Raw genomic sequence first — 115,343 nt, forward strand, 5'->3', positions numbered from 1 at the left:
AGGTTCTCAGACGATTGCTCGCTGGTCTGGGACTGTTCCTGACCCTGGCCTTGGCCCTGGTCCTGACCCTGATCCTGACCTTGGCCCTGGCCTTGATCCTGGCCTTGATCCTGGCCCTGCTCCTGCAGCTCAGCCTGAAGCTGCGCCTGAAGCTCGGCCTGAAGCTGACCTTGGCCCTGACCCTGGTCCTGGTCCTGGTCCTGCGATCCGTGGCCCCAACCGTAATAGTGTCCGTGTCTACCAGATCCTGACATCGGTGTTCTCCTAGAATTGGGCACCGCGCTCCCGTGCGTCATCTACCAACGGGATACGAAGTGCGTTTCGAAATGACGGGGTCATCCCCGCAGAACCAGAAGCCATCAAAACGGCTCAACCTTTCCACTCGGATATTCGGTTAACGAAATCTCAACCTTTTGCCGCGCCGACCTAGCCATAAGGGTGGGTGCTGTGCGTGGTCCCGAGGCGCCGGAACGGGGCGCGGCGCCCCGACCCGCGCGTGGCTGAAGGGGCTCGGAATGGCCCCAACCTCCATGAAAATTGGCGATTCGCGTCGCGGCCGCACACATTCCGCGAATCCTGTCCCCGCCGGAGAGGTGATTCGGGCCCCGCGCCGTGGAAGCCCGGAACCGCGGCGTTCACACCGTCCTTCGACCCCTTGGAAACACCTCATGCGGTAGTGCCCCACCCCTGCGCAACCATGGCGCTAAGGACCTACAGGCAACTGTAATCTATACCGTTTTTCGAAACCCCGTGCGAATGCCCGAGTCAACGGAGCACTAATCGAAAGATCAGTTCACTCCGAACCCTCCGAGCGGGTATAGTATGGGTCTAGTCCAATTGGGGGGCTCAGCTAATTTTTTCGATTGAATTGATACAAATCTAATTGCGAGAGCGTCCTGGCATTATCCAGGGAACTCGCAACTCTTCGGTCCCACCCGATTCATTTCATCAGGGGGGCCGGTACAGGTCCGCCCCGGCGCCTTCGGTCACGATGGCGGCGCGGCAGGTTGCAAGAGGAAGAAGACGTAAAAGAAATTTTTGGGGGAAATACTGCCGTGGAATTCATGATTTTCAAAGGGTCTTCCGTGCACTTCAGCGACACGCTGCTTTCGTCCGTCGAGCACGCTTTCAACGACATGATGCTGTTGCGAAATCCCGAGCCCGAGGACGTGGAAGGTCCCGTGCGCGCGGTGCTGCTCGGTCCCGACTACCTGTCGTGCCTCAGGGCCGAAGTGGAGCGGGTGCAGCGTGATTATCCCGATGCGGCCATCCTGGCCTGCTTCAATCGAGAGCGCGACATGTGCGAGGCATTCCGCGATATGCGCGCGGGCGGCTGGAAGACACCCGTCAGCCTTGTGCCGCTGGACGTGCGACTGGATGTCTGGCTGTCGATCCTGAAGCTGGCGATGATGGGCACCACCTATGTGCCTGTCGCGGCCTCGCTGAAGGCCGATGAAGGTGTCGCACGCAAGCCGCGCTGCCTGTCGAAACTGACCGACCGCGAATCCGAGGTGTTGGCGCTGGCGGCGAAGGGTGCCCAGAACAAGACCATCGCCCACGCGCTGGAAGTGTCCGAGCACACCGTGAAGCTGCACATGCATCACATCATCAAGAAGCTCGGCGTGCGCAATCGGACCCAGGCCGCACAGCAATTGATGATGACACAAGGATGACCGCCCCGGCGCAATACGACGCCGAATTCTCGACCTTCCTGACCGCGCTTGGGCATCTGAACTACTCGTTTTCGAACACCGAGAGCCTGCTGATCCACCTGATCGCCGGGCTTCTCGGGACGTCGAAGGATGCCGCGACGATCGTGTTCCTGACGCTCAACACCACGCGCGCGCGGATCGACCTGGTGGACCGGCTGGCCAAGCAGGACAGTGTGGCGCCCGAGCTGCGCGACAAGCTGCTCGCGGCGACCGGTGACCTGGCGCGGCAGGCGCCGCTGCGCAACCGGCTGAACCACTGCATCTACGCCTTCGACAGCCAAAGCGGCCAGGCGTCGTCGATCCTGATGCGCATCGCCGACCGGCGCAAGGAAGTGAAGATCGGGCAGGAAATGCGCATCGACGCGGACGCGACCGACAAGGTCAGGGCCGCGACCGAATCGCTGCACGCGCTGAACCTGCGCCTGCGCACGCTGATCGTCGAGGCCGGGTTCCCGACCTGATCCGCGCCGGGCGCCCCTGCGGGTGCCCGGCCGACGGGGCCTAGACGGCGCGCTTCAGCGTGTCGGCCAGGTCGGTCTTTTCCCACGAGAACCCGCCATCCGCCTCGGGCGCGCGGCCGAAATGACCGTAAGCCGCTGTGCGCTGGAAGATGGGGCGGTTGAGCTGCAGATGCTCGCGGATGCCGCGCGGCGTCAGGTCCATGCAGGCATAGCAGGCTTTCTCGATCGCCTCTTCGGACACCTCGCCGGTGTCGTAGGTGTCGGCATAGATCGACAAGGGCTTCGCCACGCCGATGGCATAGCTCAGCTGGATCGCGCAGCGTTTCGCCATGCCGCTGGCCACAACGTTCTTGGCCAAGTAGCGCGCGGCATACGCGGCCGAGCGGTCCACCTTGGTGGGATCCTTGCCCGAGAACGCGCCGCCCCCGTGCGGCGCCGCGCCGCCATAGGTGTCGACGATGATCTTGCGGCCGGTCAGCCCCGCATCCCCGTCGGGTCCGCCGATCACGAAGATGCCAGTGGGGTTCACCCACCATTCGGTCGCGTCGGTGATCCAGCCCTCGGGCAGAACTTCGCGGATATAGGGCTCGACGATGGCGCGGATGTCGTCGCTGGTCTGCGTCTCGTGCTTGTGCTGGGTCGACAGCACGATCTGCGTCACCTCGACCGGCTTGCCGTTCTCGTAGCGCAGCGACAGCTGCGATTTCGCGTCCGGTCCCAGCGTGGGCTCGGTGCCGTCCTTGCGCACCTCGGCCAACCGCTTCAGTATCCGGTGCGCGAAATGGATCGGGGCGGGCATCAATTCCGGCGTGTCGTCCACGGCGTAGCCGAACATGATGCCCTGGTCGCCCGCGCCTTCGTCCTTGTTGCCGTCGGCATCAACCCCTTGGGCGATATGCGCGGACTGGGCGTGCAGCAGGTTGGTGATCTTGCAGGTTTCCCAGTGGAACTTGTCCTGCTCGTAGCCGATGTCGCGGATGCACTCGCGCGCGATGCCTTCGATCCGGCCCAGGTATTCGTCGAGCTTGCCCTTGTCCGACAGCCCCACCTCGCCGCCGATCACCACGCGGTTGGTGGTGGCGAAGGTCTCGGCGGCGACGCGCGCCTCGGGTTCTTCGGTCAGGAAGGCGTCCAGAACCGCGTCCGAAATGCGGTCGCAGACCTTGTCGGGATGTCCCTCGGACACGGATTCCGAGGTGAAGATATAGTTCTGGCGTGCCATGAAATGCTCCGATGCAAGCTGTCTCGACGCACGTCAGGAAGCCGTTGCGCGCCGGTTTTTCCGGGCCTACGGGGAAACAGCCCGATATTCAAGCGCCTTGGCGCACGCCCCGTCCCGCGGCCGCGCCAAGGCCCGCCAGTCCCAGCAGCACCAGCGCGGCGACGGGCCAGTCGCCGGTGAAGGCATAGGGCGTCATCGGCCCCGCGGCCGGGATGCCGGTGTCGAAATACCCGGCCTGGCCCAACCCCAGCTGCTCGAGCACCCTGCCCCGCCGGTCGATCACCGCCGAGATGCCGGTATTGGCCACCCGGATCATCGGCAACCCCTGCTCGATGGCGCGCATCCGGGCCTGCGCCAGGTGCTGTTGCGGCCCGGCGAAGGTGCCGAACCAGGCGTCGTTGGTGATCTGCAGCAGCCAGTCGGGACGGCTGCCGGGCACGCTGACATCCTGGGGAAAGATCGCCTCGTAACAGATCAGCGGCAGCACCCGCCCGAGTTCGCCCAGCTCGAGCACGCGCGGCCCAGGACCGGCGCTGTAGCCGTAGCCGTCGCGCGCGGCGAAGCTGCGCAGGCCGATCAGCCGCGTGACCTGCCCGAAGGGCATGTATTCGCCGAAGGGGACCAAGTGATGCTTGTCGTAAAGCGCCCCGATCCGGCCGTCGGGCTGCAGCACGACCAGGCTGTTGAAGGCGCGCAATCCGTCCACCCGCTGCGCGCCGAGGATGACCGGCACGCCCCGCGCCGCCGATGCGATCCGGTCGAGCGCCGGATGCCCCTCTTGCAGCAGGTAGGGGATCGCCGTCTCGGGCCAGATCACCAGGTCCGGCGCGTCGCCCGCGCGGGTGAAGTCCAGTTGCCGGTCGAAAAAGGCCAGCGCGAAGTCGGGATCCCATTTCTGATCCTGCCGCGCGTTGGGCTGGACCAGGCGGACGACCGGATCGTCCCCGATCCGCGCCAGCGCGTCGCCTTCGGGCAGCACCAGGCCCGCCAGCGTCACGCCGCCCCAGACCGCCACCGCGCCCAGCGCCATGACCCAGATCCGCGCGGCCAGGGCCAGCCCGCCCACCAGCAGTGCCGTCAGCAGCGTCAGACCGTGCGGTCCGATCCAGGCCGCAAGCCACGCGCCCGGATTTTCGGTCCAGACATAGCCCAGCAACGCCCAGGGAAAGCCCGTCAGAACGTAGCTGCGGACCAGTTCGACGGCGGCGATGCTCAGCCCGAAGCCGACCGCGAAGCGCCAGCCGCGCCCCATGCGCCGCGCGACCCAGAAGGCCAGCGCCCAGAACAGCGCGAAGCCCGTCGCCATGAAGACCAGCGCGAAGGGCGCCATCCAGCCGTGGCGGGCCACATCGACCAGGAAGGGCTCGACGATCCAGTGCAGGGTGACGGCGAAATAGCCGGTCCCCGCCCAGAAGCCGCGCCAGGCCGCGGCGCGCGCCGACGGCGCCGTGCGGCACAGCCACGCCGCGAACGCGAGGCCCAGAAGGGCGACCGGCACGATCGAGACTGGAGCCTGCCCCAGTCCCGCCAGCCCCCCGCCGAACGCGGCCAGACACAGTGCGAAGCGGCCCCGCGGTTCAGCCCGCGTCGACATCCGGGACCCGCACGCGCAATCGCTTCAAGCGGCGCGGATCGGCGTCCACGATCTCGAATTCGGGGCCTGCCGGGTGCGGAACGACTTCGCCGCGCGTGGGCACGCGCCCCGTCAGCAGCACCACCAGGCCGCCCAGCGTGTCCACTTCTTCCTCTTCCTCGGGATCGACCAGGCGCATCCCGATCTCTTCCTCGAAATCGTCCAGCGGCGTCTTGGCCTGCGCCAGGTACGAGCCGCCCTTTTCCACGGTCCAGTACTGGTCTTCCTCGGTGTCGTGCTCGTCCTCGATCTGGCCCAGGACCTGCTCGATCAGATCCTCGATCGTGACCAGCCCATCCACGCCGCCATATTCGTCGATCACCAGCGCCATGTGCATCCGGTCCTGCTGCATCTTCTGCAGCAGCACGCCGATCGGCATCGACGGCGGCGCGTAGATCAGCGGTCGCAACATGGCGCGCAGGTCGTAGGTCGCCTGGCTGCCGAACCCGTGGCGCAGCGCGAAATCCTTCAGGTGCACCAGGCCGATGGGCGAATCGAGCGTGCCCTCATAGACCGGCAGACGGGTCATTCCGCTGTCCTTGAAGACCTGGACCAGCGCGTCCCATTCGATATCGACGGGGACCGACACGATTTCGATCGACGGGATCGACACGTCCTCGACCCGCATCCGCCGCAGATTCAGCAGGCCGGGCGGCAGTCGCGTGGGGCGTGCCCCGTTATCCGCGTCCTCTTCCTCTTCGCCCTCGGTGGGGGTGAAGGCGTCGAAGATGCGGCCGAAAAAGCCCCTGTCGGGACTGTCCTCGTCGTCGGCTTGGGCGGGGACCTGATCGGGGCCCGATGGGTCGTGGGTCATTTCACCTTTCCAAGTGTGTTGGCTGACGCGCATATGGATCGGAAAGCCCCATCTGCGCAAGGATCTGCGTCTCGCATCGTTCCATCAGGTCGCCATCGGCGTCGCGCTCGTGGTCATAGCCCAGAAGATGCAGCAAACCGTGAACGATCAGGTGCGTCGCGTGATCGGCCAGCGGCACGTCCGCGGCGCGCGCCTCGGCCGCGCAGGTGTCATAGGCGATGGCAATGTCGCCCAGCTCGGGATCGGACGGATCGGGGGCACGCGGCGCGGTCCCGGCGATGTCCGCGCCACGCTCTTCGGACGGCCATGACAGCACGTTGGTGGGCGCGGATTTCTGCCTGAAATCCTGGTTCAGGACCGCGATCCGCGCGTCGTCGCAGGCCAGAAGCGCGATTTCCCACTCCAGGCCCAGGCCCAGATGGTCCAGCGTGGCCGCGCAGGCATTCGTCGCCAGCGCGTCGATGTCCAGCGCCGACCAGCGGATATCCTCGATCGTGACGTCGACCAGGGGGGCGGTTTCAGCCATCGGCCTCGTAGGCCTCGATGATGGCGGCCACCAGCGGGTGGCGGACGACATCCTTCGACGTGAAATAGTTGAAGCTGATCTTCGGGATCGTCTTCAGAAGCCGCTCGGCATCCGACAGGCCCGACACCTGACCGCGCGGCAAGTCGATCTGGGTGCGGTCGCCGGTGATGACCATGCGCGAGCCTTCGCCGAGCCGCGTCAGGAACATCTTCATCTGCATGCCGGTGGCGTTCTGCGCCTCGTCCAGCACCACGAAGGCGTTGCTGAGCGTGCGTCCGCGCATGAAGGCGAGCGGCGCGATCTCGATGCGCTTTTCCTCGATCAGCTTGGCGACCATCTTGCCGGGCAGGAAGTCGTTCAGCGCGTCGTAGAGCGGCTGCATGTAGGGGTCGACCTTGTCCTTCATGTCGCCGGGCAGAAAGCCCAGACGCTCGCCCGCCTCGACGGCCGGGCGGCTCAGGATGATGCGGTCCACCATGCCGTTGATGAACATATTCACGCCCACCGCCACGGCCAGGTACGTCTTGCCGGTGCCCGCCGGGCCGATGCCGAAGGCCAGTTCATGGGCGAAAAGCGAGCGGACATAGGCCTTCTGCGCCTCGGTGCGCGGCTCGACCAGTTTCTTGCGGGTCTTGATCTCGACATCGCCCGCCGTGAACATCTCGATCTGGTCGGTGGCGCGCGGCGGCTCGTCGGCGTCGGAAAATCCCATCCGGATCGCGCTGTCGATATCGCCGGGCTCGACGGCCTTGCCGGCCTCAAGCCGGTGGTAAAGGCCCTCGAGCACCTCGGCGGCGCGCGCCAGGGATCCCGCTTCGCCCATCACGACAAGCTGGTTGCCCCGCCGCACGATCTGCACCTCGAGCGCCTGCTCGATGCGCGCCAGGTTGGCGTCGAACTGGCCGCAAAGGTCGATCAACAGGCGGTTGTCGGGGAATTCCAGGTGGGTTTCGGTCGGGCGTTCGGCCAGGCTCAGGTCGTCGGTCGGGGCGGGACTTGTGGGAAGGGCCAAACAAACCTCCGGGAATGGCAATCTCTACCACTCATATGGTGGGGGCATTGCATCCCAAGCGCAAGGGCTGGACGCAGGCCGGACCATGAAGATTTGATGAAAACGACCGCGCGGCATCCCTGCCGCGCGGTCTTCGCCTGCCAATCGGGCAGTGATCAGATGGGATCGGGCACGCGCGAGCCCACGCGGTCCGGGCCGTTCAGCGTAAAGGGCGGCAGCAGGCCGCAGATGGGCTTGCCGTCACGATCCAGGCGGTTGGTCTGGTAGCCTTCGATGCCGTCGTCGATGGCCCAGTGCTCGCAGCCATCCCCGTCGACCCAGATGCCGGGCGTCTTGGTCAGGTTCCGCAGGTTCTTGCTGTCGAAGCCGCGGTCGATGGTCTGGTCGCCCTTGTTGCCGCAGGCCGCGACGGCCAGCGCGGCACCGATCAGAAGGAGTGGCAGCTTTTTCATGTGTGTCACCGGATGCAAAGGATTTCGACGCGGCGGTTCTTCTGCATGCCGGCGGCGGTCTGGTTGGACGCGGCGGGGCGACGTTCGCCATATCCGCGGATATCGTTGATGCGGGCGCCGACGCTGGCCGCGACCTTTGCCACCGCGTTGGCGCGGTTGTAGCTCAGGCGCAGGTTGTAGCTGTCGGACGCGCGGCTGTCGGTGTGGCCGATGATCGTGTAGGCGCGGCTGCCCGATTGCTGGAAGAAGTTGGCGACCATCTGGCGGCCCTGGCGGCCCAGCCGCGCGCTATCGGTGGCGAAAAGCACGTCCGAGTTCATCACGCCGCAGGTTTCCACCTTGTGGCAGACCGGCGTGCCCTTGCGGGTCAGCCGGTTAGACGCGTAGCCTTCCCAGCCGTCGTCGCGCACCCAGTGCTCGCAGCCGTCGGGGTCGATCCAGATCGTGCCCACCGCACGTTGCTGGGCGCGGGCCTCGAGCGGCGCGCTCAGCGTGGCCGTGGCGGCAACGGCCGCCATCAGCGCCGCGCGGCCCATGTTTGACAAAGTGAGCTTCACAGCACGACTCCTTCCGATATCATCGCCGAAACCGGGCAGCACCGTTCGACATCCCCAAATCTTGGAAAAAACCATACCCGTTTTCAAAGACTTGTGAAGGCAGAATACCGCCGATGGTGTTTCCGCTACGGAAACAATGCAGATTTTGTGTCGCGCCATCTGGTCAGGCTGCGCATGGGTTCGGCGGGCCCGCGGACGCCCCGCCCGCCGCAAATCGCGCTGGCGTCAGACCAGCGTTCCGGCCAGCGAGTTGGGCGCGCTGGCGGTGATCCGAACCGCGCGCAGATCGCCCACGGCGACCTGCGGCGCATCCACGAAGACCGAATGCAGGTGATCCGACTTGCCGACCATCTGCCCCGCCTCGCGGCCCGGCTTCTCGAACAGCACGCTGACCGTGCGGCCCACCATCCGGTCCTGCACCGCGCGCTGCTGGCGCTTCAGAAGCGCCTGGAGCCGTTGCAGCCGATCATCCTTCACGGCCTCGTCCACGTGGGCGCGCTCGGCGGCGGGGGTGCCGGGGCGGGGCGAATACTTGAAGCTGTAGCACTGGCCGTATTCCACGGCCTCGACCAGCGCCAGGGTCTGCTGGAAATCCGCCTCCGTCTCGCCGGGGAAGCCGACGATGAAATCGCCCGACAGCAGGATATCGGGGCGCGCCGCGCGGATGCGTTCGATCAGGCGGACATAGCTTTCGGCGGAGTGCTTGCGGTTCATGGCCTTCAGCACCCGGTCGCTGCCGGACTGCACCGGCAGGTGCAGGTAGGGCATCAGCTTCTCGACCTCGCCATGGGCCGCGATCAGCGCGTCGTCCATGTCGTTGGGATGCGACGTGGTGAACCGGATCCGCGCGAGCCCGTCGATGGCAGCCAACTCGCGGATCAGGCCCGCCAGCCCGCCCGGGTGCCCGTGATAGGCGTTGACGTTCTGGCCCAGCAACGTGATTTCGCGCACACCGCGCTCGACCAGGTCGCGGGCCTCGGACAGGACGCGCGCGGCCGGGCGGGACATCTCGGCGCCGCGGGTGTAGGGCACGACGCAAAAGGCGCAGAACTTGTCGCAGCCTTCCTGCACCGTCAGAAACGCCGACGGCGCGCGGCGCGCCTTGGGCCGGGCGGGCAGATCGCCGAACTTGTCCTCTTCGGGAAAATCGGTGTCGAGCGCCTTCCGGCCCGCGCGCGCCTTCGCTTCCAGCGCGGGCAGCCGGTGATAGCTTTGCGGCCCCACCACCAGGTCCACCAGCGGCTGGCGACGCATGATCTCTTCGCCCTCGGCCTGCGCCACGCAGCCCGCCACGCCGATCTTCAGGTCGGGATTGGCGTCCTTCAGGGCCCGGAAGCGTCCCAGCTCGGAATAGACCTTTTCGGCCGCCTTCTCGCGGATGTGGCAGGTGTTGAGGACGATCATGTCGGCATCGTCCGCGCTGTCGGTCTGGACATAGCCCCGGGGGGCCAGCGCTTCGGCCATGCGCTCGCTGTCATAGACGTTCATCTGGCAGCCATAGGTCTTGATGAACAGCTTGCGGGGGGCGGACATGGGCGTCGCTTTCGTGGCGGGGTCTGGATGCGCGACGGTCCATACCGCAGGCGACGCGGGCCCGCAACGCTTGCATCGGAAGGCGGGGGGCGGCAAAACGCGAAGCAGCATGTCCCGCTTCCACAATATCGACGCCTTTCGCGCGGCCCAGATCGATCTGGGCCCCGGCCCCGTGGCCATCCTGCTGGCCGAGGACGCGACCGAACTCGACAGCACGCTCGACCGGCTTCGGACCGTGCGCTTCGCCCGGATCGTGATGTTCGCGCCCGACGCCCTTGCGCCCGCCGATCCGCCCGACGGGCTGATCCGGGTCAGCTGGACCCCGGGCGGGCGCGCGGCCACCACCGACGCCGTGAACGCGGTGATCGACAAGGCCCCGGGCGTGTGGATGCATTACTGCTACAACGCCGAATACCTGTTCTACCCGTTCTGCGAGACGCGCAGCGTCGGCGAATTGCTGGCCTTCCACGCCGAGGAACGGCGCGACGCGATGCTCACTTACGTGATCGACCTTTACGCCGCCGATACCGACGCCTTCCCCGACGCGGTGTCCCGCGCCCACGCGCACCTGGACCGGTCGGGCTATTACGCGCTGGCGCGGCCCGATCCCGACAATCACGACTACCCGATGGAGCGGCAGCTGAATTTCTACGGCGGCCTGCGCTGGCGGTTCGAAGAGCACGTCCCCGAGGACAGTCGCCGCATCGACCGGATCGGGCTGTTCCGCGCCAAGCCGGGGCTGCGCCTGTGCGCCGATCACACCTTCAGCGATCCCGAATACAACACCTATGCCTGTCCGTGGCACCACAACGTGACGGCGACGATCTGCTCGTTCCGCGCGGCCAAGGCGCTGCGGCGCAACGCGGGATCGCGCCGCGCGGTCAGGAACTTCAAGTGGCACAACTCGGCGCCATTCGAATGGGATTCGCAGCAGCTTCTGGACCTGGGGCTGATGGAGCCCGGCCAGTGGTTCTGAGCGGGCGCCGTCCGGCGCCCCCGCCCTGCGCCGCGCGATCCGGTCAGGCCAGTCCCAGCTGCGCGCTCAGCCGGGCCAGCGTCGCCCGCGCGGCGTCGTCCCACGCGGCGGCGCGGGCGCGGAACAGCGTCGCCTGGCTGGCGTGGACCGGACCGTCGGACAGCATCTTCAGATGGTTGGCGCGCAGCGTGGCCCCCGTCGACGTGATGTCGGCGATGGCTTCGGCGGTGGCGTTCCGGACCGTGCCTTCCGTGGCACCCTGGCTGTCGACAAGCTGGTAGTCTGCCACGCCGTGCTGGCGCAGGTAGTCGCGCATCAGCCGGTGGTACTTGGTGGCGATCCTCAGCCGGTGCCCGTGGCGCGCGCGGAACGCGGCGCAGACGGCGTCCAGATCGTCGAGCGTGTCCACGTCCACCCAGAGCTGCGGCACCGCGATCACCAGGTCGGCATGACCGAACCCCATGGGCGCCAGCGGCTCGACCCGGGTGTCCCAGGCGGCCAGGTTCTCGCGCACCAGGTCCGAGCCGGTGACGCCCAGGTGGATGCGCCCCGCCGCCAGCTCGCGCGGGATCTCGCCCGCCGAAAGCAGCACCATCTCGACCCCGTCGATGCCGTCGATCCGGCCCGCGTATTCGCGGTCCTCGATCTTCTGCATCTCGACGCCGCGTTCGCCGAACCACCGGAACGTGTCTTCCATCAGCCGCCCCTTGGACGGCACCCCGATCTTCAGCATGGCGCGTCCCCCGCCAGCATCACCGCGGGCCGGATCACGCCGCCGACCGCGCGCATGTCGGCCCCGCCACCCAGGGCGCGCGTCAGCGCGTCGTAGCGCCCCCCGGTGGCCAGCGGCGGCAAGTCATCGCGCCCGGCCAGCCGGAAAGTGAAGACGAAGCCGTCGTAATATTCCATCGTGCCGCGTCCCAGCGCACCGTCGAAGGGCAGCGCCGAGACGTCGATGCCGTGCTTGACCAGCGCGTCCAGGCGCCGCGCCACGCCGTCCACCGCATCCGCGATCCCCGGCATCTCGGACGCGATGTCGTAAAGCTGCACCAGGGCCGCCGGGCTGGGCATGTCCAGCGCAAGCAGCGCGCCGATCGCATCGACCTGCGCCTTCGACAGCGGCGGCTCGGCCGCGTCGGCGCGCAGGGCGGCGATGCGGGCCTCGACCTCGGCGCGCGAGCGCAGCCCGATCTCGGCGCCCGCCTCGGCCATCGGGTCGCTTTCGGCCAGCAGGGCGGCGCGGGCGGGCGATACCGGCGTGCGGCCCGAAAAGCGGTCGAGCAGCGCCGCGAAGCGCGCGGGCCGCCAGATATGCCGCATCAGCGCCGCGCGGCGGCGTTCGGACGTCTCGAACCCCCTCACCAGCGCCGTCAGCACGCCCAGATCGCCCGTCGCCACCCGGGGCGACAGCGGCGCCAGCACCGCCTGGATCAGCGCGAAGACCTCGGCATCGGCATCCGCGGGCACGCCGCCGAACAGCTCGAACCCGGCCTGCAGGTATTCCGCCGAGCGGTCGGCGCGGGTCTGGCGGCGGAAGATCTCGCCCGCATAGGCGTAGCGCGCGGGATCGGCACGGGTGGCCATGTGGCGCTGCACGATCGGCACGGTGAAATCGGGACGCAGCATCGCCTCGCCCCCGTCGGGCCCCTGGGTGACGAAGGCGCGGGCGCGGATGTCCTCGCCGTAGAGGTCCAGCAGCGTGTCGGCGGGCAGCAGGATGTCGGGCTCGACCCGCTCGGCGCCCGCGGCCAGGAACGCGGTCAGCAGGTCTTCGGCGCAGGCGCGCTCGGCCCGCTTGTCGGGCGCGTCGCTCATCCCAACCGCTTCGCGATCTCGGCCACCATGTCCGCGCGGGGGACTTCGAACTGGGCGGGCTGGTCGCGCCATTCCTCGTGGCTAAGTTCCGAGGCGAGCCGCGCACCCAGCTTCAGATCCTTGACCTGCACCACGTCGCGGGCGGCCTCGTCGTCGCCCTGGATGATGGCGAAGGGCGCGCCGCGTTTGTCGCAATACTTCAACTGGTTGCCGAAATTCTTGGGATTTCCCAGGTAGAGCTCGGCGCGAATGTTCGATTTGCGCAAGTCGGTGACCATCTTCTGGTAGTCCGCGATGCGCGACTTATCCATCACGGTGACGACCACGGGACCGTCTTCGACCCCGTCGAAGCGGCCCTTCGCCTCGAGCGCGGCCAGCAGACGGTCGACCCCGATGGAGATCCCCGTCGCGGGCACTTCCTGCCCGGTGAAGCGCTTCACCAGGTCGTCGTAACGCCCGCCGCCCGCCACGCTGCCGAACTGGCGCGGGCGCCCCTTTTCGTCGGTGATCTCGAAGGTCAGCTCGGCCTCGTAAACCGGGCCGGTATAGTAGCCGAGGCCGCGCACCACCGAGGGGTCGATGACGATGCGGTCGGGTCCGTAGCCTTGAGCGGCGAGCAGGTCGGCGATCTGGCGCAACTCGTCCACTCCCGCGCGGCCCGTTTCGGACCCGGAAACAATGTCTGCGAGATAGGCAAGCGAAGTCTCGTTCGGGCTGATATCATCGCGATCCGTTAGTGCAGATTTTTCCTGCTCAACAGTCTCGTTGATAAGCCTGTTTGCACCTACGAAGCTCATCAACCTTTCGATCTGCGCGTCCGACAGCCCCGCGCCCTTCGTGAAATCCCCGCTCTCGTCCTTGCGCCCCTCGCCGAGCAGCGCGCGGACGCCGTCCTCGCCCAGACGGTCCAGCTTGTCGATGGCGCGCAGGACGATGCCGCGGGTGCGTTCGTCGTCGGGCGCGATGCCCGCGACCTCCATCACGCCGTCCAGGATCTTACGGTTATTCACGCGGATGATGTAGTCGCCGCCGAGGCCCAATTCCTCGAACACGTCCGACAGCATGGCGCAGATCTCGGCGTCGGCGGCCATGGACGCCGATCCCACCGTATCCGCATCGCATTGATAGAACTGGCGAAATCGTCCCGGCCCGGGCTTTTCGTTCCGCCAGACCGGGCCCACCTGATAGCGCCGGTAGGGCGACGGCAGATCGTTGCGATACTGCGCCGCGACGCGCGCCAGCGGCGCGGTCAAATCATAGCGCAGCGCCAGCCAGTCGCCGTCTTCTTCCCATGCGAAAACCCCGTCATTGGGGCGGTCCACGTCGGGCAGGAACTTGCCCAGCGCCTCGACCGTCTCGACGGCCGAGGTTTCCAGCGCGTCGAAGCCATACAGGTGATAGATCCGGGCGATCTTGGCCAGCATGTCTGCCCGCCGCGTGACCTCGACCCCGCGATAGTCGCGGAAGCCCTTGGGCGTCACGGCCTTGGGGCGGGGCTGTTTTTTCTGCTTGGCCATGGGGTTCCGGGGGTGTGCTTCAGACGCGGCCCGTCTAGCCCAGCCCCGCCCCCCGCGCAAGCGATGGCCCCGCGGCGCGCCATGTGCTAGGCGCGAGGGCATGGAGACGACACGGATCGAAGAACGCCTGGCCCACTTGTTGCGCGCCAATGACGAGCTGTCGGATATCGTGCGCGACCAGGCCGAGCGCATCGCGCTGCTCGAGCGGCGCGTGCAGATGCTGATGGAGCGCGAGGCAGGCCGCGAATACGGCGAAGGCGGCGTGGTGCCGCTGGGCGACGAGCGCCCGCCGCACTGGTGACGCGCCCGATCGGGGTCGGCGCTGTCCGGGCGGGCCGTCCCGCCTGGCCGCCGACCACCCCGCAGCGGGCGCGTCAGATGTCTTCGACCGTGACCACGCCCGCCAGCGATTTCAGCGCGCCCTTGATCTGCGGGTTGACCGGGAAGGCGTCGCCCAGGCTGACCTCGACCTCGCCCGGCAGGTCCGGATCCATCAGGCACAGGCTGACCGGTCCGCGTCCGCGGATCTTGGCCTCGGACGCCGCGCGCTCCAGGATCGACGCCACCAGCCCCACCGCTTCCTCGGCCTCGACGAAGACGCGCAGACCGCCGCCGCCCGCCTCTTCCACCGCCGTGTCGATGGGCACGACCGAGCGGCAGAGCAGCTTCAACTGCTCGGCCTCGACCGTCGCTTCCACCTGCATCAGCACGTTGGACCCCGCCTCCAGCAGGTCGCGCGACGATTCCAGCGTGTCCGAGAATACCATCGCCTCGAACAGCCCGGTGGGATCGCTGGCCTGCACGAAGGCAAAGCGGTTGCCCTTGGCCGATTTGCGCTCTTGCCGCCCCGACACCGTCGCCGCGATCTTGGCGACCTTGGGCCCGCCCTGGGCCTCGCGCGCCAGCGCCTCGAGCGTCATCACGCCCTTGCGCTTCAATGCGGGCATGTAGTCGTCCAGCGGGTGGCCCGACAGGTAGAAGCCGATGGCCTTGTGCTCTTCGGCCAGCCGCTCGGCGGGCAGCCAGTCGTCGCAGGGCGCCAGACGCGGCTCGGGCAGATCGTCGCCGGCCTCGCCGAACAGCGACACCTGGTTGCTGGCCTTCTGGTCATGGATCGCCGCCGAATAGGCCACCAGCGCGTCCAGGCTGTCGAACACCCGCCGCCGGTTCGGGTCGAGCTGGTCGAAGGCCCCGGCGCGGGCCAGCATTTCCATGGGCCGCTTGCCCACGCGCTTCAGGTCCACCCGCCGCGCCAGATCAAAGAGCGTCGCGAAGGGCTTGCCGTCTTCATTGTTCTGCGCACCTCCGGTGCGACCCGCCACGATCAGCTGCATCGCCTCGAGCCCCACGTTCTTCAGCGCGCCCAGCCCATAGACCACGCGGCCCTCGCTGACCGAAAACGCCGCCGCGGACCGATTCACGCAAGGCGGCACGATCTCGATCTCGAGCCCCCGGCGCACTTCCTCGGCATAGACGGCCAGCTTGTCGGTCAGGTGGATGTCGCAGTTCATCACGCCGGCCATGAACTCAACCGGGTGGTTCGCCTTCAGCCACGCGGTCTGGTAGCTGACCACCGCGTAGGCCGCCGCGTGGGACTTGTTGAAGCCGTAATTGGCGAACTTGTCCAAGAGCGCCCAGGTCTCGTTCGCGGTCTTCTTGTCGACGCCGTTCTTCGCGGCACCGGCCAGAAATTTCGGCTTCTCGGCGTCCATGGCGGCCTGGATCTTCTTGCCCATGGCGCGGCGCAGCAGGTCGGCGCCGCCAAGCGAATATCCCGCCATTTCCTGCGCGATCTGCATCACCTGTTCCTGGTAGACGATGATGCCTTGCGTCTCGTCCAGGATGTGATCGACCGACGGGTGCAGCGTGTCGCGTTCGGAAAGGCCGTTCTTCACCTCGCAATATTTCGGGATGTTTTCCATGGGGCCGGGACGGTAGAGCGCCACCAGCGCCACGATATCCTCGATGCAGGTGGGCTTCATGCGCCGCAGCGCGTCCATCATGCCGGTGCTTTCCACTTGGAACACCGCGACCGTCTTCGCGCGGGCGTAAAGCGCGTAGCTTTTGGGGTCGTCCAGCGGGATCAGGTTGATCTGGTTCTCGGTCCCTTGCGCGGGCTGGTACAGCTCGGACCCGTCCGGCGCCATATGGATCGGCCGCGTCTGGTTGATCAGGTCCACGGCGTTCTGGATCACCGTCAGCGTCTTCAGGCCCAGGAAGTCGAACTTCACCAGCCCCGCCTGCTCGACCCATTTCATGTTGAACTGGGTGGCGGGCATGTCGGATTTCGGGTCGCGATAGAGCGGGACCAGCGCGTCCAGCGGCCGGTCGCCGATGACCACGCCCGCCGCGTGGGTGGACGCGTTGCGCAATAGCCCTTCGACCTGCTGGCCGTAATCCAGCAGCCGCGCGACGACCTCTTCGTTGCGCGCCTCTTCGCGCAGGCGTGGCTCGTCGGCCAGCGCCTTTTCGATGCTGACGGGCTTCACGCCTTCCACCGGGATCATCTTCGACAGCCGATCCACCTGGCCATAGGGCATCTGCAACACCCGGCCCACGTCGCGCACGGCGGCCTTCGACAGAAGCGCGCCGAAGGTGATGATCTGGCCCACCCGGTCGCGGCCGTATTTCTCTTGCACGTAGCGGATCACTTCTTCGCGGCGGTCCATGCAGAAGTCGATGTCGAAGTCCGGCATGCTGACCCGCTCGGGGTTCAGGAACCGCTCGAACAGCAGCGAATAGCGCAGCGGGTCCAGGTCGGTGATCGTCAGCGCATAGGCCACCAGCGACCCCGCCCCAGATCCGCGGCCGGGGCCCACCGGAATGTCGTGATCCTTGGCCCACTTGATGAAATCCGCGACGATCAAGAAATAGCCGGGAAAGCCCATCCCTTCGATGATGCCCAGCTCGAATTCCAGCCGCTTTTCGTAGTCTTCCACGGGTGCGGCATGCGGGATCACCGCCAGCCGGTCCTTCAGCCCCGCGACCGCCTGGCGGCGCAGCTCGTCCACCTCGTCATCGGCGAATTTCGGCAGGATCGGATCGCGGCGATAGGCGGCGAAGGCGCAGCGCCGCGCGATTTCCACCGTGTTCTCGATGGCCTCGGGCAGATCCGCGAACAGCGTCGCCATCTCGCGCGGCGATTTCAGGTAATGCTGCGGCGTCAGGCGGCGGCGCGGCTCGTTCTGGTCCACGTAGGCGCCGTCGGCGATGCAGATCAGCGCGTCATGCGCCTCGTACATGTCGGCCTTGGGGAAATAGACGTCGTTGGTCGCGACCAGCGGCAGGTCCATGGCATAGGCCATTTCCACGTGGCCGCGCTCGGTGGCCTGCTCGGCGCCCGTCAGCTTGCCGCCCTCGCCGGGATGGCGCTGCAATTCGACGTAAAGTCGGCCGGGATAGATCCCCGCCAGCTGCGCCAGCATGGCTTCGGCCTTGTCGCGCGCCCCCTGCTGCAAAAGCCGGCCCACCGGCCCGTCCGGCCCGCCCGACAGGCAGATCAGCCCGTCGCCATGGGCCGCCAGATCGTCCACCGTCACATGCGGCAGGTCGCCCCCCTCGCGCAGGTAGAGCGCCGAGTTCAGCTTCATCAGGTTCTCGTATCCCGCCTCGGACTGCGCCAGCAGCACCAGCGGCGCCGGGCGCGGCAGTTGGCGGCCCTGCGCGGCTTCGCCGAACCCCATGACCGACACCTGGCAGCCGACGATGGGCTGCACGCCCGCCTCCAGCGCGCCCACGGAAAACTCCAGCGCCGCGAACATGTTGTCGGTGTCGGTGACGGCGACGGCGGGCATCCCCATCCCGGCCACGAGGCCCGGCAGCTTCTTCAGCCGCATGGCCCCTTCCAGCAGGGAATATTCGGTGTGCAGTCGCAGGTGGATGAATCGCGGATCGGCCATGGCGTCCGTGATACGCCGACGGCCCCGCCCCGGGAAGACCCCATCGCGCCCCGTCCGCCATCGAGGCACCGCGCCCGGCCGAGCCCACGGCTCCGACACCTCCGACCGCACGCGCAACATTTGGGCAGGTTGAGGATCATTTGCCCCTTGCCAATTCCGTGCCGCGCCGCCTAGCCTTTTGCCCAGACAGCCCGCGCCAGTTCTACGCCGCATCGAACACGCGCGATCCCGGCATCGGTAAGGCGGCAGGCAATCCCCATGGACTTCTCGTTCCGTCTGAACGGTGAGACGGTGACAGCGGACACCCCGCCCACCACCACCCTGCTGGACTGGCTGCGCGAAAGCCGCGGCCTGACCGGCACCAAGGAGGGCTGCAACGAAGGCGATTGCGGCGCCTGCACGGTGATCGTGACCGACTCGGACGGCCCCATGACGATGAACGCCTGCATCCTGTTCATGGGCCAGCTTCCCGGCCGGTCCGTGCGCACCATCGAAGGTATCGCCGCCCCCGACGGCACGCTGCACCCGGTCCAGCAGGCGATGATCGACCACCACGGATCGCAATGCGGCTTCTGCACCCCGGGCTTCGTCACCGCCATGGCCTGCAGCCACCTGACCGGCGCCACCGATCACGCAGACCAGCTTGCGGGCAATCTGTGCCGTTGCACCGGATACGCCCCGATCCTGCGCGCCGCGCGGGCGGCCGAAGACGCGCCGGTCCCCGACCACATGCGCGACGCCCCTGCTTCATCTTTCCACAAATACCCTTCGGGGGGGCGCGCAGCGCGGGGGGCAGACGGCCCCCCTCTGCCCCCCGACGAAAGCGCCGTCCGCCCGACCGAACTGGACGAACTGGCCGCGTGGTACGCCGCCCATCCCGATGCCACCCTGATCGCGGGTGCGACCGACGTGGGCCTGTGGGTCACCAAGGATTTCCGCGACCTGGGGCCAATCGCCTTCCTGAACGGCATCGCGGCGCTGAGGCGGATCGAGATCACCGACACGCAGGCGACGATCGGCGCGGGCGTCACCATCGCTGCCCTGCGCGACGCGGTGGCGCCCCTCTGGCCGTCCTTCGCCGAGCTTTTGCGCCGCTACGGCTCGGCGCAGGTCCGCAACGCGGCAACCGTCGGCGGCAACATCGCCAACGGCTCGCCCATCGGGGACAGCCCGCCCGCGCTGATCGCGCTGGGGGCCGAGCTGCACCTGCGCCTGGGCGACGCGCGGCGCAAGATCGCGCTGGGAGATTTCTTTCTCGACTACGGCAAGCAGGACCGCGCGCCGGGCGAATTCATCGAAGCGATCACGATCCCGCGCGGGCCGGGCACGTTGACCTGCCACAAGATCTCGAAGCGGTTCGACCAGGACATCTCGGCGCTTTGCGGCTGCTTCCATATCGAGCGCGCAGGCAGCCGGATCACCCGGGCGCGGCTGGCCTTCGGCGGAATGGCGGGCATCCCCAAGCGCGCCCGCACCGCCGAGGCCGCGCTGGTCGCGGACGGTCTGACGGCCGCGCAGGACGCGCTGGCGCAGGACTTCGCGCCGCTGTCGGACATGCGGGCCTCGGCCGGGTATCGCCTGGACGCGGCCCGCGGTCTGCTCGCGCGAATTTTCGACGAAAATTCGGCACCGGCCCACGTGCTGGGCGTGCGGGCATGAGCGTCGCGAAACCGCTTCCCCACGACAGCGCGCGGGCGCATGTGACCGGGGCTGCGCGCTACGTGGACGATATCCCGACGCCCGCCAGCTGCCTGCACCTGGCCTTCGGAGTGTCGGACCACGCGCATGGGCGCCTGGACAAAATCGCGCTGGACGCCGTGCGCGCCGCACCCGGAATCATCGCCGTGCTGACGGCCGCCGATCTGCCCTTCGACAACGACGTCTCGCCCGCCGCAGGCGACGAGCCGCTCCTGGCCGAGGGCACGGTGCAATATGTCGGCCAGCCGATCTTCCTGGTCGTGGCGCAAAGTCACCTTGCGGCGCGCAAGGCGGCGCGGCTGGGCCAGATCGGGATCGATCCGCTGCCCGCGATCCTCGGCATCGACGACGCGCTGGCCGCGAATGCCCGGTTCGAGGACGGGCCGCGCCGCTACGCCAAGGGCGACGCGGCACGGGCGATCAAGGCGGCACCCCATCGCTTGCACGGCCGGATCGAGATCGGCGGACAGGAGCATTTCTACCTGGAAGGCCAGGCCGCCCTTGCCCTGCCGCAGGAGGACGGCGGCATGGTCGTGCACGCCTCGACCCAGCACCCGACCGAGATCCAGCACAAGGTGGCCCATGCCATCGGGCAGCCCATGGCATCCGTGCGGGTCGAAATGCGGCGCATGGGCGGCGGCTTCGGCGGCAAGGAAAGCCAGGGCAACGCCCTGGCCGTAGCCTGCGCGGTCGCGGCCCGGGCTTTGGGCCGCCCGTGCAAGATGCGCTACGACCGCGACGACGACATGACCATCACCGGCAAGCGCCACGATTTCCGGATCGCCTACGACGTGGGCTTCGACGGGAACGGCAGGATCCGCGGGATCGCCTTCACCCACTACGCGCGCTGCGGCTGGGCACAGGACCTGTCGCTGCCGGTGGCCGATCGGGCGATGCTGCACGCCGACAACGCCTATCACCTGACCGATGTCGAGATCGTGTCGCACCGGCTGCGCACCAACACGCAAAGCGCCACCGCCTTTCGCGGCTTCGGCGGGCCGCAGGGCATGCTCGGGATCGAGCGGGTCATGGACGAGATCGCCCACGCGCTGGGCCGCGACCCGCTGGAGGTGCGGCGCGTGAACTTCTACGCGGCGGCGCGGGATGTCGGGCAAGCAGGGGGGCTGTCTGCCCCCCGCGCTGCGCGCCCCCCCGAGGGATATTTGGAAAAAGGTGAATCAGCGGGCCGGTCTGACGGATCGGCGGCGGCGCGGGATGTCGAGGTGGCGAGCCGGGCCGCGACCGGCGAGATTCCCGCGGCGGTGGCGCCGGTGGCGAAGTCCTCGGGCGTGCAGACCACGCCCTATCACATGCCGGTCACCGATTTCATCCTGCACGAGATGGTGGACCGGTTGCGCGCCGATGCGGATTACGACGCGCGGCGGGCGGCGGTGGCCGGGTGGAATGCCGAAAATGGGATCCTGAAGAAGGGCATCGCGCTGACGCCGGTGAAGTTCGGGATCTCCTTCACGCTGACGCATCTGAACCAGGCGGGCGCGCTGGTGCATGTCTACCAGGACGGCTCGGTCCACATGAACCACGGCGGCACCGAGATGGGCCAGGGGCTGCACCAGAAGGTGCGGCAGGTGGCGGCCGATCGCTTCGGGATCGGGGTGGATGCCGTGCATGTCAGCGCGACCGATACCGCGAAGGTGCCGAACACCTCGGCCACGGCGGCGTCTTCGGGGGCGGATCTGAATGGCATGGCCGTGATGGCCGCCTGCGACACCATTCGGGACCGGATTGCGGAATACCTGTCGGGTTTGCACCAGTCATCCCCCGATTCCGTGCGGTTCGATGCGGGAAAAGTGCAAGCGGGCGACGCGACCTACAGCTTTGCCGAGGCGGTGCAGCTGGCCTATCAGGGCCGTGTCAGCCTGTCGGCCACGGGCTTCTACAAGACACCCGACATTTCCTGGGACCGGATCGCGGGACGCGGGCGGCCGTTCTTCTATTTCGCCTATGGCGCGGCGGTGAGCGAGGTCGTGATCGACACGCGCACGGGCGAGAACAGGCTGCTGCGGGTCGATATCCTGCACGATGCGGGCCGATCGCTGAACCCCGCGCTGGATATTGGCCAGATCGAGGGCGGCTTCGTGCAGGGCGTGGGCTGGCTCACGACGGAAGAACTGGTCTGGGACGATGCCGGGCGGCTGACGACCCATGCCCCGTCGACCTACAAGATCCCGGCCGCATCGGACGTGCCCGAGATGTTCAACGTGGCGCTGTGGGACGGCGAGAACCGCGCCGAGACCGTGTATCGCAGCAAGGCGGTGGGCGAGCCGCCGCTGATGCTGGCGATCAGCACGCTCATGGCGCTGTCGGACGCGGTGTCGGCCTGCGGGCCCCACTATCCTGCCCTGGACGCGCCTGCGACGGCCGAGCGGGTGCTGGCGGCAATCCGGCGGGCGCGCGGATGAGCGACCCGGTGATATACGTGGAAATCGTCGCGGCGCGCGGATCGAGCCCGCGCGAGGTGGGCACGGCCATGCAGGTCGGCGCGACGCACGTTGCCGGGACCATCGGCGGCGGCGCGCTGGAGCACCGCGCGATTGCCGAGGCGCGCGCGCTGCTGGATGCGGGCGGCGACGGGCGCGTGCTGACCCTGCCGCTGGGCCCGGCGCTGGGCCAGTGCTGCGGCGGGTCGGTGTCGCTGCTGTTCACGCGCGACCGGCGCGAGATCGACACCTCGCCCCCCGTGGTGCATCCGGTCACGGAAGACCGCGGGCCGCCCCGGCCGCTATGGCTCTGGGGTGCGGGCCATGTGGGTCGCGCGGTGGTGCGCGCCTGCCCGCCCGCCGCCCACGCGATCACCTGGGTGGACGATGCGGCCGATCGGTTTCCATCCTGCGTGCCGGACCGCGTCGACGTGGTCGTGGCCCGGAACATGGCGCGGCTGGCGGCAAGCGCGCCCCAGGACGCGCAGCACCTGATCTTCACCTACAGCCACGAGATCGACTTGGCGCTCTGCGCCGCTCTGCTGGACCGGGGCGCCGCGGGGATCGGGCTGATCGGGTCGGACACCAAGTGGCGGCGGTTTCGCAACAGGCTCGAGGCGCTGGGGCTGGATCCGCGCGCCATCACCTGTCCCATCGGGGACAAGAGCCTGGGCAAGCATCCCGACGCGATCGCCCGCGGCGTCGTGGCCCGCCTGGCAAGCGAACGGGAGGTCTCGGCATGAGCCTGCTTCTGGATCTGCACGGCCTGACCAAGGCCTATCCCGGCGTGGTCGCCAATGACGATGTGTCCTTCGAAATCGCCCGGGGGCAGGTCCATGCCCTGCTGGGCGAGAATGGCGCGGGAAAATCGACCTTGGTGAAGATGATCTACGGGCTGGTGCGCCCCGATGCGGGACGCATGATCCTGGACGGCGACGCGCATGCTCCGGACAGCCCGCTGGCGGCGCGCGACGCGGGCGTGGCCATGGTGTTCCAGCATTTCAGCCTGTTCGACGCGCTGGACGTGGCCGAGAACATCGCGCTGGGCATGTCCGATCCCTCCCCCATGCGCGACCTGGCCCAGCGGATCCGCACCGTCAGCCGCGACTACGGCCTGCCGCTGGATCCCGGCCGGATCGTGGGCGACCTGAGCGCGGGCGAGCGGCAGCGCGTGGAAATCGTGCGCTGCCTGCTGCAATCGCCGCGCCTGCTTATCATGGACGAGCCGACCAGCGTGCTGACCCCGCAGGAGGTCGAGATCCTGTTCGCCACCCTGCGCAAGCTCGCGGCCGAGGGCACGGCGATCCTATATATCAGCCACAAGCTGGAAGAGATCCGCGCGCTGTGCGACGCGGCGACGATCCTGCGGCTGGGCCGCGTCGTCGGGCGCTGCGACCCGCGCGATGCCTCGGCCAGCGAATTGGCCGAGATGATGGTGGGCAGCGCGCTGGCAGCGCCCGCCCGACCGGCGCATGAGCCGGGCGAAACCGTGCTCGAGGTCACCGACCTGTCGCTGCCGCCCGCCCACGCCTTCGGCACGCCTCTGCGCGGTATCGGCTTCACGCTCTCGAAGGGCGAAGTGCTGGGGATCGGCGGCGTCGCGGGCAACGGGCAGGACGAATTGCTGGCGGCGCTGTCGGGCGAGCGTTTGTCGCCGCCCGGGTCGGTGCGCATGGGAGGGCGCGACCTGTCGCGGCTGGCCCCCGAGGCGCGGCGCAAGCTGGGCCTTTTGGCCGCGCCCGAGGAACGGCTGGGCCACGCGGCCGCCCCCGACATGTCGCTGACCGAAAACGCGCTGCTGTCGGGGCACATCCGCAAGGGCCTGGCCCGGCGCGGCTTCATCGACTGGTCGAAGGCGCGGCATTTCGCGCGCGACGTCATCGCCGCGTTCGATGTGCGCACGCCGAACGAGTCCGTGGCGGCCCGCGCGCTGTCGGGGGGCAACCTGCAGAAATTCGTCATCGGCCGCGAGATCCTGCAGGCCCCCGACATCCTGGTGGTGAACCAGCCCACCTGGGGGGTCGACGCCAGCGCCGCGGCCGCGATCCGCCAGGCGCTGCTGGACCTGGCCCAGGGCGGGGCCGCGGTGATCGTCATCAGCCAGGACCTGGACGAGCTGATGGAGATCTCGGATCGCTTCGCGGCGCTGAACGAGGGGCGGCTGAGCGCGCCCGTCCCGGCCGCATCGCTGGATGTCGAGCGGATCGGCCTGATGCTGGGCGGCGCGCACGACCTGGAGGTCGCCCATGATACGGGGGACGGCGCCGGGATATTTGAAAGAACAAAGATGAAGCAGGCCGCGCGATGATCGGGCTCGAGAAGCGGCCGACGCCGTCGCGGGCCTGGAGCTATGCCACGCCGTTCCTGGCGGTGGCGCTGACGGTGATCGCGGGCGGGCTGATGTTCGCGGCGCTGGGCAAGGATCCGGTGGCCGCGATCCGCACGATCTTCTACGACCCGCTCTTCGATCCGCAATTCGCGGCCTATTCGCGGCCGCAGCTTCTGGTGAAGGCCGGGCCGCTGATCCTGATCGCCACCGGCCTGGCGCTGGGGTTCCGGGCGGGCGTCTGGAATATCGGGGCCGAGGGGCAGTATATCATCGGCGCGCTGACGGGGGCCGCCGTCGGGCTGGCGCTCTACCCGGCCGAGACGCGGGCGATCTTTCCGCTCATGGTGCTGGCGGGAGCGCTGGGCGGCTGGGTCTGGGCGATGATCCCGGCGATCCTGAAGACGCGGTTCAACACCAACGAGATCCTGGTGTCGCTGCTGCTGGTCTATGTGGCCGAGAACCTGCTGGCGTCGATGGCGGTGGGGCGGCTGCGCAATCCCGAGGGCGGGGGATTTCCGGGCTCGCGCAACCTCAGCCAGTGGGACGCCGCGAAGAACCCCGAACTGGTGGCGGGCACCGGGATGCATTGGGGCGTGGTCGCGGCCTTTATCGCGGTGATTTTCGCCTATATCCTGCTCAACCGGCACCTGGCGGGATTTCACATCAAGCTTGCCGGTCAGGCACCCCGCGCGGCGCGCTTCGCGGGGGTGAACCCCGCCCGCCTGGTCGTGTTCTGCCTGGGCATGTCGGGCGCTCTGGCGGGACTGGCGGGCATTTTCGAAGTGACCGGACCCGCGGGCCAGATAAGCATCGATTTCAACGTGGGCTACGGCTTCACCGCCATCATCGTGGCCTTCCTGGGCCGATTGCACCCGGTCGGCATCGCGCTGGCGGGGCTGCTGATGGCGCTGACCTATATCGGCGGCGAACTGGCGTCCTTCATGCTGGGCATACCGGCAGCCGCGATCCAGGCGTTCCAGGGGATGTTGCTGTTCTTCCTGCTGGCCGTCGACGTTCTGACCAACTACCGGATCCGCCTCGGCCACCGCGAGGTGGCCCGGTGATCCGCCGGACACCCCGCGCCCGCAACGCCCGCCTCGGGAGCCCCGCCACCCCGGTGCGCGCGACCCCCTGCTTCATCTTTCCAAAAATACCTGAACGCACCACCGCCACGAAAGCCTTGCCATGGACCTGAGCGCCATCTCTGCCACCCTTCTGGTCGCGTCGCTCATGGTGGCCGCGACCCCCATCCTGCTGGCCGCCCTGGGCGAGCTGATCGTGGAAAAGGCGGGCGTCCTGAACCTGGGCGTCGAGGGCATGATGATCACCGGCGCGATCTGCGGCTTCGCCACCGCGGTCGAGACGGGCAACCCCGTGCTGGGCTTCGCCGCGGCGGCGCTGGGCGGTGCGATGCTGTCACTCGTCTTCGGGGTGCTGACCCAGATTTTCCTGAGCAACCAGGTGGCGACGGGACTGGCGCTGACGCTGTTCGGGCTCGGCCTGTCGTCGCTGCTGGGCCAGGGCTATGTGGGGATCAAGCCGCCGTCGACCGCGCGGCTGGACCTGGGCCCGCTCAGCGATCTGCCCTTCGTGGGGCGTGTCGTCTTCGGCCACGACTGGGTTGTGTATCTCAGCCTGTTCCTGGTGGTCGCCACCTGGTATTTCCTGCGCCGCACCCGCGCGGGCCTGAAGCTGCGGGCCGTGGGCGAAAGCCACCACGCGGCCCACGCGCTGGGGCTGAAGGTGCGCGCGGTGCGGCTTTGCGCCATCGCGTTCGGCGGGGCCATGGCGGGCCTGGGCGGCGCCTATCTGAGCCTGGTGCGCGTGCCCCAATGGACCGAAGGCATGACCGCGGGCGCGGGCTGGATCGCGCTGGCCATCGTGGTCTTTTCCAGTTGGCGGCCGGGCGGCGTTTTGCTGGGTGCCTATTTGTTCGGCGGTGTCACGGTGTTGCAGCTGAACCTGCAGGCGGCGGGCGTGGCACTGCCGGTCGAATACTTGTCCATGTCGCCCTATCTGATAACCATTGCCGTGCTCGTCGTCATGTCGGCGCGCGGCTCGAAGCGGTCGCTCGGGGCGCCCGCGGACCTGGGCAAACAATTTCACGCGACCCACTGACGGGACGCGTCAATCCAAGGGGAAATCTTCACTATGCTTCGCAGAACACTTCTGGGCGCCGCTGCCACGGCGCTTGTCATGACCACCGGCGCCTTCGCCGCCGAGCACGCCGAAAAGACCAAGGTCGGCTTCGTCTATGTGGGCCCCGTCGGCGACGGCGGCTGGACCTACGAGCACGACCAGGGCCGTTTGGCCGTCGAGGCGGAATACGGCGACATGGTCGAGACGGTGTTCCAGGAAAACGTGCCCGAAGGCGCGGATGCCGAGCGGGTGATGACCCAGATGGCGCTGTCGGGCGCGGACCTGATCTTCACCACCTCCTTCGGTTACATGGACCCGACCATCAACGTGGCCGCCAAGTTTCCGGACGTGAAGTTCGAGCATGCCACCGGCTACAAGACCGCAGACAACGTGGCGAACTATTCCGCCCGCTTCTACGAGGGGCGCGCGGTGCAGGGCTATATCGCGGGCAACATGACCGAGACCAACAAGATCGGCTATATCGCGTCGTTCCCGATCCCCGAGGTCATCCGCGGCATCAACGCGGCGTACCTGGCCGCCAGCGCCGTGAACCCGGACGTGGAATTCAACATCGTCTGGGCCTTCACCTGGTTCGATCCGGCCAAGGAAGCCGACGCCGCCAAGGCGCTGATCGAGCAGGGCGCCGACGTGATCCTGCAGCACACCGATTCCACCGCGCCCCAGGCCGCGGCGGCGGAAGCCAGCACCGACGGCAAGCAGATCATCACCTTCGGGCAGGCCTCGGACATGGCCGAATACGCCCCCCTGCCGCGCGTCAGCTCGATCATCGACAACTGGGCGCCCTACTACATCGAGCGCGTGGGCGCCGTGATGGACGGCACCTGGGAAAGCCAGTCGGTCTGGCAAGGCATCGACAAGGGCATGGTCGAGATCGGCGAGATCTCGGACGCGGTGCCCGAGGACGTGAAGGCGGGTGCGCTGGACATCGTCGAGCAGATCCGCGCGGGCGAAATGCATCCCTTCACCGGCCCGATCAACAAGCAGGACGGATCGGTCTGGTTGGCAGAGGGCGAGACCGCGGATGACGGCACGCTGCTGGGCATGGATTTCTACGTCGAGGGTCTGACGGGCGAGATCCCGAACTGACCCGAAAGGTCCCGGATCGCCGGGAAAAACGCTAAAGAAGCGCGCGCGTGGCAGTCACGCGCGCGCTTTTTTTGGCTCGGGTGCAGCCCTGCCGCGGAAACGGTCAGGCGCCCGGAAAACGGGCGCGGGCGGGGTAATGCCTGCCGAAAGCCCGGAAAACCTTGGTCCCGCCCGCGGCGCATGGTAGGCTCAAGCCATATTTTAAGACGTCATATTTCAGAGAATTATTTTGCAGCAGGACGATTTTTCGCCCGCCGACCCCTTGCCGTTTCCCGATCCGGTCGGCCCGCCCCGCCACCGCGAGCTGGCGGCCCTTCTGTCCCTTGCCGTCGGTCTTCTGGTCGGGTGGAGCGCGCTTTTCTACCTCTTTGGCGCGCTGCTTCTGGTCTGGGAAGCGCAGACCGGTCTTGGCAAGGCCGACCTGTCGCTGGGCCTGACCGGCGCGATCCTGGCGTCGGCTGTGGTCGCACCGGTGGCGGGCAAGGTCATCGACGCGGGCGCCGGGCGGCTGCTGCTGCCCTTCGGCGCGCTTCTGGGCGCGGTGGGCCTGCTGGCCCTGTCGCAGGCCACCAGCCATCGCGGCTTCCTGCTGGCGTGGATCGTGATCGGCGCGGCGCAGGGCTGCAGCCTGTATGAGGCCACCTTCACCTTCCTTGCCCGCGTGCTGCGCCAGCGGGCGCGCCGCTCGATCGCGCTGGTGGCGCTGGTGGCGGGGCTGTCCACGTCGCTGGTCTATCCCGTGGCCAGCGAGATCGCGGACGGATTCGGCTGGCGCAAGGCGGTGGTCTTCTTCGCCGGCCTGTCGGCCTACGTCGCCGCACCGCTGATGTATTTCGGGGCCGCCACGCTCGAACCCGCGTCGTGCAGGCTGAACCGCACCGCCCGCGCCGAAGCTGCCGGGGCCGCGCTGCGCCACGCCCGCGGCCAGCCGGTTTTCTGGTGCCTGCTTGTGGCCTTCGCCTGCCTGGCCTTCACCGAAGGGCTGGTCCTGGCCCACGGCGTGCCCGCGCTAGTGGCGTTCGGCCATGACAGCGCGGTCGCCATCCTGGTGCTGGCGCTGCTCGGTCCGTTCCAGGCCGTGGCCCGCATCGCGATCCTGTGCGCGCGGGTCGAAGGCGCATCGCTGGGGCTGATGGTGCTGGCGGTCGCGGCGATGGGCGCGGGCCTGTGCGTGCTTTTGCTGGGTCCCCAGAGCACCGGCACGGCCTTCGCCTTCATGGCGCTGTTCGGGCTGGGCTACGGGCTGACACCGGTGCTGAAACCGGTCGTGGTGTCCGACTGCCTGGGCTACGCGTCGATCGGCGCGATCCTGGGCTGCCTGGCCCTGCCCTATTACGCAGCGCTGGCGCTGGCGCCCTACTTGGGCTCGATCCTGTGGGAACAGGGCGGCTACGCGCTGGCGCTGAAGACGGGCGTCGCGGGCACGCTCTTGTGCATGGCGGGGCTCATCTGGGTCGGACTGGCGCGCGCGCCCAGCCGGGTGAGCGTGGCGGGCTAGCCCTGCGGCGTGGGCTCGGGTCCCAGATCCGACAGGAGCGCGCAGGTCAGCGTCGCCGACAGCGCGCGGGTCAGCTCGACCTCGTCGGTCACGCGCAGGAATTGCCCGCCGGTGTAATGCGCGAGGCAACCGGGCGGCGTGCGCCACAGGTGTGCGTCGGCGGTCAGCACGTCGCCGGGGCGGCGCAGATAGACCACGTGGATCACCGTGTTCAGGCCTTCGTTCGACAGGATTCGCGCCGCGGTGCAGACCGCGCCGCCGCAGGTATCCAGCCCGTCGGTGACGACCGCGATGGTCGCGGGCCGCCGCGCGTGGTCCAGCGCGCGCGCCGCCGCCACGACCGCCTTGGCCAGCGGCGTTTCGCCCTGCGGCAAGATCCGGTCGAGCTGGTCGAGGATCGCGGCAGCCGTATCGGGTCCGGGCACCACGCGCACGTCGCCGTCGCTGCACAAGCCCTGCCCCGCGCCGTAGGTCAGCAGGCCCATGGGCCGCGTGGCGGGCACCAGCGGCAGGACGCGGGCCAGGGCCGTTCGGGCCATGTCGATCTTGGCGGGCGCGCCCAGCCGGTAGCCGGGCCGCGCCATCGACGCCGAGCCGTCCATCACGATCATGGCGTTGTCCATGCAGCCGCCCGCGGCCATGCCCGGCAGCGCGAGCCAGGTCAGAAGCGCCGCCAGCTTCATTCCAGCGCGCCGTAGACGGGGCAGCCCAGCGTGACCGACATGGCCGAGACCAGGTCGTCGATGCTTTCGGCGGCGATGTATTTGCCGCCCGTCGCCTCGGCCAAGCAGGCGGCGGCGGTGTCGGTGCCCATATCCAGGCCCGCGTTCCAGTCGAAATGCTCGGGCCGCACCCGGAAGCCGATCACGTGGACGGTCAGGTCGGCGCCGTCATGGGCCAGGTGCGCGGCCAGCTGGCAGGTCGCGCCCGAACACGTCTCTTTGCCGTCGGTGACCAGCACGATGGTGGCGGGGCGGTTGCGGTAGTCCAGCGTCTCGGCGGCTTGGGCCACCGCCGCGGTCAGCGGCGTGGGACCGGCCGGCTCCAGCGCGTCCACCGTCGCCAGCAGGGGCCCCGCCGCGTCGGCCATGGGCGCGAAATGGCGGGTGATGTTGGCGCAGCGATTGGCGTTTTCGCCCGGCCCGTAAATGCTCAGCCCCAGCCGCCGCAGCTTGGCGATGGGCGGCACCGCGCGGTGCAGCGCGCGGCGGGCGTCGAAGATGCGGGGCTCGGCCAAGTCGTTGAACCCCATTTCGGACATGGATCCCGAGCCGTCGAACACGATCATCGCGTCCTCGGTGCAATCGTCCGAGGCCGCCAGCGGTAGGGCCGGAATGGACAGGACAGCGGCGATCAGGAAGGCTTTCATGGCGCCGAGCATGGCAGGCGCGCGGGGGGCTGTCCATTCCGCGAAATCCCGCGCATGGATCGGCAATATTCTTCCCCGTCCGCGCGCCCTCTGGCACAGTCGCGCCCATGACCAGGATCACCACGCCAGACGGCACCCCGCTTTCGCCCCTTTGTTTCGGATGCATGCAATTCGGCGGCAAGGCCGACCAGGCGGCCAGCCGGGCGATGTATGCGGCCTGCCGCGCGGCGGGGCTGAATTTCTTCGACACGGCTTACGTCTATACCGACGGCGTGTCCGAGGAATGGCTGGGCGCCTTCGTCAAGGACGAGCGCGACAAGGTCGTGATCGCGTCGAAGGCCGATTACAAGCGCGGCAACAGCACCGACAGCATCACCCGCTCGCTCGAGGTCAGCCGCGCGCGCATGGGGATCGACACGATCGACATCTACTATTTGCACCGCTGGGACGACGATACGCCCCTGAAGGAGTCGTTCAAGGCCTTGGCGAAGGCCCAGAAGGAAGGGCATATCCGCCATATCGGTGTCAGCAATTTCGCCGCCTGGCAGGTGATGAAGGCGCAGGCCGTGGCGCAGGCCGAAGGCACGCGGATCGACATGATCCAGCCCATGTACAACCTGGTGAAACGCCAGGCCGAGGTCGAGCTGCTGCCCATGTGCCAAAGCGAAGACATCGCGGCGGTGCCCTATTCGCCGCTGGGCGGCGGGCTGCTGACCGGCAAGTACCGCGCGGGCGGCGAAGGGCGCATCACCAATGACGAGATGTATTCGAAGCGCTACGCGCCGGAATGGATGCACAACACCGCCGCCGATGTCGCCTATATGGCCAACACGATCCGCATGGATCCGGCGACGCTGGCGGTGGCCTGGGCCGCGCGCCATCCCGGCGTGACGGCCCCCATCATAAGCGCGCGCGACGCCGAACAGCTGGCCCCGTCGCTGGCCGCATTGGACTTCAAGATGGACGACGCGCTCTACGCGCGGATCTCGGCGCTGTCGCCCACCCCGCCGCCCGCCACCGACCGTCTGGAAGAGGCATGAACGTCGATATCGTCATCGTCGGCGGAGGCATCGCGGGCGTGTCGGCCGCGGCCGAATTGTCGGCGGACGCCTCGGTTCTGCTGCTCGAAGCGGAAAGCGCGCTGGGCTACCACGCGTCGGGCCGCTCGGCCGCGATGTTCCTGCCCTTCTATGGCAATGCGACGGTCCGCGCTCTGAACGCGGCCAGCGCGCAGCACCACCACGACGCGGGCGTCCTGACGCCGCGCGCCTTCCTGTCGATGGCGCCGCCGGGCAAGGTCGACCTGCTGGAGCGCGAGGCGGCGGAACTGGGACTGGACCGGATCGACATGGACGAGGCCGTCGAGCTGTTCCCGATCCTCGAGCCTGGCTACTTCGCCGCGGCGGCCATGACCCGGCAAGCGTGGGACCTGGACACCGACCTGCTGCTGCAGCTCAACCGCAAGCGGGTGCTGGCCCAGGGGGGCCGGATCGAAACCCGCGCGCGGGTGTCCGACATCGCACGCGAGGACGGTGGGTGGCGCGTGTCGTGGCAGGGTGGCGAAGCCCGCGCCGCCCATGTGGTGAACGCGGCGGGGGCCTGGGCGGACGGAGTGGCCGCCATGGCGGGCGTCGGGCCGCTGGGATTGGCGCCCAAGCGCCGTTCGATGGCGCAGATGGCCGCGCCGGGGGGCCACGACGTGAGTGATTGGCCCTTCGTCGAGGAGGTGGGCGAAGCGTGGTACGCCAAGCCCGACGCGGGCCGCTGGATCGTGTCGCCCGCCGAAGAAGACCCGGTCGAGGCGTCGGACGCCTGGGCCGACGACATGGTCCTGGCCGAGGGGCTGGCGCGCTACCAGGACGCGGTGACGGTCGAGGTCACGCGCCCGCTCAGCACCTGGGCGGGCCTTCGGACCATCGCGCCGGACCGCACGCTGGTAATCGGCGCCGATCCGCGCGCGCGGGGCTTCTGGTGGCTGGCGGGACAGGCGGGCTACGGCTTCCAGACCGCCCCGGCAGCCGCAAGGCTCATCGCCGATCTCATGGGCGGCGCAGCGCCGGATCTTGCCCCCGCAACCGTTGCCGCGCTGGCGCCCGACCGACTTCTCACGGAAAGGACACCGATATGAAAGCACCGCTGATCGCCGCGTTGCTGGCCCTGTCGGCCGCGCCCGCGCTGGCCGAGACACAGCTTGAACGGATGGAGCGGATCACCGAAACGCTACAGGCGCGCATGTTCGCCGACATGGTGCAAGGTAGCGACATCGACGTGGCGCAGGCGGTGGCGTGGGACGACGCGATGCGCGACGCGGCGCAGTGCCTGCTGGACGGCTATAGGGCCGAGGCAGAGCCGGATGCCATCGACGCGTCGTTCGACGCGATGGAAGAGCTCCTAGCACAGACCGATCTGGGTGCAGACGAGTTTGAAACGCGCATGGCCGCCCTGCCGCAGCCCGTCCCGCAGGATCGCGCGATCGCGCTCAGCGGTGAATGCGGGCTGATGGCGCTGCAGATGCAGCGAATGCGCGAGACGGGTTTGATGGACGCCATGATTCATTCGGGACAGTGATCCGGGTCCCGCGCCGAACGCCTGGCCCGGTGACGCAATCCCGTCGGCGCAAGCCCTTGTCTTGCAGCGGTTCCCGTCAGGTCGGGCTGGGCATGTAGGCCTCGTCGCCCGCCGTCTCGTAGGGGCAGCTGGGGAAGGGATCGCGCTTTTCGCGCAGCTGCGGATAGCGGCGCACGAGCCGGTCCCGCATATCGGCGGGCAGATCCCCGATCCGGGCCGCGACGGGGCGGTAGCTGGCCACCGGAAGACCCGACACGCAGATGATCTCGTGCCGGTCGAAGCCGAAATCGTAGAAGGTCGCGTCGTCCATGGTGCGGTCCACCCACACGTCGTCGGCGTGACCCGCCAGGGCGCGCGCCTTCAGCAGCGCCCCGGTCCCGGCGACTTCGGACAGCAGATAGGACGGCACCAGGATCTGCTGATCGGGGGCAAGTGCCACGGTCTGCTGCGGCATCATCGGTCCCACACCGCGCCGCGCGATGCGGATCGCCGCGGAATCGGGATTGTCCGCGATGCGGTCCTTCAGCACCGATTTCCAGATGAAGCGCACCGGTTGCAGGCCGTTGTGGCGGGTGACGATCAGGTCGCCCACATGCACGTTCTCGGCCCGGCGCGGTCCGGTCGGCGTGCGCAAAAGCGCTGTCCCGCACACCCCGGTCAGGGGCGCAACCGCTTCGATCGACAAGGGTTCGCAATGCGACATCACAAGACCTTTCCTCACTCACCATGGTTACCCAAAGGGATGAATCTGACGTAAACGGGATCAAACTATGGCAGGGCCGGTCCAATCCGCGGTTTTCACCCGGATTGTCGCAGAAATCCTAGCCGCGCGACGGTCCGGCCTGTCGGACAAGCGCCCGCGCCGCGATGAAGACACCGCCCAGAAGCAGGATCGGCAGCACCAGGATCTTGAACACGAACACCGCCAGAATCATCACGAAGCTGCCCACCAGCTGGTCGGCATTGGCATAGATGCTGGCCGCGAAGGCCCGGTATTCGGCGATCGAGGTCATGGGCGTGGTCAGCGCCTCGATCCAGCCCGCATCGGTCGCCGTCTCGGCCTCGGCCACGTCGGCCACACCGCGGGTGATCTCGGTGATGATGCGCTGGTTTTCCAGCCAGACCGCGTCGGTCATGCGGTCGGCCACCAGGTCGGCCACCACGAAGACGAGCGGCAGCGCCAGCGCCAGCACGATCCCGTAGATCGCCAGCCCCCGCGTCAGGCCCGCCAGAACCGGTCGGCCGCGCACCAGCGCGCCAAGCCCCGCGACGCCCAGCGCCAGCGCGACCATCCCCAGCCCCACGCCCCCCACGGGCCCCAAGGCCACGGCCAGCACGCCGGTGGTGATCATCACCACGAAGATCCCGCCCGCGATGCGCTCGACCGTGTCGTCGATGGGTTCGAGCACCTTCAGCGGCTGCACCGTGCCGGACACGAACAGCGATCCGCCCACCTCGATCTCCTGCGCGGTGGACAGGAAGGCGTTGAGCGTGCGCAAAGTCACGTAGGTCGCGGCGGAGGTCGTGGCGACGGATTGCGCGTAGCCTTGGGCGCGGTGGACCAGCGGGTTGTCGCGCCAGCCCCAGGCCAGCGCGCTGGCGGCCAGCGCCAAGACCAGAAGCGCAACCCCGATCAGGCCCCTACCCGTCCTTGCGGATCGCTGCGTTGCTTGGGTCATAGGGGCTGTCCTCGGTCACTTCTGCGTCCCAGAGCGCGCGGAACATGCGGACCTTCAGCTTCGTCCCCGGCACCGCGAGCGCGTCCGGCACGTATCCCATGCCAATGGACTTTCCGAAAGCCACCGAATACCCGCCCGAGGTCAATCGGCCGATTTTCTCGCCGTCGTGCAGCAGCGCCTCGCGCCCCCAGGGGTCGGCGTCGTCCGGCCCGTCGATCAGCAGCGTCACGCATTTGCTGCGGATGCCTTTGTCGAGCATGGCCTGCTTGCCGTGGAAATCTTTGTCGAGATCCACGAACCGGTCCAGCCCGGCTTCCAGCGGCGTGGCATCGCGGCCCAGTTCGGTGCCGAAGGCGCGATAGGACTTTTCCTGCCGCAGCCAGTTCTGCGCCCGCGCGCCCACCAGTTGCAGGTCCAGATCCTCGCCCGCCTCCATCAGCCGGTCGAACAGGTGGTTCTGCATCTCCATCGGGTGGTGCAGCTCCCATCCCAGCTCGCCGGTATAGGCGACGCGGATGGCGGTGACCGGCACCATGCCAAGCTCGATCGCTTGCGCAGACAGCCACGGGAACCGCTTGTTCGACAGGGCGGTCACGGGCTCGGGGTCGCGAATCAGCCTTTGCAGGATCGCGCGCGAATTGGGACCGGCCAGCGCGAAAACACCGTATTTCGTGGTGACGTTTTCGCAGGTGATCTGGCCGAATTCCGGCGCCTTGTCCTTGATCGCCTTGAACAGGTAATCCTCGTCATAGGCTTCCCAGCCGCCGGCCGAAATTAGGTAGTAATCGTCTTCGGCCAGGCGCACGATGGTGTATTCGGTGCGCGTGGTGCCCGCCACGGTCAGCGCGTAGGTCAGGTTGATGCGGCCCACGCGGGGCAGCTTGTTGGTGGTGAACCAGTCCAGGAACGCGGTCGCGCCGGGGCCGGACACGCGGTGCTTGGCGAAGGCGGTGGCGTCGATCAGGCCCGCGGTCTCGCGCACCGCTTGGGCCTCGCTGCGCGCGAAGTCCCACCACCGGCCGCGGCGGAAGCTGCGCGCGTCGTGGTCCGAGAAGTCGACGACCGATTTCGCCCGTGCCGCGACCTTGCCGCTTTCCGGGTCGATGGCGAAGTAATTGGGACGCTCCCACCCGTTGACGCAGCCGAACTGCGCGCCGCGCGCCGCCATCCGGTCGTAGCAGGGCGCCGTGCGCAGGGGCCGCGCGGCGGGGCGTTCTTCGTCGGGATGGTGCAGGATATAGACGTGGGCGTAGGCCTCTTCGTCCTTCTGGACGGCGTATTCGGTGGTCACCCAATCGCCGAAACGCTTGGGGTCCAGCGACGCCATGTCGATCTCGGCCTCGCCCTGGACCATCATCTGCGCCAGGTATTCGCCCGCCCCGCCCGCCGCGGTGATGCCGAAGCTGAAGCCCTCGGCCAGCCACATGTTGCGCAGGCCCGGCGCGGGGCCGATCAGCGGGTTGCCGTCCGGTGTGTAACAGATCGGGCCGTTGAAATCGTCCTTCAGTCCCACCTCTTCCGAGGACGGGATGCGGTGGATGAAGGACAGGTACTCCTGCTCGATCCGGTCCAGCTCCAGCGGGAACAGGTCGGCGCGGAAGCTGTCGGGCACGCCGTATTCGAACCGCGCGGGCGCGCCGTGCTCGTAGGGGCCAAGGATCCAGCCGCCGCGCTCCTCGCGCACGTACCACTTGGCGTCGGCGTCGCGCAGAACCGGGTGCTGGCCGTTGGTCTTGCGCCATTCGACCAGGGCGGGGTCGGGCTCGGTCACGATATACTGGTGCTCGACCGGGATGGCGGGGTGCTTGATCCCCAGCAGCCGCGCGGTGCGCTGGGCGTGGTTGCCGGTGGCGGTGACGACGTGCTCGGCGGTGATGACCTGTTGCTCGTCCGAGGCGACCAGGTTGCCGCCCTTTTCCACCATCTTGGTCAGCGTCACGCGCCATTCGCTGCCGGTCCATGCGTAGCCGTCCGCCTGCCAGCGCCGCTCGATCGTGACGCCGCGCTGCCGCGCGCCCTTGGCCATGGCCATGGTCACGTCGGCGGGGTTTATGTAGCCGTCGGTCGGGTGATAGATCGCGCCCACCAGGTCGTCCGTGCGCACCAGCGGGAAGCGGTCCTTGATGTCGCCGGGCGTCATCCACTCGAACGGCACGCCCACCGTTTCGGCCGTGGCGGCGTAGAGCATGTATTCGTCCATCCGCGCCTGGCTTTGGGCCATGCGCAGGTTGCCGACGACGTAGAAGCCCGCGTTCAGGCCGGTTTCTTCTTCCAGCTGCTTGTAGAACTTGATGGAATAGTCGTGGATCCAGGTGGTCGCGTAGCTCATGTTGAAATAGGGCAGCAGGCCCGCGGCGTGCCAGGTCGACCCGCTGGTCAGCTCGTCGCGCTCCAGCAGCACCACGTCGTCCCAGCCGTGCTTGGCCAGGTGATAGGCGATCGAGGTGCCCACCGCGCCGCCGCCGACGACCAGTGCTTTGACGTGCGTTTTCATCGGACGTTCCCTTGCGCGCGAGTCTTTCCCAAGGGTGCTACGCCGGGACCGGCGAAAAGCCCCGCGCGGTTTCGACAGATCAGGGGGGAAAAACGACAGCCACCAAACGGCGGTCGGCAAACCTTACCTTGCGTCAATTTGCCCCGTGTTGTATGGTTAAGCGGGGATCTCTCGCACTTTTCCATATTTTTCTGCGAAGTCTTTTTTGGCGGGCGGATACCTTCAAGACCTATTTTTCAAGGGGGTTATAATGCGCAAGGTATTTTCCGCGACGGCACTGATCGTCTTCTGGGCCACCACGGCGTCGGCCATGTTCGGCACGATCGGCACGACACCAAGGCTTTGGTTTCCCGACGACACGCAGACGACACCGGTGACGCGCGACGCGTGCACGCCGCCGGTTTGCACGACCGGGGGCTGACGCGATAGGCGGAAGCGCCGCTTCGGCGGCGCTTCTATTCGCCTTCGGCACGGCACCGGGCCGCGGGATGTTGTGACAGGCACCCCGGCTGAATCCGTCCCCTCACCCACAGAATTCACGCATCGCGCCGGTCCCGCTCATGGCGTGGCCGGTCCTGAACGGTCCCCATTTCGACACCTGGCAAGTGGCTTGCGAAGCCTTGGCGGCCAGTCGCTTTGCGCGCTCGTGTTAGCCTTCCGTCCTACGACGGATGCCCCGCCGAACGGCTGCGCAGGATCGCCGCCTGTCGGGGCTCCGCCCGTTCGCGGCGTGATCGCTCCACCGGAGCGATCCCCTGCTGCGCAGGAGCGCCGCCTGTCGGGGCTCCGCCCGTTCGCGGCGTGATCGCTCCACCGGAGCGATCCCCTGCTGCGCAGGAGCGCCGCCTGTCGGGGCTCCGCCCGTTCGCGGCTTGATCGCTCCACCGGAGCGATCCCCTGCTGCGCAGGATCGCCGCCTGTCGGGGCTCCGCCCGTTCGCGGCGTGATCGCTCCACCGGAGCGATCCCCTGCTGCGCAGGAGCGCCGCCTGTCGGGGCTCCGCCCGTTCGCGGCGTGATCGCTCCACCGGAGCGATCCCCTGCTGCGCAGGAGCGCCGCCTGTCGGGGCTCCGCCCGTTCGCGGCTTGATCGCTCCACTGGAGCGATCATCGGCTTTGCCGAACCGCCGCTCACCCCTTTCCCTTCCACGGGACCAGGAAGCGTTCGGCGGCGCGCATCAGCATGTCGATGCCGAAACCGATGATGCCGATCAGGATGATCCCCATGATGACGATGTCGGTGGACTGGAACTTCGACGCCACCATGATCATCATGCCCGCCCCCTTTTCCGCCGCCACCAGCTCGGCCGCCACCACGGTGCCCCAGCACACGCCCATGGCGACGCGCGCGGCGGTGAAGATCTCGGGCAGCGAGTTCGGGATGATGACGTGGCGCAGGATCTGGAACTTCGACGCACCCAGCGAATAGGCCGCGTGGACCTTCGAGATCTTTACGCCGGACACGCCCGACCGCGCGCCGATGGCCATGATCCATAGCGCCGCCAGGAACAGCAGGATGATCTTGCCCACCTCGCCGATGCCCGCCCAGATGATGACCAGCGGGATCAGCGCCAGCGGCGGCACGGGGCGCATGAATTCCACGATCGGGTCGAACCAGCCGCGGAACCAGTCCGACAGCCCCATGGCATAGCCCAGCGGGATGCCCACCAGCGCCCCCAGCGTAAAGCCCACGATGACGCGGAACAGCGAATAGCCCAGGTGCTCCCACAAGGTCGAGTTGCGGTAGCCCGAGGTCGCGATCTCGGTCAGCCGCGACCACACCCCTTCGGGCGAGGGCAGCCAGATCGGCTCCATCTGCATCCCGGTCGACGGGCTGATATTCGGCGTGCCGCGCCCCGACAGCGACACGGTGCCGAAATCCACGCGCACGGTATCGCCCGGCGCGACCTCCTGCCCGTTGATGGCGGTGATCACCGCGTCCTCGTCGCGCCCGATCTCGTCGTTCTGGTCCACCCGCAACAGGTCCGAGCGATACTCGGCGATGGCGATGGAATCGTTCTTGGCGAACCCATCGCCGGGATCTACGTCCGGCGCGTCGGCCTCTTCGTCGCGCGGATAGACCAGCACCGTCACTTCCGCGTCGTCGCTGCGCCCGTCCGGCGTGGTCACGGTGTAGGTGAAGGTGCCCGTCCCGGTGAACGCCCCCGGCGCGTGCAGGAACGACGGGAGCAGCGACGATCCGGTGAAGACCGCCCAGAACACGAAGATCAGCACCACCGACACCACCGACGCGACCGAGTTCGACACCACGGCGGATTCGTCGCCGAAGGTCACCGTTTTCAGCGACGTGTAGTCGTGGACCGGCCGCAGCACCTTCTTGACCCCGGTCCAGATCAGCAGCGTCAGCAGGATGATGGCGATGTAGCCCGCGATATAGGGCAGCGCGAAGAACAGCGTGGTCAGGACGGCCAGCAGCTCGCCCCAGAGATCGGCGATCAGGAACGGGGTCATTGCTCGGCTCCGCCCATGATTTCTTCCTCCATCTCCCAGATCATCGACAGGATCTCTTCCCGGCGTTTGCCGAAATCCTCGTGCTTCTTCACCTCGCGCAGGTCCCGGCCCACGCCCATATCGGCGAAGGGCAGGTTGTATTCGCGGTGGATGCGGCCCGGGCGCGGCGCCATGACGATCAGCCGCTCGCCCAGCAGCAGCGCCTCTTCGACCGAATGGGTGATCAGGATCACGGTCTTGCCGGTCTCTTTCCAGAGTTTCAGCACCAGCCCCTGCATCTTCTCGCGCGTCAGCGCGTCCAGCGCACCCAGCGGCTCGTCCATCAGGATCACCTCGGGCTCGTTGGCCAGGCATCGCGCCAGGGCCACGCGCTGCTGCATCCCGCCCGACAGCTCATAGACCGCCTTTTCCTTGAATTGCGACAGGCCTACCACGTCCAGCAGGTGATCCACGATCTCGCGCTTCTGCTTTTGCGCCATGCCCTTCATGGACGGGCCGAAGCCCACGTTGTCGCGCACGCTCATCCATTCGAACAGGGCGCCCTGCTGGAACACCATCCCGCGCTCGGGGCTGGGGCCGGTGACGCGCTTGTCCCCCAGCTTGATCTTCCCCTCGGTGGGCGCAAGGAACCCCGCAAGGATGTTCAGAAGCGTGGTCTTGCCGCAGCCCGACGGCCCCAACACCGACATGAGCTCGCCCTGTTTCAACGTCAGCGACACGTTCTTCAAGGCCTGCACCGCGCCGCCCCCGGGAAGGTCGAACCGCATCGAGACGTCGTCAATCACCAGGTTCGACATGAAATCTCCTTCGGCGGGTGTCGGGGAAAGACGGAAGACCCGGCGCGCCGCGCCCCTGGCTTCATCTTTCCATAAATACCTGAAAGGTCGGGCCGGACGCCACGCGGCGCCCGGCCCGACCCGATTGGCGCTTACATGCCCTGGGCGCTTTCCAGCGGGCCCACGGCCACAGCATCGGCATAGCTGTCGCGCTTGCTGTCGATGCTGCCCGCATCCAGGAACACCTGCGCCACGCCGTCCATGAACTCGGCCGCACCGCCGCCCAGCCACTTGGGGCCCAGCTGCTCTTCGACCGACGGGAACACGAAGGTGGCCATGGTCTCGGCCGTGGCGTCCATGTCCATGCCGGCGTCCTGGGCGATGACTTCCAGCATCTCGTCCTTGTTCTCGCCCGCGTTCCACATGGCGTTGGCGTCGGCCGTCACCTTCAGGAACTTGGCGACCATATCGGGGTTCTCGGCCACGAAGTCGGCGGGCGCGCTGGTCACGTCGAAGACCAGGATGCCCAGGTCTTCCTTCTCGGCGCCGGTCAGCAGGACGTTGCCGGATTCCTTCATGCGGCGCAGCGCACCGCCCCAGCCGCAGGCCATGTCCAGGCTGCCTTGCGCCAGTGCCGCCGCCCCTTCGGCGGGCGCCATGTCGACCACGTCCATGGAGGCCACGTCGACGCCGAAATGGTCCATCTGCTTCAGAAACCCGTAATGCGCCGCTGTGCCCAGCGGCACGGCCACCTTCTTGCCCGCCAGGTCGCCCGCGGTGGACTTGTCGATCTCCAGCGCGCTGGCGACGACGCAATTGTCGTTCTCGGCGTAGCTCACGGCCACGTCCAGCACCTGGATGTCCTGGCCTGCCGACGCCGCCACCACGAAGGGCGGCACGCCCTGGCTGACCGAGATCTGCACGTCGCCCGACGCCATCGCGGCGCTCATGGCAGTGCCGGTGTCGAAACTGACCCATTCGATGGGAACGCCCATTTCTTCCTCGTACATGCCCATTTCCTTGGCGTATTGAAACGGCATCGGCCATTCCAGGAAGTAGGCGACGGTGATCCCTTCGGAATGTTCGGCGGCCTGCGCCTGCAGTGCGGCCAGCGACGCCAATCCCGCGACAGCGCCCAGCAGTTTGGATTTCAGTTTCATCGGTAACTCCCAGATGTAAGCGCACGACATCCTGCGCGCGCGTGGGTCTTGTTTTGATACGCGCCCGGTCCGGACGCCCTGCGCGGGGAACCCTTGACCCGCGTCGCGCATCAGCAAATCGGGGGGATTGGTGCACGTCAATGAAAAACTTCACGCGGCGTCAGGGCCGCGGTCTGGACCGATGGGCGCATCGCAATTGGCCCTATCCCGCGTGCGATCTGCTATCATACTTGGCACGAAGACTGACCGCAGCGAATCGCTGGCCGACACCGCTGGGACGATGACGCGACCGGAGGTTGCCCCATGACTATCCCCTTCCAGGTGAACGATCCCCGCGCCGTGATCGAGGCCGATCGCCGCCACGTCTGGCACCATCTCAGCCAGCATGCCCCCTACCTGCGGTCCGAGATCGATCCGCGCATCATCGTCGAGGGCAAGGGCCTGAAGCTGTGGGACATCACCGGCAAGGAACATCTCGACGCCGTGTCGGGCGGGGTCTGGACCGTCAATGTCGGCTACGGGCGCGAGCGGATCGCCGACGCCGTGCGGGACCAGCTGGTGAAGATGAACTTCTTCGGCGGCACGCTCGGCTCGATCCCCGGCGCGCGCTTCGCCGAGCGCCTGGTGGAAAAGATGCCCGGACTTTCCCGCGTCTATTACGCCAACAGTGGGTCCGAGGCGAACGAGAAGGCGTTCAAGATCGTGCGCCAGATCGCCCACAAGCGGTATGGCGGCGCCAAGCACAAGATCCTCTATCGCGACCGCGACTACCACGGCACCACCATCGGCTGCCTGTCGGCGGGCGGCCAGCAGGAGCGCAACGCCCAATACGGCCCCTTCGCGCCGGGCTTCGTTCAGGTGCCGCACTGCCTGGAATACCGCAAGCACGAGCAGGGCTTCGGCGACCTTTCCGGCGCCGATTACGGCGTCGCGGTCGCCAACGAGATCGAGAAGGTGATCCTGCGCGAAGGCCCCGACACCGTGGGCGCGCTCTGCCTCGAGCCGATGACGGCGGGCGGCGGCGTGATCCCGCCCCCCGAAGGCTACTGGGACCGGGTGCAGGAGATCTGCCGCCAGTACGACGTGCTGCTGCATATCGACGAAGTGGTCTGCGGGCTGGGCCGCACCGGCACCTGGTTCGGCTACCAGCAATACGGTGTGCAGCCGGATATCGTGACCATGGCCAAGGGTGTCGCGTCGGGCTACGCGGCCATTTCGTGCTGCGTAACCACCGACGCGGTGTTCGAGATGTTCCGCGACGACGAGGGCGACCTGCTGAACTACTTCCGCGATATCAGCACCTTCGGTGGCTGCACGGCGGGCCCCGCCGCGGCGCTGGAAAACATGGCGATCATCGAGGACGAGGATCTTCTGGCCAACGTGGACAAGATGTCCGAGCGGATGATGGGCAACCTGCACGCGCTGGCCGACAAGCACCCGGCCATCGGCGATGTGCGCGGCAAGGGCCTGTTCCTGGGCGCCGAACTGGTCGCCGACCGCCAGACGAAAGAGGTCCTGCCCGAGCCGCTGGTGCAGGCCATCGTCAAGGATTGCATGGCGCAGGGCGTCATAATCGGCGCGACCAACCGCTCGGTGCCGGGCTACAACAACACGCTGTGCTTCAGCCCCGCGCTGATCGCCACGGCGGACGATATCGACCACATCACCGACGCGGTCGACCGCGCCATGACCCGCGTTCTGGGCTAGGACCGGGGCCGGGACGCAGGTTCCCGGGGCAACGCCCGACCTGCGCCCGATGAAAAAAGGGGCTTTGCAAGCCCGGAGGCGCGCGAAATAGCGATCTGGATTGACACCCGCCAACAGGCCATTCACTTCGGTTCAGGACAAATTTTGTGGAATCGGTGATGGACCAGACCGCGCCCATCGCGCAGCTCGAAGACGACCATCCCGAGGTCGATGCGATCTTCGCGTGCATCTGCGACCTGAACGGCGTGATGCGTGGCAAACGGCTTCCCGCCGACCAGATCCACAAGGTGCGCGACGGCGGGTTGCGGATGCCGCTGTCGCTTCTGGGCATGGATATCTGGGGCGAGGATGTGGAAGGCTCGGACCTGGTGTTCGACACCGGCGACGCGGACGGCATCTGCGAGCATACGGGCCGACCCGCAAGCCTGCTGGGTTGGACCGAGCGGCCCACCGCCTTCATCCAGCTCTGGACCCGGACTGAGGACGGCACCCCCTTCGCGGGCGATCCGCGCCGCGCGCTGGCCGACATCGTCGAGCGTCTGAACCAGCGCGGCCTGATGCCCGTGGTGGCGACCGAGCTGGAATTCTACATCGTCGATCCCAGCAAGGCCGCGCCGCAGCCGCCCCGCTCGCCGGTGACGGGCAAGCGGCTGGATACCGACGGCGCGCTCAGCGTTGACGAATTGCAGCATTTCGACGCCCTGCTGAACGAGATCTACGACGGCTGCCGCGCCCAGGATATTCCCGCCGACAGCGCGATCTCGGAAAACGGCGCGGGCCAGTTCGAGATCAACTTCGTCCACCAATCCGACGCGCTGAAGGCCGCGGACGATGCCGTCCTGTTCAAGCGCCTAGTCCGGGGGCTGGCCCGCAAGCACGGCTTCGCGGCGACCTTCATGGCCAAGCCCTATGGCGAGCGCGCGGGATCGGGGATGCACGCCCATGTCTCGCTGGTCGATGCCGACGGGACGAACCTTTTCGACGATGGCGGCCCCGACGGCACGCCGCTGATGCGCCACGCGGTGGCCGGGCTGATCGCGACGATGCAGGAAAACGGCCTGATCTTCGCCCCGCACGAAAATTCGTACCGGCGCCTTCTGCCGGGCGCCCACGCGCCCGCCGCGGTGGCCTGGGGCTACGAGAACCGCACCGTGGCGATCCGCATCCCCGGCGGCGATCACCGTGCGCGCCGGATCGAGCATCGCGTGGCCGGGGCCGACGCCAACCCCTACCTGGTGCTGGCCGCGATCCTGGGGGGCATGCTTCTGGGGATCGAGGCCGGACAGGAGCCGCCGTCCCCGGTCACCGGCGACGCCTACTCGATGCGGCTGGACCGCCTGCCGCCCGACTGGGCCTCGGCCATCGACGCCTTCGCGCGCGGCTCGGACACGTCCGGCATCTTCGCGCCGCGCCTGGTCCGGATGTTCGAGCAGATGAAGCGCCAGGAGCTTGGCCGTTTCACCCGCCACGTCACCGATTTCGAATACCACTCGTACCTGGAGGCCGTGTGATGGACGGCGCATCGCATCCCGCCGCGCAGGCGACCGACTACCCCGACAGCTATTACGCGGCCAGTGCCGCGCCCGCCCCCCCGCGCCCACGGCTCGAAGGGCGTCACAGCGTCGATGTCTGCGTCGTCGGCGGCGGCTATTCGGGCCTGTCGACGGCGATCACCCTGCTCGAACGGGGCCATTCCGTCACCCTGCTGGAAGGCGCGCGGATCGGCTGGGGCGCATCGGGCCGCAATGGCGGGCAGATCGTCAACGGCCTGAACGCGGGTCTCGACGTGTTCGAACGCCGCTTCGGCAAGGATATCGCCGCGCGGGTCGCAAAGCTGGTGATGGAAGGCGGCGATATAATCCGCGACCGGGTCGCCCGCTACGGCATCGACTGCGACCTGAAGGACGGCAACGTTTTCGCCGCGTTCAACGCCCGCCACATGCGCGGGCTCGAGGCCAAGCGCGATCTCTGGGCGTCGCACGGGCTCGACAGCCTGCAGATGCTGGACCGGGCCCAGATGCAGGACCACGCCGCGACCGAGCTTTACTGCGGCGGCATGATCGACACCCGCGGCGGCCACATGCACCCGCTGAACCTGGCCCTGGGCGAGGCCGCGGCGGTCGAGCAGCTGGGTGGTACGATCCACGAATCCTCGCCCGTCATCCATGCCGAACCCGAACGGGCCCGCCCGCTGGTGCGCACCGCCCATGGCGAGATCGAGGCGCGCACGCTCGTGCTGTGCGGCAACGCCTATCTGAAAGGCGTCGTGCCCGGGCTGGAATGGCGGGTGATGCCGGTCTCGACCCAGATGATGGCGACCGCGCCGCTGGGGGCCGAGCATGCGCGCGCGCTCATGCCGTCGGACACCTGCGTCGAGGACGTACGCTACATCCTGGACTATTACCGCATGTCCGCCGATCACCGGCTGCTTTTCGGCGGCGGATCGGTCTATGGCGGCAGCGATCCGCGCGACATCAAGCGCAAGCTGGTGGCGGCGATGCTGAAGGTGTTCCCGTCGCTGTCGGGCACCCCCATCGAGCACGCGTGGTCGGGCAATTTCGCGCTGTCCTTCCTGCGGGTGCCGCAGATGGGCCGCCTGGGTTCGTCCACCTATTTCGCCCATGGCTATTCCGGCCACGGCGTCACCGGTTCGCATCTCTTCGGCCGCATCCTGGGCGAGGCGATCGACGGCGACCTGTCGCGGTTCGACCTGTTCTCGGGCCTGCCCTGGCTGCCGTTCCCCGGCGGGCGGACGTTCCGCGTGCCCTATTCCGTGCTCGGGTCGTGGTGGTATGCCACCCGCGACCGGCTCGGCGTCTGACTTAACCCCCCTGTTATGGAGCATCCCATGACCCGAACGACCCTGACGGCCCTTCTGCTGACCATGCCCCTGGCGGCACAGGCGCAGGACACCCTGAACTTCTACAATTGGTCCGACTACATCGCCGAGGACACGATCCCCACCTTCGAGTCCGAAACCGGGATCGACGTCAATTACGACGTGTTCGATTCGAACGAGGTGGTCGAGGCCAAGATGCTGACCGGCTCGACCGGTTACGATCTGGTGGTGCCGTCGCTGGAATTCATGGCGCGCCAGGCCCAGGCGGGCGTGTTCCAGCCGATCGACAAGTCGAAGATCGAGAACTACGGCAATCTCGACCCCGAGATCCTGCGCATCATCGCCACCAATGACCCCGACAACACCTACGGCATCCCGTGGATGATGTATTCGGTCGGTCCCGGCTACAACACGACCATGGTGACCGAGCGTCTGGGCGCCGATGCCGATCTCGACACCTGGGGGCTGGTCTTCGATCCCGCCAACGCCGAAAAGCTGGCCGATTGCGGCATCGCGCTGCTCGACAGCCCGTCCGAGATCACGGGCGCCGCGCTGAACTACCTGGGGCTCGACCCGAACTCCGAGGACACCGGCGACCTGGAGCAGGCGATAGCGCTTCTGGACGGGATCCGGCCCCACGTGCGCTACTTCCATTCGTCGCAATACATCAACGACCTGGCCAACGGCGACATCTGCCTGGCCGTGGGCTATTCCGGCGACATCCTGCAGGCCAAGGACCGCGCCGCCGAGGCCGAACAGGGCGTCGAGATCACCTACGTCATCCCCCAGGAAGGCGCGCTGCTGGGCTTCGACATGATGGTGATCCCCGCGGACGCCCCGAACCCCGACGCGGCCTATGCCTTCATCGACTACTTCCTGCGCCCCGAGGTGACGGCGGCGGTGTCGGACGCGGTGTTCTACGCCAACGCCAACAAGGAAGCGACGCCGCTGGTGTCGGACGAGGTGCGCAACGATCCCGGCATCTACCCGCCCGAGGCGACGCTGCAGAAGATGTACACCGCGACGCCCAAATCGGCCCGGTTCGACCGGGCGCTGACGCGGGCCTGGACCACGCTCAAGACCGGCCGTTGAGCCACCCGGGCCGCCCGCGCCCGGGCGGCCCCCCTGCGCGGGAAATGCCGATGTCCGACCCCTTCATCCGCATAGACGGCGTGACCCGCACCTACGGCGAGGTCTATGCCGTCGACGATGTCTCGCTCGATATCCGGCAGGGCGAGCTTTTCTGCCTTCTGGGCGGGTCGGGCTGCGGCAAGTCCACGCTGCTGCGCATGCTCGCGGGCTTCGACCGGCCCACGGCGGGGCGCATCGTGATCGACGGGCGCGACATGACGGACGTGCCGCCCCACGCGCGCGACGTGAACATGATGTTCCAGTCCTACGCGCTGTTTCCGCACATGAGCGTCGAGCGCAACATCGCCTACGGCCTGCACCGCGCGGGCATGCCGAAGGCCCAGATCGCCACCCGCGTGACCGAGATGCTGGGCCTCGTGCAGCTCGACAAGCTGGCCCGCCGCAAGCCCGACCAGCTGTCGGGCGGCCAGCGGCAACGCGTGGCGCTGGCCCGCGCGCTGGCCCGGCGGCCGAAACTTCTGCTGCTGGACGAGCCCTTGGGCGCGCTCGACCGCAAGCTGCGCGAGGAAACCCAGCTCGAGCTGAAGAAGATCCAGACCACCCTGGGCATCACCTTCATCGTCGTGACCCACGACCAGGAAGAGGCGATGACGCTGGGCGACCGGCTGGGCGTGATGAACGCGGGCCGTATCGTGCAGATCGGCGCTCCGCACGAGGTCTACGAGTTCCCGCAAAGCCGCTTCGTCGCCGATTTCATCGGCACGGTGAACCTGTTCGAAGGCACCATCGCGGAAGACCGCGACACCGACGCCGTCATCGCCAGCCCCGAGGCGGGCATCGACATCCGCATCCCCCATGCCGTCACCGGGACCAAGGGACAGGATGTGGCCGTGGCGCTCCGCCCCGAAAAGATCGTCATCGCACGCGCCCTGCCCGAGCCCTACGACAACACCCTGGCGGGCGAGGTGCGCGACATCGTCTATAACGGCAACCTGTCGGTCTTCCACGTGCTGCTGGCATCGGGCAAGCGGGTGCGCGTCAGCCGCACGAACCGCCTGCGCGCCGAGACCGAGGATATCAGCGTGGGCGACCGCGTCGAGCTTGGCTTTACCGGCCGCTCGGCCGTGGTGCTGCCGTCATGAAGCGCCTGGTGGCCCTTGTTCCGCTGGCGTGGCTGGGGCTGTTCTTCCTGATCCCCTTCGTCGTCCTGACGAAGATATCCCTGTCGGAACCGGCCATCGCCCAGCCGCCCTACCTGCCCGTGGTGGACTGGGCCGACGGGATCCTGACCGTCGCGCTGAACCTCGGCAACTACATCTTCCTGACCGAGGACCCGCTTTACCTGGTGTCCTACTTCTCGTCGGTGAAGATCGCCGCGATCTCGACCCTGTTCGCGCTGCTGCTGGGCTATCCCATGGCCTATGCCATCGCGCGCGCGCCCGAACGCCGCCGCGGGCTTCTGCTGATGCTGGTGATCCTGCCCTTCTGGACCTCGTTCCTGCTGCGCGTCTACGCGTGGATCGGCTTGCTGAAGGCGAACGGGCCGGTCAACAATTTTCTGCTGTCGATCGGGGTGATCGACCAGCCGCTGGTGATGCTGCAGACCGATTTCGCGGTCTATCTGGGCATCGTCTATACCTACCTGCCGTTCATGATCCTGCCGCTCTACGCCACGCTGTCGAAGCTCGACGTCGATCTGCTGGATGCCGCGGCGGACCTGGGCGCGCGTCCCGCGACCACCTTCCTGACCGTGACCCTGCCGCTGTCGCTGCCGGGGATCGTCGCGGGCTCGATGCTGGTCTTCATCCCGGCGGTGGGCGAATACGTGATCCCGGCACTTCTGGGGGGGCCGGGCACGCTGATGATCGGGTCGGTCCTGTGGAACGAGTTCTTCCTCAACCGCGACTGGCCGGTGGCCGCGGCGGTCGCCATCGTCATGGTGCTGGTGCTGGCCCTGCCCATCGCCATCCTGCGCCGCGTCCAGGCGGCCCAGGAGGATCGCGCATGAGCCGCGCCGCTTTGCGCATCGTCGTCGTCGCGGGCTTCGTGTTCCTTTACGCGCCGATCCTGAGCCTGGTGATCTACAGCTTCAACGAAAGCCGCCTGGTCACCGTCTGGGGCGGCTTTTCGACCAAGTGGTACGGCGAGCTTCTGCGCGACACGCAGATCCTGGAAGCGGCCTGGATCAGCCTGAAGATCGCGTTCCTGGCCGCGTGCCTGTCGACGATCCTGGGAACGCTGGCCGCCACGGCGCTGGCACGGCACGGGCGCTTTCGCGGGCGGACGATGCTGGGCGGGCTCGTGACCGCGCCGCTGGTCATGCCCGAGGTCATCATCGGCCTGTCGCTGCTGCTGCTGTTCGTCGCCATGGAAAGCCTGGTGGGCTGGCCCGCCGGGCGCGGCCTGACCACCATCGTCATCGCCCACGCCACCTTCGGCACGGCCTTCGCGGTCGTGGTGATCCAGGCGCGGATGGTCGCGCTGGACCGTTCGCTGGAAGAAGCGGCGCAGGACCTGGGCGCGCGGCCCCTGCGGGTGTTCTTCGACGTGACGCTGCCGGGCCTGGCGCCCGCGCTGGTGGCGGCCTGGCTTCTGGCCTTCACCCTCAGCCTCGACGACGTGGTGATCGCCAGTTTCGTGGCGGGTCCGGGATCGTCGACCCTGCCGATGGTGATCTTCTCTAAGGTGCGGCTGGGCGTGTCGCCCGAGGTCAACGCGCTGGCGACGCTGGTCATCGTCGCGGTGACGGTCGTGGTGCTGGCGGCCGCGTGGATCTCGGCCCGCCGCCCGGCCACCGACGCGGGTCCCCACTGACGCGGGCGGCAGGCGGAGGGAGCGCCGTTGTCGGACCGGATGTGCCCCGGGGGAATCCGCGGCGCAAATGCCAGGCGTCGCTTGGGGGCGCTGCCCCCGTCCTGCGGACTCCCCCGGGATATTTGAAAGAACAAAGATGGGGCGCGGGCGTGTCGGGGGCCTTGGGCCAGTTGCGGTGATGCGGTAAGTCCAGTTCATGGGCATCGCCATCGACACCTTCTTCCTGAATCCCCACCACGAGGGCACGCTGCAAACGCGCATCCAGCGCATGGTGGCGCAGGGCATTCTTTCGGGCCGCTTTCGGCCGGGCGAAAAGCTGCCCTCGTCGCGCGCGCTGGCCGCCCATCTGGGCGTCAGCCGGATGACAGTGACGCTGGCCTATACCGAGCTGGTCGCCGATGCCTACCTGACCGCGCGTGGACGCTCGGGGTATTACGTGGGGGACGACGTGCCGCAGCCCTCCGGCCACGTGCAGGTCGCGCGCGCCGACAGCGTTGACTGGGACGCCGCGCTGCGACCGCCGCCGCCGCAGGTGCCACGGGTCGAACGTCCGCGCGACTGGCGCAGCTATCGCTACCCGTTCATCTACGGGCAGACCGACCCGACGCTGTTCGACCATTCCAACTGGCGGCTCTGCGCGGTGCAGGCGCTGGGGGCGCGGGATTTCGAAGCGATGACGGCCGATCTTTACGACCGCGACGACCCCAAGCTGGTGGATTTCATCGCCCGCCAATCCCTGCCCCGCCGCGGTATCCTGGCCGCCCCCGACGAGATCCTGGTGACCATGGGCGCGCAGAACGCGCTGTGGCTGGCGGCGCAGGTTCTTCTGGGCCCGGGAGGGCGCGCGGTGATCGAGGATCCGAGCTACCCGCCCCTGCGCGACATCCTGCGGCTGGGCGGCGCCAGCATCCTGCCCGTGGGCGTGGATGCCAGCGGCCTGAGGGTCGACGGCTTGCCGAAGGCCGGCGTGGTCTTCACCACCCCCAGCCACCATTGCCCGACCTCGGCCACGATGCCGCTGGAGCGGCGCCGCGCGCTTCTGGCGCTGGCCGCCGAGCGCGACATGCTGGTGGTCGAGGACGATTACGAGTTCGAGATGTCGTTCCTGGGCCCGCCCGCCCCGGCGCTGAAATCGCTCGACCGCGACGGGCGGGTGATCCACGTGGGCAGCTTTTCCAAGTCGCTGTTTCCGGGCCTCAGGCTGGGATACCTGGTCGGCAGCAAACCGTTCATCGCGGCGGCGCGGGCGCTGCGCTCGACCACGTTTCGCCACCCGCCGGGCCATATCCAGCGCACGGCGGCGCATTTCCTGGAGCTCGGCCACTACCACGCGCTGCTGAACCGGATGAGCCGGGCCTATCGCAAGCGGCGCGCGGTGATGGAAGCCGCCATCGCCGCGCACGGGCTCGAGGTCGCGGGGCGCGGGTCCTTCGGCGGCTCGTCGCTGTGGATGCGCGCGCCGGGGATCGACACCCACGACCTGGCGGCGCGGCTGCGCGCGCGCTCGGTGCTGATCGAGCCGGGATCGCCGTTCTTCGCGGACCCTGCGCGCGGGCGCGACACCTACCGGCTGGCCTATTCGTCGATCCCCGAGGATCGGATCGCCGACGGCATCGCGCTGATCGCCGAAGAGGTACGCAGGATGCCGGGCCGCCCTGCCTCTTGACGGGTCGGCGGCGCGGCGATTTCATGGATGCCAGCCAGCCGAAAGCCACGCCATGCTCGAGCTTCGACCCAACTGCGAATGGTGCGACCGCGACCTGCCCCCCGACAGCGCCGAGGCGCGGATCTGCAGCTACGAATGCACCTATTGCGCCGACTGCGTCGAGACCGTGCTCCAGAATGTCTGCCCCACCTGCGGCGGCAACCTGACACCGCGTCCGATCCGGCCCAAGACGAACCACCGCGCGGGCAAGGCGCTGGGGCTGGCGCACCACCCGGCGGCCACCGCGCGGGTCCGGTCGCCCTGGTCGCCCGAAGAGGTGCGCGCGCAGTCCGAGCGGTTGCGCCACGTCGTGCCGGGCGAGCGATAGTCCCGCCGCGCGGATTGGCCCGATAGGGGCATTGCATCTGGCCCTATCCGACGGTCCGTGCTGTTCTTAGGAGTGTGAGCCACCGCATCCGAGTCCACTGGAGGATCCCCCATGAAGATGACCACCGAAGAAGCCTTCGTGAAGGTGCTCCAGCGCCACGGGATCCGCCACGCCTTCGGGATCATCGGCTCGGCCATGATGCCGATCTCGGACCTGTTCCCGAAGGCCGGCATCACCTTCTGGGACTGCGCGCACGAGGGCAGCGCGGGGATGATGGCCGACGGCTACACCCGCGCCACCGGCGAGATGAGCATGATGATCGCCCAGAACGGGCCTGGCATCACCAATTTCGTGACCGCCGTGAAGACCGCCTACTGGAACCACACGCCGCTGCTGCTGGTCACGCCGCAGGCCGCCAACAAGACCATCGGCCAGGGCGGCTTCCAGGAGGTCGAGCAGATGAAGCTGTTCGAGGACATGGTCGCCTACCAGGAAGAAGTGCGCGACCCCACCCGCATCGCCGAGGTGCTGGCCCGCTGTATCTCGAAGGCCCACCGCATGAGCGCGCCGGTCCAGATCAACGTGCCGCGCGATTTCTGGACGCAGGTCGTGGATATCGAGCTGCCCGAGCCGGTGGTGTTCGAGCCGCCGACGCCGGGGGCCGCGTCGCTGGACCGGGCGGCGGCTTTGCTGATGGACGCGAAATTCCCGGTGATCCTGAACGGCGCGGGCGTGGTGCTGGCGGATGCCATCGGCGACACGGTGAAGCTGGCCGAGCGGCTGGATGCGCCGGTCTGCTGCGGCTACCAGCACAACGACGCCTTCCCGGGCTCGCATCCGCTGTTCGCGGGGCCGCTGGGCTATAACGGGTCCAAGGCGGGGATGGAGCTGATCGCCAAGGCCGACGTGGTGCTGTGCCTGGGCACGCGGCTGAACCCGTTCTCGACCCTGCCGGGCTACGGGATCGACTACTGGCCGAAGGACGCGCGGGTGATCCAGGTGGACATCAACCCCGACCGGATCGGCCTGACGAAGAAGGTCAGCGTGGGCATCATCGGGGATGCCAAGAAGGTGGCGCAGGGGCTGCTGGCGCGGCTGGGCGACAAGGACGCGCCCGCCACGGACCGGCTGGACCTGATCGCCGAGACGAAATCCCGCTGGGCGCAGGAGCTGTCGTCCATGGACCACGAGGAGGACGACCCGGGAACCACCTGGAACGAGCGCGCCCGCGCCGCCCACCCGGACCGGATGAGCCCGCGCATGGCATGGCGCGCGATCCAGGCGGCGCTGCCGAAGGAGGCCATTATATCCTCGGATATAGGCAACAACTGCGCCATCGGGAACGCCTATCCCAGCTTCGAGTCGGGGCGGAAATACCTGGCACCGGGCCTCTTCGGGCCCTGCGGCTACGGGCTGCCTTCGATCGTGGGCGCAAAGATCGGCTGTCCGGACGTGCCGGTGGTGGGTTTCGCCGGCGACGGGGCGTTCGGCATCGCGGTGACGGAGCTGACCGCCATCGGGCGCGACGAGTGGCCCGCGATCACCATGATCGTCTTCCGCAACTACCAGTGGGGGGCCGAGAAGCGGAACTCGACTCTCTGGTTCGACGACAATTTCGTGGGCACCGAGCTGGACCTGAAGGTGAGCTACGCCGGGATCGCCAAGGCCTGCGGGCTGGAAGGGGTTCAGGTGCGCGGCATGGACGAGCTGACCGACGCGCTGGACAAGGCCGTGAAGGCGCAGATGGAGGACGGGGTGACCACGCTGATCGAGGTGATCCTGAACCAGGAATTGGGCGAGCCGTTCCGCCGGGACGCCATGAAGAAGCCGGTGCGCGTGGCGGGTGTTGCCGCGTCGGACATGGCGGCGGAATAGCTGGAGAGTCTGGGGGGCTGTCTGCCCCCCAGACCCCCCGAGAGTAGTTCTCGAACAGTGATGCAGGGGAGAGTAGCGCGTGATCTTCGTCGTCAACGCGGGGTCGTCGTCCTTAAAATGCGCCCTTTTCTCGGGCGCGCTGGAGCGGGTGGCGGACGCGCAGGCAGTGGAGATCGGCGGCGCGTCGGCGCTGGTGGCGGACGGCGCGCGGCGCGAGGTGCGGCTTGCCGATCACGGCGCGGCGCTGGTCGCGGTGCTGGAGGCGCTGAGGGTCGCGCCGGGCGACCTGGCCGCGGTGGCCCACCGGGTGGTGCATGGCGGCGCGGATTTCGACGGGCCGCGGGTGATCGATGCGGCGGTGCGGGCGCGGATCGACGCGCTTGGGTCCTTGGCGCCGCTGCACAATCCGGTGGCGCTGGCCTGCATCGACGCGTTGGCGGCCATCGCGCCGGGTGTCGCGCAGGTGGCCAGCTTCGACACGGCGTTCCACGCCGGGCAGGAGGATGTCGTCACCAGCTATGCCCTGCCCGCGGCCTGGCGCGACAAGGGCGTTCGGCGCTACGGGTTTCATGGGCTGAGCTACCGGGGGCTGGTCGAGGCACTCGACCCGCTGCCGGGTCGGCTGCTGGCGTGCCACCTGGGCAACGGGGCGTCCATGTGCGCGATCCGGGACGGACGCTCGGTGGCGACCTCCATGGGGTATTCGCCGGTCTCGGGGATGACCATGGGCACCCGCGTGGGCGAGATCGACGCCAATGCCGTGCTGCGCATCGCGGGCGAGATCGGCATCGACGCCGCGGGACGGCTGCTGAACAATGACAGCGGCCTGCGCGCGCTGGGCGGGACCAGCGACATGCGCGACTTGCCTGAAAGCAGCTTCGCGCGGGCGCATTTCGGCCACTGGGCGTTGCGACAGGCGGGTGGACTGATCGCGGTCCTGGGCGGGATCGACGCCATCGCCTTCACCGGCGGGATCGGCGAGAACGACGCGGAGATGCGCGGGCGGATCGTGGACGGGCTCAAATGGGCGGGTCCGGTCGCCGTCCATGTCGTCGCCGCCGACGAAGAGCGGCAGATCGCGCGCGAGACGGCCGAGATTTTGGGGATGACGCCGCCCCCGTCGCCCGCCTAGGGTAGCGGCATGACGAAGCCCGAGATCGACCTGCACCCCAAGCCCGGCGACCGGGTCGCCAAGACCACCTGCTACATGTGCGCGTGCCGTTGCGGTATCGACGTGCACCTGAAGCGCGACACCGAGGGGGTCGAGCGCGTCGCCTATATCGAGGGCAACCGCGACCATCCGGTCAACAAGGGCGTGCTGTGTGCCAAGGGCAGCGCGGGGATCATGCAGCACCTGTCGCCCGCCCGGCTGCGCGCGCCCTTGAAGCGGGTCGGCCCGCGCGGGTCGGGCAAGTTCGAGCAGATCACCTGGGACGAGGCCTTGCGGATCGTCACCGACCGGCTCGGCCCCTTGCGCGAAGAGGCCCCCGAGAAGCTGGCCTTCTTCACCGGGCGCGACCAGTCGCAGTCCTTCACCAGCTTCTGGGCGCAAGCCTACGGCACGCCCAACTACGCGGCCCATGGCGGATTTTGCAGCGTCAACATGGCGGCGGCCGGCATCTACACCATGGGCGGCGCGTTCTGGGAATTCGGCCAGCCCGACTGGGACCGAACCGAGCTTTTCATGATCTTCGGGGTTGCCGAGGATCACGACAGCAACCCAATCAAGATGGGGCTGGGCAAGCTGAAGGCCCGCGGCGTGAAGGTGATCGGGGTGAACCCGGTGCGCACCGGCTACAACGCGGTGGCCGACGAATGGGTGGGTATCACGCCCGGCACCGACGGGCTGTTCATCCTGTCGCTGATCCATTGCCTGCTGCGGTCGGGCAAGATCGACTTGGACTACCTGGCGCGCTTCACCAACGCGCCGGTGCTGGTCAACGAGGATTTGAAATCGGACGCGTTCGGCCTGCTGATGACGGACGACGAGGGCCGCGCGCTGGTGGTGGACCGGCGCAACGGCAAGCCCGCGCCCTTCGACGCGCCGCTGGTGCAGCCGGACCTGGCGGGCAAGATGCGCCGCGCGGGGCAGACCCATCGCAGCGTGTTCCAGCACATCGCCGAGCGCTACCTCGACCGGGCCTACGCGCCCGAGATCGTGGGGCCCTCTTGCGGGATCGACCCCGCGCGGATCGAGGCGATCGCGGCCGAGCTGGCCCATGCCGCCTTCGACAAGAGCTTCGAGCTGGAGCGCGAGTGGACCGATTTCCGCGGCGACACCCACAAAACCATGCGCGGCCGGCCCGTCAGCTTCCACGCCATGCGCGGGATCAGCGCCCATTCCAATGGCTTCCAGACCTGCCGCGCGCTGCACCTGCTGCAGATCCTGCTGGGCAGCGTCGAGGCGCCGGGCGGCTTTCGGTTCAAGCCGCCCTATCCCAAGCCCGCCACCGCGCATCCGAAGCCCCATTACGGGGTCCGGCCCGGCCAGCCGCTGGACGGGCCGCACCTGGGGTTCGTGCACGGCCCCGACGACCTGGCGCTGAAGGAGGACGGCAGCCCCGCGCGGATCGACAAGGCCTTCACCTGGGAAAACCCCATGAGCGCCCATGGCATGATGCACATGGTGATCTCGAACGCCCATGCGGGCGATCCCTACCGGATCGACACGCTGTTTCTCTACATGGCGAACATGGCGTGGAACTCGTCCATGAACACGTCGGGCGTCATGAAGATGCTGACGGATACGGATGCGAATGGCGATTACGTCATTCCTAATATCATCTATTCCGATGCCTATTCGTCCGAGATGGTGGCCTATGCCGACCTGGTGCTGCCCGACACGACCTACCTGGAGCGGCACGACTGCATCTCGCTGCTGGACCGTCCCATCTGCGAGGCCGACGCCGCCGCCGACGCGATCCGCTGGCCGGTGGTCACACCCGACCGCGACGTGCGCGGCTTCCAGTCGGTGCTGGTGGACCTGGGCGCGCGGCTGAAGCTGCCCGGCTTCGTGAACGAGGATGGCAGCGCGAAATATGCCGATTACGCCGATTACATCGTCAGCCACGAACGGCGCCCGGGCGTGGGGCCGCTGGCGGGCTGGCGCGTGGGCGAAAAGGGCTTGGAGCATGGACGCGGCGCGCCGAACGCGGCGCAGCTGGATGCCTATATCGAGAACGGCGGCTTCTGGATCGGGCACATCCCCGAAGAGGCGCAGTATTTCAAGCCGTGGAACATGGCCTATCAGCAATGGGCGGTCGAGATCGGGCTGTTCGACCAGGCCGCGCCCTACCTCTTCTCGCTCTGGTCCGAGCCCTTGCGCCGGTTCCAGCTGGCCGCCGAGGGCCACGGCACCCGCCAGCCCCCCGATCATCTGCGCGAGCGGATCAAGGCGACGCTGGACCCCTTGCCGATCTGGTACCCGCCGCTGGAGGACGGGCATGCCGATCCGGTGGAATTCCCGATCCACGCCCTGACCCAGCGCCCGGCCGCCATGTATCACAGCTGGGGCGGGCAGAATGCGTGGTTACGTCAAATCCACGGGATCAATCCGCTCTATATCCCCACCAAATTGTGGGAAATGCATAATTTCGAAGAGGGCGATTGGGCCCGCGTCAGCTCGGTCCACGGCGAGATCACGGTGCCGGTGGCGCACCAGGCGGCGCTGAACGAGCGCACGGTCTGGACCTGGAACGCCATCGGCAAGCGGCGCGGCGCCTGGGCGCTGGACAAGAACGCCCCCGAGGCGAAGACGGGCTTCCTGCTGAACCACTTGATCCACGAATTGCTGCCGCCCAAGGGCGACGGGCTGCGCTGGTCCAACAGCGATCCGGTGACGGGCCAGGCCGCCTGGTTCGATCTGCGCGTGAAGATCGAGAAGGTGCCCGCCCCCCGGCAGAGCTATCCCGACACCGGCATCCAGGAAAGCCCGGTGGGGCGCGGGCCCAAGAACGTGGCGCAGCAGGTGAAATCGTGAGCGCGGGCAAAATTCTTCAAGAATTTTCGCCCCTTGGCGGGCGGGGTCGCGTCGGGATCGCGGTCGGACGGGTGTCGCCGCTCGGCCGAGGTATTTTGAGAAAGGTGAAGCCATGACCGCTTTGCCGGAGGCGACGACGCGCAAGCTGGGGCTGGTGATCGACCTGGATACCTGTGTCGGCTGCCACGCCTGCGTCACGGCCTGCAAGGGCTGGAACACCGAGAACCACGGCGCGCCTTTGGGCGATGCCGATGCCTATGGCGCCGCCCCCGTCGGCGCCTTTTTGAACCGCATCCATTCGTTCGAGGTTCAGCCGGATGCGGGCGCGGCGCAGACCGTGCATTTCCCGAAATCCTGCCTGCATTGCGAGGACGCGCCCTGCGTCACGGTGTGCCCCACCGGCGCGTCCTACAAGCGGGTCGAGGACGGCATCGTTCTGGTCAACGAAACCGACTGCATCGGCTGCGGGCTGTGCGCCTGGGCCTGCCCCTACGGCGCGCGCGAGATGGATCCGCTGGAAGGCGTGATGAAGAAATGCACGCTCTGCGTCGATCGGATCTACAATGAGGAACTGCCCGAAGTGGACCGCGTGCCCGCCTGCGTGCGCACCTGCCCCGCGGGCGCGCGGCATTTCGGCGACCTGGGCGATCCCGATAGCGACGTGTCGAAGCTGGTCGAGGCGCGCGGCGGCATGGACCTGATGCCCGAGCAGGGCACCAAGCCCGTGAACAAGTACCTGCCGCCCCGGGCGCGCGATCAGATCGACGTGCTTGCGCCATTCCTGGAGCGGGTGGACGAGGGGCCGAAGGGATTCCTGGGCTGGCTCGACCGCGCGCTGGAGCGGCTCTGACATGCATCCGGCGCCGTCGCTCATCGCGTTCTCGACGCTTTCGGGGCTCGGGCTGGGGCTGCTGGCTTTTCTGGGGCTGGGCCTGGCGCCCACGGCGGGCTGGACCGGCTTCGTGTTCTTCGCGCTGGCCTTCGGGATGACGGGCGCGGGGTTGCTGTCGTCGCTGCTGCACCTGGGCCATCCCGAGCGCGCGCCGAAGGCGTTTTCGCAATGGCGCACGTCCTGGCTGAGCCGCGAGGCGTGGGTGGCCATGGCGGCCTTGGGCGTCATGGGGATCTACGCGCTGTTGGCGCTGCTGGGCCTGCGCATTTCGCCGCTGGGCTGGCTGGGGGCGGCGCTTTGCCTCGCGGTCGTGTTCTGCACGGCGATGATCTACGCGCAGCTGAAGACCGTGCCGCGCTGGCACGGGCCGGTCACGCCGCTTCTGTTCGTGGGATACGCGGTCACGGGCGGCGCGCTTCTGTCGGGCCGGGTCTGGCCCGCCGCACTGCTTCTGGGGATCATGGCGGTGGCGCAGTTCCTGGCCTGGCGGCGCGGTGACCGGGCCCTGTCGGACAGCGGCACCACAATCGGCACCGCGACGGGCCTTGGGCCCCGTGGGCGGGTGCGGCTGTTCGAGCCGCCGCATAGCGGTGGCAATTACCTGACCAAGGAAATGGTCTTCCGGGTGGCGCGCAAGCACGCCCAGAAGCTGCGGTCGCTGGTGCTGGTCTTCGCCTTCGCGGTGCCGGTGGTGGCGCTGCTGATGCCCTTCGGCCACCTGAGCGCGGGGATCGCGGTGCTGAGCCACGTCCTGGGAATGCTGGGCCAGCGCTGGCTGTTCTTCGCCGAGGCCGAGCACGTGGTGGGATTGTACTACGGCAAGGGCGCGAACGCCGCCTGACCGGTATGGCTTTGGCCAAGTTCCCTGCGCCCGCCGCGCGGCACGCGCGGCCACGCCCAACGGGAGAAGCGACCGCCGCAGGCGGGCGTGACGACGGGCGGGAGCCGCCCGGGCCCTAGCGGATCCGGCCCTCGGTCTTGGCGTCGAACAGCATCGAGCGGTCCGTGTCGAAGGCGAGCCCCACGGTGTCGCCGATCTTCGCGCGGGTGTCGCCGCGTTCCTCGACGATGATCCGCTCGCCCGAGGACGCGCGCAGATAGGCGTAGGACACGCCGCCCAGCGCCTCGGTCAGATCCACGGTGAAGCTGTCGCCTTCCGTCACGCGGAGGTGCTCGGGGCGCAGGCCCAGCGACACGGCGCGCCCCGCTTCGGGCAGCGTTTGCGGCACCTCCACGCGGCCGCCCAGCGCGGGCACCTGAAGCGCGCCGTCCTGCACGGTCGCGTCCAGGAAGTTCATCGCCGGCGAGCCGATGAAGCCCGCCACGAAGCGGTTGTCGGGATCGCGGTAAAGCTCGAGCGGCGCGCCCACCTGTTCGATCACGCCCTTGCGCAGCACCACGATCTTGTCGGCCAGCGTCATGGCCTCGACCTGGTCGTGGGTGACGTAGATCATCGTGGCGCCGATATCCTTGTGCAGCCGGGCGATCTCGACCCGCATCTCGACGCGCAGTTCGGCGTCGAGATTGGACAACGGCTCGTCAAACAGGAACACCTCGGGTCCGCGGGTGATCGACCGGCCGATGGCGACGCGCTGGCGCTGGCCACCCGACAGCGCGGCGGGCTTGCGGTCCAGGTAGTCGGTCAGCTGCAGGATGCGCGCAGCCTCGTTCACCTTCTGCTTCACCTCGGCCTTGGGATGGCCGGTCATGCGCAGCCCGAAGCCCATGTTCTCGGCCACCGTCATGTGCGGGTAAAGCGCGTAGGTCTGGAACACCATGGCCACGCCGCGCTCGGCGGGATCTTCGCGGGTCACGTCGCGCTGTCCGATGCGGATCTTGCCGCTGGTCGTTTCCTCGAGCCCCGCGATCATCCGCAGCAGCGTGGACTTGCCGCAGCCCGAAGGACCGACGAAAACCGCGAATTCGCCCTCGTTCACGGTCAGGTCGATGCCGTGGATCACCTGCGTTTCGCCGTATTTCTTCACCACGTTGGTCAGTTCGACGCCGGACATGGGCGGGCTCCTATTCTACGCTGCGCAGGTTTGGCTGGCCTTCGGGGAAGCGCCAGGCGTGGATGTCGGTCTCGATGGTGTCGCGGGCCTCGCGCAGCAGGGGCGCCAGTGCGGCGATGCCGTCCGCGCCGCGCCGCGCGGGGGTCGAGGTGATCGACACGGCCCCCAGCATCCGGCCGCCGCGGGTCAGGATCGGCGTGGCGATGCAGACGATGCCGGGCTCGTGCTCTTCGCGGTCGAAGGCCAGGCCGGTTTCGCGGATGGTCTCAAGTTCGGCCCGCAGGCTGGCGGCGTCGGTCAGCGTCGTGGCGGTGTGGCGGTGGAAGCTTTGCTGGCTGAGCGCCACGGCCAGCTCGGCCTCGGGCAGGAACGCGAGCATCGCCTTGCCGATCCCGGTGCAATAGGCGGGCCCGACACGGCCGGTGGCCGAGAACATGTCGACCCGAAGCTGGCGGTTCACCTTGTCCACGTAAAGAACCTGGCCCGCGTCGAGCTGCGCCAGGTGCACCGCCTCGCCGGTTTCGCGCGACAGCCAGTCCAGCGTGTCGTGCGCGACGGGTGCCAGCGACGCGTTGGACCACGCCTTGTGCGCCAGCCGCACCAGCCGCACGCCCAGCGCGTAACTGCCGGTATCCTCGTCGTGGGACAGCATCCCTTGCGAGGTGAGCGTCTGCAAAAGCCGGTAGAGCGTCGCCTTGGGATAGGCCGAATCCTGCATCAGCTCGGAAAAGCGGACCGGCCCGTCGGCCGCCGCGACGCGGTCCAGCACGTCCAGCGCCTTGCCCACGGTTCCATCGCCGGTTGCGTTCAAGATTGCCCTCCCAAGCAAGGCGGCTAAGGTGAAGGCACCCCACCCGCTTGACAAGCCTAGCGTGTGCGGGCGACAAGTTTCAATATACAAAACCGTGTTTCAAATAATGAAACCGTCACAACGATCTGGGAGGATCCACATGACATCGACTTTGAAGGCATCCGTCGCCGTGTTCGCCCTGCTGGCGGGCGGCGCCGCCCATGCCGCCGAGCACACCGCCCCCCTGTCGGGCGACATGACCATCTTTTCGGACATGTCGAACCCCGCGCCGCGCGCGGTGATGGAATCGCTGGTCGAGGAATTCGGCGCGATGCACCCGGATCTGAACATCGAGCTGACCGTCATCGACCGCGAGGCCTACAAGACCCAGATCCGCAACTTCCTGACCGCCAACGCGCCCGACGTGGCCAACTGGTACGCGGGCAACCGCATGGCCCCTTACGTGGATGCGGGCCTGTTCCTGGACGTGAGCGACATCTGGGACGACGAGATGTCGGCCAACCTGTCGTCGACCAAGGAAGCGATGACCATGGACGGCAAGCAATGGGGCGTGCCCTATACCTACTACCAGTGGGGCGTTTATTACCGGAAGGATCTTTACGACCAGTACGGGCTGGAAGAGCCGCAGGATTGGGAGACCTTCAAGTCCAACTGCCAGACACTGCTGGATAACGGCATCAAGTGCTTCACCATCGGCACCAAGTTCCTGTGGACCGCGGGTGGCTGGTTCGACTACCTCAACATGCGCACCAACGGCTACGACTACCACATGCAGCTGACGGCGGGCGAGATCCCGTGGACCGACGACGGCGTGAAGCAGACCTTCGCCAACTGGCGCGAGCTCATCGACATGGGCGCGTTCATCGACAACCACACCGCCTATTCCTGGCAGGAAGCGCTGCCCTTCATGACCAACGGCGACGCGGCCGCCTACCTCATGGGCAATTTCGCGGTGGCGCCTTTGCGCGAGGCGGGGCTGACGGACGACCAGCTGGACTATTACCAGTTCCCGGCGATCAACCCGGATGTGGAACTGGCCGAGGACGCGCCCACCGACACGTTCCACGTGCCCGCGCAGGCCGGCAATCCCGAGGCCGGGAAGGCGTTCCTGAAGTTCGTGACCACCCCGGAAACGCAGACCCGCATCAACGCGGGCGACGCGCTGGGACAGCTGCCGGTCAACAGCCAGTCGTCGGTGGATGACGACAAGTTCCTGCAGCAGGGCTTCGAGGTGCTGTCGTCCAACAGCCCCGGCGGCGTTGCGCAGTTCTTCGACCGCGACGCGCCGGCCGAGATGGCGAAGGTCGCGATGGAGGGCTTCCAGCAGTTCATGGTTCAGCCCGACCAGATCGACAACATCCTGAGCCGTCTCGACCAGGCGGCGCAGCGGATCTACAAGTAAGCGAGGCCCGGGGCGGATGCGCGACGCATCCGCCCCGCATCGTTTTCCTCGAGGAAAACGTCACGGACTTCTCGAGAAGTCCGGTCCGACGTCAAAGGACAGTGCCATGACCACAGCCGCCCTGCCCCAGTCCAAAACCCACCGGTCCTGGTGGCATCGCAACCAGATCCGGATCACGCCGTGGCTGTTCCTGGCGCCCGGTATCCTGTTCTTCGCGGTCTATGTCATCCTGCCGATCTTCCAGAGCTTCGGCATCTCGCTGCAGGACTGGGACGGCCTGGGCGAGGCCACGTATATCGGCACCCAGAACTACGAAGAGCTTTGGAGCGATCCGGCCTTCTATACCTCGCTGAAGAACAACCTGCTGTGGCTTCTGCTCTATCTACTGGCGATCCCGGCGGGGCTGTTCATCGCGCTGTTCCTGAACCAGACGGTCACTGGCATCCGGCTTTACAAGTCGCTTTTCTTCTTTCCCTTCGTCATCAGCCAGGTGGTCGTGGGACTGGTCTTCACCTGGTTCTACGATCCGGCCTTCGGGCTCCTGAACATCATGCTGGGCTGGTTTGGCGCGGGTCCGATCAACGTGCTGGGCGATCCGAATTACGTGACCTACGGGATCATCGCGGCGGGGCTCTGGCCGCAGACGGCCTATTGCATGATCCTGTACCTGACCGGCCTGAACGCCGTGAATCCCGAGCTGATCGAGGCGGGACGCCTGGACAACGCCAAGGGCTGGCGGATGCTGTGGCACGTGGTGCTGCCGCAGTTGAAACCCGCCACCTTCATCGCCTTCGTCGTGACCATCATCGGCGCGCTGCGCAGCTTCGACCTGATCTCGGTGATGACGCAGGGCGGGCCGTTCGGATCGAGCCGGGTGCTCAGCTTCTACATGTTCGAGGTGGCGCTGTCGGAATACGGCTTCCGCATGGGCTACGGCGCGGCGATCGCGGTGGTGCTGTTCCTGATCATGCTGCTTTTCATAGCCTATTTCCTCTACTCGATGTACCGCGAGGAGCGTCGCTGATGTTTCCCACCCCCATCGAAAAGGCCCCGCGCGCGGCGCAGCTCAGCTACCAGGCGCTGCTGCCGCTGGCGCTGATCCTGTGGTTGCTGCCGCTGATCGCGGTGATGATCTTCTCGATCAAGCCGGGGGCCGATTTCGGCAATGCCAATTACTGGGGCTGGCCGTCCAGCTTCGAGGGCTTCACCAATTACGGCAAGGTGTTCTTCGAATCGGAAATGCCGCGCTACATGCTGAACTCGGTCCTGATCACGGTGCCCACGGTGATCGGCGCCGTGGCCTTGAGCGCCATGACCGGCTTCGCGCTCGGCATCTACAAGTTCCGCAGCAACCTGTGGATCTTCTTCATGTTCGTGGCGGGCAATTTCGTGCCGTTCCAGATCCTGATGGTGCCGGTGCGCGACCTGACGCTGGACCTGGGCCTTTACAACACCAAGACGGGCCTCGTGCTGTTCCACATCGCGTTCCAGACCGGGTTCTGCACGCTTTTCATGCGCAACTTCATCAAGCAGCTGCCCTTCGAGCTGATCGAGGCCGCGCGCGTCGAAGGCGTCGCCGAGTGGCGCATCTTCTGGTACGTGGTGCTGCCGCTGATGAAGCCCGCGCTGGCCGCGCTGGCGGTGCTGGTCTTCACCTTCATCTGGAACGATTATTTCTGGGCCGTGGTCCTGACCCAGGGCGCGGAAAGCCAACCCGTCACGGCGGGCATCACCAGCTTCAACGCGCAGTACCGCGCCGCCTATCACCTGATGAGCGCGGGCAGCATCGTCGCCGCCCTGCCCCCGGTGGCGATGTTCTTCCTGATGCAAAGGCACTTCATCGCGGGCCTGACTTTGGGTGCGGTCAAATAATGCCGCAATGGCGACTGGATGACGGGCACCAGACCCTTGTGCTGGCCGCGGACGGCGACGCGCTGCCGGGCGTGATCCATTGGGGCGCGCCGCTGCCGCTGGACGAGGATCTGGACGCGCTGGCCGCGGCGCATCGCGCGGATCTGGGCGGCGGGTCCCTGGACGTGACGGCGCCGCTCAGCCTGTGTCCCGAGGCGGGGCGCGGCTTCGCGGGGCATCCCGGTGCGATCCTGCGCGACGGCGACGGCATGCCGGTTCCGCTGCGGCTTGCGGGGACCACGGTCGAGCGCGACGACTCCGCGCTGCGCATCAGCGCCCGGTGCCGGGACGCGGACCTGCGCTACACGGCGACCCTGGCGGTGCAGGGTCCGGGGCTTCTGGCCCTGTCGGCGCGCCTGGACTGCGCGGAACTGATGATCTGCGACTGGCTGGCGGCCCCCGTCCTGCCCGGCCCCGCCCACGCCGCGCAGATGGTCGACGTGCATGGCGGCTGGATCGGGGAATGGCACCTGAACAGGGCGCCGTGGCAGCCGGGCCAGCGGGTCCGCGACAGCCGCCAAGGCCGCTCGGGGCACGAGCATCCGCCGCACGCGATCTTCCCCGAGCGCGGCGCGACCATGACGCAAGGCCGCGCCAGCGCGCTGCATTACGGCTGGTCCGGCGGGCACCGGATGGTCGCGGAAGAACTGCCCGACGGGCGTCGGCAGATCCAGATGGGCCACGCGCCCGGCGCCTATCACGGCCTGGCCAGGCGGTTCGAGACCGCGACCCTGCTGGCCGCGCATAGCGACGCGGGCATCGGCGGCACGGGCGTGATCTTCCAGCGCCACATCCGCGACCGGGTCTGCCGGTGGCCCGATGCGTCGCGGCCCCGGCCGGTGCATTACAATTGCTGGGAAGCGATCTATTTCCAGCACGACATGGCGACGCTGAAGGATATCGCCACGGCGGCCGCGGACCTGGGCGCCGAGCGCTTCGTGCTGGACGATGGCTGGTTCGGGCGGCGCGACGACGACACCAGCAGCCTGGGCGACTGGTGGATCGACGAGCGCAAGTACCCCGACGGGCTGGGCCCGCTGATCGAGCACGTGCGCGGCCTTGGCATGGCCTTCGGCCTGTGGGTCGAGCCCGAGATGGTGAACGAGGACAGCGACCTTTACCGCATCCACCCAAGCTGGGTGCTGGGGCTGCCCGACCAGACGCGCGGGCGCGGGCAGATGGTGCTGGACCTGAGCCGCGAGGACGTGCGCGACCACCTGTTCGGCGCGCTGGACGCGATCCTGCGCGACCACGCCGTCGACTACCTGAAATGGGACCACAACCGCCTGCTGCCGTTCAGCGACGCGACCCAGACGGAAGGCATCTACGATCTGCTGGACCGGCTGCGCGCGGCCCATCCAGGGGTCGAGATCGAAAGCTGCGCCTCGGGCGGCGGGCGCATCGACGCGGGCATCCTGGCGCGCACCCACCGGGTGTGGCTGAGCGACAGCAACGACGCGCTGGAACGCACCCGCATCCAGCACGCGGCCGCGCTGCTGCTGCCCGCGGCGGTGACGGGCAGCCACGTGGGACCGGAGGTGTCGCATACGTCGGGTCGGCACTTGCCCATGTCGTTCCGCGCCTGGGTGGCCGCCCAGCGCCACATGGGCTTCGAGATGGATCCGCGCACGATCGGCCCCGCCGACGCGGGCGTGCTGCGCGCGGTCACGCGCTGGTACAAGGCCAACCGCGCCTGGATGCATGGCGGCGACATCGTGCGCCTTGCGCCCGAGGATCCGGCGATGACGGCCGAGTTGCAGCGCGCCGCCGACGGGTCGCGCTTCGTCGTGTTCGCGGCGCAGACCGCGGTGTCGTCCCAGACGCTGCCGCGCCCGCTTCTGCTGGCCGGGCTGGCGCGGGACGCGCGCTACCGGGTCAGCCTGCGCAATCCCGAAGACATCCCGCCGCAAAGCCGCGGACCCGTGGCGCTGAAGGACGGCCCGATCGAGCTGAGCGGTGCCGCGCTGATGGAGATGGGCCTGCGCTTGCCCTGGGCGTGGCCCGCGACCATGTGGGTGATCGAGGGGGAGCGCCTGTGACCAAGCCCGACTGGATCGCCGTCGACTGGGGCACGACCCACGCCCGCGCCTGGGCCATGTCGGGCGGCGACGTGCTGGCCGAAGCGCCGCGCGGGCCGGGGATGGGCGAACTGGCCCGCGACGCGTTCGAGCCCGCGCTTCTGGCGATGATCGACGGATGGGACATTGCCCCCGCGACCCCTGTGATCGCCTGCGGCATGGTCGGCGCCCGGCAGGGCTGGGCCGAGGCGGGCTATCGCGCCGTGCCCGCCACGCCGCTGGCGGCCGGGATGACGCGGGTGGCCTGCAACGATCCGCGGCTGGACCTGCGCATCGTGGCGGGCCTGTCGCAAGCCGCGCCGCCCGACGTGATGCGCGGCGAGGAAACGCAGATCGCGGGTTTCCTGTCCCTGAACGCCGATTTCGACGGCGCGATCTGCCTGCCCGGCAGCCATTCCAAGTGGGTGCAGATCAGCGCGGGCGAGGTCGTGTCGTTCCGCACGATGATGACCGGCGAGCTATACGCCGCGCTGTCGACGCACACGGTGTTGCGCCACTCGGTCGGCGATGGCTGGGACGCGGACGCCTTCGCGCAGGCGGTCTCGGCCACCCTGTCGCGGCCCGAAGGCCTGGCCGCCACCCTGTTCTCGATCCGCGCGTCGGGGCTGCTGGGCGACCAGGGCCCCGGCCAGGCCGCCGCGCGCCTGTCGGGCCTGCTGATCGGCGCGGAGCTGGCCGCGGCCAAGCCCTATTGGCTGGGTCTGCCGGTGGCGTTGATCGGGGACGCGACGCTGGCGGGGCATTACGCCACCGCGCTGCAGACCCAGGGCGCCCACGTGATCCGCACCCGCGCCGAGACGCTGACGCTGCACGGTCTGACCGCTGCCTACCGCCTGATGAAAGGATAGTGCCATGAGCCGCCCCCTGATCGCCATCCTGCGCGGGATCGACCCGGACGAGGCCGTGCCGGTGACCGAAGCCTTGATCGACGCGGGCATCACCCGGATCGAGGTGCCGCTGAACTCGCCCTCGCCCCTACGCTCGATCGAGGCGATGGCGACGGCCTTCGGCGACGTGGCGCAGATCGGCGCGGGCACGGTGCTGGCGGTCGACCAGGTGGACCAGGTCCGCGACGCGGGCGGCTGGATGGTCGTGTCGCCCTGCTTCGATCCGGCAGTGGTCTCGCGGACGCTGGCCTTGGGGATGGAAAGCTATCCCGGCGTGCTGACGCCATCGGAATGCTTTGCCGCGCTGCATGCGGGGGCCACGGGGCTGAAGGTCTTTCCGGCCTTTCAGATGGGCATCGACGGGCTGAAGGCGCTGCGCGCGGTGCTGCCCACCGAAACGCAGGTCTACATGGTCGGGGGCGTGGGGCCCGAGAATTTCGCCGAATGGATGCGCGCGGGCGCGTCCGGCTTCGGGATCGGCAGCGCGCTTTACAGGCCCGGCGACACGGTCGAAGACGTGGCCACGCGCGCGGCCCAGATCGTCGCGGCCCATGACGCGGGGGTGGTCTGACATGATCGAGACGGGCACCCCGGAGCTTCATGACAGCACCCGCTGCCTGCTGGGCGAAGGCGCGTTCTGGCACCCCGAGCGGCAGCAATTCTTCTGGGTCGATATCCTGTCGAAGCGGCTTCTGACCCGGGTGGACGGGGGCTTGCGCGACTGGACCTTCCGGCGCCACGTCTCGTGCATGGGCTGGGTGGACCGCGACCGGCTGGTGGTGGCCACGCGCGACGACCTGACCCTGCTCGACCTTGGCACCAACGCGCGCGAGCGCATCGTTCCGCTGGAAGACGACAAGCCGCTGAACCGCCCCAACGATGGCCGCGCCGATCCGCAGGGCGGGTTCTGGGTTTCGACCATGGGCGTGGCCAAGGGCGTGGGCGACGGCGCGCTCTACCGCTTTTATCGCGGCGCGCTCACGAAGCTGAAGGGCGGCATGACGATCCCCAACGCGATTTGCTTCACGCCCGATCATCGCCACGCCTATTTTACCGACACGCCGACGCAGATGATCATGCGCTGGCGGCTGGACGCCGACGGCTGGCCCGAGGGCAAGCCGGAAACCTGGCTCGACCTGCGCGACACGCCGCACCATCCCGACGGCGCGATCTGCGACGCGGACGGCAATGTCTGGTCGGCGCAATGGGGATCGGGTCGCGTGGTCTGCTATGGCCCCGACGCGCGCCAGATCCTGACGGTCGAGCTGCCCGCGATCCAGACCACCTGCCCGGCGCTTGGCGGCCCCGATCTGAACCTGTTGCATGTCACGTCCGCCGCCGTGGGCCTGGACGAGCCGACCATCGCGACCGAGGACGGCCATGGCCGCACCTTCCATGTCCAGACCACCGCGCGTGGCCAGAAGGAACATCGCGTGATCCTCTAGCCGCACCGCCCTGCTTCATCTTTCCATAAATACCTCAAACGCCACACCAGCCGCAGGCGATACAATCCCATGACGCAGCGCACGCTCGGCACCTGCTACTATCCCGAACACTGGCCCGAAGAGATCTGGCCCGAGGACGCGCGCCGCATGGTCGAGGCGGGCCTGACTTGGGTGCGGATCGGCGAATTCGCGTGGTCCCGGATCGAGCCCGCGCCGGATCGGCTGGACTGGGGCTGGCTCGACCGGGCGCTGGAAACCCTGGGCGCGGCGGGCCTGAAAATCGTCATGGGCACACCCACCGCCACGCCGCCGCGCTGGCTGGTGGAGAAGCTGCCCGACATGCTGGCCGTGGGCCCGGACGGGCGCCCCCGCGGCTTCGGGTCGCGTCGGCACTACTGCTTTTCCCACGCGGGCTACCTGGACGAATGCCGCCGCATCGTCACGCTTCTGGCCGATCGCTACGGCGCGCATCCCCATATCCACGCCTGGCAGATCGACAACGAATATGGCTGCCACGACACGGTGGTCAGCTATTCGACCGCCGCGCGCGATGCCTTTCGGGACTGGTGCGCGCAGACCTACCAGAGCCCCGGGGCGCTGAACCGGGCCTGGGGCAACGTGTTCTGGTCCATGGAGTACGACGATTTCGCGCAGATCGACCTGCCCACCGCCACCGTGACCGAGCCGAACCCGGCCCACGCGCTGGCCTTCCGGCAGTTCAGCAGCGACATGGTGGTGCGCTTCAACCGTGCCCAGGCCGAGATCCTGCGCGCCCGGACACGCGCGCCGCTTCTGCACAATTACATGGGCCGCGAGGTCGCCTTCGATCACTACGCGGTGGGCGCCGACCTCGATATTGCCACCTGGGACAGCTACCCGCTGGGCTTCCTGGAGGACCGCGTGCCCGCCAGCGACGACGGCCGCGCGCGGTTCCTGCGGCAGGGCCACCCGGACATGCAGGCGTTTCACCACGATCTTTACCGCGCCGTGGGGCGCGGCCGCTGGTGGGTGATCGAGCAGCAGCCCGGCCCCGTGAACTGGGCCGCCCACAACCCCGCGCCGCTGCCGGGCATGGCGCGGCTTTGGGCGTGGGAGGCCTTCGCCCACGGCGCCGAGGCGGTGTGCTATTTCCGCTGGCGCCAGGTTCCCTTCGCGCAGGAACAACACCACGCAGGATTGCTGCGCCCCGACAGCGCCCCCGCCCCAGCGCTGGCCGAATGCCGCTTGGTGGCCGACGAACTGGCCGCGATGCCCGACGCGGCAACGGCGCGCGCGCGGGTTGCGCTGGTCTTCGACTATGCCTCGGCCTGGGCATGGCAGGTCCAACCCCAAGGTGCCGAGTTCGACCATTTCGCGATCTGCTTCGCCTTCTACGGCGCGCTGCGGCGGCTGGGCCTCAGCATCGACATCGTGCCGCCCGACGCGGACCTGTCGGGCTACGCGCTGGTGCTGGCCCCGGGCCTGGCCACCCTGCCCGACGGGTTCTGCGAGGGGCTGACCGGCACCGCGATCCTGGGGCCGCGCACCAATGCCAAGACGGCGCAGATGGCGATTCCCGTGCCGCTGCCCCCTGCCCTGCCGGGCCTCGATACGGTGGTCGAGCTGGTCGAGACGATGCCCGCGGCGGGCGCGCTGCCGCTGGCGCAGGGGGGCAGGCTGGTCCACTGGGCCGAGCAGCTGGGCGGGACGGCCGAAATCGTCGAGGCCCGCGCCGACGGCCGCCCCGCCCTGGTGCGCGCGGGCAAGCTGCACTACCTGGGTGGCTGGCCGGACGCCGACGCGCTGGACCGGATCCTGCGCCGCGCCTGCGCCGCGGAAGGCATCGCCACGCTGGACCTGCCGCGCGGCCTGCGCGTGCGCGACACCGACACCCACCGATTCTGGTTCAACTACGACATGAAACCCGTCCGCTTCGAGGATCGCGAGATCCCGGAGGCGGGCGTGCTATGGGAGGCGCTATGAGCATCACGGATTTCGGAACTCGGTCGGACGGGCGCGCGGTGGGGCGCGTGACGCTGGAAAACGGATCCCTCAGCGCCAGTTTCCTGACCCTCGGCGCACTGATCCACGAGGTGCGGCTGGAGGGCGTCGCCCATTCGCTGACGCTGGGCGGTGAGACGCCCCGCGACTACGAGGGCGTGATGGAGCATTTCGGTGCGATCATGGGCCCGGTCGCCAACCGCATCACCGACGCGCGGGCGATGATCGACGGGACGGAATTCAGTTTCGACGCCAACCAGGACGGCCGCCACACGCTGCACGGTGGCAGCGCGGCCACCCACACGAAGCTGTGGCAGGTTGCGGATCACGACGCGCGCAGCGTCACCTTCGCGCTGGATTTGCCCGACGGCGAAGGCGGCTTTCCCGGACGACGCCGGATCGAGGCGACCTACACGCTCGACCCCGACGCGCTGGTGCTGGAGCTGCGCGCGGCGACGGACCGGCCCACGCTGATGAACCTGGCCAGCCACGGCTACTGGACGATGCAGCCGCCGGGCGACTGGAGCGGGCAGCGCCTGCAGATCCTGGCCGACCGCTACCTGCCCACCGACGACGCGAACCTGCCCACGGGCGAGATCGCGGACGTTGCGGGCACGGCTTACGACTTCCGCGAACCGCGCCTGCTGGACGCGGCCACGGCGCCGAAGCTCGATCACAATTTCTGCCTGTCGGACGCGCCGCGCGACCTGTCCCCCGCGCTGCGGCTGAGCGGGCCGGAGGGGCTGACGCTGGAGATCTCGACCACCGCGCCGGGGATGCAGGTCTTTGGAATGGGCAGCTTCGCGGTGGACGAGGCCACGCTGCACGGGCGTGGCTACCCGCGCTTCGCGGCGCTGGCCTTCGAGCCGCAGCACTGGCCCGACGCGCCGACCCATCCGGCCTTCCCGGCGGTCCTGCTGCGGCCCGGCACTGTCTACACGCAGACCAGCCGCTTCGCCTTTTCGCGGTGATCCGACAGAGGTATTTGAGGACCAGTGATGCACGCGCCATGCGCCCGGTCCGCGCCGTTCGGGACGGAGCCCGGGCGCGGTGCGGCGGTCAGGAGGCGAAGAGGCGGCGCAGCTTGTCGGTCGCGCGCTCGATGCCTTCGCCGTAGCCGATGGGCTCGAAGAGCCGCCCGTCTTCGTCGAAGAGCAGCGTCAGAGCCGAGTGATCCATGGTGTAGTCGTCGCCTTCGGTCGGGACCTTGCGGGCGTAGATGCGGAACGCGTCGATGGCCGCCGCGACCTGGTCGGGGCTCCCGGTCACGCCGATCACGCCAGGCGTGTAGGAGACGTAGTCGCGCATCACGTCGGGCGTGTCGCGCTCGGGATCGACGGTGATGAGGAAGACGCGGAGCTCTTCGCCCTCGGCCGCCATGGCCTCCTGCCAGGCCATCGCGTCGCCCATGGTCGTGGGGCAGACATCGGGGCAATGGGTGAAGCCGAAGAAGACCGCGGACGGGGTGCCTTTCAGCGTGTCGGCGGTGAAGGGCTGGCCGTCGGTGGTGACGAGTTCGTAGTCGCCCTGTCCCAGCGTGTCGCCCACGGACGCGTTCAGGCGCGGCTCGATCACGCGCAGCCACAGGACCGCCGCGCCCGCGAGGGCGACCAGAAGCCACAGGGCGATGACGAGCGGTTTCAGGCGCGTGGGCATCAGTGGTGCATCCCCGTCGTTTCGCGTTGGCCGGGCGCGGCTATGGCGAAGGGCACGTCGACAGCGCCCGCGCGCTCGAAGGTCAGGCGGACGGGCGCGATTTCGCCCGCGACCAGCGGGCCCGCAAGATCCATGAACATCAGGTGCGGGCCGCCGGGTTCCAGCGTGATCGTTTCCCCGGCCGGGACCGGCAGGCCGTCGGGCAGCGGGCGCATCCGCATCACGTCGCCGTCCATGCGCATCTCGTGGAGTTCCGCGCGTCCCGCCACGGGGCTGGACACCGCGACGAGCCGGTCGTCGGTGTCGCCCGCGTTGGTGACGGTCATGTAGCCGCCGCCGACCGGCTGGCCCGGCAGGGTGGCGCGCGCATGGGCGCCGGTGACGGTCAGATCGCCCACGGTGACGGCCGCGGCATTGGGCGCGGCGGCCGCGATATTGGCAAGGCCGAGGCCGAGCAAGACCAAGGTGGGGGTAAGGGGCGTACGAATTCGTGTGAACATGGCCGTCATGTAGCAATCGCCGCAAAGCTGCGAAAGGGTCGGACGTGTCGCAGGGGATCGACCGGGATTGGTCCCAGGATCAACGGCGCGGCTGACCCTGCGATCCGACCGAGGGTGGATTCGGCGGGACGCGGCGCTCGGTGCGGGGCAGCGGCGCGCGCCGCCCGGTCAGGCGGCGCGGAACTCGGCGCGGATGCGGCGCACCCCGGACGAGGAGGACCCTTCCTTGGTGATCTTCACGCGGCCGAATTCGGCCACCTCGGACAGGTCGCCCACATGGGGGCCGCCGCAGAGCTCCTGCGACAGGATCTCGCCGTCCTCGGCCTTGATGGTGTAGACCGTCACCACGTCGGGGTATTTTTCCCAGAACGAGCCTTCGATGCCAGCGTCCAGCGCTTCCTGCTTGGTCATTTCGGTCACGCTGACCGTCGCGCCGCGCGCGATGGCGTCGTTTATGAATGCCTCGACCTGGTCCAGTTCCTCGCGCGTCACCTTCTGGGGGTGGGACACGTCATAGCGCAGACGCTCGGCGGTGATGTTGCTGCCCATCTGGTGGACGTGGTCGCCCAGGACGCGCTGCAGGCCCGCCAGGAGCAGGTGCGTGGCGGTGTGGTAGGCGGTCGTCGTTTCCGAGTGATCGGCCAGACCGCCCGCGAACTTGCCCGCCGCTGCGCTGCGCGACTTGTCGGAATGGACCTTGGCGGCTTCGTCGAATTTCTCAGGCGATTGCATGGTCTTGCCCATCTCGCCCAGCACTTCCTCGGTCAGTTCCTTGGGAAAGCCGTAGGTCTCGTAGAACCGGAAGGCGTCGGCACCGTCGAGCGTGTCGTTCTTGGCGACGAAGGCGCGGATTTCCTTTTCGCCGGTGACCAGCGTGCGCTGGAACTGCTCTTCCTCGCGGGTGATGGCTTCGACGATCTTGTCGGCGCGGGCGTAGAGTTCCTGGAAGGACTTGGCCTCGTCGATATAGATGCGCGCCAGCCGCGCCATCAGGTCGGCGGGCGCGTCGAGGCCGCGGCCCACGCGCACGGCGCGGCGCAGCAGGCGGCGCACGACGTAGCCCGCGTCGGAATTGCTGGGCGTCACGCCGTCGCCGATCAGGAACGTCACCGCGCGGGCGTGGTCCAGGATGATGCGGAAGGACGACGTGTCGATCTCATAACCGTGACCGGTCAGCTTTTCCAACTCGGTGATGGCAGAGGCGAAGAACGGCGTGCGATAGACGTCGGGGTTGCCCTGCACGGCCGAGAAGATCCGCTCGAGCCCGCCGCCGTAGTCGATATTGGGCGCAGGGAGCGGGACGAAGCCGTCATCGGTCTTCTTCACGGACATGAAGACGTTGTTGCCGATTTCGACCAGGCGCGAATCGTCGGCTGCCGGGTGGTCGGTGTCGGGGCCCGAGGGGTCGAAATCGTAGAACATTTCCGAATCCGGCCCGCCGACCTCGCCCACCGGCATGTTTTCCGGGACGCCCGCGCGGGACCACCAGTTTTCGGACGTGTCATACAGGAAGATGCGGCCGCCGCGCGACATGCCGTATTTCGCCGGTTCGGGCTCGACCTTGGCGTCGATGCCGAGCTTGGCGAATTCGTCCTGCCAGATGGCGATGGCCTCGTCGTCCTGGGGGATGCCGAGCGCCTGGTCGCCCGCGAACACGCTGATATAGACGCGGCTGGCATCCAGACCCAGCACCTGGGTCTGCCAGCCGAAGATCAGCTCGATCTGGCGGCGCTTGTAGGTGGCGGGATCGGCGTTGAGCTGCCAGCGGCCGATCATCTCGAAGAAGGTCAGGTGGGTGGGATCGCCCACCTCGTCGATATCGCCGGTGCGCACGCAGCGCTGGACGTTGGACAGGTCGTCGCCCTTGGGGTGCTTCTGGCCCAGAAGGTAGGGGACCATGGGCTGCATCCCCGACCCGGTGAAGAGCGTGGTCGAGTCGTTCTCGGGCACCAGACCGTCGGACGGGATTTCGACCGACCCAGCGGCGACCATGTAATCGATGTAGGATTTGCGAAGTTCGTCCGGCGTCATCACGGGTGGGTCCGTCCTTGGGGTCATGGGATTGCGCGCGATGCGGTTGGGATCGCGGGTTTTTCGCTAGATACTGGACTTGCCAAGAGCCTGCAATCGGGGACCATGGGTTTTCGGGCCTGGGGGATTTGCGGGATGGCGCAGCTTATCTTGGACGTCCTCGCCGAGGGCCGCACGCTGGTCTGCGACGCGGGGTTGAGCGTCTGGGGCGGGGTTGACCCGGCGACCGGGACGATCGTGGACGCGCAGCACCCCCAACGCGGCGAAAGCCTGGCGGGGCGGGTGGTGCTGATGCCGACCTCGCGGGGGTCGTGCTCGGGCTCGGCGGTGCTGCTGGGCTTGGTGCTGGCGGGACGCGGACCGGCGGCGCTGGTCTTCGGCGCGCGGGAAGAGGTGCTGACGCTGGGCGCGCTGGTGGCCGCGCGGCTGTTCGGGCGGGCGCTTCCGGTGGTGCGCCTGGGGGCCGAGGATTACGCCCGCGTCGCGCGGTCCGGGCGCGTGGCCATCGGCGACGGCAGGCTGGTGGCGGACAGGGTTTCGCTGGACCTGGCGCCGCTTGGGGACGGCTTGGCCCTGGACGACCGGGACCGGGAGTTCCTATCGGGGACGCATGGCCGGGCGGCGCGGCTGGCGATGGGGATCATCTGCGACATGGCCCGCGTGCAGGGGGCGACGGGGCTGCTGGACGTCACGCGCGCGCATATCGACGGGTGCATCTACGCCGATCCTGCCTTCCTGGCCTTCGCGCGCATGATGGCGGATCTGGGGGCACGGGTGCGGGTGCCGACCACGACCAACGCGATCTCGGTCGATCGCGAGAATTGGCGCGCGCAGGGGGTGGACGGCGATTTCGGAACTGCCGCGCAGGCGCTGGCGGATGCCTACGTGTCCATGGGCGCGGCGCCGAGCTTCACCTGCGCGCCTTACCTGCTGGACGACCCGCCCGCACGCGGCGAGGTCATCGCCTGGTCGGAATCGAACGCGGTGGTGTTCGCCAACTCGGTGCTGGGCGCGCGCACGGCGAAGCACGCGGACTTGCTGGACCTGTGCATCGCGATGACGGGCCGCGCGCCCGCGTCGGGCGTGTATCTGGACGCGGGCCGCGTGGCGCGGCGGGTGGTCGATGTCGCTATGCCGCCCGGCGCGGACGATGCGGCGTGGCCCTTGCTGGGCTGGCTGCTGGGCCAGGCGTCGCCGGACCGGGTGCCGCTGGTGCGCGGGCTGGACGGCAGCCGCCCGGGTGCCGACGACCTGAAGGCTCTCTGCGCGGCGTTCGGGACGACCTCGGCCGCGCCGATGCTGCACGTGGCGGGCGTCACGCCGGAAGGCGACGCGCCGCCCGCGCCGGACGCGGATCACGTGCGGATCCGGCTGGCGGATTTCAGGCGCGGCTGGGCCGATCTCAATCGGGGCAGTACCTCGGTGGACCTGGTTGCCATCGGGTCGCCCCATGCCAGCGCGGCGGAGTGCCGGGGGTTCCTGGCCGCTTTGGGCGACCGGCGCTGCGACGGGGCGCGGGCGATGGCGACGGTGGGGCGCGCGACGCTGACCGGGTTGGACCGCGACGGGACGCTTGCGGCGCTGGGCGCGCGCGGGGTGCGGGTGTTGCCCGATCTCTGCTGGTGCTCGATCACCGAGCCGGTGTTCCCGCCGGACGCGCGCGTGGTGATGACCAATTCGGCAAAATACGCTCATTACGGGCCGAGCCTGTCGGGCCGCGCCCTGCGCTTCGCCAGCTTGGCGGATTGTGCCGAGGCGGCGGTGACGGGACGCGCGCCGGGGCGGCCGCGGTGGCTAGAGGGTGTCGAGTGAGGCGCGGACGCCGTTCCTCCAGATCCGGCGGGCGGCGTCGATCAGCGGCGTTTGCAGGCGCGCGGCCAGGTCGGCGGGGAAGATTCCGCGCACGGTCAGAAGGGCGGTGACGGTCGCGTCGGGATCGTCACTGGCCAGCGCCTTCAGTCGATCGGCCATGGGATCGCGCAGGTCGATGGGGTGGCCCCGCTCGTCCACGCCGCGCACGTAGCGCATCCACGCGGCGACGGCGTGGCAAAGGGCGGGGCTGGGCTGGTCCCGCTCAAGCCGGTCGCCGAGCGGGCCCAACAGGCGCTGGGGCAGCTTCTGGCTGCCATCCATGGCGATCTGCCAGGTGCGGTGCCGGATCGCGGGATTGGCGAAGCGGGCCCGCAGGCTGTCGGCATAGGCGTCCAGCGACACGCCGGGCGGCGCGGTCACGGTGGGCGCGATTTCGGACCAGAGCCGCTGCGCGTAGGCGGCGAAGACCGGGTCGGCCATGGCGTCGGCGATGGTCTCGTGCCCCGCAAGGTAGCCGGTATAGGCCAGCGCGGAATGGGCGCCGTTCAGCATCCGCAGCTTCATGCGCTCGTGGGCGGTGACGTCGGCCACCATCTCGGCCCCCGCGGCGGCGAGGTCGGGGCGGGCGCCGTCGACGAAATCGTCCTCGATCGCCCATTGGGCGAAGGGCTCGTGCATCACCGGCGCGGGGTCGTGCTGGCCGGTCAGGTGCGCGACGCGCGCGATATCGGCGTCGGTCGTGGCGGGCGTGATGCGGTCGACCATGGTGGCGGGGAAGCGTGCCTCGGCCGCGATCCAGTCGGCCAGGGCCGGATCGATACGGGCGGCGAGGTCCAGCACGACGCCGCGCAGCAGCGCGCCGTTGCCCGGCAGGTTGTCGCAACTCATCGCCGTGGAGGGGCGCAGGCCCGCGTCGCGGCGGCGCTGCAATGCGCGCACGAGGTAGCCGGGGGCCGAGACGGGGTGGGCGTCGGTCAGATCGTGGCGGATATCGGGGTGATCCGGGTTCAGCGCGCCGGTCGCCGGGTCGTGGCAATATCCCTTCTCGGTCACGGTGAGGCTGACGATCTTCACGCGCGGGTCGCACAAAACGTCCAACACCGCGCCGGGATCCTCGGGGGCGACCAGCACGTCATTCAGCACCGTCACGCGGCGCGGGGCCGGGGCGTCCGGGGTCAGCGCGACCGCGTAATAGGCCCAGCCTTGGCCGCGCAACGCATCGCGGGTGTCCGGCGTTCGAAGCGAAACCCCGGTGATGCCCCAATCGCCGCCCGAGGCCGCCATGGCGTCGGCCACGAACGGGCAGACGAAGGCGCGGGCGAAGGCGCCGAGGCCCAGGTGGACGATGCCCGTCGCGGGGCGGCGGCTCACAGGCTCGGCAGCCACAGCGCGAGGCCCGGGAAGACGATGAGCAGGAAGACCAGGAACATCGAGCAGCCGATGAACGGGAAGGCCGAGGTGTAGATGTCGCGCATGGACGTGCCCGCGGGGGCCACGCCTTTCATGACGAACAGCAGCAGTCCGAAGGGCGGCGTGGTGAAGCTGATCTCGAGCGCCAGCAGCATCACCAGCGCGAACCAGATGGGATCGAAGCCCAAGCCCTGCGCCAGCGGGAAGAAGATCGGCACCGTCAGCAGCATGATCGAGATCTGTTCCATGAACATGCCCAGCAGCAGCAGCACCGCGAACATCACCAGCAGCATCGCCAGCGGCGACAGGTCGAACCCCGTGGCCCAGTCGATCAGCCCGCTGGAGGCCCCCGAGAACGCCAGCAGCTGGCTGAACGTGGCCGAGCCGAAGACGATGAGGTAGGCCATCAGCGTCACCCGAAGCGCGCCGTCGATGGATTTCAGCAGGTTCTCCCAACTCAGGCAGCGATAGGCCACGGCCAGGATCAGCACGCCCAGAGCACCGAAGGCCGCGGCTTCGGACGGGGTGAAGATGCCGCCGATCATACCCGCCACGGTGATGACCATGACCGACAGCATGGGCACCACGTCGCGCAGGATCAGCCGCAGCTTTTCGGCAAGGCCCATGGACGGCACGTCGTAGGCGGGGGCGGCGTCGGGATCGATACGGACCTGCAACCAGATCGTCGCGATGTAGAGCCCGGCCAGGATCAGCCCGGGGATCACGCCCGCGATCAGCAGCGCGCCCACGTCGATGCGCGCCAGCGTCGCCAGCAGCACCGCCAGCGCCGAGGGCGGAATGATGATCGCCAGCCCGCCCGTGCCCAGGATCGGGCCAATTGACATGTGCTTTTTGTAGCCGCGGGCGTTCATCTCGGGCACCATCAGCGCGCCCAGCAGCGCGGTCGAGCCCATGGACGACCCCGACAGCGTGGAAAACCCGGTGCCGCCGATCACCGTGACGTAGGACAGCCGCCCCGGCAGGCGGCCCAGCAGCTTGTCGATGGCGTTGAACATGCGGCTCCCGAGGCCGGTGAAGAAGAAGAGCTCGCCCATCAGCAGGAACAGCGGGATCGGCACCAGCGCGAAGCTGGTCAGCGAGCCGAAGCCGTTGTTGAGAAGCTGGGTGATCCCCGCCTCGCCGCCCATGAAGATCCACGCGCCGATGATGTTGGCGGCCAGGAAGGCCAGCGCCACGGGCATCCCCGCCGCCATCAGCAGCATGATCGAGCCCAGCAGCAGGCCCAGTGCCGCGTACCATTCCATCATTCGTGGATCCCCGCCTCGCCCGAATGCATGAGCTCGGGGCCGAAGACGAAGCGGGCGAACTCGACGGCCATCAGCGTGAAGCTGACCGGGAAGGCCGCGGTCAGGATCCACTTGGGGAAGTAGTAGGCGCGCACGTCGTAATCGTTGCGCTCGAGGTTGGTGACGACCAGTTCCGCCCCCTTCCACGCCAGGATCACCGACACGACGACGCAAGCCGCGGCCACGAGGCGGCTGACGATGGCCTGCGCGGCGTCGGGCAAGGCGGCGGTGACCAGCTCGATATGGACGTGGCCCCGTTCGCGCACCAGCCACGGCGCGCCCAGCATGGTCATGTAGAGCAGCGCGTATTCCGAGGACGTGAAGAGCCACGCGAAGGGCTGCAGGCCCGCGTTGCGCATGGCGACCGACACGACGATCGAGACCATGAGCCAGACCAGCATGGCGCCCGCGATGATCGCCATGAGCGTCAGGACGGCGTCATAGGCGCGTCGGATGGAATGCATGGCGGGCCTTTCCCGGCGGGCGGTGCGGCGGCCCGGAATGGGGCCGCCGCGCGGTCTGGATCAGGTGGGATCGGCGCTTTCGTCGTAGAAGAGCTCGATCAGCTTGTCGTAGTTCTCGGTGCCCATGGGGTGCTCTTCCATCAGGCCCTGCATCCGCGCCCAGGTCTTTTCGCGCGCGGCGGCCAGGTAGTCGGCGGCGGCCTGCCCTTCGAGCGTGACGACCTGCATCCCCTGCTCTTCCAGGGCGGCGAAATCCTCGTCCCGCTTGGCCTTCAGCGCCCCGACCGATGCGGCTTCGTGCTCGATCGCGACGTCCTGCAGGATGGTCTTGGCCTCGTCGCTGAGGTTGTTCCACTTGTCGAGGTTCACGATCACGCCCAGGTCGGTCGAGAAGAAGCACGGCTCGATCCGGTAGTTCAGGAACTCGTTCCATTTCAGGTCGATCAGGCCGATCTGGGTCCAGCCGGTGGCGTCGACCACGCCGCGCTCGAGCCCCGAATAGACCTCGGTCGTGGGCAGGTCGATGACCTGCGCGCCCAGGTAGTCGGTGAAGAAGGCGTTGTAGACGGCGTTGCCGCGCAGCTTCAGGCCCGACACGTCCAGGTTGCCGTTGGCGTCCAGCGTGGGCTCGTCGCGGGTCCAGAGGTTGTAGCAGACACCACTGTCGAACCAGCCGAGATACTTCACGCCCATCTTTTCCTGGTGGATCTGGTCGATCAGCTCGATCCCGCCATTCTCGCGCGTCTCGATGGCGGTCAGGTTCGACGCCACCAGCGCGTCCTTCTCGGGCAGCGCACCGCCGTAGAACGAGCCTGGGGTATAGACCATGTCCACGACACCGTTGCGCACCGCGTCGGGCTGCTGGAACATGCCGATCGCCTCGGGGCCGCCGCGGACCTGGATTTCGACGACGCCCTCGCCGCGTTCGTTCACCTTTTCCACGAAATCCAGGAAGCTCTGGGTATAGATCAGCGTTTCGGGGAAGGCGTGGACGGCGGTCAGCGTGTCCTGCGCCTGGGCCATGCCGCCCAGCGACAGAAGGACCGAGACGGCCCCGGTGATGGGTGTCAGTTTCATGTAACTCTCCTTGCTATGCGCCCCCGGTGTCGTCCGGGGATCTTGGGTTCGCTGTCGGATCTTGCGGGTCACGATGCCCCGTCGGGCCAGGCCCAGGAAGCGGTTTTTGCGCGGGTCTTGCGGTAGGCCGCGATGGCGTCCGCGTGGGCGCGGGTGAGGTCGATATCGTCCCAGCCGTTGACCAGCTTTTCGCGCCAGATCTTCGGCAGATCGAACGCGTAGGTCTTGCCGTCGATCGTCAGCGTTCCGCCGTCCAGATCGACCCGCGCGGATGCCGTGCCGTCGCCCAGCGCGTCGAGGATGGCGCCCGCGTCTGGGATCGCGGCGGGCAGCAGGCCGTTATTGACCGCGTTGCCCGCGAAGATGTCGGCGAAGCTTTCGGCCACGACGACGCGGATGCCCGCATCGACCAGCGCGTAGACCGCCGCCTCGCGCGACGAGCCGCAGCCGAAATTGGGGCCCGCCACCAGCACGCTGGCGTCGGGGTGGCGGTCGAGCGGGAAGTCGGGATCGCCGTCGCGCAGGTCGGCGAAAAGGTATCCGCCGTATCCTTCGGCGCGGCTGGCGGACATGAAGCGCGCGGGGATCACCTGGTCGGTGTCGACATTGGCGCGCGGCAGGGCCACCGCCTTGCCGTTATGGGTGGTCCAGCCCGCCATCACAGGAACTCCCGCGCGTCGGTCAGATGGCCCGTGACCGCCGCGGCGGCGACCATCACGGGCGACATGATGTGGGTGCGCGCGCCGCGCCCCTGGCGGCCGCGGAAGTTGCGGTTGGTGGACGACGCGCAACGGTTGCCAGCGGGCACGGTGTCGCCGTTCATGCCGACGCACATGGAGCAGCCCGAGGCGACCCAGTCGAGGCCTGCGTCGGTGAAGATCCGGTCGAGCCCTTCGCGTTCGGCCTGCGCGCGCACCAGCATCGAGCCGGGCGAGACGATGCCCGGAACCTTCGCGCGGCGGCCCTTCAGGATGGCGGCGGCGGCGCGCAGGTCCTCGATCCGGGCGTTGGTGCAGGAGCCCAGGAACACCTGGTCCACCGCGATATCGCTGAGCTTCTGGCCGGGCACCAGGTCCATGTAATCCAGCGCCTCGCGCGCGGCCTTGACGCGCGCGCCGTCGAAGCTGTCGGGGTCTGGCACGGTGCCGGTGATCGGCAGCGCCTGTTCGGGCGTCGTGCCCCAGGTGACCGTGGGCGCGATATCGCCCGCGTCGATGCGCACCTCGCGGTCGAAATCGGCGCCCGCGTCCGAGGCCAGCGCGCGCCAGTCCTGCACCGCCGCGTCCCAGGCGTCGTCCTTGGGGGCGAAGGGGCGACCGTCGAGATATGCGAAGGTGGTGTCGTCGGGGGCCACCATGCCGAAGCGCGCGCCGCCCTCGATGGACAGGTTGCAGAGTGTCATGCGCCCTTCCATCGACAGGGCGCGGATGGTCGATCCGGCGTATTCCACCGCGTGGCCCGTGGCGCCCCCGGTGCCGAGCTTGGCGATCCAGTGCAGCGCGATGTCCTTGGCGGTGACGCCCTTGGGCAGCGCGCCCTCGACCGTGATCCGCATGGATCGGGGCCGGGTCTGCCAGATCGTCTGGGTGGCCAGCACGTGGGCCACCTGGGTCGCGCCGATCCCGAAGGCCAGCGCGCCGAAGGCACCGTGGGTCGAGGTGTGGCTGTCGCCGCAATTGATCAGAAGGCCCGGCAGGGTGATCCCCTGCTCGGGGCCGATGACGTGGACGATGCCCTGCCGCGGGTCGCGCAGGCCGAACAGGCGAATGCCGTGCGCGTCGGTGTTGCGGGACAGCCGATCCAGCATCTTGGCCACGTCGGCGTTGTCCACGTGGTCGCGGTGGCGCGTGGGCGCGTAGTGGTCGGCGACGCCAAAGGTCAGCTCGGGCGCGGCCACGGGCAGGTCGCGCTCGGCCAGCTTGGCGAAGGCGTGGTGCGAGCCTTCGTGGACCAGGTGGCGGTCGACCCAGAGCAGCGACGCGCCTTCGTCATTGGTCAGGATCTCGTGCGCGTCCCACAGCTTGTCGAGCATCGTGACGCTCATGGCGCGCCCTCGGCCCCGCGGTCGCCGACGACCGGTTCCCAGTGGCGCGCGGACCCTTTGCCCACCCGGCTCAGCGACATTTCCAGCTTGAACCGGTCGGGCCTGTAGAGCGCCGACAGGTATTCGACCACGCGCTGATCGTCGTCCCGGACGATCCGGTTGAGCGACATCAGCGCCGTCCCTGTGGCGACGCCCAGCGCATCCGCGACCTCGGGGCCCGCAAGGGTCGCGCTGACGGATTGGTGGGCGGCCGCGACGACGACGCCCGAGCGTTCGAGCAGCTGGTAAAGCGGGGTCCCGGCCAGGTCGGCTTCGGAATAGTTGGCGGCGATGTCTTCGGGCACGAAGGTGGTCAGGTGCGAAAACGGAGCACCATCCACCAGCCGGACGCGCACGGCCATCTGCACCCGCGCGCCGGGCGCGATCCCCATCTCGCGGGCGATGCGGTCGGGCGGCGTGTCGTAGGAAAACGACAGCAGCCGGGCCGAATGCTGCCCCATGCTGACCAGCTGCGGGATCAGCGTGCTCATGTCGGCGGACATTGCAGCCGTTGCGGGCGCGGCCAGGACGCGAGTGCCGCTGCCCGCGCGGCGGTCGATCAGGCCGTCCCGCTCGAGCGCGTCCAGGGCGCGGCGGACGGTGACGCGGCTGACCTGGTAGGTATCGGTCATGGCATGCTCGCCCGGCAACAGCGCGCCGGGGCCGTGCGCGCCGGACGCGATGGCGTCGCGCAGCAGCAGATAGACCCTGCGGGCCTTCCCCCCTTCCGGCAACTCGTGTCGCGCGTCGTCTGGCATAAGCGCTCCTGTGCTGTGCAACAGCGTAACGGGCGGGATCGGGAAGGCAACATATTTGTATCGCCCGGACCCACTTATTTGTTCTTTATTATCGAAATTATCTGTCTTATGAAAGATACATCTGAACAGGGAGGCGTCCGTGCCAGAACTGAATGCCCACCCGGCCGACGGCGACGGTGCCAAGACCCGCGCGGCCCCGCCCGACCCGGTGGCGGTCGTGAAGGACTACTTGCGCGCCATGGAGGCGCGCGACCTCGACGCGGCGCGCGCGCATCTTGCGCCCGGTTTCACGATGACCTTCCCGGGCGCGGCCCCGATGACCAATCTGGACGAGCTTATCGCCTGGTCGCGGCCCCGATACGCCCACGTCGCCAAGACCATCGACGGGACCGATCTGTGCGCGGCCCGGGGCACATCGGTCGTCTTCGTGCGCGGCACGCTGCACGGCGCGTGGCCCGACGGCACCCCCTTCGACGGCATCCGCTTCATCGACCGGTTCGAGCTGGAGGGCGGCAGGATCACCCGGCAGGATGTGTGGAACGACATCGCCGAGGTGCGCCCGTGACCGAAGGACCGCTCGACCCCATCACGCTGGCGGTGCTCGCGGGCCGGATGGAGCAGATCGCGGACGAGATGGACGCCACCCTGTTCCGCGCCGCCTTCAACCCGATCATCGCCGAGGCGCATGACGCGTCGCACGGGCTTTACCACGCGCAAACCGGCGACACGCTGGTGCAGGGGAAATCCGGCCTGCCGATCTTCGTGGGCGTCATGTCCTTCGCCGTGAAGGCCGTGATCGACAAGGTGGCCGAGACCGGGCGCGCGCCGCAGGACGGCGACATCTGGATCTTCAACGACGCCCATATCGGCGGCACGCATCTGAACGACATGCGGCTCGTGCGGCCCTATTTCCGGGACGGGCGGTTGTTCTGCTGGCTCGCCTCGGTCGGGCACTGGCACGATCTGGGTGGCGGTGCCCCGGGCAACTACAACCCGGCGGCCAAGGATGTCTTCCAGGAAGCCTTCGTGCTGCCGCCGGTAATGCTGGCGCGCGGCGGCGAGGTGGACCAGGGGATCATCGACATCATCCTTCGCAACACCCGTCTGCCGCAATCGGCAGAGGGCGATCTGAACGGCCAGTTGGGTGCGCTGGACCTGGGTGTGAAGCGGATGGACGAGCTGCTGGACAGCTACGGCGCCGATGCGGTGTCCGGTGCGCTGCGGGCGCTGTCGGACCGGGCCGAGACGCTGATGCGCGAGGAGCTGAAGGGCCTGCCGGACGGCGTGTGGGAGGCCGAGGATTTCCTGGACAATGACGGCATCACCGACGCGCCCCTGAAGATCCGCGTGCGTCTTGAAATCTCGGGCGACCGGATGAGCCTGGACTTCGCGGGCAGCGCGCCGCAATGCCTCGGCCCCGTGAACATCGCGCGGCCGACGGCGGTGGCGACGGCCTACGTGGCGATCAAGCACATTTTCCCGAGCCTGCCCGCCAATGCGGGCGTCATGCGGCCCATCGACGTGAAGATCCCCGAAGGATCGATCCTGTCGGCCGCGTTTCCCGCGCCCGTGGGAGGCTACACCGAAACGATCCTGCGGATGATCGACGTGATCTTCGCCGCCGCAGCAGGGGCCGCGCCCGACCGGGTGGTGGCCAACGCCTATGGCACGATCAACGCGCTGTCGATCGCCGGGCGGCGCAAGGATGGCAGCCAGTGGGTCATGTTCAGCTTCTACGGCGGCGGGCATGGCGGATCGTCGGACTCGGACGGGCTGAACCACGGCAGCGCGCCGATCTCCACCGCGACGATCCCGCCCATGGAGATCCTGGAAGCGGCCTATCCGGTGATGTTCCGGCAATGGGCGCTGCGCCCCGGTTCGGGCGGCGCGGGGGCGCATCGGGGCGGCTTGGGCGCGATCTACGAGATCGAGGTGCTGGAGGAAAACGGCGCCGAGGCGTTCCTGTTCGGCGAGCGGGGCAAGCACGCGCCCAAGGGCGTGGCGGGCGGCGGCGATGCGGCGATGAACGTGTTTTCGTATGAGCAGGATGACGGCTGGCACGCGCCGCCCATGGTGTCGAAGATGCGCGGTATCGGGTTGAAGCAGGGCCAGGCGGTGCGGCTGGAGACACCTGGCGGGGGCGGCTACGGCGCGCCCGCGGATCGCAGCGCCGACGCCATCGCCCGCGACGTGGAACGGGGATTGCTGAGCGCGGACGACGCCGAGCGGCTGTACGGCTGGACCGGGGGCGCGGCATGAGCGGGGCCAAGCGGATGATCGGCGTCGACGTGGGCGGCACCTTCACGGACGTGTTCTTCCTGGACGAGGATGCGGGGCTGGCCAGCGTCGCCAAGGTGCCCACCACCCGGCCCGACCAGTCGGGCGGGTTCCTAGAAGGCATCCGCCAGCAGGCCCCGGACCTGGGCGCGATCTCGGCGGTGATCCACGGGACCACCGCGGGCACCAACGCGCTGCTGGAGCGCAAGGGCGCGCGGGTCGGTGTCGTGACGACCGAAGGTTTGCGCGACGTGCTGGAAATGCGCCGCCGCGACCGTCCCCGCACCTGGGGTCTGCGCGGCGAATTCGAGCCTGTGGTGCCGCGCGATTTGCGGCTGGAAGTGCCCGAACGCACGCTGGCCGATGGCACGGTTCGCACGCCGGTGGACCTGGACGCGGTGCGCGACGCGGGCCGGACGCTGCTGGAGGCGGGCTGCGAGGCGATCGTGGTGCTGTTCGCCAACAGCTACGCCAACCCCGACAACGAAGCGCGGGCCGTGGCGGCCCTGCGGGAGATGTGGCCCAACCCGCATGTCTCGGCCTCGTCCGAGATCCTGCCGGAGATCCGCGAGTTCGAGCGGTTCTCGACCACCGCGCTCAACGCCTATCTACAGCCCGAGGTGTCGGGATATATCGACCGGCTGGACACCGCCTTGCGCGACGGCGGGTTCGGGTCGGAGTTCATGATCGTACAATCCAACGGCGGCGCGATGGACGTGGGCACCGCCTGCCGCCTGCCCGTGCGCACGGCGCTGTCGGGACCGGCGGCGGGCGTCATCGCGGCGGCGCATATCGCGACCGAGGCGGGGTTTCCGGACGTCATCACCGGCGACATGGGGGGCACCAGCTTCGACGTGTCGCTGGTGGCCGACGGACGGTCCATGCTGGCGCCGCAAACCTCGATCGATTTCGGCATGGTGGTGCGCACGCCGATGATCGAGATCACGACGATCGGTGCGGGCGGCGGATCCATCGCGTGGGTCGACAAGGGGGGCTTGCTGAATATCGGCCCCGAAAGCGCGGGCTCGACCCCCGGCCCCGTCGCCTACGGGCAGGGCAACGACCGGCCCACGGTGACCGACGCCAGCGTGGTGCTGGGCCGGATCGACGCCGAGCATCCCATCGGCGGCAAGCTGGACCGGCTGGACGTGGACGCCGCGCGGCGGGCCATCGACGCGCATGTGGGCAACACGCTGGGCCTGGATACCGAAGCGGCGGCCGAGGCGATCCTGCGCGTCGCCAACAGCCGCATGGCGGGCGCGATCCGGCTGGTGTCGGTCGAGCGCGGCTTCGATCCCAAGACCTTCGCCTTCATGCCCTTCGGCGGCGGCGGCGCGCTGCACGCGGGTGCGATGCTGGACGAGGTCGGCATCGGCCGCGCCATCGTGCCGCGCTATCCCGGCGTGACCTCGGCGCTCGGATGCGTCATCGCGGATATGCGGCAGGATTTCGTGCAGACGGTGAACGCCACGGTCGACGCGCTGGACACCGACGCGCTGGGCCGCTTCATGCAGGGCCACGTGGAGGGCGGCATGGCGATCCTGGACGCGACCGAGACCCGGTTCGAGGCGCGCGAAACTCGGTTCGAGCTGGACATGGCCTATGTGGGCCAGACCCACACCGTGTCGGTTCCGATCCCGGTGACGGTGGTGGATGGCAAGGTGGCCCCGCCCACGCGCGACGAGATCCGCGACGCGTTCGATGCGGCCTATCACGCGGCCTACGGGCGGCTGCTGAAATCCGGCACGCGGCGGGTGATGAACCTGCGCTCGGCCGTGATCGGCAAGCGGCCCAAGTTCGACCTGAGGACGCTGGCACCCCAGGGCGGGACCGTGGAGGCGGCCAGGAAGGGCACCCGCCGCGTGCATTTCGGCGACGCCTGGCACGACACGGCGATCTATGACCGGCTGGCGCTGCCGGTGGATGCGGTGGTGGACGGCCCCGCGATCCTGGAGCAGGCCGACACGACCGTGCTGATCGAGCCCGACTTGACCGGCCGCGTTGACCGGTTCGGCAACACCATCATCACCCGGAAGGACGCACCATGAGCGGCCAAATTGATCCCGCGCGCACGGCGCTTCTGACCATCGACCTGCAGAACGATTTCCTGCATCCCGACGGCGCCTACGGACGCGCGGGACAGGGATCGGACGCCATCGCCGCCCTGCCCGACCGGATCGCGCCGGTGCGCGACGCTTTGCGCAAGGCGGGCGGGATCTACGTCTCGGCGCAGTTCACGCTGGTGCCCATGCCCGACGGCGCGCCGCTGATCTCGCCGCACCTGGCCAAGCTGCGGCCGTTCCTGACAAAGGGCGACTTCGCGCCCGGCCAGTTCGGGCACGCGCTGGTCGAGACGCTGGCGCCTGCCGACTACACGGTGGAAAAGGTCGCCTATTCCGCCTTCTACCAGACCCGGCTGGAATTCATCCTGCGCAAGCTGGGGGTCGACAGGATCCTGCTGGGCGGGATCGTGACCAATGGCGGCGTGGCGTCCACGCTGCGCGACGCCCATCTGCGCGACATCGACACTGTGCTGCTGACCGACGGCTGCGCGGCGTTCAGGCCCGAGGTGCACGACGCCACGGTGCTGTCGCTGGGATCCCTGGGCAGCCAGATGACCTGCGCGGACGCCGTCGCGGCGCTGGAGGCCGCGTGATGGGCTTGCGCGACAGGCTGGCCGCCGACGAGATCCTGGTGGCGCCCGGCGTCTATGACGGGCTGACGGCGGCGCTGGCGAGCCAGGCAGGGTTCGAGGCGCTGTACCTGTCGGGCGCTGCGGTGGCCTATACCCGGCTGGGTCGGCCCGACATCGGCCTGAGCACGTCGTCCGAGATGGCCGACACCATGGCGCTGATCGCCGACCGGGTGGCGCTGCCGGTCATCATCGACGCGGATACCGGCTTCGGCAACGCGCTGAACGCGCAGCGGACCATGCGGCTTTACGAGCGCGCGGGCGCGAGCGCGCTGCAGGTCGAGGATCAGACCTATCCCAAACGCTGCGGCCACCTGTCGGACAAGACATTGATCCCGCGGTCGGAAATGGCGGGCAAGATTGCCGCCATGGCCGATGCGCGGGCCAGCGACGACACGCTGATCATCGCGCGCACCGACGCCATCGCGGTCGAAGGCTTTGATGCCGCGTTGGAGCGGGCCGAGGCCTACGTGACGGCGGGGGCGGATGCGCTGTTCATCGAAGCGCCGCGCTCGCGGGACCAGATGACGCGTATCACGGACCAGTTCGCAGGCCGCCTGCCCCTGCTGGCCAACATGGTCGAAGGCGGTGCCACGCCGATCTCGACCGCGTCCGAGCTGCAGGAACTGGGCTTTTCCATCGCCATCTTCCCCGGCGGGATCGTGCGGGCGCTGGCGCGCACGGCGCAGGACTATTACGCCAGCCTGCACGCGCACGGCTCGAACACGCCGTTCAAGCAGCGCATGTTCGATTTCGACGGGCTGAACGACGTGATCGGCACCGACGCCATGCTGGCCGAAGGCCGGAAATGGGAGGGCGCGGATGGCTGACGTCCAGCCGAGCCCAGACGCGTTCGACTTCGAGGTCGAGACGCTGATCGTGGGCGCGGGCGCCTGCGGGCTGGTGGCGGCGCTGGCGGCGCGGGATGCGGGCCAGCAGGTGCTGGTGATCGAGGCCGACGCGGTGCCCCAGGGCTCGACCGCGCTGTCGGCGGGGCTGATCCCGGCGGCGGGCACGCGGTTCCAGAAGGCCGCGGGCATCGATGACGACCCGGCCATGTTCGCGCGCGACATCCAGGCCAAGGCCCATGGCGAGAACGATCCGGTATTAGTGGACGCCATGGCGACAGGCGCGGGGCCGGTGGTGGAATGGCTGGCGGACCGCTTCGGCCTGCCCTTCTCGGTGGTGGAGAATTTCGACTATCCCGGACATTCGCGCCGCCGGATGCATGGGCTGCCGTCGCGGGCGGGACGCGAGCTGATCGACCGGTTGCGCCAGGCGGCCGAGGGCGAAGGCATCGACATCATCTGCGAACGCCGCGCCCGGACGCTGTTCGCGGATGGGCGGCGGATCACCGGCATCGCCATGACGCGCCCCGATGGCGGGGTCGAGACGGTGGGCTGCGGGAAGCTTATCCTGGCCTGCAACGGCTTCGGCGGCAATCGCGACAAGGTGGCCGACCTGCTGCCCGGGATCAGCGACGCGCTGTGGTTCGGCCATGACGGCAACCGGGGCGAGGCGCTGGATTGGGGCGCGGCGCTGGGGGCGGCCACGCATCACCTGGGCGCCTACCAGGGTCACGGCAACGTCGCCCACCCCCACGGCATCCTGATCACATGGGCCGTCATCACCGAGGGCGGCGTGCAGGTGAACACGGAAGGCCAGCGGTTCTGGGACGAATCCCAGGGCTATTCCGAGGCCGCGCGCCAGGTCGTCGCCCAGCCCGGCGGCCTGGCGGTGACGATCTTCGACGCCCGCATCGCCGACATCGCCCGCCAGTTCGAGGATTTCCAGGCCGCCGAGGCGCAGGGCGCGGTCAAGAGCGCGGACACGCTCGACGCACTGGCCGCGGCGTTCGACCTTCCCGGCGACGCGCTGCGGGCGACGATGGATTCCCTGCCCGAGCGGGGCGTGGATGCTTTCGGGCGCGCCTGGCCGGGCGGGCAGGCCCTTGCGCCGCCTTACATGGGGGTGCGCGTCACCGGGGCGCTGTTCCACACCCAGGGCGGTCTGAGGACCGACGGGACGGGCCGGGTGATCGGCACCGACGGCGCGCCGTTTCCCAACCTGTTCGCGGCCGGGGGGGCCGCCTGCGGCGTGTCGGGATCGGGGGATTCGGGGTATCTCAGCGGCAACGGGTTGCTGGCGGCCGTGACGCTTGGCTACGCCGCGGGCCGGGCCTGAGCCGGTCAGGTGCGGCGCAGGCGGATCACCACGTCGACCGAGCTGATCTCGGTTCCTTCGGGGGCGTCGGGCAGCGACAGGATCTTCAGCTGGTCGGCGGGGGCATCGCTCAGCCGCGCCTCGTCCTCCCAGTAGAAATGCGGGTGGTCGTCCACGCGGGTGTCGAAATAGCTTTTCGAGCCTTCCACGTTCACTTCCTGCATCAGTCCCGCGTCGCAAAAGGCGCGCAGCGTGTTGTAGACGGTGGCGAGCGACACGGCCTCGCCCGCGTCGCGGCTGGCGGCGTGCAGACTTTCGGCCGTCACGTGACGGTCGTCCCCGTCGCCCACCAGCAGGGCCGCCAGCGACACGCGCTGACGGGTCGGGCGCAACTGGGCGCGGGCCAGCCAGCGGGCGCCACGTTCAAGCGCCGAAGACGGCAGCGGAAGATCTGAAGTGTCCATCACCGCTATATAGGGCACGCAAGGCGCTGTTTTCAATCCGCAATGGGGCCTGACGCTGCGCTTGCGCCGCCCGGACGCGCGATGATAGACCCCGTGAAGCCAATAATCGCCCGTATCGGAAGGGGTCCGCCCGCATGAGCCAAAATCCCACCAGCTTCGACCGTGACGACTTGCTGAAATGCGCGCGGGGCGAGTTGTTCGGCCCCGGCAATGCGCAGCTTCCCGAACCGCCGATGCTGATGATGGACCGGATCACCGACATCTCGGGCGATGGCGGCGCGCACGGCAAGGGCCATGTCGTGGCCGAGTTCGACATCCATCCGGACCTATGGTTCTTCGCGTGCCACTTCCCCGGCAACCCGATCATGCCGGGCTGCCTGGGGCTGGACGGGCTGTGGCAGCTGACCGGCTTCAACCTGGGCTGGCGCGGCTGGACGGGGCGCGGTTATGCGCTGGGCGTGGGCGAGGTCAAGCTGACCGGCATGGTGCGGCCCGATCGCAAGATGCTGACCTACAACGTGAATTTCACCAAGGCCGTGCAATCGCGCCGCCTGACCATGGGCGTCGCCGACGGCACCGTCCACGCGGATGGCGAGCTGATCTACCAGGTCAGCGGCATGAAGGTGGCGCTGAGCGAAAGCTAACTGCTACCAGCTGACCGTGGTCGGTCGAATTCTTTGTACGTCAACCCGTCGGCCCACATACTCGCCACGGAGCGCTGCGAACAGGTAGGGGGCAACGTCGTCCCAGACCGCAATTATGCGCTTGGCCTCTTCCAACGGCGCTTCTGCGGCACGCTTGCGTGTCGAGAAGCCACTGTTGCCCGACCAAGGCCAGAGATTCATCTTCGGCTGCGCCGCGAACCGTGTCGATCCCTGCACCAGCATCAGTCGCGACCAGTCGACCGGGTCGGTGCCGACATCCTGCACACAACTCACATCTTTCGGTGACGGGGATCTGTGGACCATTACGCTCGCTTCCTCGCTCGCGGGTCGGTAATTGATCTCGAAGTTGTCTATCCTCTGCGTCACATCAGGCCAAAGAAGATACCTGCTGTAATCCTGGTTGCCTGGATCCCAGCCCGGAATGTAGGCGGGATGAGGGATGAACCCCTCCGCCTCCGCACGTGCCCCGATGCGCTCGGCAATCTCGGAAAAGAATTTGCCGTTTTTCGATGCCATGCTCGTTTGGCCCACTTAATCCGTTGAAACTCTTTCGCCTTGCTACAGGGGATGCCGCTCTCATAATAGTCCGGAAACAATGGAAGGAGCGCCCATGCGCCGCGTCGTCGTCACCGGGTTGGGGATCGTGTCCCCCATCGGCAATTCCGCTGAAGAAGTCACCGCCGCCCTGAAGGCGGGCAAATCGGGGATCGAGGCCAGCGCTGAGATGGCCGAGCGCGGCTTTCGCAGCCAGATCGCGGGCACGCTGAAGATCGACGTTGCCGAGCACGTGGACAAGCGCACCCTGCGCTTCATGGGACCGGGCGCGGCTTACGCCCACATCGCCATGAGCCAGGCCATCGCCGATGCGGGGCTGACCGACGACATGGTGTCGAACGTGTCCACGGGCCTGATCGCGGGATCGGGCGGGCCGTCCACCAGCGCCATGTTCGACGCACACCAGACGGTGCTGGAAAAGGGCAGCCCCAAGCGGATCGGGCCGTTCGCAGTGCCCAAGTGCATGTCGTCAACGATCAGCGCGAACCTGTCGACGGCGTTCAAGATCAAGGGGATGAACTTCTCGATCACCTCGGCCTGCTCGACGTCGCTGCACTGCATCGGGATGGCCGCCCAGCAGATCCAGCTGGGCGCGCAGGACGTGATGTTCGCGGGCGGCGGCGAAGAGCTCGATTGGACGCTGTCGTGCCTGTTCGACGCCATGGGCGCGATGTCGTCCAAGTATAACGACACGCCGCAGAAGGCGTCGCGCGCCTTCGACAAGGATCGCGACGGCTTCGTCATCGCGGGCGGCGGCGGCATCGTGGTGCTGGAGTCGCTCGAACACGCGCAGGCGCGCGGCGCGAAGATCTACGCCGAGGTCACGGGCTTCGGCGCCACCAGCGACGGGCACGACATGGTGGCGCCTTCGGGCGAGGGCGGCGAGCGGGCGATGCGGCTGGCGCTGAGGGATGTCGACCCGGGACGCGTGGGCTATATCAACGCGCACGGCACCTCGACCCCGGTGGGCGACGTGGGCGAGGTCGAGGCGGTGCGCCGCACCTTCGGCGAGGGGAGCGCGCCGCCGATCAGCTCGACCAAGTCGATGACCGGCCACAGCCAGGGGGCCACCGGCGCGCAGGAAGCGATCTATTGCCTGCTGATGCTCGAGCATGACTTCATCGCGCCGTCGATCAACGTGGATACCTTGGACCCGGCCATCCACGCGGGCGAAATCGCGACGGCGCTGGTGGAAAACGCCGGGCTCGATACGGTGATGACCAATTCCTTCGGGTTCGGCGGCACCAACGGGTCCATGCTGCTCAGCAAGTTCAGGGAGTAGTCACATGGCCGATCTGATGAAGGGCAAGCGCGGGCTGATCATGGGCGTGGCCAACGAACGGTCCATCGCCTGGGGCATCGCACGCGCCATGGCCGACGAAGGGGCGGAGCTGGCGTTTTCCTACCAGGGCGAGGCGTTCGGCAAGCGGGTGGAGCCGCTGGCCGCGTCGGTCGGCAGCGACCTGCTGGTGGACGTGGACGTGACCGACGATGCCAGCATGGACGCGGCCTTCGCGCTGCTGAAGGACAAGTGGGGGCGCATGGATTTCGTCGTCCACGCCATCGCGTTTTCCGACAAGTCCGAGCTGACCGGGCGCTTCATCAACACGACCCGCGCGAATTTCCAGAACTCGCTGTCGATCAGCTGCTACTCGCTGATCGACGTGGCCCGCCGCGCGTCCGAGCTGATGCCAGACGGCGGCACGGTGCTGACGCTGACCTACCAGGGCTCGAACAAGGTCACCCCCTTCTACAACGTGATGGGCGTGGCGAAGGCGGCGCTGGAATCGGCGGTGCGCTACCTGGCCAACGACCTGGGCCGCGACGGCATCCGGGTGAACGCGATCTCGCCCGGGCCCATGAAGACGCTGGCGGGTGCCGCGATCGGCGGGGCGCGCAAGACGTTCAAGCACACCGACACCAACGCGCCGCTGGGCGGCAACGCCACGCTCGAGGCCGTGGGCGGCACGGCGGTCTACCTGGCGTCGGATTACGGGGCCTGCACGAGCGGAGAAATCATCCACGTGGATGGCGGCTTTCACGTCCTGGGGATGCCGCAGCCCGAGAACCTGTGATCGGGGGGGGCAAGGCGCCCGAAAGCGCCTTGCTGTTGTTCAGGCGGCCTTGATCGCCACGATCTCGACCGCGAAGGTCAGATCCTTGCCCGCAAGCGGGTGATTGGCGTCCAGCGTCACCTCGGTCTCGGTCGCGTCGGCGACCATGACGGGAACCGCCTGTCCGTCGGGGGTCTGCATCTGCAGCTGGGTGCCCGGCTCGGTCGGCAAGTCGTCGGGGAACTGGTCGCGCGGAACCGCCTGCACCCGGTTGGGATCATGGGCGCCGTACGCGTCGTCGGGCGCGACGGTCACGGTCTTCTTGTCGCCCACTTCCATGCCGGCGATCGCGCTGTCGAGACCGGGAATGATCATCCCCGAGCCCAGCGTGAACTCCAGCGGCGCGCGGCCTTCGGAGCTGTCGAACTGGGTGCCATCCGGCAGGCTGCCGGAATAGTGCATGGAAATCGTGTCGCCTTCTTTCGCCTGAGTCATAAAGTGTCCTTTGGTTTCAAGGGAAATTTGCCAAGCGCGCCGATCCCCGGCGCCGTGCCTGGTCGTGATGGGGCCCATTGCTGAACGCCCGAGCGCCGAATGTAAACCCCGGCCCCGAATCCGCCCCGCTTGCCGGAAGATCGCCGCTTTCGCGCCGGGCGGGGCAAGTCGCGCGACCTTTCCCCGCCGCGCGCTCTGTGGCAGGAGGAACCCGAGGAGGGCGCCATGGCGATCAAGATCTGCGTATTCGATGCCTACGGCACGCTGTTCGACGTGGCCTCGGCCGCGCGGCGGGCCGCCGATGAACCCGGGCGCGACGCCCTGCGCGCGGTCTGGCAGGATCTGGCGCGCGACTGGCGGCTGAAACAGCTGGAATATAGCTGGCTCAGGGCCGCGGCGGGGCGGCATTGCAGCTTCTGGCAGGTGACCCAGGACGGTCTGGACTGGGCGCTGGAGGCTTGCGGTCTGCAGGCGGACAAGAGCCTGCGCGAAAGGCTGCTGGCGCTTTACTGGGAATTGCAGGCCTACCCGGAAGTGCCCCGGATGCTCGCGACCCTGAAAGAGCGCGGCTTCGCGACCGCCATCCTGTCCAACGGGTCGCCGGACATGCTGGACGGCGCGGTGAGCTCGGCGGGCGTGGGGGCGTCCCTCGACGCGGTTCTGTCGGTCGAGGACGTGGGCGTCTTCAAGCCCGCGACGCCGGTCTACGACATGGTGGGCGCGCGCTTCGGCTGCGCGCCGGACGAGGTCCTGTTCGTGTCGTCGAACGGCTGGGACGCCGCGGCGGCGGCGGGCTACGGCTTCGTCACCGCCTGGGTCAACCGCGCGGGCGCGCCGACGGATCGGCTGTGGGCCGCACCGCATCACATCTTGCACGACCTGACACCCATACCGGAGATCGCCGCGAATGCCTGATTTCACCACGTCGGACGGTCTGCGACTGCATTACACCGATCGCGGCACCGGCCAGCCGATCCTGTGCCTGTCGGGCCTGACGCGCAACGCGACCGATTTCGACTACGTGGCCCCCCACCAGTCGGACGCGCGGCTGATCGCGCTGGATTACCGCGGCCGGGGCCAGTCGGACTGGGCCGATCCGGCCAGCTACACGATCCCGGTCGAGGCGCGCGACGTGGTCGAGCTGCTCGATCACCTGGAGCTTCAGCGCGCGCCGATCCTGGGCACGTCGCGGGGCGGGCTGATCGCGATGATGCTCTGCGCGACGGCGAAGGACCGCGTGGCGGGCGTGTGCCTGAACGACATCGGACCCGAGATCGCGCCCGAAGGCATCGCCGCCATCATGGCCTATATCGGCCGCAACCCGGTGCAAAAGACCCATGCCGAGGCCGCGGCCATGCGCGCCGAGCTGATGGCGGGATTCGCCAACGTGCCCCACGCGCGCTGGGTCGACGAGGTGGAAAAGCACTATCGGCAAACCGACGAGGGCCTGGTCATCAACTACGATCCCGGCCTGGCCGACACGGTGCGCGCGGGCGGGGCCCAGCCCGCGCCCGACCTGTGGCCGCTCTTCGATGCCATGGACGGTTTGCCCTTGGCCTGCATAAGGGGCGCGAATTCCAACCTGCTGGCGCCCGCCACGCTGGCCGAGATGCGCCGCCGCCGCCCCGACATGATCGTGGCCGAGGTGCCCGACCGCGGGCATGTGCCGTTCCTGGACGAGCCGCAGGCGCTGGCGGCCATCGCCGCCTGGAGGGCGCTGCTGTGAATATCGACGAGATCCACGCCGCCCGGGACCGGCTGGCGGGCCACGCGCGGCGGACGCCGCTGCTGAGCTCTCCCTTCCTGGACGAGCTTGCCGGTCGGCGGGTGCTGGTGAAGGCGGAATGCCTGCAGCATACCGGCAGCTTCAAGTTCCGCGGCGCGTGGTCGGCGATCAGCGCGCTGGATCCGGACGTCCGCGCGCGCGGCGTGCTGGCCTATTCGTCCGGCAACCACGCGCAGGGGGTCGCCCGCGCGGCGCAGATCCATGGCTGCCCCGCCGTCATCGTCATGCCCGCCGATGCGCCCGCGCTGAAGATCGCCAACACGCGCGGCTTCGGCGCCGAGGTGGTGCTTTACGATCGGGCCCGCGAAAGCCGCGAAGAGATCGGCGGCGCGCTGGCGTCCGAGCGCGGATTGACACTGATCCCGCCCTACGACCACCCGATGGTGATCGCGGGACAGGCCTCCTGCGGCATCGAGATCGCCGAGGATTTGCCGGACACGACCGCCGACGTGCTGGTCTGCTGCGGCGGCGGCGGGCTGACTTCGGGCATGGCGCTGGCGTTCGAACATCACGCGCCGGGCCTGCGCGTCCGCCCGACCGAGCCCGACGGCTTCGACGACATGGCCCGGTCGCTGCAGGCGGGCGAAATCCGGCGCAATTCCAGCACCACGGGCAGCATCTGCGACGCGATCCTGACCCCCGCGCCGGGCGATCTGACCTTTCCGATCCTGAACCGGTTGGCCGGACCGGGACTGACCGTCAGCGACGACCAGGCGATGCACGCCATGGCGCTGGCGTTCAAGCGGCTGAAGCTGGTGGCCGAGCCGGGCGGTGCTGTGGCGCTGGCCGCGGCATTGTTTCGCGCCGATGAAATCGTTGGCGACACGGTTGTTTGCGTTATCTCTGGGGGGAACGTCGATCCCGCCCTGTTCGCCGAGGCGCTTGGGAAATTCGGCGACGCTTGACCAAATAGAATAATTCCGCCCCTGTCTGTCGTCAGTTTCCGCCGTTAGCCTGCAGAAATCGAGCAAAAGGATCTGACCATGCCCATTGCCAGACTGGACGGCCTGCACGTGAACTACGAGGAAAGCGGCCAGCCGGACGGCGCGCCCATCGTCTTCGTCAATTCACTGGGCACGGATCTGCGCCTGTGGGACGCCATCCTGCCGCTTTTGCCCGCCGGGCTGCGGATCATCCGCTACGACAAGCGCGGCCACGGCTTAAGCGATTGCCCGCACATGCCCTATTCCATGGGGGCGCTGATCTCGGATGCCGAGCGCCTGCTTGACCACCTGGGCGTGCGCGACTGCCTACTGGTGGGCCTCAGCATCGGCGGCATGATCGCCCAGGGGCTGGCCGTGAAACGACCCGACCAGGTGCGCGCGCTGGTCCTGAGCAATACCGGCGCCAAGATCGGAACGCCCGAGATTTGGAAGACCCGGATCGAGGACATGAAGATAGGCGGGATCGAAGTCCTGGCCGACGCGGTCATGCAGCGCTGGTTCCCGGCCACCTTCCGCGCCAGCGACGAGGTGGTGAAGTGGCGCCACATGCTGACGCGCACGCCGCTGCATGGCTATGGCGGCTGTTCGGCGGCGATCGCGCACAGCGATTTCTTCGCCTCGACGGCGACCCTGCGGCTGCCCGCGCTGGGCATCGCGGGCAGCGAGGACGCCAGCACGCCCCCGGACCTGGTGCGCGAAACCATGGCGCTGATCCCCGGCTCGGATTTCCAGCTGATCCGCGGTTCGGGGCACCTGCCCTGCGTCGACGCGCCCAAGGACTACGCCGAGATCCTGAACGGCTTCATCGCGAAGACCGGCCATGTCTGAGCTGCTGCTGATCCACGGGTCGTGCCACGGCGCGTGGTGCTGGCGCGACGTGCTGGCCGAGTTGGATGCCATGGGCCAGCCCGCGCGCGCCATCGACCTGCCCGGCCATGGCGACGACGCGACGCCCCGCGCCGGGATCACGATGGACGATTACGTGGCGCGCATCACGGGCAGTATCGACGCACCCGTGACGCTGGTCGGCCATTCGATGGGGGGCTTCCCGATCACCCACGCGGCCTTGACCGCACCCGACAAGATCACGCGGCTGGTCTATGTCTGCGCCTACGTGCCCGAGCCGGGCAAGGATATCGGCGACATGCGCCGCGCCTGGCCCGACCAGCCGCTGGTCCCGGTGATCGAGATGTCCGACGACGGTGCCACCTTCACCTTCGACGCCGCGCGCCTTCGCGAAATGTTCTACCACGACTGTCCCGAAGGCACGCTCGACTACGCACGGCCCCGCCTGACACCGCAACCCGTCGCCGCCCAATCGCGCGCCACCGAGGCCCAGCCCGACTGCCCGCGCAGCTACATCATTTGCGACCGCGACCGCGCGATCCCGCCCGGCTTCCAGGCGCACATGGTCCGCGACTGGCCCGCGGAGGACGTGCAGACCATGGACGTGTCGCACTCGCCCTTCTTCGCGGCGCCGCGGGACTTGGCCCGCCGCCTGGCCGACCTGGCGCGCCGCCCATGAAGACGCGGCTGCCGCTGACCTTCATCCTGATCACGCTGGTCATCGACGCCATGGGCATCGGGCTGGTGCTGCCGGTGATGCCCGACCTGATCGAGCAGGTGTCGGGCGGCACCCTGGCCGAAGCCGCACTCTGGGGCGGCATCCTGTCCACCAGCTTCGCGGTCATGCAGTTCCTGTGCGGCCCGATGCTGGGCTCGCTGTCGGACCGCTACGGGCGGCGGCCGGTCCTGCTGGTGTCGCTGCTGGTGATGAGCCTCGACTACCTGGTGATCGCGCTGGCGGGCAGCATCTGGGTGCTGCTGGCGGGACGGATCGTGGGCGGCATCGCGGCCTCGACCCAATCCACCGCCACCGCCTTCGTGGCCGATATCTCATCGCCGAGCCAGAAGGCCGCCCGCTTCGGCATGGTCGGCGCGGCCTTCGGGGTGGGCTTCGTGCTGGGGCCGCTCATCGGCGGGGTGCTGGCCGAATACGGCACCCGCGCGCCCTTCTACATGGCCAGCGTTCTTGCGGCTCTGAACATGGTCTTCGGCTATTTCATCCTGCCCGAAACCGTGACCGACCGCATCCGCCGCCCGTTTTCCTGGACCCGCGCCAACCCCCTGGGCGCGCTGATGGACCTGGGCCGCATGGACGGGGTGACACGCCTGGTGGTGATGTTCTTTCTCTACCAGGTGGCTTTCTTCGTCTACCCGGCGATCTGGGCCTATTTCGCCAAGGCGCGCTTCGGCTGGGATCCGCAGATGATCGGCCTGTCGCTGGCGGGCTTCGGCATCGCGCTGGCCGTGGTGCAGGGCTGGCTGATCCGCTACATCCTGCGCTGGCTGGGCGATCGGGGCACCGTGATCTACGGGCTGATCTTCAACACCTTCGCCTTCATCGCGCTGGCCTTCGTGGCCAACGGCACGCTGGCGCTGATCCTGACGCCGCTGACGGCTCTCGGCGCGGTGGTGACGCCCGCGCTGCAGGGGCTGATGTCGCGCGCGATCCCCGACAACGCCCAAGGGGGCTTGCAGGGTCTGCTGACCAGTGCGGGGGCGCTCGCCATGATCGTGTCACCACTTATTATGACGCAAGTCTTCTGGGTGGCGACCGCCGACAGCACGCCCTTCTACCTGCCCGGCGCGCCGTTCCTGGTGTCGATGGTGCTGATGTTCGCCTGCGGCTGGGTCTTCATGGGTCGCCCCCGCACCGCCCGCGCCTGACCGCCCCATCTTAGCTCTTCGAAAATATCCCGTGGGAGTCCGAAGGACGGGGGCAGCGCCTGCCCGATCGTCGCTCGAGTGTCGCAGGCCACATCCGGACGTCGCGGCAGCCAAAACGGTCATCTCCGACCTTGACGTCGGGCGCACCGCAGTCCCCGTAGACCATGAGATCTGTCAGGAGGTGCTTCGGGCGGCGCGCAGCATTCGGAGTGCCGCGCGCTGTTGCTGTCTCGCGGCACTTGTCCATTCTTGCGTGCCGCATACCAGCCGTTCCGCGGTACGATCCCGGCCGCTTCGAACATCGCCGGGACCGCCTCGTCATCGGTTGCGGACATGGCCTTCTCGCCCATCTCCGGGTTAAACTATCTGCTTATCTTGCAGACAGGAGGCTCGCCCAGGCAGAGCCGCTTATGAAGCAACCTCTCGTGAAGGCCTATGTCACAGCGGATGGTGGACGCAATTTCGGTCCCGTCTTCGGGGGCGGGAACTATAGCCTTCGCCACGAGAGCTATTCCGCCGCTCTGCCAAAATCTCTGGATTTTAGTCGGAAGGGAGAGGACCGCAGCTGAGCCGACATCAGCCAAGCTGCCGGAAGACGGCTTCCATGCGGACGAACCGGTCCTTCGCCTCGTCACAATCGAAGGTCCTTTTCGGGTTGCGCATCAGGATGGGAATGTGCCGCGCCGACACATCCAAAATGGACGGTAGATCAGGATTGGTCGATCTCTTCGGCAAGGCGCGCGGTGGCACTCCGGAAGCTGCCATCGACAGAGCGGTTCGCCAGAAGCGCCGACAGGCTCTGGGGCGCGTCCGCGGCATAGCTTGCCACGTCTCGAAAGGAAATGCGGAACTCTGTGTCGAGCGCCTCGAAGCCTCTGTTGACCGGCGAAAGCGTGTCGAAACGCAAGCCTGAGCTGCCGAGCTGCGGCTTTCGCGGCAATCGCTCGCGCGTCGTCCAGGCCCGAACCGAGCCGCCTGTCCAGCGAACGCGTATCGGAGCGCGCTCTATCCGCACTCCGCCGGGGGGAACGGCTTCGTCGTTGATGGGCGAGGGCGCGCGGAGGATCTCGCCAGATGGATCGGCGGCCGCGTTGCGTGGGGCGTCGAAGAGCCGCGCGCGGACGAGCTTCCGGTGGTCCAGATCGGGCGGCATCTCGTATGGGAAACGATTCTCCGGGACGTCCCCCGCGATCCGATAGGCCATCTGTGCCTCGGTCGGGGCGCGTCTGACATCGGGCGGTCGCGGAGCGGCCAGCACCTGCTCGGTCCGGTCTACCGTGAGGCCGGTCGCAGCGTCGGGGGCCTGCGCCTCCACGGCCCAGACGAGGTTCGCCCCCGGATCGCGCACGAGGTCAACGCGCTCGATCACCGGACCGCGGTGGTGGTGGGGCAGGACGGGCGAGACGACGAGGGCCGTTTCCGGCCGACCGTCCGTGGCCGAGACATTCCTGCAGAAGACGAATCGACCGTCCTCGGCCGGGACCTCCCGCGCCTCGGCCTCGCGACCGAAGGTGTCGCGGAAGACAACCCGACGCATCCTCGTCACGCTTCCTGCAAGGACGCCGAACGGCGCTATGAACCAGTTTCGCGCACCGCCGAGGGCGAATTCCGCTACCACCAGACGGGCAAGATCCTCAGGCGCCGGATCAAGATGGCCGTAATTCGTCTCGGGCGGCTCGACGGACCAGAGTCGCGCCAGCGGCATCCCTGGAAACCGCGCGGCAACGGGAATCGCAGTCACTTCGAACGGAGGGGCCGGGCGCGGCGCCTCGGCCGCGGGAAGACTGGCCTCCGTCGAAAAATCCATGTCCCACCAGTCGAGCGGGCCGCTTCGATGATCATTTATGCGCAGCACTGCGAGCCGCGTGGGAACCAGATCAGGCAGGATCAGGTCGGAGATGTCCGGCAGCGTGCTGCCCTGCCCGCCAAGAAGCGCGCCGAGATCTATCCCGCCGAGTACGCCCACGCCTGGCATCATGATCGGCCCAATTCCCGCCACGTCGGTCACGACGCCGTCGGTCAGGATGTCCGGCCTCGCCAGGATGATCGGTTCGGCATTGCCCTGTGGGACGAGGATCTCGGCCTCGTGATCGAGGCTCGCGTCGCGCCACGTCGGCGCGCCTGCCTCGGATCTGTTCAACTCTTCCCGCAGGAGGCCGGAGAGCCCCTCCTGCACGACGGCGATGGCCGGGTCTCCGACGGCGATGCCTGCCGCTATTAGGATGTCGTCGATCGGCGCGTTCCGCACCATGTCGAGAAGGCCCACGCCGTCGAAGCCACGCCCACCTCGATGAAGCGCCACGGCGCGCGCCGCCTTGCCCACACGCGGATCGGACGGAGTAGGCAGCGGGAACCGCTCGGCGACGGCCTTACGGACCTCGGGCGGAAGGCCCGCATCGCGCAGGAGTCGCGCGATCTCACGGCCGAGGGAAAGACGCCGCGTGTCCCAGTGACGGAGTGGTGCGGCCCCCTCATCTCGGCCGACGCGCATTTCGAGCGGCATCACGCGCGGGTCGTAAGGTGCGGGTCTCTCCGTGGGTCCAGCCCGCGTGGCGGTGAAAGTGTTACTCTCCCCTTCTAGGCGGAGAAGGGCGGGGGTTCCGACGTCGCGTGCGGCGAACTCGCCCATCTCCGCCTGCCGGAGAAGAAACCAAAGCGGATCGGCAACGGGCATTCGCGCGGCCCGGGCTGGATCAGGATCGCGATCAAGCGGGACGAGACTGGCTGCGAGCTGTTCGGGATGCAGGGTCATGGGCGGGGATCCTGAAAGCTGAGGACAGGTGGGAGCGCGCCAAGATCGGTGCCGAGATCGGTTGGGGCGGTGGCGCGCAAGCGAACGAGCTCGAAGGCCCGGTCGAGCGCGCGCAGGCCCGCATCCGCGGACCAGGCCGTATCCGTCGTCGCAATAAGTATCGTCTGCGGCGCCCGCGCCACCGGGCTAGGCGCCTCGACGGCGACGGCGGCTGTCACCTCGGGGTCGGGCAGGACCTCGGACCAATCGTCGAGGACCAACCCGCCAGCAGGCGCCACGGGTCGCGGGCCAATCACGGCCACGGCCCGGGAGACGGGCGTATCCGCGGCAGAAGGTCCCATCGCCGCCCAGGGACCCGGCGCGTCCTGGATCGGGCAGAGCTTGAGCAGAGTCTCGTCGCGCAGGAGCTCGGCCGCCTCAATCGCTTCCAGCCCCTCGCGCAGACGACCCCGGACGGAGGCGGCTTCGGTTGCCCAGCGGCGCAACTCCTGCGGCCTAATTGCCGTCGCCTCGCCCGCTCTGATCCTTTCCGTCAGATCCTGTGCCGCATCGGTTGGAAGGCCAGGCACAAGCGGAAGCGTCGGGCCCAGTAGGTGCCGCAATGCATCGCCTGGTGTTTTCGCGTCCGCAGCGGCGGCGCGGTCAGAGGCGAGCCGCGCCGCAACCCCGGTCGCGAGCACCGGCAGCACCTCAGCCTCGGCACCCGGCGCGGACTCGGCATCTGCGCGCCCGAAGCGCGCCGCATCGGCGAGGGCGGCGCGCAGGGTCGCCTCGTCAGCCTCGGCGATGGCCGCACTCAGACGGTCCTCTAGCTTCCCCGCTAGGGCCATGACATATTTGGGGCGCTTGCCGAAAGACGCGGCCTCGCCGGTCGGATCGGCTGGCAGGTCCTCGGGGAGGATGCCGCGCGCGTCCGTAACCATCGCGCGGAGACTGGCGAGCATTACTTTTGTCGCCGCGAATTCCGGCTGCCCATCAGGGCCTGCCGCCGCCGAGTCGATCCAGTCTCCGCGCGCGCCGACGAGCAGCGCCTCGACAAGCGGGTGGCGGGGCGCGTTGCCTGCCCGGGCCGAAAGCACGAGGCTTACGGCGTCGAGGCCGGTTGCTGTTAGGCTGACCCACCTGCGGGGGCCCGCGGCATCCACGACCCACGCGCCGTATTCGTCGAGCGGCCCGACAATGCTGGCAAGCGCATCTGCAAGTGGGCCCGTCGCGATGGCCCGGGCGGAAGCGAAGTCGCCTGGCCCTGGCTCGTCGGGCAGGGCGCCGAACGGCGTCTCCGCGCCGACTAGCAAGACCTTCACGTCGAGCCCCCGGCCCGCACGCTGCGTTCGCGCGACGGTGAAGCCTTCCGGAGAGACCGCTCCGCGGGAGACAGCGTCGAGCGCGGCACCCGCCCGCTCGGGCGTGGAGGCCGCAATGGCGTGGACGCCTTCGGCCAGACCCAGATCGGCGATGGCGTCGACGATGCCCGCCGCCACCTCGATGGCTTCGCGTGCTGCCTGGGGAAGCGCGGGGAGGTCGCCCGCATCATGCAGATCGACCAGCCGGATCCCGTCGCAGACATCCGTCGCCGCGAGGTCGCTTCCCGCATCGACGCCCGCGATCAATCCCTCGCGGAGTGGCGCGATAGCGCGCAGCGCAAGGATCAACTCGCGCAGCTGATTTGGCGCCAGCGAGGGCGCCGCCCGAAGCGCAGCTTCGATCCGAGTGCCGAGCACCTCGCCCAGCGCGCGGCCGGCCCTCAGGTCGTCCATTACGTCGGTTGCCGCGCGGACGCGCGCCGAACCAAGATCGAGAGCAAAGGCCCCGTCCCCGCCACCCGCGGCGCGGCGCCGCCTCCCCCCATCGCGGAGGATGGCGCCGGTGACGGCCTGGGTGGGGCTGCGGGCAAGAAGGTATTCGCCCGCCGTTGCACCCTTCGGATCGCGGGCGAGGCCGAAGACGCGCCCTGCCCCCGCGATCAGGATTCCGCGTCCCGATGCCGCCTCGAGCCGCGCGGCGTCGAGCGCCGTGATCCACGCATCGGGACGCGCCGAGACCAGTCCCAGATGCTCGCGCATTGCCAGCTCAAGCCGATCGACGGGATGCCTCGCGAGCAGGGTCATCGCCTTCTCAAGGTCGCGGTCGACAGCGGCGAGCGGCCCGTCGATACCCAGATCGCGTCGCGTTTCTTCTCCGAGCGGGATTGTCAGCGCTTCGAGATCGACGCCCGTCTTGTCGAGGAATGCGTCCAGGAGTGGGATCGCGGCGGGACCAGAACTCAGGTCATAGAGCGGCGGCGGGTCGATCGACTCGCGCTCCAGAACGTCACGCATGACCTCGGCTAGGTGAGTGAAGAGCGCGTGGCGCATCAGCGTGAAGAGCAGCGGGTCGCCGGGGGCACCGGTGTCGAAGCTCCAGGTTCCGTCTGCCCGCATGAAGATCGGCCGAATTTCTGGCATCTCGCGCCAGGCTCGCACGGGCCAGCGTTCCTTCGGCATTAGTTGGAACAGTCGTCCGAGCGTCGGTGGCCCATCTCGTAGGAGTATCTCTTCGGTCTGGTCGCTGCGCCTGTCTTCGGCGAGGCGCCGGTCCCAACGCGACATCGGAAGGGGCGGAACGATGGGCAGGCTGGGAGCGGTGATGAGCGCATCGCGGGCCGGTGCCGCGTCTGGGTCGAGGCCGAGCGCGCGAAGCACGCGTCCGGTGCGAGGATTGTCGAGCGGTCGGAGGGCCGTCCAGATCGTCGCGGCGACGGTCTGGGGATGCGCACTCCGGGCGTGACGGAAGAGCCAATCCTTTCGGTCGGCGGGCGGATCGGTCGCAACCGAAGTGCGCGGCAAGAGCGCGAGGACCTTCGCGACCCGTTCGGCCAGCGCGGCGTCGCTGTCTCGCAGCGCGCGGGACGTGCCCGCCGGGCCTGCGCCGTCCACCACCACCGGGAGAACGCCGTAGGGCTCGGTCCCGATCTGGAGGGCCGAAAATGGTCCGCGCGCGCGCAAACGCTCGATAAAGGTCCGGCGGATCGCTTCTCGCGGCTCCTGCCCGAGCCCGAGCGCCGCGTGACACCACAGACCCGCGCTTCCCGGCCAGAGCATCGTCGCCATGGCAGCGGCAAGCGTGTCCTCGTCGTGATCGGTGTCGCCCGCAAGCGCCAAGGTTTCCGGTGCAAGGCCGAACGCGCGTTCGAGCCGGGCAAGGTTCGGACCGCCGCGCCTTTCCGGCGGGCCGGGCGTGCGATGCACGCCGTCGTTCGCGGTAGCAGAACCTTGTGGCAGGACACGCAGTCCGCGCGCTGCCACATGGCCCTTCATGAGCGTGGTCAGATGCGCCGCGCCGACCTCGGCCGTCGCCCACCGGAGCCCGTGCACCGTCACGGTGTCGATCGTTCCGTCGGCGGCCAAGTGTTGCTCGAGCGTGGCTCCGTCGCCGCTCGACAGGTCGACACGGATGGCCATCCCGGCGGCGAGCGCCGCGTCGAAATCGAACATCCAGGCAATCCCGTCGGCGCTGATGGATCCGCCGGACCAGAGCCGGTCGAGCGCGCCCTCGTCCAGCAGGCCCCGGCGGTCCAGGACGGAGGGTCCGATCGGCAGCGGATCGGCCACGAGGGCGGGGAACGCCTGCTCCAACGTGCCGCCCGGCCATTCGAGCCGCAGCGTCCAGCGATCCGCCAGTGCGCCGACCAGCCCGGGGCGGTCGTCCGCATCGGCGGGCCGCGGCGCCTTGCCGACGGCGACGGCATCGCGGGCGCGGACCGCACGCGCCACGCCCAACGTCTCGTCCATCCAGCGGTGCAGCTCCGACTGGCGAGCGGGAGCCCCGGCAACCGTCTCGGCCACCGCTGTAGCGACCTGATGGTCGCCCGTCGGCACCCGTGGATCGTAATCGTCGAGATGGATCGTGTCTGGATAGACGCGGACGCAGAGGGCACCGTCGAGAAAGGCCGTCTCCAGCCGGACCGGCAGGCAGGCGACAGGTGCCTCCGCGTCCCACAGGGCCGCGCGTTCTTCGGGCCGTAGCGACGACATCTGCTGGCGAAGTCTATCCAGATCCCTGCGGATGGGTTCCGGGTCTGCGCCGTCATCGAATGCGCGGCGCAACGCGTCGCGAGCCTGCTCAATCTTCTGGGCAAGGTCGTGTGCGCTCATGGCCGGGCAACTCCGATCAGCGCGTCGGCATGGAAGGCCACGCGGACGTCGAGTTGCAAGGTGATCGCAGCCATGTGCGCGGCGCTCCGGCCCCAGGTGACGCCACCATGAGCGGCACCGCCGAGCGTGGCGTTCAGCCTTGCCTCGGGCGCATCTGGGGGCGGCGGCGCCTGTGGATCGGGAAGTTCGACAGGCACGTGGGTGAGCCCGTCAAGCTCCGCCTCGCGCGCTTCTCCAGGCAACTTGTCGCTCATGAGATCGCCCCAATATATCGGGTCCCAGGCCGAGTCTGCCGGATAGGAAACGAGCGGTGCCGCGGCGGATCCGCCCGCGCCGAAATTCCTTCCGAAGTCCTCCGCATCGTACTTCAGCGTCTCGTCAAGGCCGAAGCGCGGCTCGGTCGGCGGGCCCTCGATCATGAAGAACCAACCGCCATCCTCACCGTTGGCCTGCACCTGCTCCGGCGTCAGGTCAAATCCCAGGAACGTCACGTCCGGTGAGAGCGTGCCGCGGAAGATCGGCATGCGCGCGTCGCCGTACGTCCTGAGCTCAGGGGCCGGGAAAGCGCCGTCCGACCCCGCGGTGCGGGCCTTCGCGGGCAGGCCGTAGATCATCGTTTCCGGGAAGCGGCGCAAGAGGTCGCCCCGGATCAGGAGCACCAAGCCCGCTACCCCCGCCGCGTCCCTTGGCGCATGGCTGCCGAGGGTGCCGCCCCATTCGTGGATAGGGACAATGTCGGCGGTGCTGGCGACGGAAGCGGTGCCCCGCCGATCCCAGAACGTCCGGGCGGGCGTGCCCCGCCGGTCGGTCGGGAAGCCGCGCCAAAGCATCTCGGCGCTAAGCTCGTGATTGAAACCCGCCAGCAGCGCTTCGACAAATTCCGGGTCTGGCTCCAGAAGCGAAATCGCGTTCTGCGGCACCCTGTCGAGGCCCGGTAGCATCCAGTCCTGCGACTGGGCCTTCAGGTCGAGGTAAAGCGGACGAGGTAAATCCGGCCATGTGACAACGGGGTGCAGTGGGTCGTCCGTCGGCTGATGCGCGGACACGGCAGGCCCCAAGCGGCCCTTGGTCCGACGCGGCAGCGTAACATCGGGGTCAAGGCCCGCGCAAAGGATGCTACGCGCGGTCTGCCAGTCAGGGTCGGCGGCGAAGGCGGTCGGGATGTCGGCGGGCCGGATCCCGGCGACAGCGGTCCTGAGCTCCTCGATCGCCTCGCGGTCGGATGCGGAGAGCCGCCCATCGATCTCAGGGCCATTCAGCAGTCCTGCTACGCGGGCGGCAAGCTTCATCCGATCCGCAATTTCACCCGCAACACCCGGAGCGGCGGCTTCCGCGCGCCGCAGCGCCGCTCCGCTCGGCACCCCGCGGACGGCTTCGGCGGCCGTTGCCGTCATGGAAGTGGAAGTGGAAGTGGAAACCACACGGTCTGCTACCGAGCCTATGGTATCCCAAATCCGCGTGGGTGGCGCATCTTGACCTACCGGGCAGAGCCCATCGTCGAGTTCCAAATGCCGGGCGGCGATGCGGCGGCTGGCGGCCCGTGAGAGGCGCGCGCGGTCCAGGCGCGCATTGATCTGCTCGATGGCGCCGAACTGGGCCCATATCTCCTCCATCAGCGCGTCCTGCTTCCGGCGAACGATCTCGGCCCCGATACCCGCAGCGGCGCGGTGGCGCGTGGCCGTCGAGATCTCGCGCAGCCAGTCATGCTCAGGCGCAAGCCTGTCGAGCCCGCGCGTGCTGCGCCCGGCGGCCCAGCGGCCCCAGGCGGGGGGGCCGAGCAGATGACCGTTTGCCCCGTCGTCAGGATCGCGCATCGCGTCGGCGAGTGCAGGCGCCAACGGATCGGCGGGTGGTGGCGACGGCATCATCCGCACCGGCCGAAGCGCGCCACCGATGTCAAGTGTCGGCGTCTCGGCGGTGGTGAGGGCCGGGAAGGGCAGGCCCCGAAGCGCGCCTTCGGCCGTGCCAGGTGTGCCGTCGTCCTGCGGGATCTCGGCGGCGGGCAGGCGCACCGCGCGCATTCCCAACTCAACCGGAAGGCCGGGGCGCTGAACGTCGACCGCACGGCGGCCGATATCGGGGCCGAGCGGCTGCGCCTCGAGTAAACGGGCCAGCGCCTCGAAATCGCCCTCTGCCGTAGTGCGGAAGCGCCAATGATGGAAGACGGGGAGGTAGATGGGCCCGGTATCTTCCACGGTCCAGGCGGGTCCTGTTTCGTCGGTGCCGTCCTCGCCGAGCGCAGCCGCCCGCCCGGCGGCGAAGAGCGGCACAACGGCGCAAAGATATGCCCGACGCGGCGAGAGGTTACGGGGACAGAGCAGCCGGGCGATGACACCCCGTTCGCCTGCAATCTTTGCAGCGACCTCGTCCGCCGTGGGTGTCGTCGCCGCATCGATCCCTGATACCTGCACATGCGCCCAGGCCCAAGCTTCCTCTGGGTCGGGAAGCACGCCGCGCCAGCCAGCAAGCGGACGACCCTCTGGGGGCGCGACACGGAGAACAGGGCGCCCGTTGCCGTCCCGGTCGAGAGTTGCCTCCGTCCCCTCCTCAACGCAGACGAGGACAATCCAGGGCGTGAGGTTGCCGTTCGCGTCGGGGGCCGCGGGCGTAAACATCCACGGCAGGTCCGCCGCGCCGAACTCGACAGACGGCATCAGATTGGGGAACATGTCCGGTGTGCCATCCGGCGGTTCCGAGCGGAGCACGACGTCGGGGCCGAACCCGGCGACATCGCCCGGCCCCATCATGGCGAGGCCGTCGACCGCGATCGGGTCGCGCGCCATGAGTTGCGACGCGTTTTCACCGGCCTCAATCGTCACGGACACGTCCAGCGGCGGTCGCGCAGGCATTGTCGCGAGTGCGGATGGGCCGATCAGCGTGCCCGCAAAGCCGCGGCGAACCCACGGCAGGAAAAGGCGGTCGGGCGTGCTCATGCCGCCTCCTCGATCTCGTCGCGGGCGATTACCCGGAGGGCGTCCCGATCCTCGGGATGACGGGCGAGATGCGACCGGAGCGCGGCCCGCGCACCCGCCTGCGTGTCGGCACCATCGGCGGCAAGCTCCGGCATGTCGGCAAAGGGCGCGTTGCCCGTCGGCCCCATTGGCCTTAGATCGGCCGTCGAGACGATAACCCAACTGGCGTCGCGCAGGCCGAAGCCCGCTACCGGACCGGACCTGTCCGGCGGACGCGTCTGATCGATTGCGGCCGCCATCACGTTAGAGTCCATCCGATCCCGGGTCGGCGCGCGGTCGTCATTGACGGTGATCGTTCGGCGGAAGACGTCCCGAGCGACCCAAGGCGCTGTCGCCCCCGATGCGGACGGGAGCGCCCAGCCGGACGCACCGTAGCCGGACGCGCCCGCATTCATCGGCTCGAAGCTCTCGGCGGCGAGCTTCTCGTCGTCGCTCATGTCGAAGAATTGAGCCGGGGCGAAGTACTCCCGCAGCGGTGTCGTTCCCGTGCGTTCGATCGTAAGAGTGTCGCCGCCGACGCCTACGGCAACCGAGCCGAGCCTGAAATGACGCAGCACGCCCGGACGGGCCGCGCCGAAACGCTCCAACGTGACGCCGAGTGGAACGATGCGCTGACGCACGCCGAGTTGCCCCATCGGGTGCACAGCGCCAGCCTTTTCCGCGCCGCAGCGCAGGCGGACGAGGGTCGCCCCTCCTTTGGGCAACTCGGCGCGCCAGTTCCCGGCGATCGCCATGGCCTCGGCGAGCGGCGCCCATGGGTCGGTCTGCGGGAGCTGCGCCGTCACGGCTTTCCCGAAAGTCGCGTCGAAGGGCACGTCGATGTCGAGAAAGAAAAGCGACACCGTCGCGGTGCCCGAAGCGCGGTAGGGGGAGGGCCCAGTCAGCGTCAGCCGCAGCGACACGCCCATGATTCGCGAGGCGCCGCGCTTGAGCGCGAGGCCTGCGCGCATCTCAACCTGAAACCGGAAGGGCTCCAGCTCAAAGAGCGCGTCGAAGCCGAGCCAGCCCTCCACCGTGAAGCCCATCGCAGATGCACGCGCGTCGAGTTGTGCGCCGAATTGCACCGTGTTCGAGGTCAGTGCGACAAAGCATTCGAGCCGCAACCGGGGGTTGTCCCCCGCGCCGAGCGAGACTGCGATGCGGTTGAGATCCGGAAGCTCCGGCGGCCGCTCGAAGGCAGGATGCACTCCGCCAATTGCCAGCACGAAGAAGGGTGAGGCGCCCCATCGCATCCGCATCGCCATTTCGCCGTCGAGGGTGTAGAGCGCGATCTTGCTGTCGAAGAGCACCGCGTCTAGAGACGCCTCGGATCGGTCGAAATCGATGACCCCCAGCAGGTCCATATTGATCTTGACGATCATCGTGTCGATCGCGAGCGACGGCAGGCCGACGCGCAGCTTACCTAGGATCAGAAGCCGCAGCGGACTGTCAAGCTCGAGCACTATGCCAAGCTCGGCCGTAATTACACTAGGGGTGCCCCAGCCCAGCTTCGCCATCGGTCCGAAGACGTGTTGGTCTTGCCGGATCGGGAACGCGCCCTCCAGATCGCGCACAATCTCGGGGGCCCGAGCGACCGGGTCTTTGGGAAACATGATACTGTCGAGCGTCTGCGTGCGAAGCCCGTCGCGCAGCGCGTCAGCGTCCACCGTACGATGAATTCCGACGAGCCCGCCAAGCGCGTTCAGCGTGAACCCGAAGCCGAGCTGGATCGGCGGGAAATCCGACGCAATCAAAAGGATGAGCGAGAACCCTTCGTCCGGTGCCCCGTCACCATTCGCGTCGGGAAGTTTCGTTACGAGAAGTCCGACGGCCGAAACCCCGATTTCGCCGATCTGTAGCGCCAGCGCGCCGCTATACCGGCCCTTCTCAGGCTCGAAGGACAGAAAGCCGCCGCCGGAGACGACGTTGTTCGTTATCTGCATCCCGATCCCGACTGGCGGACGGGCCACGAGACGCGGCCTTTCATCCGTCGAACGCTCTAGTCGAATGCCGATACCGTCGATGCTCGCCGTTGCCGGGCCCAAGGTAACGGAGACCGCGGTTCCCAGCTCGATCAGCGTTTCGTCCTTTCCGAACGATACGTCGATGCTTGAGAAGAAGACTGGCCCGATCTGCAGAGCGACCGGAACCTGAAAGCCCAGGCTGTCGCCGCCGATCAACTTTGGCCCTGAACCCGATTGCCAAGACAGGCCAACGGTTCCCAGGTCGAGTTTCTGGGAGCTCGGAAGAACCGCTGCCAGAAACCCATCCCCGCCGAGGCGAAACTCGACGGAAACGTTTTCGACACCGAATGTCAGACCGACCCCTTCCTGCTCGGCCGCCGAGACTTCGATACGCGGCCCGCCAGCCCTCAACATCCCCAGTCTATCTAGCCTTAACCTCTCGGACTGCTCCGGATCGGTGGCCGCGAAGAGCTTCAGGGAAGCGTCCGATCGCACGCCCGGCACGATCTTCATATCGCCCGGACGGAGCACCAAAGTCGGTCCATCGGCTTCGCCAACCGCCGCCTCCAAGCCGTAGGTCCAGCCATCCTCGTCGATGGTGCGCGAGATGTCGCCGCGGGCATAAGGCGACAGACCGAGTCCGCCCGGCAGCGGTAGAATTCTGAAACCTGCCTCTACCGAAAACCCATGGAGCAGAATGGACTGGGCGCCCAGAAGCTGTTCGTCGAACTCCGCCTGGATCAACGGCAGAAGCGTCGCCGTCACCTCCTCCGTGATGCCCAGAGCAGTGGGAAGGTTCTCGGGCTGCAGATCGCGCCGATACCCAAGGCCGAGGTCCAGTTCGAAGGCGGCCCTTCGCAGGACCGCAGTTGCGTTCTCGGCGAACCGTTCCGGCTGATCGCCGTCGCCCCACCCGTATACCTCCTGTGCCCACTGGGCCGGATCGGTGAAGGCCGCCCGCAAGGCGTCGATGTGCAGCGATGTTTTTCCGGCGCGATTGTGCCTGAGCACGCCAAGTATCCTCAGCATGGCACCGGCGGTCGGCATGCGCCTGGACAGGTATTCCGACACGAGCATCGCAATCACGGCCCGCGCCGCGACACGGCCCGCCTCTGTCGAGGTGAAGACCGGCGAGTTGAGCAGATCGGCAAGGATACCCAGCAGGCCGAACAGCAGGGTCCAGTCGATCTCGACCGGCTCTTCGGGCAGTCTGGTGGCAGCCTGTCCGACCGCGTCCAGCGAGGCTAGAAAGGGACCTGGATCGATCGTCTCGGGATCGCCGAGCGATAACTCCGAAAGGAGGACTCTGGCCGCACCCTCGGACCCTGCGGCCTCAGCGAGAGGGTCCAGAAATATCAGCATTTCCCGGCGGAGCGTCGTGAAACCTGTCACGGCAACTCTAATCCGGACGCGTCGGGCAAGGGTTGGTCCAGCAAACAGTCTACGTTCAGCTGGCCCGCCAGGGTTCGCTCCGGCCACCCGCGATTTGCGGGGCCTGCCGAGGCCCGGAGACAATGGATGAAGGCGCTGACGGTTTTGCCCAGGCCGTATTTCATCCGCAGCTTGGTCTTGCCGTGATGCCTGATCCAAAGCGCGGCGGCGGCAGCCACAAACTGCGTCGAATAGGAGGAGCCAGCGGTGCTTTCACCCACGACCCGCGCCACCGAACCGGTCGCGGGTTCGTAAGCACGCGTGATGCGAATGTTAATTCCCGGAGAGACAACGTCCAACTCCGCCTCGTCGTAGAAGCCGAGCTGGTTCGGTTCTCCGGTGCGGTCGATTGCGCCGACACCGACAGACCATGGCCTGTTCGCCGGAAAAACAACGTCGACTTCCCTCCAGGCAGGGCCGAACGGAACCTGACCACCGGCCGCGACAATGATGACCCCTTGGCGGGCATACGTGCGCAACAGCTTTTCAACCTTTTTCTGGCTGAAGAAGCGCGATCCAAGGCTCAGGGCGAGAACGTGAGGCGCTGGCCCGCCGCCCGGCTCGTTGAGCAGACGTT

At 68.3% G+C, this 115,343-nt stretch carries 96 protein-coding genes (1 of these 96 running past the window's edge); 56 read left to right on the forward strand and 40 right to left on the reverse strand.

Features of this window, described 5'->3' with window-relative positions; translation table 11 throughout:
- From ILP92_RS06265 to ILP92_RS06275, 3 genes are all read left to right on the forward strand, one after another.
- Window positions 1–251, forward strand: a 251-nt coding sequence (locus ILP92_RS06265) for a hypothetical protein (RefSeq protein WP_198915524.1), incomplete at its 5' end; no start/stop codon positions are given.
- A gap of 834 nt (window positions 252–1,085) precedes the next feature.
- A complete protein-coding gene (locus ILP92_RS18825; protein WP_198915525.1) occupies window positions 1,086–1,673 on the forward strand; it encodes a helix-turn-helix transcriptional regulator in 588 nt (195 codons plus the stop codon).
- Window positions 1,670–2,173 carry a hypothetical protein gene (locus ILP92_RS06275; protein WP_198915526.1) on the forward strand — a complete coding sequence of 168 codons (504 nt, stop codon included), beginning with the start codon at window positions 1,670–1,672 and terminating at the stop codon, window positions 2,171–2,173. Before ILP92_RS18825 ends, ILP92_RS06275 begins: the two co-directional genes overlap by 4 nt.
- A gap of 40 nt (window positions 2,174–2,213) precedes the next feature.
- Here the strand turns inward: ILP92_RS06275 and metK are convergent, their stop codons facing one another.
- The 8 genes from metK to miaB all read right to left on the reverse strand — a co-directional run bounded on the left by metK (window position 2,214) and on the right by miaB (window position 9,922).
- On the reverse strand, window positions 2,214–3,395 hold the full coding sequence (gene metK / locus ILP92_RS06280) for a methionine adenosyltransferase (protein WP_198915527.1): 1,182 nt from the start codon (window positions 3,393–3,395) through the stop codon (window positions 2,214–2,216).
- A gap of 88 nt (window positions 3,396–3,483) precedes the next feature.
- Window positions 3,484–4,989 carry an apolipoprotein N-acyltransferase gene (gene lnt, locus ILP92_RS06285; RefSeq protein WP_198915528.1) on the reverse strand — a complete coding sequence of 502 codons (1,506 nt, stop codon included), beginning with the start codon at window positions 4,987–4,989 and terminating at the stop codon, window positions 3,484–3,486.
- The gene (locus ILP92_RS06290) at window positions 4,973–5,842 is read right to left on the reverse strand and encodes a transporter associated domain-containing protein (RefSeq protein ID WP_198915529.1); all 870 of its coding nucleotides are present in this window, start codon (window positions 5,840–5,842) and stop codon (window positions 4,973–4,975) included. The genes lnt and ILP92_RS06290 overlap by 17 nt, the downstream gene beginning before the upstream one ends.
- Before the next feature lies 1 nt (window position 5,843).
- A complete protein-coding gene (ybeY, locus tag ILP92_RS06295) occupies window positions 5,844–6,368 on the reverse strand; it encodes an rRNA maturation RNase YbeY (RefSeq protein WP_198915530.1) in 525 nt (174 codons plus the stop codon).
- Entirely contained in the window at window positions 6,361–7,338 is a 978-nt protein-coding gene (locus ILP92_RS06300; RefSeq protein WP_438361550.1) for a PhoH family protein, read from the reverse strand. The genes ybeY and ILP92_RS06300 overlap by 8 nt, the downstream gene beginning before the upstream one ends.
- Window positions 7,339–7,535: 197 nt before the next feature.
- Window positions 7,536–7,832, reverse strand: coding sequence for a lipoprotein (locus tag ILP92_RS06305; protein WP_198915531.1), 297 nt, complete (start codon window positions 7,830–7,832; stop codon window positions 7,536–7,538).
- Between the two features lie 5 nt (window positions 7,833–7,837).
- Entirely contained in the window at window positions 7,838–8,350 is a 513-nt protein-coding gene (locus ILP92_RS06310) for an OmpA family protein (protein WP_235971202.1), read from the reverse strand.
- Between the two features lie 264 nt (window positions 8,351–8,614).
- Complete coding sequence (gene miaB, locus ILP92_RS06315; RefSeq protein ID WP_198915532.1) at window positions 8,615–9,922, reverse strand: tRNA (N6-isopentenyl adenosine(37)-C2)-methylthiotransferase MiaB; 1,308 nt, start codon at window positions 9,920–9,922, stop codon at window positions 8,615–8,617.
- A gap of 109 nt (window positions 9,923–10,031) precedes the next feature.
- Here miaB and ILP92_RS06320 point away from each other — a divergent pair, with 109 nt between their 5' ends.
- Window positions 10,032–10,898: a hypothetical protein gene (locus ILP92_RS06320; RefSeq protein ID WP_198915533.1), complete on the forward strand. Its 867-nt coding sequence runs from the start codon at window positions 10,032–10,034 to the stop codon at window positions 10,896–10,898.
- A 43-nt stretch (window positions 10,899–10,941) separates the two neighbouring features.
- Here ILP92_RS06320 and hisG read toward each other — a convergent pair whose 3' ends face one another.
- From hisG to hisS, 3 genes are read right to left on the reverse strand one after another with little or no spacing between them, the layout of a single operon-like run.
- Window positions 10,942–11,631: an ATP phosphoribosyltransferase gene (gene hisG, locus ILP92_RS06325; protein ID WP_198915534.1), complete on the reverse strand. Its 690-nt coding sequence runs from the start codon at window positions 11,629–11,631 to the stop codon at window positions 10,942–10,944.
- On the reverse strand, window positions 11,625–12,713 hold the full coding sequence (locus ILP92_RS06330; protein ID WP_198915535.1) for an ATP phosphoribosyltransferase regulatory subunit: 1,089 nt from the start codon (window positions 12,711–12,713) through the stop codon (window positions 11,625–11,627). Before ILP92_RS06330 ends, hisG begins: the two co-directional genes overlap by 7 nt.
- A complete protein-coding gene (gene hisS / locus ILP92_RS06335) occupies window positions 12,710–14,230 on the reverse strand; it encodes a histidine--tRNA ligase (RefSeq protein WP_198915536.1) in 1,521 nt (506 codons plus the stop codon). The genes ILP92_RS06330 and hisS overlap by 4 nt, the downstream gene beginning before the upstream one ends.
- Before the next feature lie 100 nt (window positions 14,231–14,330).
- Between hisS and ILP92_RS06340 the strand changes: the two genes are divergently transcribed.
- On the forward strand, window positions 14,331–14,531 hold the full coding sequence (locus tag ILP92_RS06340; RefSeq protein WP_198915537.1) for a SlyX family protein: 201 nt from the start codon (window positions 14,331–14,333) through the stop codon (window positions 14,529–14,531).
- Between the two features lie 73 nt (window positions 14,532–14,604).
- Here the strand turns inward: ILP92_RS06340 and dnaE are convergent, their stop codons facing one another.
- On the reverse strand, window positions 14,605–18,129 hold the full coding sequence (gene dnaE, locus ILP92_RS06345; protein WP_198915538.1) for a DNA polymerase III subunit alpha: 3,525 nt from the start codon (window positions 18,127–18,129) through the stop codon (window positions 14,605–14,607).
- Window positions 18,130–18,387: 258 nt separating this feature from the next.
- Here dnaE and xdhA point away from each other — a divergent pair, with 258 nt between their 5' ends.
- The 8 genes from xdhA (at window position 18,388) to ILP92_RS06385 (ending at window position 29,338) form a co-directional block, all read left to right on the forward strand.
- Window positions 18,388–19,788 carry a xanthine dehydrogenase small subunit gene (gene xdhA, locus ILP92_RS06350; RefSeq protein WP_198915539.1) on the forward strand — a complete coding sequence of 467 codons (1,401 nt, stop codon included), beginning with the start codon at window positions 18,388–18,390 and terminating at the stop codon, window positions 19,786–19,788.
- A complete protein-coding gene (locus tag ILP92_RS06355) occupies window positions 19,785–22,247 on the forward strand; it encodes a xanthine dehydrogenase molybdopterin binding subunit (protein WP_198915540.1) in 2,463 nt (820 codons plus the stop codon). Before xdhA ends, ILP92_RS06355 begins: the two co-directional genes overlap by 4 nt.
- Entirely contained in the window at window positions 22,244–23,008 is a 765-nt protein-coding gene (gene xdhC / locus ILP92_RS06360) for a xanthine dehydrogenase accessory protein XdhC (RefSeq protein ID WP_198915541.1), read from the forward strand. Before ILP92_RS06355 ends, xdhC begins: the two co-directional genes overlap by 4 nt.
- A complete protein-coding gene (locus ILP92_RS06365) occupies window positions 23,005–24,573 on the forward strand; it encodes an ABC transporter ATP-binding protein (protein ID WP_198915542.1) in 1,569 nt (522 codons plus the stop codon). Before xdhC ends, ILP92_RS06365 begins: the two co-directional genes overlap by 4 nt.
- Window positions 24,570–25,658 (forward strand): ABC transporter permease, encoded by a 1,089-nt coding sequence (locus ILP92_RS06370; protein WP_198915543.1) that lies wholly within the window; start codon window positions 24,570–24,572, stop codon window positions 25,656–25,658. The genes ILP92_RS06365 and ILP92_RS06370 overlap by 4 nt, the downstream gene beginning before the upstream one ends.
- 121 nt (window positions 25,659–25,779) lie before the next feature.
- Complete coding sequence (locus ILP92_RS06375) at window positions 25,780–26,712, forward strand: ABC transporter permease (protein WP_198915544.1); 933 nt, start codon at window positions 25,780–25,782, stop codon at window positions 26,710–26,712.
- A gap of 33 nt (window positions 26,713–26,745) precedes the next feature.
- On the forward strand, window positions 26,746–27,840 hold the full coding sequence (locus ILP92_RS06380) for a BMP family ABC transporter substrate-binding protein (protein WP_198915545.1): 1,095 nt from the start codon (window positions 26,746–26,748) through the stop codon (window positions 27,838–27,840).
- 229 nt (window positions 27,841–28,069) lie between these two features.
- Window positions 28,070–29,338, forward strand: a complete 1,269-nt coding sequence (locus ILP92_RS06385; RefSeq protein WP_198915546.1) for an MFS transporter — start codon at window positions 28,070–28,072, stop codon at window positions 29,336–29,338.
- Here the strand turns inward: ILP92_RS06385 and ILP92_RS06390 are convergent.
- Together ILP92_RS06390 and ILP92_RS06395 are read right to left on the reverse strand one after the other, a co-directional pair.
- Window positions 29,335–30,021, reverse strand: coding sequence for a vWA domain-containing protein (locus ILP92_RS06390; protein ID WP_198915547.1), 687 nt, complete (start codon window positions 30,019–30,021; stop codon window positions 29,335–29,337). The two genes, ILP92_RS06385 and ILP92_RS06390, sit on opposite strands and share 4 nt — an antisense overlap.
- The gene (locus ILP92_RS06395) at window positions 30,018–30,707 is read right to left on the reverse strand and encodes a vWA domain-containing protein (RefSeq protein WP_235971191.1); all 690 of its coding nucleotides are present in this window, start codon (window positions 30,705–30,707) and stop codon (window positions 30,018–30,020) included. Before ILP92_RS06395 ends, ILP92_RS06390 begins: the two co-directional genes overlap by 4 nt.
- A gap of 107 nt (window positions 30,708–30,814) precedes the next feature.
- Between ILP92_RS06395 and ILP92_RS06400 the strand changes: the two genes are divergently transcribed.
- Genes ILP92_RS06400 through ILP92_RS06410 form a run of 3 tightly spaced genes read left to right on the forward strand, consistent with a single transcriptional unit; the run spans window position 30,815 to window position 33,275 of the window.
- Window positions 30,815–31,747: an aldo/keto reductase gene (locus tag ILP92_RS06400; RefSeq protein ID WP_198915548.1), complete on the forward strand. Its 933-nt coding sequence runs from the start codon at window positions 30,815–30,817 to the stop codon at window positions 31,745–31,747.
- Window positions 31,744–32,835, forward strand: a complete 1,092-nt coding sequence (locus tag ILP92_RS06405; RefSeq protein WP_198915549.1) for an NAD(P)/FAD-dependent oxidoreductase — start codon at window positions 31,744–31,746, stop codon at window positions 32,833–32,835. The genes ILP92_RS06400 and ILP92_RS06405 overlap by 4 nt, the downstream gene beginning before the upstream one ends.
- The gene (locus ILP92_RS06410) at window positions 32,832–33,275 is read left to right on the forward strand and encodes a TolC family protein (protein ID WP_198915550.1); all 444 of its coding nucleotides are present in this window, start codon (window positions 32,832–32,834) and stop codon (window positions 33,273–33,275) included. The genes ILP92_RS06405 and ILP92_RS06410 overlap by 4 nt, the downstream gene beginning before the upstream one ends.
- A 76-nt stretch (window positions 33,276–33,351) precedes the next feature.
- Here ILP92_RS06410 and ILP92_RS06415 read toward each other — a convergent pair whose 3' ends face one another.
- The 3 genes from ILP92_RS06415 to ILP92_RS06425 all read right to left on the reverse strand — a co-directional run bounded on the left by ILP92_RS06415 (window position 33,352) and on the right by ILP92_RS06425 (window position 37,448).
- A complete protein-coding gene (locus ILP92_RS06415; RefSeq protein WP_198915551.1) occupies window positions 33,352–33,978 on the reverse strand; it encodes a Hint domain-containing protein in 627 nt (208 codons plus the stop codon).
- A 118-nt stretch (window positions 33,979–34,096) separates the two neighbouring features.
- On the reverse strand, window positions 34,097–34,954 hold the full coding sequence (locus ILP92_RS06420; RefSeq protein WP_198915552.1) for a hypothetical protein: 858 nt from the start codon (window positions 34,952–34,954) through the stop codon (window positions 34,097–34,099).
- Entirely contained in the window at window positions 34,917–37,448 is a 2,532-nt protein-coding gene (locus tag ILP92_RS06425) for a GcvT family protein (RefSeq protein WP_198915553.1), read from the reverse strand. The genes ILP92_RS06420 and ILP92_RS06425 overlap by 38 nt, the downstream gene beginning before the upstream one ends.
- A 250-nt stretch (window positions 37,449–37,698) precedes the next feature.
- On the opposite strand from ILP92_RS06425, the gene ILP92_RS06430 reads away from it, so the two are divergent.
- Complete coding sequence (locus ILP92_RS06430; RefSeq protein WP_198915554.1) at window positions 37,699–37,869, forward strand: hypothetical protein; 171 nt, start codon at window positions 37,699–37,701, stop codon at window positions 37,867–37,869.
- A 709-nt stretch (window positions 37,870–38,578) separates the two neighbouring features.
- Here the strand turns inward: ILP92_RS06430 and ILP92_RS06435 are convergent.
- The 3 genes from ILP92_RS06435 to ILP92_RS06445 all read right to left on the reverse strand — a co-directional run bounded on the left by ILP92_RS06435 (window position 38,579) and on the right by ILP92_RS06445 (window position 41,855).
- Entirely contained in the window at window positions 38,579–39,919 is a 1,341-nt protein-coding gene (locus ILP92_RS06435; protein ID WP_198915555.1) for an ABC transporter permease, read from the reverse strand.
- Window positions 39,916–40,716, reverse strand: a complete 801-nt coding sequence (locus ILP92_RS06440; RefSeq protein ID WP_198915556.1) for a taurine ABC transporter ATP-binding protein — start codon at window positions 40,714–40,716, stop codon at window positions 39,916–39,918. Before ILP92_RS06440 ends, ILP92_RS06435 begins: the two co-directional genes overlap by 4 nt.
- 131 nt (window positions 40,717–40,847) lie before the next feature.
- Entirely contained in the window at window positions 40,848–41,855 is a 1,008-nt protein-coding gene (locus ILP92_RS06445) for a taurine ABC transporter substrate-binding protein (RefSeq protein ID WP_198915557.1), read from the reverse strand.
- 303 nt (window positions 41,856–42,158) lie between these two features.
- On the opposite strand from ILP92_RS06445, the gene ILP92_RS06450 reads away from it, so the two are divergent.
- The 14 genes from ILP92_RS06450 to ILP92_RS06515 all read left to right on the forward strand — a co-directional run bounded on the left by ILP92_RS06450 (window position 42,159) and on the right by ILP92_RS06515 (window position 59,927).
- Complete coding sequence (locus ILP92_RS06450; RefSeq protein ID WP_198915558.1) at window positions 42,159–43,562, forward strand: aminotransferase family protein; 1,404 nt, start codon at window positions 42,159–42,161, stop codon at window positions 43,560–43,562.
- Between the two features lie 158 nt (window positions 43,563–43,720).
- A complete protein-coding gene (locus ILP92_RS06455) occupies window positions 43,721–45,073 on the forward strand; it encodes a glutamine synthetase family protein (RefSeq protein WP_198915559.1) in 1,353 nt (450 codons plus the stop codon).
- Window positions 45,073–46,383, forward strand: a complete 1,311-nt coding sequence (locus tag ILP92_RS06460; RefSeq protein ID WP_198915560.1) for an NAD(P)/FAD-dependent oxidoreductase — start codon at window positions 45,073–45,075, stop codon at window positions 46,381–46,383. The genes ILP92_RS06455 and ILP92_RS06460 overlap by 1 nt, the downstream gene beginning before the upstream one ends.
- 27 nt (window positions 46,384–46,410) lie before the next feature.
- The gene (locus ILP92_RS06465) at window positions 46,411–47,493 is read left to right on the forward strand and encodes a polyamine ABC transporter substrate-binding protein (RefSeq protein ID WP_198915561.1); all 1,083 of its coding nucleotides are present in this window, start codon (window positions 46,411–46,413) and stop codon (window positions 47,491–47,493) included.
- Window positions 47,494–47,543: 50 nt separating this feature from the next.
- Complete coding sequence (locus ILP92_RS06470; RefSeq protein WP_198915562.1) at window positions 47,544–48,635, forward strand: ABC transporter ATP-binding protein; 1,092 nt, start codon at window positions 47,544–47,546, stop codon at window positions 48,633–48,635.
- Window positions 48,632–49,501: an ABC transporter permease subunit gene (locus ILP92_RS06475; protein ID WP_198915563.1), complete on the forward strand. Its 870-nt coding sequence runs from the start codon at window positions 48,632–48,634 to the stop codon at window positions 49,499–49,501. Before ILP92_RS06470 ends, ILP92_RS06475 begins: the two co-directional genes overlap by 4 nt.
- Window positions 49,498–50,307: an ABC transporter permease subunit gene (locus ILP92_RS06480; RefSeq protein ID WP_198915564.1), complete on the forward strand. Its 810-nt coding sequence runs from the start codon at window positions 49,498–49,500 to the stop codon at window positions 50,305–50,307. Before ILP92_RS06475 ends, ILP92_RS06480 begins: the two co-directional genes overlap by 4 nt.
- Window positions 50,308–50,503: 196 nt before the next feature.
- Window positions 50,504–51,973 carry a MocR-like pyridoxine biosynthesis transcription factor PdxR gene (pdxR, locus tag ILP92_RS06485; protein ID WP_198915565.1) on the forward strand — a complete coding sequence of 490 codons (1,470 nt, stop codon included), beginning with the start codon at window positions 50,504–50,506 and terminating at the stop codon, window positions 51,971–51,973.
- 52 nt (window positions 51,974–52,025) lie between these two features.
- Entirely contained in the window at window positions 52,026–52,340 is a 315-nt protein-coding gene (locus ILP92_RS06490; RefSeq protein ID WP_198915566.1) for a DUF1272 domain-containing protein, read from the forward strand.
- A gap of 111 nt (window positions 52,341–52,451) precedes the next feature.
- Window positions 52,452–54,215 carry a sulfoacetaldehyde acetyltransferase gene (xsc, locus tag ILP92_RS06495; RefSeq protein ID WP_198915567.1) on the forward strand — a complete coding sequence of 588 codons (1,764 nt, stop codon included), beginning with the start codon at window positions 52,452–52,454 and terminating at the stop codon, window positions 54,213–54,215.
- Between the two features lie 79 nt (window positions 54,216–54,294).
- Window positions 54,295–55,347, forward strand: coding sequence for an acetate/propionate family kinase (locus ILP92_RS06500; RefSeq protein WP_198915568.1), 1,053 nt, complete (start codon window positions 54,295–54,297; stop codon window positions 55,345–55,347).
- 9 nt (window positions 55,348–55,356) lie between these two features.
- On the forward strand, window positions 55,357–58,194 hold the full coding sequence (locus tag ILP92_RS06505; RefSeq protein WP_198915569.1) for a molybdopterin oxidoreductase family protein: 2,838 nt from the start codon (window positions 55,357–55,359) through the stop codon (window positions 58,192–58,194).
- Window positions 58,195–58,306: 112 nt separating this feature from the next.
- A complete protein-coding gene (locus ILP92_RS06510; protein WP_198915570.1) occupies window positions 58,307–59,044 on the forward strand; it encodes a 4Fe-4S dicluster domain-containing protein in 738 nt (245 codons plus the stop codon).
- 1 nt (window position 59,045) lies between these two features.
- Window positions 59,046–59,927 (forward strand): dimethyl sulfoxide reductase anchor subunit family protein, encoded by an 882-nt coding sequence (locus tag ILP92_RS06515; RefSeq protein ID WP_198915571.1) that lies wholly within the window; start codon window positions 59,046–59,048, stop codon window positions 59,925–59,927.
- Window positions 59,928–60,042: 115 nt separating this feature from the next.
- On the opposite strand, the gene ILP92_RS06520 is transcribed toward ILP92_RS06515, so the two are convergent.
- A complete protein-coding gene (locus ILP92_RS06520) occupies window positions 60,043–61,098 on the reverse strand; it encodes an ABC transporter ATP-binding protein (protein WP_198915572.1) in 1,056 nt (351 codons plus the stop codon).
- A 10-nt stretch (window positions 61,099–61,108) separates the two neighbouring features.
- Complete coding sequence (locus ILP92_RS06525) at window positions 61,109–61,909, reverse strand: IclR family transcriptional regulator (RefSeq protein WP_198915573.1); 801 nt, start codon at window positions 61,907–61,909, stop codon at window positions 61,109–61,111.
- Window positions 61,910–62,048: 139 nt separating this feature from the next.
- On the opposite strand from ILP92_RS06525, the gene ILP92_RS06530 reads away from it, so the two are divergent.
- The 9 genes from ILP92_RS06530 (at window position 62,049) to ILP92_RS06570 (ending at window position 72,583) form a co-directional block, all read left to right on the forward strand.
- Window positions 62,049–63,311 carry an ABC transporter substrate-binding protein gene (locus ILP92_RS06530; protein WP_198915574.1) on the forward strand — a complete coding sequence of 421 codons (1,263 nt, stop codon included), beginning with the start codon at window positions 62,049–62,051 and terminating at the stop codon, window positions 63,309–63,311.
- Between the two features lie 106 nt (window positions 63,312–63,417).
- A complete protein-coding gene (locus ILP92_RS06535; protein WP_198915575.1) occupies window positions 63,418–64,335 on the forward strand; it encodes a carbohydrate ABC transporter permease in 918 nt (305 codons plus the stop codon).
- Window positions 64,335–65,183, forward strand: a complete 849-nt coding sequence (locus ILP92_RS06540) for a carbohydrate ABC transporter permease (RefSeq protein ID WP_198915576.1) — start codon at window positions 64,335–64,337, stop codon at window positions 65,181–65,183. The genes ILP92_RS06535 and ILP92_RS06540 overlap by 1 nt, the downstream gene beginning before the upstream one ends.
- Window positions 65,183–67,261 (forward strand): alpha-galactosidase, encoded by a 2,079-nt coding sequence (locus ILP92_RS06545; protein WP_214649970.1) that lies wholly within the window; start codon window positions 65,183–65,185, stop codon window positions 67,259–67,261. The genes ILP92_RS06540 and ILP92_RS06545 overlap by 1 nt, the downstream gene beginning before the upstream one ends.
- Window positions 67,258–68,148, forward strand: a complete 891-nt coding sequence (locus ILP92_RS06550) for a 2-dehydro-3-deoxygalactonokinase (protein ID WP_198915577.1) — start codon at window positions 67,258–67,260, stop codon at window positions 68,146–68,148. The genes ILP92_RS06545 and ILP92_RS06550 overlap by 4 nt, the downstream gene beginning before the upstream one ends.
- A gap of 4 nt (window positions 68,149–68,152) precedes the next feature.
- The gene (locus ILP92_RS06555; protein WP_198915578.1) at window positions 68,153–68,758 is read left to right on the forward strand and encodes a 2-dehydro-3-deoxy-6-phosphogalactonate aldolase; all 606 of its coding nucleotides are present in this window, start codon (window positions 68,153–68,155) and stop codon (window positions 68,756–68,758) included.
- A gap of 1 nt (window position 68,759) precedes the next feature.
- Window positions 68,760–69,632 (forward strand): SMP-30/gluconolactonase/LRE family protein, encoded by an 873-nt coding sequence (locus tag ILP92_RS06560; RefSeq protein WP_198915579.1) that lies wholly within the window; start codon window positions 68,760–68,762, stop codon window positions 69,630–69,632.
- Window positions 69,633–69,701: 69 nt separating this feature from the next.
- Window positions 69,702–71,594: a beta-galactosidase gene (locus ILP92_RS06565; protein WP_198915580.1), complete on the forward strand. Its 1,893-nt coding sequence runs from the start codon at window positions 69,702–69,704 to the stop codon at window positions 71,592–71,594.
- Window positions 71,591–72,583, forward strand: coding sequence for an aldose epimerase family protein (locus ILP92_RS06570; protein WP_198915581.1), 993 nt, complete (start codon window positions 71,591–71,593; stop codon window positions 72,581–72,583). The genes ILP92_RS06565 and ILP92_RS06570 overlap by 4 nt, the downstream gene beginning before the upstream one ends.
- Before the next feature lie 88 nt (window positions 72,584–72,671).
- Here the strand turns inward: ILP92_RS06570 and ILP92_RS06575 are convergent, their stop codons facing one another.
- From ILP92_RS06575 to ILP92_RS06585, 3 genes are all read right to left on the reverse strand, one after another.
- Window positions 72,672–73,268 (reverse strand): SCO family protein, encoded by a 597-nt coding sequence (locus tag ILP92_RS06575; RefSeq protein ID WP_198915582.1) that lies wholly within the window; start codon window positions 73,266–73,268, stop codon window positions 72,672–72,674.
- Window positions 73,268–73,777, reverse strand: coding sequence for a copper chaperone PCu(A)C (locus tag ILP92_RS06580; protein WP_198915583.1), 510 nt, complete (start codon window positions 73,775–73,777; stop codon window positions 73,268–73,270). The genes ILP92_RS06575 and ILP92_RS06580 overlap by 1 nt, the downstream gene beginning before the upstream one ends.
- 159 nt (window positions 73,778–73,936) lie before the next feature.
- Window positions 73,937–75,799 carry an alanine--tRNA ligase gene (locus tag ILP92_RS06585; RefSeq protein WP_198915584.1) on the reverse strand — a complete coding sequence of 621 codons (1,863 nt, stop codon included), beginning with the start codon at window positions 75,797–75,799 and terminating at the stop codon, window positions 73,937–73,939.
- Between the two features lie 135 nt (window positions 75,800–75,934).
- Between ILP92_RS06585 and lhpI the strand changes: the two genes are divergently transcribed.
- On the forward strand, window positions 75,935–77,611 hold the full coding sequence (lhpI, locus tag ILP92_RS06590) for a cis-3-hydroxy-L-proline dehydratase (protein WP_198915585.1): 1,677 nt from the start codon (window positions 75,935–75,937) through the stop codon (window positions 77,609–77,611).
- Here lhpI and ILP92_RS06595 read toward each other — a convergent pair.
- The 7 genes from ILP92_RS06595 to ILP92_RS06625 form a co-directional block, all read right to left on the reverse strand.
- A complete protein-coding gene (locus tag ILP92_RS06595; RefSeq protein WP_497549931.1) occupies window positions 77,594–78,982 on the reverse strand; it encodes a mannitol dehydrogenase family protein in 1,389 nt (462 codons plus the stop codon). The genes lhpI and ILP92_RS06595 overlap by 18 nt on opposite strands.
- The gene (locus tag ILP92_RS06600) at window positions 78,979–80,286 is read right to left on the reverse strand and encodes a TRAP transporter large permease (protein ID WP_198915679.1); all 1,308 of its coding nucleotides are present in this window, start codon (window positions 80,284–80,286) and stop codon (window positions 78,979–78,981) included. The genes ILP92_RS06595 and ILP92_RS06600 overlap by 4 nt, the downstream gene beginning before the upstream one ends.
- Entirely contained in the window at window positions 80,286–80,792 is a 507-nt protein-coding gene (locus ILP92_RS06605; protein ID WP_198915587.1) for a TRAP transporter small permease, read from the reverse strand. The genes ILP92_RS06600 and ILP92_RS06605 overlap by 1 nt, the downstream gene beginning before the upstream one ends.
- Window positions 80,793–80,852: 60 nt before the next feature.
- Window positions 80,853–81,869 carry a TRAP transporter substrate-binding protein DctP gene (gene dctP / locus ILP92_RS06610; RefSeq protein WP_198915588.1) on the reverse strand — a complete coding sequence of 339 codons (1,017 nt, stop codon included), beginning with the start codon at window positions 81,867–81,869 and terminating at the stop codon, window positions 80,853–80,855.
- A gap of 68 nt (window positions 81,870–81,937) precedes the next feature.
- A complete protein-coding gene (leuD, locus tag ILP92_RS06615) occupies window positions 81,938–82,528 on the reverse strand; it encodes a 3-isopropylmalate dehydratase small subunit (protein WP_198915589.1) in 591 nt (196 codons plus the stop codon).
- Window positions 82,528–83,913, reverse strand: coding sequence for a 3-isopropylmalate dehydratase large subunit (gene leuC / locus ILP92_RS06620; protein WP_198915590.1), 1,386 nt, complete (start codon window positions 83,911–83,913; stop codon window positions 82,528–82,530). Before leuC ends, leuD begins: the two co-directional genes overlap by 1 nt.
- Window positions 83,910–84,710 (reverse strand): GntR family transcriptional regulator, encoded by an 801-nt coding sequence (locus tag ILP92_RS06625; protein WP_198915591.1) that lies wholly within the window; start codon window positions 84,708–84,710, stop codon window positions 83,910–83,912. The genes leuC and ILP92_RS06625 overlap by 4 nt, the downstream gene beginning before the upstream one ends.
- 139 nt (window positions 84,711–84,849) lie before the next feature.
- Between ILP92_RS06625 and ILP92_RS06630 the strand changes: the two genes are divergently transcribed.
- The 6 genes from ILP92_RS06630 to ILP92_RS06655 are packed head-to-tail and all read left to right on the forward strand — an operon-like array spanning window position 84,850 to window position 91,863.
- Entirely contained in the window at window positions 84,850–85,275 is a 426-nt protein-coding gene (locus tag ILP92_RS06630; protein ID WP_368667848.1) for a nuclear transport factor 2 family protein, read from the forward strand.
- A complete protein-coding gene (locus tag ILP92_RS06635; protein ID WP_198915592.1) occupies window positions 85,272–86,969 on the forward strand; it encodes a hydantoinase B/oxoprolinase family protein in 1,698 nt (565 codons plus the stop codon). The genes ILP92_RS06630 and ILP92_RS06635 overlap by 4 nt, the downstream gene beginning before the upstream one ends.
- Window positions 86,966–89,035, forward strand: a complete 2,070-nt coding sequence (locus tag ILP92_RS06640; protein ID WP_198915593.1) for a hydantoinase/oxoprolinase family protein — start codon at window positions 86,966–86,968, stop codon at window positions 89,033–89,035. Before ILP92_RS06635 ends, ILP92_RS06640 begins: the two co-directional genes overlap by 4 nt.
- Window positions 89,032–89,643 carry a cysteine hydrolase family protein gene (locus ILP92_RS06645; RefSeq protein WP_198915594.1) on the forward strand — a complete coding sequence of 204 codons (612 nt, stop codon included), beginning with the start codon at window positions 89,032–89,034 and terminating at the stop codon, window positions 89,641–89,643. The genes ILP92_RS06640 and ILP92_RS06645 overlap by 4 nt, the downstream gene beginning before the upstream one ends.
- A complete protein-coding gene (locus tag ILP92_RS06650; protein WP_198915595.1) occupies window positions 89,643–90,509 on the forward strand; it encodes an isocitrate lyase/PEP mutase family protein in 867 nt (288 codons plus the stop codon). Before ILP92_RS06645 ends, ILP92_RS06650 begins: the two co-directional genes overlap by 1 nt.
- Window positions 90,502–91,863 carry an FAD-dependent oxidoreductase gene (locus tag ILP92_RS06655; protein ID WP_198915596.1) on the forward strand — a complete coding sequence of 454 codons (1,362 nt, stop codon included), beginning with the start codon at window positions 90,502–90,504 and terminating at the stop codon, window positions 91,861–91,863. The genes ILP92_RS06650 and ILP92_RS06655 overlap by 8 nt, the downstream gene beginning before the upstream one ends.
- Before the next feature lie 5 nt (window positions 91,864–91,868).
- On the opposite strand, the gene irr is transcribed toward ILP92_RS06655, so the two are convergent.
- Entirely contained in the window at window positions 91,869–92,306 is a 438-nt protein-coding gene (gene irr / locus ILP92_RS06660) for a Fur family transcriptional regulator Irr (protein ID WP_198915597.1), read from the reverse strand.
- Between the two features lie 134 nt (window positions 92,307–92,440).
- Here irr and fabA point away from each other — a divergent pair, with 134 nt between their 5' ends.
- Window positions 92,441–92,950, forward strand: coding sequence for a bifunctional 3-hydroxydecanoyl-ACP dehydratase/trans-2-decenoyl-ACP isomerase (gene fabA / locus ILP92_RS06665; RefSeq protein ID WP_198915598.1), 510 nt, complete (start codon window positions 92,441–92,443; stop codon window positions 92,948–92,950).
- 3 nt (window positions 92,951–92,953) lie between these two features.
- On the opposite strand, the gene ILP92_RS06670 is transcribed toward fabA, so the two are convergent.
- On the reverse strand, window positions 92,954–93,487 hold the full coding sequence (locus ILP92_RS06670) for a hypothetical protein (protein ID WP_198915599.1): 534 nt from the start codon (window positions 93,485–93,487) through the stop codon (window positions 92,954–92,956).
- 94 nt (window positions 93,488–93,581) lie between these two features.
- On the opposite strand from ILP92_RS06670, the gene fabB reads away from it, so the two are divergent.
- Window positions 93,582–94,808: a beta-ketoacyl-ACP synthase I gene (gene fabB, locus ILP92_RS06675; RefSeq protein ID WP_198915600.1), complete on the forward strand. Its 1,227-nt coding sequence runs from the start codon at window positions 93,582–93,584 to the stop codon at window positions 94,806–94,808.
- A 4-nt stretch (window positions 94,809–94,812) separates the two neighbouring features.
- Window positions 94,813–95,601, forward strand: coding sequence for an enoyl-ACP reductase FabI (locus ILP92_RS06680; protein WP_198915601.1), 789 nt, complete (start codon window positions 94,813–94,815; stop codon window positions 95,599–95,601).
- 39 nt (window positions 95,602–95,640) lie between these two features.
- Here the strand turns inward: ILP92_RS06680 and ILP92_RS06685 are convergent, their stop codons facing one another.
- Window positions 95,641–96,075, reverse strand: a complete 435-nt coding sequence (locus ILP92_RS06685) for an FKBP-type peptidyl-prolyl cis-trans isomerase (RefSeq protein ID WP_198915602.1) — start codon at window positions 96,073–96,075, stop codon at window positions 95,641–95,643.
- Between the two features lie 225 nt (window positions 96,076–96,300).
- Here ILP92_RS06685 and ILP92_RS06690 point away from each other — a divergent pair, with 225 nt between their 5' ends.
- The 6 genes from ILP92_RS06690 (at window position 96,301) to ILP92_RS06715 (ending at window position 101,535) form a co-directional block, all read left to right on the forward strand.
- Complete coding sequence (locus ILP92_RS06690) at window positions 96,301–96,990, forward strand: haloacid dehalogenase type II (RefSeq protein WP_198915603.1); 690 nt, start codon at window positions 96,301–96,303, stop codon at window positions 96,988–96,990.
- Entirely contained in the window at window positions 96,983–97,801 is an 819-nt protein-coding gene (locus tag ILP92_RS06695; protein ID WP_198915604.1) for an alpha/beta fold hydrolase, read from the forward strand. The genes ILP92_RS06690 and ILP92_RS06695 overlap by 8 nt, the downstream gene beginning before the upstream one ends.
- Window positions 97,798–98,766 (forward strand): threonine ammonia-lyase, encoded by a 969-nt coding sequence (locus ILP92_RS06700; protein WP_198915605.1) that lies wholly within the window; start codon window positions 97,798–97,800, stop codon window positions 98,764–98,766. Before ILP92_RS06695 ends, ILP92_RS06700 begins: the two co-directional genes overlap by 4 nt.
- Window positions 98,767–98,844: 78 nt before the next feature.
- On the forward strand, window positions 98,845–99,633 hold the full coding sequence (pcaD, locus tag ILP92_RS06705) for a 3-oxoadipate enol-lactonase (protein WP_198915606.1): 789 nt from the start codon (window positions 98,845–98,847) through the stop codon (window positions 99,631–99,633).
- Window positions 99,626–100,330 (forward strand): alpha/beta fold hydrolase, encoded by a 705-nt coding sequence (locus ILP92_RS06710; RefSeq protein WP_198915607.1) that lies wholly within the window; start codon window positions 99,626–99,628, stop codon window positions 100,328–100,330. Before pcaD ends, ILP92_RS06710 begins: the two co-directional genes overlap by 8 nt.
- Window positions 100,327–101,535, forward strand: coding sequence for a TCR/Tet family MFS transporter (locus ILP92_RS06715; protein ID WP_198915608.1), 1,209 nt, complete (start codon window positions 100,327–100,329; stop codon window positions 101,533–101,535). Before ILP92_RS06710 ends, ILP92_RS06715 begins: the two co-directional genes overlap by 4 nt.
- A gap of 709 nt (window positions 101,536–102,244) precedes the next feature.
- Here ILP92_RS06715 and ILP92_RS06720 read toward each other — a convergent pair.
- The 5 genes in view from ILP92_RS06720 to ILP92_RS06740 are tightly spaced (each overlapping or abutting the next) and all read right to left on the reverse strand, a layout consistent with a single transcriptional unit that may run on beyond the window.
- On the reverse strand, window positions 102,245–104,287 hold the full coding sequence (locus tag ILP92_RS06720) for a hypothetical protein (protein ID WP_198915609.1): 2,043 nt from the start codon (window positions 104,285–104,287) through the stop codon (window positions 102,245–102,247).
- The gene (locus ILP92_RS06725) at window positions 104,284–108,420 is read right to left on the reverse strand and encodes a hypothetical protein (RefSeq protein ID WP_198915610.1); all 4,137 of its coding nucleotides are present in this window, start codon (window positions 108,418–108,420) and stop codon (window positions 104,284–104,286) included. The genes ILP92_RS06720 and ILP92_RS06725 overlap by 4 nt, the downstream gene beginning before the upstream one ends.
- Window positions 108,417–111,353, reverse strand: coding sequence for a hypothetical protein (locus ILP92_RS06730; RefSeq protein ID WP_198915611.1), 2,937 nt, complete (start codon window positions 111,351–111,353; stop codon window positions 108,417–108,419). Before ILP92_RS06730 ends, ILP92_RS06725 begins: the two co-directional genes overlap by 4 nt.
- Window positions 111,350–114,727, reverse strand: a complete 3,378-nt coding sequence (locus tag ILP92_RS06735) for a DUF6603 domain-containing protein (RefSeq protein WP_198915612.1) — start codon at window positions 114,725–114,727, stop codon at window positions 111,350–111,352. The genes ILP92_RS06730 and ILP92_RS06735 overlap by 4 nt, the downstream gene beginning before the upstream one ends.
- Window positions 114,724–115,343, reverse strand: the 3' portion of a protein-coding gene (locus ILP92_RS06740; RefSeq protein ID WP_198915613.1) for a S8/S53 family peptidase. It continues 451 nt past the right edge of the window; only the last 620 of its 1,071 coding nucleotides appear in the window; its start codon lies off the right edge, out of view; it ends in the stop codon at window positions 114,724–114,726. Before ILP92_RS06740 ends, ILP92_RS06735 begins: the two co-directional genes overlap by 4 nt.

It is taken from the genome of Palleronia pontilimi (genome assembly GCF_016412875.1).
Classification (GTDB): Bacteria; Pseudomonadota; Alphaproteobacteria; order Rhodobacterales; family Rhodobacteraceae; genus Palleronia; species Palleronia pontilimi.

Coding starts and splice junctions, on each gene's coding strand:
- ILP92_RS06275 (WP_198915526.1), top strand. CDS start 1,670: ATGACCGCCCCGGCGCAATACGACGCCGAATTCTCGACCTTCCTGACC.
- metK (WP_198915527.1), bottom strand. CDS start 3,395: ATGGCACGCCAGAACTATATCTTCACCTCGGAATCCGTGTCCGAGGGA.
- lnt (WP_198915528.1), bottom strand. CDS start 4,989: ATGTCGACGCGGGCTGAACCGCGGGGCCGCTTCGCACTGTGTCTGGCC.
- ILP92_RS06290 (WP_198915529.1), bottom strand. CDS start 5,842: ATGACCCACGACCCATCGGGCCCCGATCAGGTCCCCGCCCAAGCCGAC.
- ybeY (WP_198915530.1), bottom strand. CDS start 6,368: ATGGCTGAAACCGCCCCCCTGGTCGACGTCACGATCGAGGATATCCGC.
- ILP92_RS06305 (WP_198915531.1), bottom strand. CDS start 7,832: ATGAAAAAGCTGCCACTCCTTCTGATCGGTGCCGCGCTGGCCGTCGCG.
- ILP92_RS06310 (WP_235971202.1), bottom strand. CDS start 8,350: ATGGCGGCCGTTGCCGCCACGGCCACGCTGAGCGCGCCGCTCGAGGCC.
- miaB (WP_198915532.1), bottom strand. CDS start 9,922: ATGTCCGCCCCCCGCAAGCTGTTCATCAAGACCTATGGCTGCCAGATG.
- ILP92_RS06320 (WP_198915533.1), top strand. CDS start 10,032: ATGTCCCGCTTCCACAATATCGACGCCTTTCGCGCGGCCCAGATCGAT.
- hisG (WP_198915534.1), bottom strand. CDS start 11,631: ATGCTGAAGATCGGGGTGCCGTCCAAGGGGCGGCTGATGGAAGACACG.
- ILP92_RS06330 (WP_198915535.1), bottom strand. CDS start 12,713: ATGAGCGACGCGCCCGACAAGCGGGCCGAGCGCGCCTGCGCCGAAGAC.
- hisS (WP_198915536.1), bottom strand. CDS start 14,230: ATGGCCAAGCAGAAAAAACAGCCCCGCCCCAAGGCCGTGACGCCCAAG.
- ILP92_RS06340 (WP_198915537.1), top strand. CDS start 14,331: ATGGAGACGACACGGATCGAAGAACGCCTGGCCCACTTGTTGCGCGCC.
- dnaE (WP_198915538.1), bottom strand. CDS start 18,129: ATGGCCGATCCGCGATTCATCCACCTGCGACTGCACACCGAATATTCC.
- xdhA (WP_198915539.1), top strand. CDS start 18,388: ATGGACTTCTCGTTCCGTCTGAACGGTGAGACGGTGACAGCGGACACC.
- ILP92_RS06355 (WP_198915540.1), top strand. CDS start 19,785: ATGAGCGTCGCGAAACCGCTTCCCCACGACAGCGCGCGGGCGCATGTG.
- xdhC (WP_198915541.1), top strand. CDS start 22,244: ATGAGCGACCCGGTGATATACGTGGAAATCGTCGCGGCGCGCGGATCG.
- ILP92_RS06365 (WP_198915542.1), top strand. CDS start 23,005: ATGAGCCTGCTTCTGGATCTGCACGGCCTGACCAAGGCCTATCCCGGC.
- ILP92_RS06370 (WP_198915543.1), top strand. CDS start 24,570: ATGATCGGGCTCGAGAAGCGGCCGACGCCGTCGCGGGCCTGGAGCTAT.
- ILP92_RS06375 (WP_198915544.1), top strand. CDS start 25,780: ATGGACCTGAGCGCCATCTCTGCCACCCTTCTGGTCGCGTCGCTCATG.
- ILP92_RS06380 (WP_198915545.1), top strand. CDS start 26,746: ATGCTTCGCAGAACACTTCTGGGCGCCGCTGCCACGGCGCTTGTCATG.
- ILP92_RS06390 (WP_198915547.1), bottom strand. CDS start 30,021: ATGAAGCTGGCGGCGCTTCTGACCTGGCTCGCGCTGCCGGGCATGGCC.
- ILP92_RS06395 (WP_235971191.1), bottom strand. CDS start 30,707: ATGAAAGCCTTCCTGATCGCCGCTGTCCTGTCCATTCCGGCCCTACCG.
- ILP92_RS06400 (WP_198915548.1), top strand. CDS start 30,815: ATGACCAGGATCACCACGCCAGACGGCACCCCGCTTTCGCCCCTTTGT.
- ILP92_RS06405 (WP_198915549.1), top strand. CDS start 31,744: ATGAACGTCGATATCGTCATCGTCGGCGGAGGCATCGCGGGCGTGTCG.
- ILP92_RS06410 (WP_198915550.1), top strand. CDS start 32,832: ATGAAAGCACCGCTGATCGCCGCGTTGCTGGCCCTGTCGGCCGCGCCC.
- ILP92_RS06415 (WP_198915551.1), bottom strand. CDS start 33,978: ATGTCGCATTGCGAACCCTTGTCGATCGAAGCGGTTGCGCCCCTGACC.
- ILP92_RS06420 (WP_198915552.1), bottom strand. CDS start 34,954: ATGACCCAAGCAACGCAGCGATCCGCAAGGACGGGTAGGGGCCTGATC.
- ILP92_RS06425 (WP_198915553.1), bottom strand. CDS start 37,448: ATGAAAACGCACGTCAAAGCACTGGTCGTCGGCGGCGGCGCGGTGGGC.
- ILP92_RS06430 (WP_198915554.1), top strand. CDS start 37,699: ATGCGCAAGGTATTTTCCGCGACGGCACTGATCGTCTTCTGGGCCACC.
- ILP92_RS06435 (WP_198915555.1), bottom strand. CDS start 39,919: ATGACCCCGTTCCTGATCGCCGATCTCTGGGGCGAGCTGCTGGCCGTC.
- ILP92_RS06440 (WP_198915556.1), bottom strand. CDS start 40,716: ATGTCGAACCTGGTGATTGACGACGTCTCGATGCGGTTCGACCTTCCC.
- ILP92_RS06445 (WP_198915557.1), bottom strand. CDS start 41,855: ATGAAACTGAAATCCAAACTGCTGGGCGCTGTCGCGGGATTGGCGTCG.
- ILP92_RS06450 (WP_198915558.1), top strand. CDS start 42,159: ATGACTATCCCCTTCCAGGTGAACGATCCCCGCGCCGTGATCGAGGCC.
- ILP92_RS06455 (WP_198915559.1), top strand. CDS start 43,721: ATGGACCAGACCGCGCCCATCGCGCAGCTCGAAGACGACCATCCCGAG.
- ILP92_RS06460 (WP_198915560.1), top strand. CDS start 45,073: ATGGACGGCGCATCGCATCCCGCCGCGCAGGCGACCGACTACCCCGAC.
- ILP92_RS06465 (WP_198915561.1), top strand. CDS start 46,411: ATGACCCGAACGACCCTGACGGCCCTTCTGCTGACCATGCCCCTGGCG.
- ILP92_RS06470 (WP_198915562.1), top strand. CDS start 47,544: ATGTCCGACCCCTTCATCCGCATAGACGGCGTGACCCGCACCTACGGC.
- ILP92_RS06475 (WP_198915563.1), top strand. CDS start 48,632: ATGAAGCGCCTGGTGGCCCTTGTTCCGCTGGCGTGGCTGGGGCTGTTC.
- ILP92_RS06480 (WP_198915564.1), top strand. CDS start 49,498: ATGAGCCGCGCCGCTTTGCGCATCGTCGTCGTCGCGGGCTTCGTGTTC.
- pdxR (WP_198915565.1), top strand. CDS start 50,504: ATGGGCATCGCCATCGACACCTTCTTCCTGAATCCCCACCACGAGGGC.
- ILP92_RS06490 (WP_198915566.1), top strand. CDS start 52,026: ATGCTCGAGCTTCGACCCAACTGCGAATGGTGCGACCGCGACCTGCCC.
- xsc (WP_198915567.1), top strand. CDS start 52,452: ATGAAGATGACCACCGAAGAAGCCTTCGTGAAGGTGCTCCAGCGCCAC.
- ILP92_RS06505 (WP_198915569.1), top strand. CDS start 55,357: ATGACGAAGCCCGAGATCGACCTGCACCCCAAGCCCGGCGACCGGGTC.
- ILP92_RS06510 (WP_198915570.1), top strand. CDS start 58,307: ATGACCGCTTTGCCGGAGGCGACGACGCGCAAGCTGGGGCTGGTGATC.
- ILP92_RS06515 (WP_198915571.1), top strand. CDS start 59,046: ATGCATCCGGCGCCGTCGCTCATCGCGTTCTCGACGCTTTCGGGGCTC.
- ILP92_RS06520 (WP_198915572.1), bottom strand. CDS start 61,098: ATGTCCGGCGTCGAACTGACCAACGTGGTGAAGAAATACGGCGAAACG.
- ILP92_RS06530 (WP_198915574.1), top strand. CDS start 62,049: ATGACATCGACTTTGAAGGCATCCGTCGCCGTGTTCGCCCTGCTGGCG.
- ILP92_RS06535 (WP_198915575.1), top strand. CDS start 63,418: ATGACCACAGCCGCCCTGCCCCAGTCCAAAACCCACCGGTCCTGGTGG.
- ILP92_RS06540 (WP_198915576.1), top strand. CDS start 64,335: ATGTTTCCCACCCCCATCGAAAAGGCCCCGCGCGCGGCGCAGCTCAGC.
- ILP92_RS06545 (WP_214649970.1), top strand. CDS start 65,183: ATGCCGCAATGGCGACTGGATGACGGGCACCAGACCCTTGTGCTGGCC.
- ILP92_RS06555 (WP_198915578.1), top strand. CDS start 68,153: ATGAGCCGCCCCCTGATCGCCATCCTGCGCGGGATCGACCCGGACGAG.
- ILP92_RS06560 (WP_198915579.1), top strand. CDS start 68,760: ATGATCGAGACGGGCACCCCGGAGCTTCATGACAGCACCCGCTGCCTG.
- ILP92_RS06565 (WP_198915580.1), top strand. CDS start 69,702: ATGACGCAGCGCACGCTCGGCACCTGCTACTATCCCGAACACTGGCCC.
- ILP92_RS06570 (WP_198915581.1), top strand. CDS start 71,591: ATGAGCATCACGGATTTCGGAACTCGGTCGGACGGGCGCGCGGTGGGG.
- ILP92_RS06575 (WP_198915582.1), bottom strand. CDS start 73,268: ATGCCCACGCGCCTGAAACCGCTCGTCATCGCCCTGTGGCTTCTGGTC.
- ILP92_RS06580 (WP_198915583.1), bottom strand. CDS start 73,777: ATGACGGCCATGTTCACACGAATTCGTACGCCCCTTACCCCCACCTTG.
- ILP92_RS06585 (WP_198915584.1), bottom strand. CDS start 75,799: ATGACGCCGGACGAACTTCGCAAATCCTACATCGATTACATGGTCGCC.
- lhpI (WP_198915585.1), top strand. CDS start 75,935: ATGGCGCAGCTTATCTTGGACGTCCTCGCCGAGGGCCGCACGCTGGTC.
- ILP92_RS06600 (WP_198915679.1), bottom strand. CDS start 80,286: ATGGAATGGTACGCGGCACTGGGCCTGCTGCTGGGCTCGATCATGCTG.
- ILP92_RS06605 (WP_198915587.1), bottom strand. CDS start 80,792: ATGCATTCCATCCGACGCGCCTATGACGCCGTCCTGACGCTCATGGCG.
- dctP (WP_198915588.1), bottom strand. CDS start 81,869: ATGAAACTGACACCCATCACCGGGGCCGTCTCGGTCCTTCTGTCGCTG.
- leuD (WP_198915589.1), bottom strand. CDS start 82,528: ATGGCGGGCTGGACCACCCATAACGGCAAGGCGGTGGCCCTGCCGCGC.
- leuC (WP_198915590.1), bottom strand. CDS start 83,913: ATGAGCGTCACGATGCTCGACAAGCTGTGGGACGCGCACGAGATCCTG.
- ILP92_RS06625 (WP_198915591.1), bottom strand. CDS start 84,710: ATGCCAGACGACGCGCGACACGAGTTGCCGGAAGGGGGGAAGGCCCGC.
- ILP92_RS06640 (WP_198915593.1), top strand. CDS start 86,966: ATGAGCGGGGCCAAGCGGATGATCGGCGTCGACGTGGGCGGCACCTTC.
- ILP92_RS06645 (WP_198915594.1), top strand. CDS start 89,032: ATGAGCGGCCAAATTGATCCCGCGCGCACGGCGCTTCTGACCATCGAC.
- ILP92_RS06650 (WP_198915595.1), top strand. CDS start 89,643: ATGGGCTTGCGCGACAGGCTGGCCGCCGACGAGATCCTGGTGGCGCCC.
- ILP92_RS06655 (WP_198915596.1), top strand. CDS start 90,502: ATGGCTGACGTCCAGCCGAGCCCAGACGCGTTCGACTTCGAGGTCGAG.
- irr (WP_198915597.1), bottom strand. CDS start 92,306: ATGGACACTTCAGATCTTCCGCTGCCGTCTTCGGCGCTTGAACGTGGC.
- fabA (WP_198915598.1), top strand. CDS start 92,441: ATGAGCCAAAATCCCACCAGCTTCGACCGTGACGACTTGCTGAAATGC.
- ILP92_RS06670 (WP_198915599.1), bottom strand. CDS start 93,487: ATGGCATCGAAAAACGGCAAATTCTTTTCCGAGATTGCCGAGCGCATC.
- fabB (WP_198915600.1), top strand. CDS start 93,582: ATGCGCCGCGTCGTCGTCACCGGGTTGGGGATCGTGTCCCCCATCGGC.
- ILP92_RS06680 (WP_198915601.1), top strand. CDS start 94,813: ATGGCCGATCTGATGAAGGGCAAGCGCGGGCTGATCATGGGCGTGGCC.
- ILP92_RS06685 (WP_198915602.1), bottom strand. CDS start 96,075: ATGACTCAGGCGAAAGAAGGCGACACGATTTCCATGCACTATTCCGGC.
- ILP92_RS06690 (WP_198915603.1), top strand. CDS start 96,301: ATGGCGATCAAGATCTGCGTATTCGATGCCTACGGCACGCTGTTCGAC.
- ILP92_RS06695 (WP_198915604.1), top strand. CDS start 96,983: ATGCCTGATTTCACCACGTCGGACGGTCTGCGACTGCATTACACCGAT.
- pcaD (WP_198915606.1), top strand. CDS start 98,845: ATGCCCATTGCCAGACTGGACGGCCTGCACGTGAACTACGAGGAAAGC.
- ILP92_RS06710 (WP_198915607.1), top strand. CDS start 99,626: ATGTCTGAGCTGCTGCTGATCCACGGGTCGTGCCACGGCGCGTGGTGC.
- ILP92_RS06715 (WP_198915608.1), top strand. CDS start 100,327: ATGAAGACGCGGCTGCCGCTGACCTTCATCCTGATCACGCTGGTCATC.
- ILP92_RS06720 (WP_198915609.1), bottom strand. CDS start 104,287: ATGACCCTGCATCCCGAACAGCTCGCAGCCAGTCTCGTCCCGCTTGAT.
- ILP92_RS06725 (WP_198915610.1), bottom strand. CDS start 108,420: ATGAGCGCACACGACCTTGCCCAGAAGATTGAGCAGGCTCGCGACGCG.
- ILP92_RS06730 (WP_198915611.1), bottom strand. CDS start 111,353: ATGAGCACGCCCGACCGCCTTTTCCTGCCGTGGGTTCGCCGCGGCTTT.